General features: G+C 70.8%; 87 protein-coding genes and 2 pseudogenes. 45 read left to right on the forward strand and 44 right to left on the reverse strand.

Going from position 1 to position 87,771, the window contains the following annotated elements; translation table 11 throughout:
- A pseudogene (locus ACP56T_RS17920) lies at positions 1–186 on the forward strand (ISAs1 family transposase); the annotation flags it as partial.
- Between the two features lie 119 nt (positions 187–305).
- Here ACP56T_RS17920 and parE read toward each other — a convergent pair.
- Entirely contained in the window at positions 306–2,378 is a 2,073-nt protein-coding gene (parE, locus tag ACP56T_RS17925) for a DNA topoisomerase IV subunit B (protein WP_430913595.1), read from the reverse strand.
- A gap of 299 nt (positions 2,379–2,677) precedes the next feature.
- Here parE and ACP56T_RS17930 point away from each other — a divergent pair, with 299 nt between their 5' ends.
- The gene (locus tag ACP56T_RS17930; RefSeq protein WP_430913516.1) at positions 2,678–2,863 is read left to right on the forward strand and encodes a hypothetical protein; all 186 of its coding nucleotides are present in this window, start codon (positions 2,678–2,680) and stop codon (positions 2,861–2,863) included.
- Positions 2,864–2,883: 20 nt separating this feature from the next.
- Here ACP56T_RS17930 and topA read toward each other — a convergent pair whose 3' ends face one another.
- The 3 genes from topA to ACP56T_RS17945 all read right to left on the reverse strand — a co-directional run bounded on the left by topA (position 2,884) and on the right by ACP56T_RS17945 (position 7,464).
- Positions 2,884–5,601: a type I DNA topoisomerase gene (topA, locus tag ACP56T_RS17935; RefSeq protein ID WP_430913518.1), complete on the reverse strand. Its 2,718-nt coding sequence runs from the start codon at positions 5,599–5,601 to the stop codon at positions 2,884–2,886.
- 160 nt (positions 5,602–5,761) lie between these two features.
- A complete protein-coding gene (locus ACP56T_RS17940; RefSeq protein WP_430913519.1) occupies positions 5,762–6,589 on the reverse strand; it encodes a molybdopterin-dependent oxidoreductase in 828 nt (275 codons plus the stop codon).
- The gene (locus ACP56T_RS17945; RefSeq protein ID WP_430913520.1) at positions 6,586–7,464 is read right to left on the reverse strand and encodes a cytochrome b/b6 domain-containing protein; all 879 of its coding nucleotides are present in this window, start codon (positions 7,462–7,464) and stop codon (positions 6,586–6,588) included. The genes ACP56T_RS17940 and ACP56T_RS17945 overlap by 4 nt, the downstream gene beginning before the upstream one ends.
- A gap of 177 nt (positions 7,465–7,641) precedes the next feature.
- Between ACP56T_RS17945 and ACP56T_RS17950 the strand changes: the two genes are divergently transcribed.
- The 4 genes from ACP56T_RS17950 to dprA are packed head-to-tail and all read left to right on the forward strand — an operon-like array spanning position 7,642 to position 11,733.
- Positions 7,642–8,625: an aspartate carbamoyltransferase catalytic subunit gene (locus ACP56T_RS17950; RefSeq protein WP_430913521.1), complete on the forward strand. Its 984-nt coding sequence runs from the start codon at positions 7,642–7,644 to the stop codon at positions 8,623–8,625.
- Between the two features lie 13 nt (positions 8,626–8,638).
- Positions 8,639–9,955 (forward strand): dihydroorotase, encoded by a 1,317-nt coding sequence (locus ACP56T_RS17955; protein ID WP_430913522.1) that lies wholly within the window; start codon positions 8,639–8,641, stop codon positions 9,953–9,955.
- Entirely contained in the window at positions 9,952–10,554 is a 603-nt protein-coding gene (gene plsY / locus ACP56T_RS17960; RefSeq protein ID WP_430913523.1) for a glycerol-3-phosphate 1-O-acyltransferase PlsY, read from the forward strand. The genes ACP56T_RS17955 and plsY overlap by 4 nt, the downstream gene beginning before the upstream one ends.
- A gap of 12 nt (positions 10,555–10,566) precedes the next feature.
- Positions 10,567–11,733 carry a DNA-processing protein DprA gene (dprA, locus tag ACP56T_RS17965; RefSeq protein WP_430913524.1) on the forward strand — a complete coding sequence of 389 codons (1,167 nt, stop codon included), beginning with the start codon at positions 10,567–10,569 and terminating at the stop codon, positions 11,731–11,733.
- An 84-nt stretch (positions 11,734–11,817) separates the two neighbouring features.
- Here dprA and ruvX read toward each other — a convergent pair whose 3' ends face one another.
- Positions 11,818–12,333: a Holliday junction resolvase RuvX gene (gene ruvX, locus ACP56T_RS17970; protein WP_430913525.1), complete on the reverse strand. Its 516-nt coding sequence runs from the start codon at positions 12,331–12,333 to the stop codon at positions 11,818–11,820.
- Positions 12,334–12,477: 144 nt separating this feature from the next.
- On the opposite strand from ruvX, the gene ACP56T_RS17975 reads away from it, so the two are divergent.
- The 5 genes from ACP56T_RS17975 to gatB all read left to right on the forward strand — a co-directional run bounded on the left by ACP56T_RS17975 (position 12,478) and on the right by gatB (position 16,414).
- Positions 12,478–12,654: a hypothetical protein gene (locus ACP56T_RS17975; protein ID WP_430913526.1), complete on the forward strand. Its 177-nt coding sequence runs from the start codon at positions 12,478–12,480 to the stop codon at positions 12,652–12,654.
- Between the two features lie 76 nt (positions 12,655–12,730).
- Positions 12,731–13,018 (forward strand): Asp-tRNA(Asn)/Glu-tRNA(Gln) amidotransferase subunit GatC, encoded by a 288-nt coding sequence (gene gatC, locus ACP56T_RS17980; protein WP_430913527.1) that lies wholly within the window; start codon positions 12,731–12,733, stop codon positions 13,016–13,018.
- Between the two features lie 88 nt (positions 13,019–13,106).
- On the forward strand, positions 13,107–14,588 hold the full coding sequence (gene gatA, locus ACP56T_RS17985; protein WP_430913528.1) for an Asp-tRNA(Asn)/Glu-tRNA(Gln) amidotransferase subunit GatA: 1,482 nt from the start codon (positions 13,107–13,109) through the stop codon (positions 14,586–14,588).
- The gene (locus ACP56T_RS17990; RefSeq protein ID WP_430913529.1) at positions 14,585–14,884 is read left to right on the forward strand and encodes a hypothetical protein; all 300 of its coding nucleotides are present in this window, start codon (positions 14,585–14,587) and stop codon (positions 14,882–14,884) included. The genes gatA and ACP56T_RS17990 overlap by 4 nt, the downstream gene beginning before the upstream one ends.
- A gap of 57 nt (positions 14,885–14,941) precedes the next feature.
- Positions 14,942–16,414: an Asp-tRNA(Asn)/Glu-tRNA(Gln) amidotransferase subunit GatB gene (gatB, locus tag ACP56T_RS17995; protein WP_430913530.1), complete on the forward strand. Its 1,473-nt coding sequence runs from the start codon at positions 14,942–14,944 to the stop codon at positions 16,412–16,414.
- 765 nt (positions 16,415–17,179) lie between these two features.
- Here gatB and ACP56T_RS18000 read toward each other — a convergent pair.
- Genes ACP56T_RS18000 through ACP56T_RS18015 form a run of 4 tightly spaced genes read right to left on the reverse strand, consistent with a single transcriptional unit; the run spans position 17,180 to position 20,824 of the window.
- Entirely contained in the window at positions 17,180–18,172 is a 993-nt protein-coding gene (locus ACP56T_RS18000) for an efflux RND transporter periplasmic adaptor subunit (protein WP_430913531.1), read from the reverse strand.
- A complete protein-coding gene (locus ACP56T_RS18005) occupies positions 18,172–18,366 on the reverse strand; it encodes a DUF1656 domain-containing protein (protein WP_430913532.1) in 195 nt (64 codons plus the stop codon). The genes ACP56T_RS18000 and ACP56T_RS18005 overlap by 1 nt, the downstream gene beginning before the upstream one ends.
- Positions 18,367–18,372: 6 nt before the next feature.
- On the reverse strand, positions 18,373–20,397 hold the full coding sequence (locus ACP56T_RS18010; RefSeq protein WP_430913534.1) for an FUSC family protein: 2,025 nt from the start codon (positions 20,395–20,397) through the stop codon (positions 18,373–18,375).
- Positions 20,390–20,824, reverse strand: coding sequence for a DUF4345 domain-containing protein (locus ACP56T_RS18015; protein WP_430913535.1), 435 nt, complete (start codon positions 20,822–20,824; stop codon positions 20,390–20,392). The genes ACP56T_RS18010 and ACP56T_RS18015 overlap by 8 nt, the downstream gene beginning before the upstream one ends.
- A 101-nt stretch (positions 20,825–20,925) precedes the next feature.
- Between ACP56T_RS18015 and ACP56T_RS18020 the strand changes: the two genes are divergently transcribed.
- The 3 genes and pseudogenes from ACP56T_RS18020 (at position 20,926) to ACP56T_RS18030 (ending at position 22,297) form a co-directional block, all read left to right on the forward strand.
- Entirely contained in the window at positions 20,926–21,246 is a 321-nt protein-coding gene (locus ACP56T_RS18020; protein ID WP_430913536.1) for a BrnT family toxin, read from the forward strand.
- On the forward strand, positions 21,224–21,529 hold the full coding sequence (locus tag ACP56T_RS18025) for a BrnA antitoxin family protein (protein ID WP_430913537.1): 306 nt from the start codon (positions 21,224–21,226) through the stop codon (positions 21,527–21,529). The genes ACP56T_RS18020 and ACP56T_RS18025 overlap by 23 nt, the downstream gene beginning before the upstream one ends.
- A 133-nt stretch (positions 21,530–21,662) precedes the next feature.
- Positions 21,663–22,297: pseudogene (locus ACP56T_RS18030) on the forward strand (glutathione S-transferase N-terminal domain-containing protein).
- Between the two features lie 7 nt (positions 22,298–22,304).
- Here the strand turns inward: ACP56T_RS18030 and ACP56T_RS18035 are convergent.
- Positions 22,305–22,937: a DUF2147 domain-containing protein gene (locus ACP56T_RS18035; protein ID WP_430913596.1), complete on the reverse strand. Its 633-nt coding sequence runs from the start codon at positions 22,935–22,937 to the stop codon at positions 22,305–22,307.
- A 248-nt stretch (positions 22,938–23,185) separates the two neighbouring features.
- Here ACP56T_RS18035 and ndk point away from each other — a divergent pair, with 248 nt between their 5' ends.
- Together ndk and ACP56T_RS18045 are read left to right on the forward strand one after the other, a co-directional pair.
- On the forward strand, positions 23,186–23,608 hold the full coding sequence (gene ndk, locus ACP56T_RS18040; protein ID WP_430913538.1) for a nucleoside-diphosphate kinase: 423 nt from the start codon (positions 23,186–23,188) through the stop codon (positions 23,606–23,608).
- A gap of 168 nt (positions 23,609–23,776) precedes the next feature.
- Positions 23,777–24,142, forward strand: a complete 366-nt coding sequence (locus ACP56T_RS18045; protein ID WP_430913539.1) for a hypothetical protein — start codon at positions 23,777–23,779, stop codon at positions 24,140–24,142.
- Between the two features lie 29 nt (positions 24,143–24,171).
- Here ACP56T_RS18045 and purN read toward each other — a convergent pair whose 3' ends face one another.
- Together purN and purM are read right to left on the reverse strand one after the other, a co-directional pair.
- Positions 24,172–24,828: a phosphoribosylglycinamide formyltransferase gene (gene purN / locus ACP56T_RS18050; protein ID WP_430913540.1), complete on the reverse strand. Its 657-nt coding sequence runs from the start codon at positions 24,826–24,828 to the stop codon at positions 24,172–24,174.
- Complete coding sequence (gene purM, locus ACP56T_RS18055) at positions 24,825–25,910, reverse strand: phosphoribosylformylglycinamidine cyclo-ligase (RefSeq protein ID WP_430913541.1); 1,086 nt, start codon at positions 25,908–25,910, stop codon at positions 24,825–24,827. Before purM ends, purN begins: the two co-directional genes overlap by 4 nt.
- Positions 25,911–26,076: 166 nt before the next feature.
- On the opposite strand from purM, the gene ACP56T_RS18060 reads away from it, so the two are divergent.
- The 4 genes from ACP56T_RS18060 (at position 26,077) to ppx (ending at position 32,163) form a co-directional block, all read left to right on the forward strand.
- Positions 26,077–27,180, forward strand: a complete 1,104-nt coding sequence (locus ACP56T_RS18060) for an AI-2E family transporter (protein ID WP_430913542.1) — start codon at positions 26,077–26,079, stop codon at positions 27,178–27,180.
- 33 nt (positions 27,181–27,213) lie between these two features.
- Complete coding sequence (locus ACP56T_RS18065; protein WP_430913543.1) at positions 27,214–27,930, forward strand: AAA family ATPase; 717 nt, start codon at positions 27,214–27,216, stop codon at positions 27,928–27,930.
- Positions 27,931–28,319: 389 nt separating this feature from the next.
- On the forward strand, positions 28,320–30,521 hold the full coding sequence (locus ACP56T_RS18070; RefSeq protein ID WP_430913597.1) for an RNA degradosome polyphosphate kinase: 2,202 nt from the start codon (positions 28,320–28,322) through the stop codon (positions 30,519–30,521).
- Positions 30,522–30,621: 100 nt separating this feature from the next.
- Entirely contained in the window at positions 30,622–32,163 is a 1,542-nt protein-coding gene (ppx, locus tag ACP56T_RS18075) for an exopolyphosphatase (protein ID WP_430913545.1), read from the forward strand.
- A 296-nt stretch (positions 32,164–32,459) separates the two neighbouring features.
- On the opposite strand, the gene ACP56T_RS18080 is transcribed toward ppx, so the two are convergent.
- A complete protein-coding gene (locus ACP56T_RS18080) occupies positions 32,460–34,766 on the reverse strand; it encodes an NADP-dependent malic enzyme (RefSeq protein WP_430913546.1) in 2,307 nt (768 codons plus the stop codon).
- Between the two features lie 93 nt (positions 34,767–34,859).
- Between ACP56T_RS18080 and ACP56T_RS18085 the strand changes: the two genes are divergently transcribed.
- Positions 34,860–35,468: a CatB-related O-acetyltransferase gene (locus ACP56T_RS18085; RefSeq protein WP_430913598.1), complete on the forward strand. Its 609-nt coding sequence runs from the start codon at positions 34,860–34,862 to the stop codon at positions 35,466–35,468.
- 39 nt (positions 35,469–35,507) lie between these two features.
- Positions 35,508–35,768, forward strand: coding sequence for a DUF3297 family protein (locus ACP56T_RS18090; protein ID WP_430913547.1), 261 nt, complete (start codon positions 35,508–35,510; stop codon positions 35,766–35,768).
- On the opposite strand, the gene ACP56T_RS18095 is transcribed toward ACP56T_RS18090, so the two are convergent.
- From ACP56T_RS18095 to aspS, 4 genes are all read right to left on the reverse strand, one after another.
- Positions 35,729–36,034, reverse strand: a complete 306-nt coding sequence (locus tag ACP56T_RS18095; RefSeq protein ID WP_430913548.1) for a hypothetical protein — start codon at positions 36,032–36,034, stop codon at positions 35,729–35,731. The two genes, ACP56T_RS18090 and ACP56T_RS18095, sit on opposite strands and share 40 nt — an antisense overlap.
- On the reverse strand, positions 36,031–37,107 hold the full coding sequence (locus tag ACP56T_RS18100) for an acyltransferase family protein (protein WP_430913549.1): 1,077 nt from the start codon (positions 37,105–37,107) through the stop codon (positions 36,031–36,033). Before ACP56T_RS18100 ends, ACP56T_RS18095 begins: the two co-directional genes overlap by 4 nt.
- Positions 37,107–37,979, reverse strand: coding sequence for a glycosyltransferase family 2 protein (locus ACP56T_RS18105; protein ID WP_430913550.1), 873 nt, complete (start codon positions 37,977–37,979; stop codon positions 37,107–37,109). The genes ACP56T_RS18100 and ACP56T_RS18105 overlap by 1 nt, the downstream gene beginning before the upstream one ends.
- 251 nt (positions 37,980–38,230) lie before the next feature.
- Complete coding sequence (gene aspS, locus ACP56T_RS18110) at positions 38,231–40,087, reverse strand: aspartate--tRNA ligase (RefSeq protein ID WP_430913551.1); 1,857 nt, start codon at positions 40,085–40,087, stop codon at positions 38,231–38,233.
- 234 nt (positions 40,088–40,321) lie between these two features.
- Between aspS and ACP56T_RS18115 the strand changes: the two genes are divergently transcribed.
- The 6 genes from ACP56T_RS18115 to xoxJ all read left to right on the forward strand — a co-directional run bounded on the left by ACP56T_RS18115 (position 40,322) and on the right by xoxJ (position 46,403).
- Positions 40,322–40,684, forward strand: a complete 363-nt coding sequence (locus tag ACP56T_RS18115) for a PilZ domain-containing protein (RefSeq protein ID WP_430913552.1) — start codon at positions 40,322–40,324, stop codon at positions 40,682–40,684.
- 81 nt (positions 40,685–40,765) lie between these two features.
- Positions 40,766–41,920, forward strand: coding sequence for a ribonuclease D (gene rnd, locus ACP56T_RS18120; protein WP_430913553.1), 1,155 nt, complete (start codon positions 40,766–40,768; stop codon positions 41,918–41,920).
- Between the two features lie 109 nt (positions 41,921–42,029).
- On the forward strand, positions 42,030–42,317 hold the full coding sequence (locus tag ACP56T_RS18125; RefSeq protein ID WP_430913554.1) for a hypothetical protein: 288 nt from the start codon (positions 42,030–42,032) through the stop codon (positions 42,315–42,317).
- 681 nt (positions 42,318–42,998) lie between these two features.
- Entirely contained in the window at positions 42,999–44,801 is a 1,803-nt protein-coding gene (gene xoxF1, locus ACP56T_RS18130) for a lanthanide-dependent methanol dehydrogenase XoxF1 (RefSeq protein ID WP_430913555.1), read from the forward strand.
- Between the two features lie 160 nt (positions 44,802–44,961).
- Positions 44,962–45,549 (forward strand): c-type cytochrome, methanol metabolism-related, encoded by a 588-nt coding sequence (locus ACP56T_RS18135; protein WP_430913556.1) that lies wholly within the window; start codon positions 44,962–44,964, stop codon positions 45,547–45,549.
- A complete protein-coding gene (gene xoxJ, locus ACP56T_RS18140) occupies positions 45,549–46,403 on the forward strand; it encodes a rare earth element methanol dehydrogenase accessory protein XoxJ (RefSeq protein WP_430913557.1) in 855 nt (284 codons plus the stop codon). Before ACP56T_RS18135 ends, xoxJ begins: the two co-directional genes overlap by 1 nt.
- 37 nt (positions 46,404–46,440) lie before the next feature.
- Here xoxJ and folK read toward each other — a convergent pair whose 3' ends face one another.
- The 16 genes from folK to ACP56T_RS18220 form a co-directional block, all read right to left on the reverse strand.
- Positions 46,441–46,920 (reverse strand): 2-amino-4-hydroxy-6-hydroxymethyldihydropteridine diphosphokinase, encoded by a 480-nt coding sequence (folK, locus tag ACP56T_RS18145; RefSeq protein WP_430913558.1) that lies wholly within the window; start codon positions 46,918–46,920, stop codon positions 46,441–46,443.
- Entirely contained in the window at positions 46,917–47,294 is a 378-nt protein-coding gene (folB, locus tag ACP56T_RS18150; protein ID WP_430913559.1) for a dihydroneopterin aldolase, read from the reverse strand. The genes folK and folB overlap by 4 nt, the downstream gene beginning before the upstream one ends.
- Positions 47,291–48,070, reverse strand: a complete 780-nt coding sequence (gene folP, locus ACP56T_RS18155) for a dihydropteroate synthase (protein WP_430913599.1) — start codon at positions 48,068–48,070, stop codon at positions 47,291–47,293. The genes folB and folP overlap by 4 nt, the downstream gene beginning before the upstream one ends.
- 157 nt (positions 48,071–48,227) lie before the next feature.
- The gene (locus tag ACP56T_RS18160) at positions 48,228–48,593 is read right to left on the reverse strand and encodes a hypothetical protein (RefSeq protein ID WP_430913560.1); all 366 of its coding nucleotides are present in this window, start codon (positions 48,591–48,593) and stop codon (positions 48,228–48,230) included.
- Entirely contained in the window at positions 48,574–49,296 is a 723-nt protein-coding gene (locus tag ACP56T_RS18165; protein WP_430913600.1) for a hypothetical protein, read from the reverse strand. Before ACP56T_RS18165 ends, ACP56T_RS18160 begins: the two co-directional genes overlap by 20 nt.
- Positions 49,296–50,441 (reverse strand): pyrroloquinoline quinone biosynthesis protein PqqE, encoded by a 1,146-nt coding sequence (pqqE, locus tag ACP56T_RS18170; RefSeq protein WP_430913561.1) that lies wholly within the window; start codon positions 50,439–50,441, stop codon positions 49,296–49,298. Before pqqE ends, ACP56T_RS18165 begins: the two co-directional genes overlap by 1 nt.
- Positions 50,438–51,538, reverse strand: a complete 1,101-nt coding sequence (pqqC, locus tag ACP56T_RS18175) for a pyrroloquinoline-quinone synthase PqqC (RefSeq protein ID WP_430913562.1) — start codon at positions 51,536–51,538, stop codon at positions 50,438–50,440. Before pqqC ends, pqqE begins: the two co-directional genes overlap by 4 nt.
- A 149-nt stretch (positions 51,539–51,687) precedes the next feature.
- Positions 51,688–52,587, reverse strand: coding sequence for a pyrroloquinoline quinone biosynthesis protein PqqB (gene pqqB / locus ACP56T_RS18180; protein WP_430913563.1), 900 nt, complete (start codon positions 52,585–52,587; stop codon positions 51,688–51,690).
- Positions 52,588–52,630: 43 nt separating this feature from the next.
- Complete coding sequence (gene pqqA, locus ACP56T_RS18185) at positions 52,631–52,720, reverse strand: pyrroloquinoline quinone precursor peptide PqqA (protein ID WP_018043604.1); 90 nt, start codon at positions 52,718–52,720, stop codon at positions 52,631–52,633.
- 186 nt (positions 52,721–52,906) lie between these two features.
- Positions 52,907–53,611: a response regulator transcription factor gene (locus ACP56T_RS18190; RefSeq protein ID WP_430913564.1), complete on the reverse strand. Its 705-nt coding sequence runs from the start codon at positions 53,609–53,611 to the stop codon at positions 52,907–52,909.
- The gene (locus ACP56T_RS18195; RefSeq protein WP_430913565.1) at positions 53,608–55,209 is read right to left on the reverse strand and encodes a sensor histidine kinase; all 1,602 of its coding nucleotides are present in this window, start codon (positions 55,207–55,209) and stop codon (positions 53,608–53,610) included. Before ACP56T_RS18195 ends, ACP56T_RS18190 begins: the two co-directional genes overlap by 4 nt.
- A gap of 112 nt (positions 55,210–55,321) precedes the next feature.
- On the reverse strand, positions 55,322–55,528 hold the full coding sequence (locus tag ACP56T_RS18200; RefSeq protein ID WP_430913566.1) for a hypothetical protein: 207 nt from the start codon (positions 55,526–55,528) through the stop codon (positions 55,322–55,324).
- Between the two features lie 107 nt (positions 55,529–55,635).
- Positions 55,636–56,430: a formylmethanofuran dehydrogenase subunit C gene (locus tag ACP56T_RS18205; protein WP_430913567.1), complete on the reverse strand. Its 795-nt coding sequence runs from the start codon at positions 56,428–56,430 to the stop codon at positions 55,636–55,638.
- Positions 56,427–57,365 carry a formylmethanofuran--tetrahydromethanopterin N-formyltransferase gene (gene fhcD / locus ACP56T_RS18210; protein WP_430913568.1) on the reverse strand — a complete coding sequence of 313 codons (939 nt, stop codon included), beginning with the start codon at positions 57,363–57,365 and terminating at the stop codon, positions 56,427–56,429. The genes ACP56T_RS18205 and fhcD overlap by 4 nt, the downstream gene beginning before the upstream one ends.
- A gap of 150 nt (positions 57,366–57,515) precedes the next feature.
- Positions 57,516–59,159 carry a formylmethanofuran dehydrogenase subunit A gene (locus ACP56T_RS18215; protein WP_430913569.1) on the reverse strand — a complete coding sequence of 548 codons (1,644 nt, stop codon included), beginning with the start codon at positions 59,157–59,159 and terminating at the stop codon, positions 57,516–57,518.
- On the reverse strand, positions 59,159–60,226 hold the full coding sequence (locus ACP56T_RS18220; RefSeq protein WP_430913570.1) for a molybdopterin-binding domain-containing protein: 1,068 nt from the start codon (positions 60,224–60,226) through the stop codon (positions 59,159–59,161). Before ACP56T_RS18220 ends, ACP56T_RS18215 begins: the two co-directional genes overlap by 1 nt.
- A 262-nt stretch (positions 60,227–60,488) precedes the next feature.
- On the opposite strand from ACP56T_RS18220, the gene ACP56T_RS18225 reads away from it, so the two are divergent.
- From ACP56T_RS18225 to fae, 7 genes are all read left to right on the forward strand, one after another.
- On the forward strand, positions 60,489–61,517 hold the full coding sequence (locus ACP56T_RS18225; protein WP_430913571.1) for a beta-ribofuranosylaminobenzene 5'-phosphate synthase family protein: 1,029 nt from the start codon (positions 60,489–60,491) through the stop codon (positions 61,515–61,517).
- A 110-nt stretch (positions 61,518–61,627) separates the two neighbouring features.
- Positions 61,628–62,521 (forward strand): NAD(P)-dependent methylenetetrahydromethanopterin dehydrogenase, encoded by an 894-nt coding sequence (locus ACP56T_RS18230; RefSeq protein ID WP_430913572.1) that lies wholly within the window; start codon positions 61,628–61,630, stop codon positions 62,519–62,521.
- Positions 62,522–62,532: 11 nt separating this feature from the next.
- The gene (locus ACP56T_RS18235) at positions 62,533–63,723 is read left to right on the forward strand and encodes an ATP-grasp domain-containing protein (RefSeq protein WP_430913573.1); all 1,191 of its coding nucleotides are present in this window, start codon (positions 62,533–62,535) and stop codon (positions 63,721–63,723) included.
- Positions 63,668–64,642 (forward strand): methenyltetrahydromethanopterin cyclohydrolase, encoded by a 975-nt coding sequence (gene mch / locus ACP56T_RS18240; protein ID WP_430913574.1) that lies wholly within the window; start codon positions 63,668–63,670, stop codon positions 64,640–64,642. The genes ACP56T_RS18235 and mch overlap by 56 nt, the downstream gene beginning before the upstream one ends.
- A gap of 135 nt (positions 64,643–64,777) precedes the next feature.
- Positions 64,778–65,686, forward strand: a complete 909-nt coding sequence (locus tag ACP56T_RS18245) for an ATP-grasp domain-containing protein (protein WP_430913575.1) — start codon at positions 64,778–64,780, stop codon at positions 65,684–65,686.
- A gap of 5 nt (positions 65,687–65,691) precedes the next feature.
- Complete coding sequence (locus ACP56T_RS18250; RefSeq protein ID WP_430913576.1) at positions 65,692–66,525, forward strand: triphosphoribosyl-dephospho-CoA synthase; 834 nt, start codon at positions 65,692–65,694, stop codon at positions 66,523–66,525.
- A gap of 250 nt (positions 66,526–66,775) precedes the next feature.
- Positions 66,776–67,285 carry a 5,6,7,8-tetrahydromethanopterin hydro-lyase gene (gene fae, locus ACP56T_RS18255; RefSeq protein WP_430913577.1) on the forward strand — a complete coding sequence of 170 codons (510 nt, stop codon included), beginning with the start codon at positions 66,776–66,778 and terminating at the stop codon, positions 67,283–67,285.
- A 141-nt stretch (positions 67,286–67,426) separates the two neighbouring features.
- On the opposite strand, the gene ACP56T_RS18260 is transcribed toward fae, so the two are convergent.
- Entirely contained in the window at positions 67,427–68,155 is a 729-nt protein-coding gene (locus ACP56T_RS18260; protein ID WP_430913578.1) for a HisA/HisF-related TIM barrel protein, read from the reverse strand.
- Here ACP56T_RS18260 and ACP56T_RS18265 point away from each other — a divergent pair.
- Positions 68,148–69,233 (forward strand): hydantoinase/oxoprolinase family protein, encoded by a 1,086-nt coding sequence (locus ACP56T_RS18265; RefSeq protein ID WP_430913579.1) that lies wholly within the window; start codon positions 68,148–68,150, stop codon positions 69,231–69,233. The genes ACP56T_RS18260 and ACP56T_RS18265 overlap by 8 nt on opposite strands.
- Positions 69,230–69,418 carry a hypothetical protein gene (locus ACP56T_RS18270; RefSeq protein ID WP_430913580.1) on the forward strand — a complete coding sequence of 63 codons (189 nt, stop codon included), beginning with the start codon at positions 69,230–69,232 and terminating at the stop codon, positions 69,416–69,418. The genes ACP56T_RS18265 and ACP56T_RS18270 overlap by 4 nt, the downstream gene beginning before the upstream one ends.
- A gap of 70 nt (positions 69,419–69,488) precedes the next feature.
- On the opposite strand, the gene ACP56T_RS18275 is transcribed toward ACP56T_RS18270, so the two are convergent.
- The 7 genes from ACP56T_RS18275 to ACP56T_RS18305 are packed head-to-tail and all read right to left on the reverse strand — an operon-like array spanning position 69,489 to position 75,027.
- Positions 69,489–70,469 carry a YncE family protein gene (locus tag ACP56T_RS18275; RefSeq protein ID WP_430913581.1) on the reverse strand — a complete coding sequence of 327 codons (981 nt, stop codon included), beginning with the start codon at positions 70,467–70,469 and terminating at the stop codon, positions 69,489–69,491.
- The gene (locus ACP56T_RS18280; RefSeq protein ID WP_430913582.1) at positions 70,469–70,999 is read right to left on the reverse strand and encodes an SRPBCC family protein; all 531 of its coding nucleotides are present in this window, start codon (positions 70,997–70,999) and stop codon (positions 70,469–70,471) included. Before ACP56T_RS18280 ends, ACP56T_RS18275 begins: the two co-directional genes overlap by 1 nt.
- 17 nt (positions 71,000–71,016) lie before the next feature.
- Positions 71,017–71,628, reverse strand: a complete 612-nt coding sequence (locus ACP56T_RS18285; RefSeq protein WP_430913583.1) for a DUF447 domain-containing protein — start codon at positions 71,626–71,628, stop codon at positions 71,017–71,019.
- A 5-nt stretch (positions 71,629–71,633) separates the two neighbouring features.
- Positions 71,634–73,127: a DUF6513 domain-containing protein gene (locus ACP56T_RS18290; RefSeq protein WP_430913584.1), complete on the reverse strand. Its 1,494-nt coding sequence runs from the start codon at positions 73,125–73,127 to the stop codon at positions 71,634–71,636.
- Entirely contained in the window at positions 73,124–73,714 is a 591-nt protein-coding gene (locus ACP56T_RS18295; protein ID WP_430913585.1) for an amino acid kinase family protein, read from the reverse strand. Before ACP56T_RS18295 ends, ACP56T_RS18290 begins: the two co-directional genes overlap by 4 nt.
- Entirely contained in the window at positions 73,711–74,454 is a 744-nt protein-coding gene (locus ACP56T_RS18300) for a (5-formylfuran-3-yl)methyl phosphate synthase (RefSeq protein ID WP_430913586.1), read from the reverse strand. Before ACP56T_RS18300 ends, ACP56T_RS18295 begins: the two co-directional genes overlap by 4 nt.
- Before the next feature lie 48 nt (positions 74,455–74,502).
- Complete coding sequence (locus tag ACP56T_RS18305) at positions 74,503–75,027, reverse strand: DUF3280 domain-containing protein (protein WP_430913587.1); 525 nt, start codon at positions 75,025–75,027, stop codon at positions 74,503–74,505.
- 256 nt (positions 75,028–75,283) lie between these two features.
- Between ACP56T_RS18305 and ACP56T_RS18310 the strand changes: the two genes are divergently transcribed.
- From ACP56T_RS18310 to ACP56T_RS18345, 8 genes are all read left to right on the forward strand, one after another.
- Positions 75,284–76,528: an ABC transporter substrate-binding protein gene (locus ACP56T_RS18310; protein WP_430913588.1), complete on the forward strand. Its 1,245-nt coding sequence runs from the start codon at positions 75,284–75,286 to the stop codon at positions 76,526–76,528.
- A 195-nt stretch (positions 76,529–76,723) separates the two neighbouring features.
- Positions 76,724–77,680, forward strand: coding sequence for a YVTN family beta-propeller repeat protein (locus tag ACP56T_RS18315; protein ID WP_430913601.1), 957 nt, complete (start codon positions 76,724–76,726; stop codon positions 77,678–77,680).
- Positions 77,681–77,727: 47 nt separating this feature from the next.
- Positions 77,728–78,162: a cupredoxin domain-containing protein gene (locus ACP56T_RS18320; RefSeq protein WP_430913589.1), complete on the forward strand. Its 435-nt coding sequence runs from the start codon at positions 77,728–77,730 to the stop codon at positions 78,160–78,162.
- Positions 78,163–78,329: 167 nt separating this feature from the next.
- A complete protein-coding gene (locus ACP56T_RS18325; protein WP_430913602.1) occupies positions 78,330–78,569 on the forward strand; it encodes a hypothetical protein in 240 nt (79 codons plus the stop codon).
- Complete coding sequence (locus ACP56T_RS18330) at positions 78,566–79,321, forward strand: ABC transporter ATP-binding protein (RefSeq protein WP_430913591.1); 756 nt, start codon at positions 78,566–78,568, stop codon at positions 79,319–79,321. Before ACP56T_RS18325 ends, ACP56T_RS18330 begins: the two co-directional genes overlap by 4 nt.
- 196 nt (positions 79,322–79,517) lie before the next feature.
- Positions 79,518–80,411 carry an ABC transporter permease gene (locus tag ACP56T_RS18335; protein ID WP_430913592.1) on the forward strand — a complete coding sequence of 298 codons (894 nt, stop codon included), beginning with the start codon at positions 79,518–79,520 and terminating at the stop codon, positions 80,409–80,411.
- A 5-nt stretch (positions 80,412–80,416) separates the two neighbouring features.
- Positions 80,417–81,061, forward strand: coding sequence for a hypothetical protein (locus ACP56T_RS18340; protein WP_430913603.1), 645 nt, complete (start codon positions 80,417–80,419; stop codon positions 81,059–81,061).
- Between the two features lie 307 nt (positions 81,062–81,368).
- Positions 81,369–83,939 carry a TonB-dependent receptor domain-containing protein gene (locus tag ACP56T_RS18345; RefSeq protein WP_430913593.1) on the forward strand — a complete coding sequence of 857 codons (2,571 nt, stop codon included), beginning with the start codon at positions 81,369–81,371 and terminating at the stop codon, positions 83,937–83,939.
- A 227-nt stretch (positions 83,940–84,166) separates the two neighbouring features.
- On the opposite strand, the gene ACP56T_RS18350 is transcribed toward ACP56T_RS18345, so the two are convergent.
- The 3 genes from ACP56T_RS18350 to ACP56T_RS18360 form a co-directional block, all read right to left on the reverse strand.
- Positions 84,167–85,696, reverse strand: a complete 1,530-nt coding sequence (locus ACP56T_RS18350) for an undecaprenyl-phosphate glucose phosphotransferase (protein WP_430913594.1) — start codon at positions 85,694–85,696, stop codon at positions 84,167–84,169.
- A gap of 140 nt (positions 85,697–85,836) precedes the next feature.
- Complete coding sequence (locus ACP56T_RS18355; protein ID WP_430913604.1) at positions 85,837–87,042, reverse strand: glycosyltransferase family 4 protein; 1,206 nt, start codon at positions 87,040–87,042, stop codon at positions 85,837–85,839.
- Between the two features lie 129 nt (positions 87,043–87,171).
- The gene (locus tag ACP56T_RS18360) at positions 87,172–87,729 is read right to left on the reverse strand and encodes a polysaccharide biosynthesis/export family protein (protein WP_430913605.1); all 558 of its coding nucleotides are present in this window, start codon (positions 87,727–87,729) and stop codon (positions 87,172–87,174) included.
- Positions 87,730–87,771 lie beyond the last annotated feature (42 nt).

An 87,771-nucleotide genomic window follows, 5' to 3' on the forward strand; every position in this document is an offset into this window, starting at 1 on the left:
GTCGTCTTCCACGAGGACGATGCGCGATCGAGAAAGAACTATGGCCCGGAGAATCTCGCCCTGCTCCGCCGCCTCGCGCGCAACATCTTGGCGTCACACCCGTCCGACCTGCCCATCCGCAAGAAAATGAAGCACGCCGCGTGGAGCAAAGACTATCTCTTCAATCTCTTTACTCATGTGCGATAGCCCTGCCCTTTGCGGGGAGGAGCCGGAGGTGGGGGGCGGCGCCGGACGACGCTGCGTGGTGCCTCCTGGACCACCCCCACCCTCGGTCCCTCCCCGCAAGGGGGAGGGAAGAGCGGGCGTCAGATATCGAGGTCGGCGTCGTGGGCGAAGGCGGCGCGCTCGGAGATGAAGGCGAAGCGGGCCTCGGGCTTGTTGCCCATCAGGCGGTCCACGGTGTCGCCGGTGGATTCGCGCGCCTCGTCGAGGACCGCGACGCGCAGCAGCGTGCGCTTCCTCGGGTCCATGGTGGTCTCCTTGAGCTGCGCGGGCATCATCTCGCCCAGGCCCTTGAAGCGGCCGATCTCGACCTTGCCGGCCTTGAAGACGCTTTTGATCAGCCGCTCCTTGTCGGCGTCGTCGCGGGCATAAGCCGTCTTCGTACCCTGCTGGAGCCGGTAGAGGGGCGGGATCGCGAGATAGAGATGCCCCTTGTCCACGAGCTTGGGCATCTGCCGGTAGAAGAAGGTGATCAGCAGCGAGGCGATATGGGCACCGTCGACATCGGCGTCCGTCATGATGATGACCTTCTCGTAGCGAAGGTCCTCCTCGCGGTAGTGGTTGCCGGTGCCGCAGCCGAGCGCCTGGGTCAGGTCGCCGATGAGCTGGTTGGCGCCGAGCTTGTCCCGGCTCGCGGAGGCGACGTTCAGGATCTTGCCGCGCAACGGAAGGATCGCCTGGGTCGCGCGGTCGCGCGCCTGCTTGGCCGAGCCGCCCGCCGAGTCGCCCTCGACGATGAAGATCTCCGAGCCGGCCGTGCCGGCGGCCGAGCAGTCGGCGAGCTTGCCGGGAAGCCTGAGCTTGCGGGTCGCCGACTTGCGGGCGACCTCCTTCTCCTGGCGCCGGCGCAGGCGCTCGTCGGCGCGCTCGATCACCCAGTCGAGGAGCTTGTTGGCCTGGGCGGGGGAGGCGGCGAGCCAGTGGTCGAAGGCGTCGCGGATCGCCGTCTCGACGATGCGCGAGGCTTCCACCGTGGCGAGCTTGTCCTTGGTCTGGCCCTGGAACTCGGGCTCGCGGATGAAGACCGAGAGCATGGAGGCGCAGGTCGCCATGACGTCGTCGGTGGTCACCGCCGTCATGCGCTTGGCCTGGTTCACGCGCTCGGCATGCTCGCGCAGGGCGCGGAGCAGGGCCACCCGCAACCCCGCCTCGTGGGTGCCGCCCTCCGGCGTCGGGATCGTGTTGCAGTAGGACGAGGAGACGCCGTCGTCCTGGACCATCCAGGCCACCGCCCATTCGAGCGAGCCGTGGCCGCCCTGCTTCGTCACCTTGCCGGAGAAGATCGCGTCGGTGACGAGCTCCTTGCCCTCGATGTCGCGGGCGAGATAGTCGCGCAGGCCGCCGGGGAAGCGGTGCACGGCCTCCGCCGGCACGCCCTCGAGCCCCTCGACGAGCGACGGCGCGCAGCGCCAGCGGATCTCGACCCCGCCGAAGAGATACGCCTTCGAGCGGGCCATCTTGAAGAGGCGGCGCGGGTCGAACTTCAGCGAGCCGAAGATCTCCGCGTCGGGGTGGAAGCGCACCCGCGTGCCGCGCCGGTTCTGCACCCGGCCGACCGTCTCCAGCCCCCCCTGCGCATGGCCGCGCGAGAAGGTCTGGCGGTAGAGGGTCTGGTTGCGCGCGACCTCGACCTCCAGCCTGTCGGAGAGGGCGTTCACCACCGAGATGCCGACGCCGTGCAGGCCGCCCGAGGTCTCGTAGACCTTCGAATCGAACTTTCCGCCCGCATGCAGCGTGGTCATGATGACCTCGAGCGCCGACTTGCCCGGGAATTTCGGGTGCGGGTCCACGGGGATGCCGCGCCCGTTGTCGGTGACGACGAGGGCGCCGTCCTCTTCGAGCTCGACCTCGATGAAGGTGGCGTGGCCAGCCACCGCCTCGTCCATGGAGTTGTCGATCACCTCGGCGAAGAGGTGGTGCAGCGCCCGCTCGTCGGTGCCGCCGATATACATGCCGGGGCGGCGCCGGACCGGCTCCAGCCCCTCCAGAACCTCGATGGCGGAGGCATCGTAGCCGGCTTCCGCCTCGCCGGGCACCGGGGCGACGGGGGGGGCGGCAGCGCGGCGGCGCTCGCCCGGCGCGGGGGTGCCGGCCGCCTGGGTCGTCGCCTTGGCCGCCTTCGCGGAACCGAACAGGTCTCGGGCCGGGTCGCTCACGCGGTCCGCCTCGCGCTCGGGTCTTGGTTTGGCCGCATGCGCTGTCATCCGCCCACGATATCGGAACACATCGGGAACGGATAGAGCATCCGCTCCATATCCGCCCGCGCCCGAGCATCGCACGGGTGCGAGGCGGCTGTCAGCCGGCGGCCGGCGCACGGCCCCCGAGCGTGGCGAACCGGGCACAGTGCGCGCCCGCCGACGAATCCGGCGGAACCGATCGCCAGCTCGGCCGTTCAGCCCTCGCAGACGTGGCCAGCCGCAGGCAGGACCACGCCCGAAACGCGAGGGGAGACGCCGTGAGCCACGCAGCCATCGAAGCGCGCCATCTCATGCTCTCGCGGATCGAGCGGGCCGCCGGCGAGTCGTTCGGCTGCGCGCAGGAGGCCGTCGCCGCGACGCAGGCGCGCTTCCTCAACGGCACCGCCGTCGCGGTGGCGACCCTCGCCACCGCCATCGCCGCCACGATCACCTATCTGGTCTGATCGCGACGGCGCCGCGGGGTTCAGCCCGCCGCCTTCTTCGGCCCGGCCTTGGGCTTGGCCGCCGTCTTCGCCTTTGTCGACGTCTTGCGCGGCGCGGCCTTCTTCGCCGGAGCCGCCGTGTCGTCCTCGGAGGCGGCCTTGCGGGGGGTGAGCTTGCGCTTGGGCGTGTTGCGCGTGGTCTTCTTGCCCCCGCCCGAGGCGCGCTTGGCGTTCACCAGCCCGATGGCGTCTTCGAGCGTCAGGGATTCCGCGCTCATGGATTTCGGCAGGGTCGCGTTGACCTCGCCGTCGGTGACGTAGGCGCCGTAGCGTCCGGCCTTGACCACGAGATCGCGGCCGGACGCCTCGTCCTTGCCGATGGCGCGGCCGGGATCGCCGGCCGGGCGCCCGCCGCGCCCGCCGCCCTGCTCCTTGGCGACGATGAGATCGATGGCGCGGTTGGCGCCGACCTCGAGGATGTCGTCGTCCCGGCCGATATTGGCGTAGGTCCGCCCGTGCTGGACGTAAGGGCCGTAGCGGCCGATGCCGGCGAGGATCGGCTCGCCGCTCTCCGGGTGGCGCGCGATCTCCTTCGGCAAGGCGAGGAGCTTGAGGGCCTTCTCCAGATCGAGGGAGGCGGGCGTCGTTCCGGGCGGCAGGGAGGAGCGCTTCGGCTTCTCCGCGCCCTTCTCGGCAGACGCCTCGCCAAGCTGGATGAACGGCCCGAAGCGGCCGTCGCGCACGGTGACGGGCAGCCCCGTCTCGGGATCGTCCCCGAGCACCCGCACGCCGGGCTGGCCGCCCTCGCCGGAGGTGCCGTCTCCCTCGCCGTCGACGCCGGTGGCGGCGAGCTGGCGGGTGTACTTGCACTCGGGATAATTCGAGCAGCCGACGAAGGCGCCGAACTTGCCGAGCTTCAGCGAGAGCTGGCCCGAGCCGCAGGTGGGGCAGGCGCGCGGGTTCGCCCCGTCGGCCCTCGGCGGGAAGATGTGATCGCCGAGAAGCTCGTTCAGGGCGTCGAGCACGTCGGAGACGCGCAGCTCCTTGGTGCCGCCGATGGCGGCGGAGAAATCCCGCCAGAAATCGGCCAGCACGTCGCGCCAGTCGATCTCGGCGTTGGACACCCGGTCGAGCTGGCCTTCCAGGGCGGCGGTGAAGTCGTATTCGACGTAGCGCTTGAAGAAGCTCTCCAGGAAGCCGGTGACGAGCCGGCCCTTGTCCTCGGGCACGAGGCGCTTCTTGTCGATTTTGACGTATTCGCGGTCGCGCAGGGTCTGGAGGATCGCCGCGTAGGTGGAGGGCCGGCCGATGCCGAGTTCCTCCATGCGCTTGACGAGGCTCGCCTCGGAATAGCGCGGCGGCGGCTCGGTGAAGTGCTGGGTGGAGGCGATGCGCTCGCGCTTCAGCGGATCGCCCGCCGACATCGGCGGCAGGCGGCGGCCATCCTCGTCCTCCTCGTCGTCCTTGCCCTCCTGGTAGAGGGTGAGGAAGCCGTCGAACTTCACCACCTGGCCGGTGGCGCGCAGCTCGATCCGGCGCGGGCCGACCTGGGCGATCACGTCGACGGTGGTGCGCTCGAGTTCCGCCGATTCCATCTGGCTCGCGACCGTGCGGGTCCAGATCAGCTCGTAGAGCCTGGCCTGCTCGGGTTCGAGCACGCGGGCGACCTGCTTCGGCAGCAGGCCCATGTCGGTGGGGCGCACCGCCTCGTGGGCCTCCTGCGCGTTCTTGGCCTTCACCGTGTACTTGCGCGGCACGTCCGGCCGGTAGCGGTCGCCGTATTCCTTGGCGATCACCCGGCGGGCGTCGGCGATGGCTTCCGGCGCCATGTCGACGCCGTCGGTCCGCATGTAGGTGATGATGCCGAGCGTCTCGCCGCCGATGTCGACGCCCTCGTAGAGGCGCTGCGCCACCCGCATGGTCTGGGCCGGCGCCATGCCGAGCTTGCGGGAGGCCTCCTGCTGGAGCGTCGAGGTGGTGAAGGGCGGCTGCGGGTGGCGCTTGGCGGGCTTGGCCTCGACGCTGCCCACGCTGAAGGTCGCGAGCTCGAGGTCGCGCTTGAACGCCGCCGCCTCGTCGGCGGTGCCGACGTCGAGGCGGGTGATCTTCCGGCCGTCGGCGGCCGAGAGCCGCGCGTCGAAGACACCGCCCGCCTCGGTGGCGAGGGTGGCGACGATCGACCAGTACTCGCGGGGCTTGAAGCTCTCGATCTCCATCTCGCGCTCGGTGACGAGACGCAGCGCCACCGACTGGACGCGGCCGGCCGAGCGGGCGCCGGGGAGCTTGCGCCACAGCACCGGCGAGAGATTGAAGCCGACGAGGTAGTCGAGGGCGCGACGCGCCAGATAGGCGTCCACCAGCGCCTGATCGATCTCGCGCGGCTTCCTCATCGCCGTCTCGACGGAGGATTTGGTGATGGCGTTGAAGGTCACGCGCTCGACGGGGATGCCCTTCAACGCCTTGCGGGCGTTCAGCGCCTCCAGGACGTGCCAGGAGATCGCCTCGCCCTCGCGGTCGGGGTCGGTGGCGAGGATGAGCTTCTCGGCGCCCTTGACCGCCTTGGCGATCTCGGAGACCCGCTTCGAGCCGCGGTCCTCCAGCTCCCAGATCATGCGGAAGCCGTCCTCGGGATCCACGGAGCCGTCCTTGGCCGGCAGGTCGCGGATATGGCCGAAGGAGGCGATGACCTCGTAGTCGCGGCCAAGGTACTTGTTGATGGTCTTGGCTTTGGCCGGCGACTCGACGACGACGACTTTCATGAACGGATCAGCCTCTCGCGGGAGCCCACCCTGACGACGGTCCGGTCGAATTGTGACGGGTGCCCGTCCGCCCCGATGGAGGCGTCCCGGTGGCAGCCAAGTGGTTCATGCCCGAGGCGATGTCAAATTCCGGGCCACTCGGTCGCAGGCCGGGGACCACTCAGATGCCGGCATACCATTCGTAGCCGCGATCCTCCCAGTAGCCGCCCTGGCCGTCGCCGAACCGCCCGAGCGACTCCACCACCTCGACGCGGCGCAGGTATTTCGCCTGCTTGTAGCCGAGCTGGCGCTCCACCCGCAGCCGCAGGGGCGCGCCGTGCGGCACGCCCAGCGTCTCACCGTTCATGGCGTAGGCGAGGATCGTCTGCGGGTGATAGGCGTCGGTGAGGTCGAGGCTCTCATAGTAGCGGATCGGGCGCCCTTGCGGCTGCCCGTCCCCCGAATCGGCGCCGTCGCCGCCTTCCAGGCCGCCGCCCGCGAACTCCATCGTGTCGAAGCAATGGAAGACGACGTAGCGCGCGTTCGGCTTGAGCCGCGCCTTCTGCAAGAGGTCGGCGAGGGGAACGCCGGTCCATTTGCCGATGGAGCTCCAGCCCTCGACGCAGTCGTGGCGCGTCACCTGGGTGCGGGAGGGGAGCGCCCTCAGCTCGGGCAGGCTCAGGGCCAGCGGCGTCTCCACCAGCCCGTCGACGGCGAGCCTGTAGCCGGAGAACTCCGCCTTCACCAAGGCCAGATAGTCGGTGTCCTGCGGGTCGGTGGAGCCGTTCGGCTTGAAGTAGGACGAGATCGCCGAGTCGGGGAACTCGGTGGCGAGCGAGGCGGGGGTGAGCAGCAGCCGCTGCACGAACAGGTTGGCGTCCTCGCCCATTTTCAGCGCCCGCCGCCCGAAGGCCGTTTCGGCGAGCCGGTCGCAGCCGCCGAGCGTCGCCGCGCCGAAGACGGCGGCGGCCTTGGCGAGGAAGCCGCGCCGATCCATGCGGATGCTCATCGACCCTCTCCCTTGCCGTGACGGTGGCCCGGCTCGATGGCGAACCAGCCGGTGATCATGCCGCGCATGTTGTTGAAGACGCCCGAGACCAGCACCAGCACGACGTGGACTATCACGAACAGCACCAGGAGGTTGGCCACGACGAAGTGGACGCTGCGCGCGGACTGGCGTCCGCCGAACAGCGCGGGCAGGAGGGGAAAGGCCGCGTCCAGCCCCGGCGACATGGCGAGCCCGGCCAGCACCATCACCGGCAGCAGCACGGCGACCACGACGAGATAGGTGAGCTTCTGGAGCACGTTGTAGCGCCGCGCCTCCTCGTCCTTGGGGAAGCGCAGCGCCAGGTGCTCGCGGATCGAGGCGCCGAAGCCACGGATCTGGTCGCCCTCCGGGACCAGCCGGCGGCGCAACTGCCCGCTGCCGATCCCGTAGGCGAGATAGACCAGCCCGTTGAGGACGAAGGCCCAGGCGAACAGGAAGTGCCAGCGCCGGCCGGTGGCGAGGTCCTGGTCCGAGGGGAGGGTGGCCCAGGCCGGGAAGGCGCGCTCGACCTGCCGGCCCTCGACGCTGGAGAGCCCGAGGACGCCCGTGGTGTCGAAACTGTGTCCCGCCACCTGCACGACGCCGCGCGCCCGGCCGTCCGGCGCCTCGTCGCTGGTGATGGCGAGCGCGGGGGTGTCGAAGGTCGAGATCGATCCCCAGTAGATCGCCGGATGGGCGTTGAAGATCTGCAAGCCGCTCATGAGCAGCACGAGAAGGCAGACCACGTTCACCCAATGCGCCACCCGGATCGTCAGCGGGTGGCGGAAGAACAGGTAGCGGCGCGCCGCCGCGCCGGGCGGGTCGCCGCCCGCGATGGGAGCTGCGGTCTGGGCCAAGGGACGTGGTCCTCCTCGTCGGACGCGGCGTGGCGGCCCGGATACCGGGGCCGGCTTTGCTCGTTTCGCCGGCGGCGGGCGCTCGTTACCTCCCCCTACGCAACAATCCGCCGCCGGGTTTCGACACGGCCCTCGCCTTGCCCGTGCGCCGGGCGCGACCTATAGCCCGAGCCCAGGATGAGCGACTCGGCCAGCCCCCCCACGTCCAGCCCCGCCGCCGGCTCGCCGCCGCCGGGCTTCCCGCACCGGCACCTGCTCGGCATCGAGGGCCTGTCGCGCCCCGACATCGAGACCCTGCTCGACCGGGCGGAGGACGCCGTGGCGCTCTCCCGGCAGGTCGAGAAGAAGCGCAACGTCCTGCGCGGCCGCACCCAGATCAACCTGTTCTTCGAGCCCTCGACCCGCACGCAGTCCTCGTTCGAGCTGGCGGGCAAGCGGCTCGGCGCCGACGTGATGAACATGTCGGTGGCCTCCTCCTCGGTGAAGAAGGGCGAGACCCTCATCGACACCGCGGCGACGCTCAACGCCATGCGGCCCGACATCATCGTGGTGCGCCACCACGCGGCCGGCGCCGTGCATCTGCTCGCCCGCAAGGTCGACTGCGCCGTGGTCAATGCCGGCGACGGCGCCCACGAGCACCCGACCCAGGCCCTCCTCGACGCCCTCACCATCCGCCGCAACAAGGGGCGGATCGAGGGCCTGCGCGTCGCCATCTGCGGGGACGTGCTGCACAGCCGGGTGGCGCGCTCCAACATCGTCCTGCTCCAGGCGCTCGGCGCCCGCGTGCGGGTGATCGGCCCCTCGACGCTGCTGCCGCCGGGCATCGCGCGCTTCGGCGTAGAGGTCTTCACGGACATGCGCCGGGGCCTGGAGGGCTGCGACATCGTGATGATGCTGCGCCTCCAGCGCGAGCGCATGAACGGCTCCTTCGTGCCCTCGGTGAAGGAGTATTTCCGCTATTTCGGCCTCGACGGGGACAAGCTGGCGCTCGCCGCCCCCGACGCCCTGGTGATGCATCCCGGCCCGATGAACCGGGGCGTCGAGATCGCCTCGGACATCGCCGACGGGGCGCAGTCCCTCATCCGCGAGCAGGTCGAGATGGGCGTCGCCGTGCGGATGGCGGTGCTCGAGGCGCTCGCCACGCACCTGCCGAACGCGTGAGGCGAAACCGAGCATGCCGCCCCTTCTCCTCAAGAACGCGACCATCGTCGATCCCGGCCGCTACACAGGGCCGGGGTCGGTCTTCCTGTTCGGCGACCGCATCCTCGACATCGTGTTCGGCACGGACGTCCCCGAGCCGATGATGGGCTCCGACGTCATCGACTGCCGCGGTCACGCCATCACCCCCGGCCTCGTCGACATGCGCGCCTTCGTCGGCGAGCCCGGCGCCGAGCATCGCGAGACGCTGGCCAGCGCCAGCGCGGCGGCGGCGGCCGGCGGCGTCACCACGCTGGTCTGCATGCCCGACACCAACCCGGTGATCGACGGCCCGGCCATCGTCGACTTCGTGCTGCGGCGCGCCCGCGACACGGCCTGCGTCAACGTGCTGCCCTCCGCCGCCATCACCAAGGGGCTCGCCGGCAGGGAGATGACCGAGTTCGGGCTCCTGAAGGAAGCCGGCGCCGTCGCCTTCACCGACGGGCTCAAGGCCGTGACGAACGCCCAGGTGATGCGCCGGGCCCTGACCTATGCCCGCGACTTCGACGCCCTCATCATGCAGCATGTCGAGGAGCCGGACCTCGTCGGCGAGGGCGTGATGAACGAGGGCGAGATGGCCTCGCGGCTCGGGCTCATGGGCATCCCCCGCGAGGCCGAGACGGTGATGCTGGAGCGCGATATCCGCCTCGTGCGGCTCACCGGCGCCCGCTACCACGCCGCGATGATCTCCTGCCCCGATTCCATCGCGATCGTCCGGCGCGCCAAGGAGGACGGCCTGCCCGTCACCTGCGGCGTCTCGATCAACAACCTCGTGCTCAACGAGGGCGATATCGGCCATTACCGCACCTTCTGCCGGCTCTCGCCGCCGCTGCGCACGGAGGAGGACCGTCTCGCCACGGTGCAGGCGCTGAAGGACGGGGTGATCGACGTGATCGTCTCCGACCACAACCCGCAGGACGTCGAGACCAAGCGCCTGCCCTTCGCCGAGGCCGCCAACGGCGCGCTCGGCATCGAGACCCTGCTCGGCGCGGCGCTCAGGCTCGTCCATGACGGCCAGATCGAGCTGAAGCAGCTGCTCGTGGCGCTGAGCGCCCGGCCGTCCCAGATCCTCGGACGCGATGCCCGGCTGGCGCCCGGCGCGCCGGCCGACCTCGTGCTCATCGACACCGAGATCCCCTACGTGCTCGACAAGCGGAACCTGAAGTCGCGCTCGAAGAACTCGCCCTTCGACGAGGCGCGCCTGCAAGGGGCTGCGATGCTCACCATCGTCGGCGGCGAGGTCGTGTTCCGTCACGAGGCGTTCGGCCAAGTCGCGCCCGGAGGCGCGGCGTGACGGGCGGCGTCGCCTGGCCGCTGCTGCTGGCTTGCCTCGCCGGCGGCTACCTCGCCGGCTCGATCCCGTTCGGGCTGATCCTGACCCGCTTCGCGGGGCTGGGGGACGTGCGCGCCATCGGCTCGGGCAATATCGGCGCCACCAACGTGCTGCGCACCGGGCGCAAGGGGCTCGCGGCGGCCACGCTCCTCGGCGACGCGCTCAAGGGGACGGTCGCGGTGCTGGTGGCGAGCCGCTTCGGCGAGATCGCCGGGCTGACGGCGGGGCTCGGCGCCTTCCTCGGGCACCTCTTCCCGGTCTGGCTCGGGTTCAAGGGCGGCAAGGGCGTCGCGACCTTCATCGGCGTGCTGATCGCGGTCAGCCTGCCGGCGGCGCTGGTCTTCGCCGCGATCTGGATCGGGCTCGCGGTCCTGATGCGCTACTCCTCGCTCTCGGCGCTCTCGGCCTCCGCCGCGACCCCGGTGGCGCTGTGGGCGCTCGGACGCCCGGAGGCGGCGATCCTGTTCCTGGTGCTCGGCCTGCTGCTATGGTGGAAGCACGCGCCCAACATCTCCCGGCTGCTCGCCGGCACCGAGGGGCGCATCGGCCAGAAGGGGTGAGGCGGGGCGACGATGCGGCTCGATGACGCCCAGCGCGCCGACTGGCTCCGGCTCATCCGCTGCGAGGGCATCGGCCCGCGCACCTTCCGGGGGCTGATCAACCGTTTCGGCGGAGCCGCCGCCGCCCTCGACGCCCTTCCCGGACTGACCCGTGCGCGCGGGCGCCGGATCGTGCCGCCGACGAGGGCCGAGGCGGAAGCCGAGATCGAGGCGGCCGCCCGCGTCGGCGCCCGCTTCCTCGCCACCGGCGAGCCCGACTATCCCACTGCCCTGGCGGCGACGGATTCCGCGCCGCCGCTGCTCGCCGTGCGGGGCGAGACCGCCGTGCTGCGGGGAGCGGCGGTGGCCATCGTCGGCTCGCGCAACGCGTCGGCCGCCGGGCTGACATTCACCGCGCGGCTGGCGCAGGGGTTCGGCGAAGCGGGGCTGGTGGTGGTCTCGGGGCTGGCGCGCGGCATCGACGCCCGCGCCCACAAGGCGTCGCTGGCCACCGGCACCGTCGCGGTGCTGGCCGGCGGACACGACCGCATCTACCCCGCGAACCACGCGGGACTGGTCGACGCGATCCTCGCCGAGGGCGGCGCGGTGGTGGCCGAGATGCCCATGGGCTGGGAGCCGCGCGGGCGCGACTTCCCCAGGCGCAACCGCATCATCTCCGGGCTGGCGCTGGGCACCGTGGTGGTGGAGGCGGCCCGGCGCTCGGGCTCGCTCATCACCGCCCGCTACGCCAACGAGCAGGGCAGGGAGGTCTTCGCCGTGCCGGGCTCGCCCCTCGACCCGAGGGCGGAGGGCACCAACGACCTGATCCGCCAGGGCGCGACCCTCGTCTGCGACCCCGACCACGTCGTCGCCGCCCTGGCCCCCCTGATCGAGGCGGGACCGGACGCGGCGCTCCGCCTCGCCCGGCCGATGGAAGAGCGCCCCTCCGCGTTCTGGGACGAGATCGATCTCGACGCGCCCTCCGCCCTGCTTCCCGAGGAGCCCCCGGTGCCCGACGAGCCCGTGCCGGACGAGCGCGCCCGCCTCATCGCCGCGCTCAGCCCGACCCCTATCGGCACGGACGAGCTCGCCCGCAACGCGGGCCTGAGCGTGCGCCTCGTGCAGACGGCCCTGCTCGAACTCGAACTCGACGGCCGCATCGAGCGCCACGGCAGCGGCGCCGTTTCCCTGATCCGGTAGGCTCATACAGCAGCGCGACCACGCCGGCGCCGATGCGCCGAGCCGCCTTTGGACCGATGACATCGATCCAAAGGCACGCCGGCATCAGTCCCAATCCTCGTCTTGCGGCGAGGCCGCGTCGTCGAGCCGGCGCAGGGTGTCGAGGCAGCCCTGGAGGATGTAGGCGGCGGCGAGCTTGTCCACGAGCTCGCCCCGGCGCGCCCGCGAGGCGTCGGCCTCGATCAGCGCCCGCGTCACCACCGCCGTGGAGAGCCGCTCGTCGAAGAAGGCCACCGGCAGGTCGACGAGCCCCTTCAGGTTGCGCACGAAGGCGCGGGTGGACTGTACCCGCGGCCCCTCGCTGCCGTCCATGTTGAGCGGCAGGCCGATCACCAGCCCGCCGACCCGGTGCTTCTCGCAGATCTCGCGCAGCTTCGTGACGTCGGGGGTGAACTTCACCCGGCGGATCGTCTCCAGCGGCGAGGCGATCTGGCGGCCGACATCCGAGAGCGCAAGCCCGATGGTCTTGGTGCCGAGGTCGATCCCGACGAGCCGTGGCAGCCCCGCCGCCGCCTGCGCCGCCACGGCCTCCCCGAAGGCTCTCAATGCATCCGCGTCCACGGCCGTCCCTTCGCCCTGTCCCGGCAGCGCCTATGCCACGCAATCCCCAGCGTTAACCATGCCCCGATTCAGGGCTCGCGCGGAGCGGAGCCGTTCCGTCATATGGCGGTTAACGCTTCGTTAACCCCTTTTCGCGAGCCTGCGATGCCTCAGTCCGCACCCTCCGTGCCCGCGCGCAAGAACTTGCCGCGCAAGCACCGGCTGATGCTGCTCGCGGCCTTCGAGATCCTCGTCGTCGGTTTCGCCCAGGCCAAGTACCCGCCCTGGAAGCCCGCCATCCTCATCGAGATGTCGGTGACGCCCAACCACGTCGTCACCTGAGACCCTCGCGTTGCGGGCGGCGGAAGCGCGGTGCTATAGGCCGGCTTCACGCAACGAGAAGAGCCCGTCTGGCCGCATGTCCGTCGACGCAACCACCGTGAGGCGCATCGCGCATCTCGCCCGCATCGCGGTGCGCGAGGACGAGGTGGCCCCGCTCCAGGGCGAGCTGAACGCCATCCTCGCCTTCGTCGAGCAGCTCGGCGCCGTCGACGTGTCCGGCGTCGAGCCGATGACCTCGGTGACGCCCATGACCATGAAGCGCCGCGCCGACATCGTCACCGAGGGCGACCGCGCGGACGACATCGTCGCCAACGCCCCCGAGACGGAAGACCATTACTTCCTCGTCCCGAAAGTGGTCGAGTAGAACCCATTCCGTCACGGACCGCGCCGGGCCGCCCGGCCCGATGCCGCGGCAGGCCGGCCCGAGCCGGGAAGCGTTAGGACGACGACCCTTGAGCGCATTGAACGAACTCACCCTCACCGAGGCCCGCGACGGCCTGAAGGCAAAGACCTTCTCGGCCCGCGAGCTGACCCAGGCCCATGTCGAGGCCGTCGAGAAGGCCCGCGCGCTCAACGCCTTCCTGCTGGAGACGCCCGAAAAGGCGCTCGCCATGGCCGATGCCTCCGACGCCAGGATCGCGGCGGGCGAGGCGCGCCCTCTCGAAGGGCTGCCGCTCGGCATCAAGGACCTGTTCTGCACCGAGGGCGTCGCGACCACGGCCGGCTCGAAGATCCTGGAGGGCTTCACGCCGCATTACGAATCGGCGGTCTCGGCGAATCTCTGGCGCGACGGCGCCGTGATGCTGGGCAAGCTCAATCTCGACGAGTTCGCCATGGGCTCGTCCAACGAGACCTCCGCCTTCGGCAACGTGGTCTCGCCCTGGCGTCGGAACGGATCGGACGCGCAGATCGTCCCCGGCGGATCGTCGGGCGGATCGGCGGCGGCGGTGGCGGCCCATCTCTGCCTCGGCGCCACGGCGACGGATACCGGCGGCTCGATCCGCCAGCCGGCTGCCTTCACCGGGACGGTGGGCATCAAGCCGACCTACGGGCGCTGCTCGCGCTGGGGCACGGTGGCCTTCGCCTCCTCCCTCGATCAGGCCGGGCCGATCGCCCGCACCGTGCGCGATTCCGCCATCCTCCTCGCCTCGATGTCCGGGCACGACGCGCGCGACACCACCTCCGTCGAGCTGGCCGTGCCGGATTTCGAGGCCGCCGTCTCGCGGGGCGTGAAGGGGCTGACCATCGGCATCCCGAAGGAGTACCGGGTCGAGGGCATGCCCGCCGAGATCCAGGCGCTCTGGGACCAGGGCGCCGCGTGGCTGAAGGATGCCGGCGCGACCATCAAGGAGATCTCGCTGCCGCACACGCAGTATGCGCTGCCGGCCTATTACATCGTGGCGCCGGCCGAGGCGTCCTCCAACCTCGCCCGCTACGACGGCGTCCGCTACGGCCTGCGCGTGCCCGGCAAGGACATCGCCGGGATGTACGAGAACACCCGCGCCGCCGGCTTCGGCCGCGAGGTGAAGCGCCGCATCATGATCGGCACCTACGTGCTCTCGGCCGGCTATTACGACGCCTACTACGTCCGGGCCCAGAAGATCCGCACCCTCATCAAGCGCGACTTCGAGGCGGCCTACGCGGAGGGCGTCGACGCGATCCTGACGCCCGCCACCCCGTCGGCCGCCTTCGGCATCGGCGAGAAGGCGAGCGCGGACCCGGTGGAGATGTATCTCAACGACGTCTTCACGGTGACGGTGAACATGGCCGGGCTCCCCGGCATCTCCGTGCCGGCCGGGCTCGACGGACAGGGCCTGCCGCTCGGCCTCCAGCTCATCGGGCGTCCCTTCGACGAGGAGACGCTGTTCGCCGTGGGCCAAGTGATCGAGGACGCGGCAGGGCGCACCGTGCTGCCGAAGGCGTGGTGGGCGTGAGCGTCCCCTACTATCCCTGGACCGTCTGGATCTTCGCCGCGCTCGACCCGGTGCTGATCGGGCTCTCGCTCTATCTCGGCTGGACCGCGAGCCAGTTCGGCAAGGTCTTCATCGCGGCGATCATCGCGCTCGCGGTCTCGGTGCTGGTGTCCTGGGCGGTCTCGGCCGTCGGCATCCCCTGGCCCGCCCCGGTGAGCCATGACGGGCCGACCTTCTTCCCCGTGCGCACCGGCGCCGCGTTCCTGTGGGCGCTCCTCGGATTTTTCGCGCGGCGCGCGGCGAACGCCCGCGCTTGACCGGAGAGCGAGACGCTCCCTAACTCGACGGCGACCGACTTGAGCTCTCAGGCGACCATGACCGCACCCGTAAACCCGAAAAAGCTCATCAAGGGCGGCCTGCATGACTGGGAGGTCATCATCGGGCTGGAGATCCACGCCCAGGTGACGAGCCGCGCCAAGCTCTTCTCCGGCGCCTCCACCGAGTTCGGGGCCGAGCCGAACGCGCATGTGTCGCTGGTCGACGCGGCCATGCCCGGCATGCTGCCCGTCATCAACGAGGAATGCGTGGCCCAGGCCGTGCGCACCGGCCTCGGGCTGAAGGCGAAGATCAACCTCAGGTCAGTGTTCGACAGGAAGAACTACTTCTACCCGGACCTGCCGCAGGGCTACCAGATCAGCCAGTACAAGGACCCCATCGTCGGCGAGGGCGAGGTGCTGGTCGACCTCGCCGACGGCGAGTCGATCACGGTGGGCATCGAGCGGCTGCATCTCGAGCAGGACGCCGGCAAGTCGCTGCACGACCAGAACCCGACGCAGAGCTTCGTCGACCTCAACCGCTCCGGCGTCGCGCTGATGGAGATCGTCTCCCGGCCGGATCTGCGCTCCTCGGAGGAGGCGCGCGCCTACGTGACCAAGCTGCGCACCATCCTGCGCTATCTCGGCACCTGCGACGGCGACATGGAGAAGGGGAGCCTGCGCGCCGACGTCAACGTCTCCGTGCGCCGACCCGGCGAGCCGCTCGGCACGCGCTGCGAGATCAAGAACGTCAACTCGATCCGCTTCATCGGGCAGGCCATCGAGACCGAGGCGCGCCGCCAGATCGCGATCATCGAGGACGGTGGCAAGATCGACCAGGAGACGCGGCTCTTCGACCCCACCAAGGGCGAGACCCGCTCCATGCGCTCGAAGGAGGAGGCGCACGACTACCGCTACTTCCCCGACCCGGACCTGCTGCCGCTGACCTTCGACCAGCCCTATGTCGATGCGCTCGCCGCCGCCCTGCCGGAACTGCCGGACGCCAAAAAGGCGCGCTTCGTCGCCGATTTCGGGCTCTCGGCCTACGACGCGGGGGTGCTCGTCGCCGAGCGGGCCTCGGCCGACTATTACGAGGCGGTGGCGCGCGGGCGCGACGGCAAGCTCGCCGCGAACTGGGTCATCAACGAGCTGTTCGGGCGCCTCAACAAGGAGGGGCTCGGCATCGAGGCGACGCCCGTCTCCGCCGAGCAGCTCGGCGCGGTGATCGACCTCATCGTCGAGGGCGTGATCTCCGGCAAGATCGCCAAGGACCTGTTCGAGATCGTCTGGTCGGAGGGCGGCGACCCGCGCAAGATCGTCGAGCAGCGCGGCATGAAGCAGGTCACGGACACGGGCGCCATCGAGGCGGCCATCGACGCCATCGTCGCGCAGAATCCCGACAAGGTCGCGCAGGCGAAGGAGAAGCCGAGCCTGCTCGGATGGTTCGTCGGCCAGACCATGAAGGCCACCGGCGGCAAGGCCAACCCGGCCGCCGTGAACGCGCTGCTGAAGAGCAAGCTCGGGATCGACTGAACTCTCGCGAGGCGGTCCCCTGCGGCGAACCCATGCGCCGGCGCATCCTCTTCGCGCCTTCGAACGAGCCCGTTCCGCGGAAGCAGGGATCGACGGATAACCGTGCGGTTCCCTGGCTTCCGCGCACGATCCTCTCGCAGGGGCTCGGCGGCGGGGGCGCTCGGGCAAGAGCGCGATCCGGGATCGCAGCGCGGCAGGACGACAAGCGCCCAAGCGATAAAGGGCGCCCCCGGCTCTTTCGAGCCGTGCACCTGCGGGTCGGGAACGCGCACTGATCCGAGGTCTACTCACCCTGGCGGGACCGGGTTCGGATGCGGTTGAGGTGGGGCGCCTTGCGTGTTCGAAGTCGTGCCGTTGTCGGCCGCTTCCAAGCCCCTGAAGCCGCTATCCGTCCGGTCGTCCGTGGTCTCGCCGCTGGGGCTCGGGCCGAACTTAACCCGATGCCGTCGTCGCGGCCTCACGCTGCGGTGGAGTCATCCCTGTCTCCTCCTGCCTTCGGCGAGAAAGCAAACCCCGATCTCGGACCGAGTTCGTCAGCTTTCTCTCCGATCCGTGCCCCGCTCTGCGAAGCACCCATGTAGACTGCGAGTGTATTCGCCGCGCGTCAAGCGTCAAAATGCGGCCACGCTTCCAACTATTCGGACGCCCGAGAGCTGGAATGCACGAAGGCGTTTTCGCTCAAATGCTTGCGCAACCCCGCGTGCATCGCAAAATCGCCTACCGCAGCGCCATAGCGCTCCTGTGGCGATCCGTGCTCCTGCCGGGTCAGCGGGCGGGAGCGGCCGGCGAGGACGGCGCCGGATCGCCCATGAGCCGCGCTCGCATGGCCGCGAGCCAGTCGCGCCCGTGCCGTCCGGGCTCGCCCACGGAGAGCGTGCAGGTCATGCCGGCGACGAGCGCAACGCCCGGCGGCACCCGCTCGATGCGCACCCGCACCGGCACGCGCTGCGCCAGCCGCACCCAGGTATAGACCGGGTTGACCGAGGGGAGCCCCTGGGTGCTCGGCGAGGCGTTGGCGGTGGAGATGCCGAGCGTGATGCTCTCGACGCTGCCCGTGAGGGGCTCGGAAAAGCCCATCAGCGCCGCCTCGACGGGCTCGCCGACGCGGATATGGGCCATCTTGGTCTCCTCGAAATAGCCGTCGATCCAGAACGAATCGGTGTCGATGACCGCGATGTTGACGTTGCCCTTGGAGGCGTAGTCGCCGCTGCGCAGCAGCAGGTTGGTCACGCGCCCGTTCACCGGCGAGCGCACGGTCGTCCGCTCCAGGTTGATCCTGGCCTGCCGGAGCTGGGCCTGGGCGCTCTCCAGGGCGGCCTCGGCGATCTTGGCCGTGCCGGCGTATTGCTGCTTCTCCTCGATGGAGGTCGAGAGCGTGGTGAGTTGCTCGCGGCGCGAGGCCTGGGTGCGCTTCACCTGAAGGTCCGCCTCCCGGTTCTTCACCTCCGCCTCGGCCGAGGCGACGGCGACCTCGTAGTCGACCGGATCGACCACGTAGAGCACGTCGTCCTTGCGCACCGTCTGGTTGTCGACGACGCGCAGTTCCACGATCTGCCCGGAGACCTGGGGAGCGACGCTCGCCACCTGCACGCGCACCCGTCCGTCGCGGGTCCAGGGGGCGCTGACGTAGAAGTCCCAGACGAAGGCCGCCGCTACGCCTGCGCAAGCGAGGATCACGACGGTGGCGAGGAGGCGCAGGATGCGCGCGAGGCGGCGGCGCTCGCGCCCCGGCAGCGCCGGCTCGGATCCGGCCGCCATCAGGAGAGCGCCACGACGAGTGCGAGCAGGCAGACGAACAGGCCGGCCTCGGCCAGCGGCGGGTTCGCCACGTAGCGGGCCAGCGGGAAGCGCGTGAAGATCGTCCGCAGCACGACCATGATGGCGAAGGCGATGCCGGCATAGGCGACGAAGGGCGAGAGCAGGACGCCGCCGATATCGAGGTCTCGGTGCATGGAGTTCTAGAAGCTCGGGATTCGGATGCGCCGCAGGAAGCGCCGGTGCCTGCCCATAACACGCGCCGCCGCGATGACATCGCTCGCCGCCCGCGCGACCGTCAGGGCGGTGGCGGGCTCGGCGGTCCGGGAGGCGGCGAGCAGGCCCCTGGCGGCGGCGGCCATCGCGTCGGGATCGGCGCTCGCCAGCGACAGGCGCGCCGCCTCGATCGCCGGGCGCAGGGCGGCCTGCCCCCACAGCGAATCGAGTTCCGCATGCGCCCGCGCCGCCGAGGCTTCGAGATGGGCAAGCGCGAAGGCGAGGTCGAGCCGGCGGGCGCGCACGGGCTCGGCCCCCGTGTTCCACTGCGCGTACTGGAAGAGGCGGTCGCTGTTCAGGCTGGTGCGCGTCGTGGCGTCGCCGCCCTCGCCGACCAGCGCCGCCCGCACGGAGGCCTGGGCCGACTCGAAGGCGAAGGCGCGGGCCTGCACGGACGAGACCGGCAGCACCAGCCGCACCGTCAGGGAGAGGATGAGCGCGGCGACCACCACCAGCAGGGCGTTCTGGAGGAAGGTCTGGAGGTCGTAGCCCTGCGGGTTCGCCGGCCCGAGCAGCACGGGGAAGAAGATCAGCAGGATGAGGCCCATGCCGGAGGTCGGCGGGTTCAGGCAGAGGAAGCAGGCGAAGAAGATCACCGGGGCGATGGCGATGGCGAGCAGCGGATAGCCCTGCGCCCCGGCCAGCATGAGGAAGAGCACGATGCCGGCGAAGACGGAGGCCATGCACATGCCGGCGAGCACGCCGGTGGCGAAGCGCCTCGGGTCGGGGGTCAGGGCGGAGAGGGCGCAGGTCGCGGCCACCTGCACCAAGGCGAAAGAGGTCGCCGGCCAGCCCGTCGCCACGAAGAAGGCCGCCGTCAGCCCGAAGGCCACCGCGATGCGCGCCGCCGCCCTCAGCGCGACGGGGAAGTCGCGATGCGTCGGCAGGGTGGCGTCGCGGGCGGGGCGCCGGCCGGTGACGAGCGCCCGGTGGCCGTCGCGGACATGGAAGGCCGCCGTGGCGAGATCGAGCGCGCGGCGCAGCGCCAGCACCGCCGCCGGGTCGGGCTCGGGCGCCTGCGCCGCCTCCCGCAGCAGATCGCCGAGCCGGGCGATCCCCGCCTCGAAATCGGCGTCGGCGGGAATCGGTCCGGGCGCCGTCAGCCGGGCGCAGACCGCGCGCGCCTCGGCGATGGCGGCGGTCTCGCCCGCGCTCGCGGCCGCCGCCGCGAAGGTGCGCGCGGTGGCCGTGAGCGCGTAGAGCGCCGCGATGGCGCTGCGGGCGCCGGCGGCGCGCTGCGGACCGTCGTCGAACTCCCCCGCGATGGCGCCGGCATCGGCGCGCATGGGCGCGATCTCGCGGATCAGGGCGAGCGCCGTCTCCGGTCCCGGATCGCCGCCCAGGGCCGCCGCGTGCGCGACGGCGAGGACGTGCGCGATGGCCCGTTCGAGGCGCAGCCGGAGCGCGTGCCAGGTGCTCGGCGAGGCGAGCGCGTCGTTGATGAAGGTGATCGCGACGATGCCGACAGTGATCGCCGCCACGCGCGCCAGGGTCGCGTCGAAGGCCGCCTCGGGAGCGTCGAGATGGGCGATGGCGATGATCGCCACCGTGTAGCCCGAGAGCATGGCCCCATAGGCGCGGGTGTCCTGAAGGTAGTTCGCCACGAACACGCACAGGCTCAGCCAGGCGGTGAAGGAGACCAGCATCAGCACCCGATCCTGCCCGAAGGCCGCGACCAGAACGAGGGAGACGACCCCGCCGACGAGCGTGCCGAGGAAGCGGTAGACCGCCTTGGACAGGGCTTGGCCCCGCTTCGGCTGCGCGAGGATCGCCACGCAGGTCATGGCCGAGGAGGCGCTGTCGAGCTGGAGCCAGAAGGCCGCGTAGAGCGCCAGCACCATCGCCAGCCAGATGCGGAAGGCGAAGGCCCAGGCGGAGGGCGGCGGCACGATCCGCTCGGCGATGTCGAGCAGGCGGTCGATCCGGGAGGAGGGGACGGCCGCCTCAGGCATCGCGGGTGAGGTCCGCGACGCCCGAGCGCTCGCGGGCGATGTTGGCGACCCGCATCTGCCAGAGGCAGAGCAGCGGCGTCACCACGAGCTCCATCGCCATCGCCGCCAGCATCGTCACGGAGGGCAGGCCGGTGAGATAGAGGCCCAGCAGCCGGGCGAGACCGCCGAGCATCACCACCAGCGTCAGGAAGCGGAAGAGCCTGGTCTTGCCCTCGATGCCCGGCACGCAGGACCAGAACAGGATGCCGATGCCCATGAGCAGGCCGGAGAGATAGCGGAAATGGCTGTCGGCCGAGACGTCGACGCCCGCGCCCACCCCGCCGCCGATGCCGCCCGCGCCGAAGAGCACGCCGTAGAGCCCGGCGGAGACCGGCACGATCGCGGCGACCGCCACGACCCGCTGGAGCAGGCGGCGCTCGTCCGTCATGGGCCGTTGCTCGATGACGACCGTCCGCTCAAGGTCCCGCTCCTCCTTCCGAAAGCCAAGCGTCGCAACGCCTGCGGGCGGACATAGAAGGCTTTGTGGCCATGTCCATCCGGATGTACATTGAGGCCATGGGTGAGACCGAGCGCACGGCATGGGATGACCTGAAGAACGAGCTCAACATCCAACGCCATGCCATCGATTTCGCGAGCCTCGGCGAAGCGTTCGACGGCCGCTTCGCCCTCGTCCGGGAAGACAGCCGGCACGACTACCGAGAAACCCGCTTCAACATGCTCGTCGAACTCAACGACGTCGTCTTGAACGTCACGTTCACCCCACGCGGCGGGAAGCAGCGGATCATCTCCGCCCGCCTCGCCAACCGGACGGAAAGGAGGCTCTACCATGCCCGTCGCCAAGAGCGCTGAGGCAGCGGCACAGGGGACCGATTGGGATCGCCTCCGCAGGTTGCCGGAAGAGGAGATCGAACGTCGGGCCGTCGAGGACGATATCAACCCGGCGACCCTCTCGGACGACGAATGGGCCCATGCCACGATCGGCATGCCCCCGCGCAAGGCCTCGATCCATGCGAGCTTCGACCAGGACGTGGTGGATTTCTTCAGGAAGGACGGGCGCGGCTACCAGACCCGCATGAACGCCGTCCTCCGACGCTACATGGAAGCCCAGCAGGCAAAGAAGGCCGATCCCTGAAGCGCCGGCAGTCGCCGCCGGCCCCCGAGCACCTGCGGCCGGATGGGCGCATCTCCGTTTGAGCGCTTGAGCGCGCGCGGCAAACCGGATTACCTCCCCACTGCCCGACAGCGATCCGGCAGGAGCGAGCATCATGGCGGCCGTCACCGGCAAACCGATCGACGTCCATACCTGGAGCACGCCCAACGGCTGGAAGATCCCGATCATGATGGAGGAGTGCGGCCTCGCCTACCGCATCGTGCCGGTGAATATCGGCCGGGGCGACCAGATGGCGCCGGATTTCCTGAAGATCTCGCCGAACAACAAGATCCCGGCCATCGTCGACCACGAGGGGCCCGGCGGCGCGCCTATCACGATCTTCGAGTCGGGCGCGATCCTGCAATATCTCGGGCGCAAGACCGGCTGCCTCTACCCGGCCGAGGAGCGGGCCCGCACGCTGGTGGATCAGTGGCTGTTCTGGCAGGTCGGCGGGCTCGGGCCGATGCTGGGGCAGGCCCACCATTTCCGCATCTACGCGCAGGAGAAGATCCCCTACGCCATCGAGCGCTTCACCACGGAATCGAACCGGCTCTACAAGGTGCTCGACACGCGCCTCGCGGACGCCGAATACGTGGCCGGCGACTATTCCATCGCCGACATCGCCTGCCTGACCTGGGCCAAGTCCACCAGAAGCAGGGCGTCGATGTCGGCGCCCTGCCCAACGTCGCCCGCTGGCTCGCCGCCGTGCTGGCGCGCCCCGCCGTGCAGCGGGGGCTCGCCGCGATCTGAGGGGCGCTCAGTCCTCGGGAAGGTCCTCGGCGGGAGCCGCCTTCGGCGCGGCGGCGGGCTTGGCGGGAACGCCCGGCGCGGCGGCCTTCGGCGCCTGCGCGGCAGGCTGCTTCTCCGCCGTCTTGCCGGGGGCGGGCTTGGCCGGAGCCTTGGCCTTGGCGGTCTCCGCCTCGGCGGGGCTCATGGCGGCCTGCTGGTTGACGTCCGGCACGCGGGTCCAGGTCTGCGAGCCGCAGAGCACCTTCAGCAGGCAGCCGGAGACGGACAGCTCCGAGCCGCTCTCGCGCTCGAGGCTCACCTGATACACCTTGCCCTCGTCGATATTGTAGATGTCGCCGGAGAACTTGGCCTCCTCGGGCTTCAGGCCGTCGAGGAGCTGGAGGCCGATCACCGGCCGGGAGCGCTTCTTCGGATCGGGGTTCTTCGCGTCGGTGCGCGGGGCGCCGTCATCCGTGGTCGGCACCTTGAGCCAGACCACCTTGCCGCAGATATGCGCCTGGTTCGGGCCGCAGCGGTCGATGCGGATCTTGGCGCGGCCGTCGCCGGTGAGCCAGGTGCCGGAGGGGTCCTTGGCGGCGTCGGCGGCGGCGCCTGCGGCACCGGCGAGGAGGACGGCGGAGGCGAAGGCGAAGGGACGGATCACGGGCAGTCTCCTTGATGCGGGCCCGGACTCGGGCGCGGCGGGAGCGGGTCGTCTGCCCTGGAGTGAAACGTCGCATTCGGGCGATTTTCCGGCAGTGTTGCGCCAGCGCAATGGCCAAGGTCGGCCAAGCGTTGCCGGTCCGTTTCGGAGCGCGGGTTGAGGGGAGGGGACGCCCCCGCTATAAGCCCGGCGCCGCTGAGGCTTTTTCGCCCGCGGGACCCCGAGACGGAACCGGACGAAAAGACATGGCCACCGAGCGCACCTTCTCCATCCTCAAGCCCGACGCCACGCGCCGGAACCTCACCGGCGCGGTCAACGCCGTCATCGAGGAGGCGGGCCTGCGCATCGTCGGCCAGCGCCGCATCCGCATGAGCAAGGCCCAGGCCGAGAAGTTCTACGAGGTCCACAAGGAGCGCCCGTTCTACGGCGAGCTCGTGGAGTTCATGACCTCCGCCCCCGTGGTGGTTCAGGTGCTCGAAGGCGAGAACGCCGTGGCCAAGTACCGCGAGGTCATGGGCGCGACGAACCCGGCCCAGGCCGCCGAAGGCACCATCCGCAAGCTGTTCGCCGTGTCGGTGGGCGAGAACACCGTCCACGGTTCGGATTCGGCCGAGAACGCGGCGGCCGAGATCGCCCAGTTCTTCGGCGACGCCGACATCGCCGGCTGATCCGGCCGACCTCGTCGGTGGCGCGCGGGGCACACCCGCGCCGCCGATTACTTAAGCACTCGCCCGGCCGCCCCGATTGAACGGGTGTGTGGCCGGGCACCCCTTGACGGTCCGGGTGGCGGACGCTTCCAACGGCGGCTGTTCCAGCAAACGCCTCCACGGATCGCCATGACGACGCGCCGCCTCTCCTCGCCGATCGCCGCCCTCATCCTCGCGCTGGGCGCGTCCGCCGCGCTCGCCGCCGGCTCCTCGGCGCCCTTCGAGCAGTACCAGCCCGATCCGGCGCTGCGCACGGCGCCGAAGTCGAACCTCGAGAGCCGCGTGCGCCACGCCTGCACGGTGATCCAGGCGCGCATGACGAGCGCCCCCGAGAGCACGCTGGAGCGCCCCTGCGGCTGCTACGCCCGGCAGACCCTGCGCAGCCTCGACGAGACCGAGATCGAGGCCTACCGCGCCACGGGCTACTTCAACGATTCCGCCCGCGCCAAGGCGCTCTCGGCGCTCGATTCCTGCAAGCTCCAGCGCCCGGTCTGAGGCTGCCGCGCCGGAGGCCGAGCCTTCGTTCAGAGCGTGAGCAGAGCGCCGTCGGGGCCGTCCGTCCCGTCGGCGAAGACGACCCGGCCGTCCTCCAGCCGGGCCCGGCCCGAGGCGACGAGGGCGAGCGCCGCCGGATAGAGCCGGTGCTCCTGCACGAGGATGCGCGCGGCGAGGCTGTCGGGATCGTCCCCCGCCCGCACCGGCACGGCTCCTTGAGCCACGATCGGCCCGGCATCGAGCTCCGGCACCACGTAATGCACGGTGCAGCCGTGCAGCCGCACCCCCGCCGCGAGCGCCTGTCCGTGCGTCTGCGTCCCCCGGAACAGCGGCAGCAGCGAGGGGTGGATGTTGATCATCCGCCCGGCCCAGGATTCCACGAAGCCCGGCGTCAGCACCCGCATGAAGCCGGCGAGCACCACGAGCTCGATGCCGGCGGCGCGCAGCTCCGCGTCGAGAGCGGCGTCGAAGCGCGCCCGGTCGGGATAGGCGCGGTGATCGACGGCGCGCGCCGGGATGCCCGCTTGCGCCGCATAATCGAGACCGGCCGCCTCCGGCCGGTTCGAGAGCACCAGCACGATCTCGGCCGGGTAGTCCGGCGCCTTCGCGGCCTCGATCAGCGAAACCATGTTGGAGCCGCGTCCCGAGATCAGGATCGCGACGCGCTTTTTCTGGACTGTGCTCATGCCAGCGCGAGACGCCCCGAGAAGGTCACGGGCTCGGGGCCCCGCGCGGTGATGCGGCCGAAATCGACCGGCGCCTCGCCGGCATCGGTCAGCGCCTTGCGCACGGCCTCCGCCTTGTCGGCGGCGGCGACCACGACCATGCCGATGCCGCAGTTGAAGGTGCGCAGCATCTCGGCTTCCACGACGTTGCCGGTGCGCGCCAGCCAGCCGAAGACCGGGGGCGGCGTCACCGCATCGAGATCGACCGCGATGCCGACATCGTCGGGCAGCACGCGGGGCAGGTTGTCGGGAAAGCCACCGCCGGTGATGTGGGCGAGCGCCCTGATCCCGTCGGTCGCCTTCAGCGCCGCGAGCAGCGGCTTCACGTAGATCCGGGTCGGCTCGAGCAGCGCCTCGCCGAGGGTCTTTTCGGGCGCGAAGGGGGCGGGCGCGTCCCAGGGCAGGCCGCTCGCCTCGACGATCCGGCGCACCAGCGAGAACCCGTTCGAATGCACGCCCGAGGACGGCAGGCCGAACACCACGTCCCCCGGCGCGATGCCGGCGCGCGGCAGCAGGGTTCCGCGCTCGGCCGCCCCCACCGAGAAACCGGCGAGGTCGTAATCCTCGTTCGCGTAGAGGCCCGGCATCTCGGCGGTCTCGCCGCCGATGAGCGCGCAGCCCGCCTGCCGGCAGCCCTCGCTGATGCCGCGCACGATGTCGGCGCCGATGCCCGGCACCAGCTTGCCGGTGGCGTAGTAGTCGAGGAAGAACAGCGGCTCGGCGCCCTGGACGATGATGTCGTTGACGCACATCGCCACGAGGTCGATGCCGATGGTGTCGTGGCGCCCCGTGTCGATGGCAATCTTCACCTTGGTGCCGACGCCGTCATTGGCCGCCACCAGGATCGCGTCCTTGAAGCCCGCCGCCTTGAGGTCGAACAAGCCGCCGAACCCGCCGATCTCGGCGTCGGCGCCGGGCCGGCGCGTGGCGCGCACCAGCGGCTTGATGGTCTCGACCATGGCGTTGCCGGCGTCGATGTCGACGCCCGCCTGCGCGTAGGTCATTCCGGACGCTTGCGCGCCCTGCCTGTCGTCGGCCGCCATGCCAGCCCGTCCCCGCCGAAAATTTCGCAACGGCCGGTCTCTAAAGGCTCCCGAGCGCGAGCGCGAGGTTTGAATCTCGCTGCGTCCGGCATCCCGCCGGGAGCGCGCCCCTTGATCGCGAAAAGGTTCGTTCCCACTCTCCGCGCCGGCGGGCGGGGTTTGGAACATGCGCGGCAGGGCGATCGTCGGACTTGTCAGCATCGCGGTGCTGGCGGTGCTGCTCTACCTGCTGCGCGACGTCATCCTGCCCTTCGTCGCCGGCATCATCCTGGCCTATCTGCTCGATCCGCTCGCCGACCGGCTGGAGAAGATCGGTCTCGGGCGGCTGGCGGCGAGCCTCGTGATCCTGGCGCTGTCGGTGGTCGCGCTGGTGGTGGCCCTGCTGCTCGTGGTGCCGCTCGCCGCCAATCAGGCGGCGGCGCTGATCGGGAGCGCGCCCGGCATGGTCTCGCGGCTGCAAGGGATCCTCGCCGAGCGCGCGGGACCGCTGCTGGAGCGCCTCGGCGGCGCCAACGTGCTGAGCGACCTGCAATCCTCCGTCGGCAGCCTGGCGGGGCAGGCGGGGACGTGGCTGCTCGCCTTCCTCACCTCGCTCTGGTCCGGGAGCCAGGCCCTGGTCTCCATCGTCTCGCTGCTGGTGGTGACGCCGGTGGTGGCCTTCTACATCCTCGTCGACTGGGACCGGATGATCGCCACCCTGGATACCTGGGTGCCTCCGCGCCACCGCCCGGTGGTGCGGCGCCTGGGCCGCGAGATCGACGGGGCCGTCACCGGCTTCATCCGGGGGCAGACCCTGGTCTGCGTCATCCTCGGCACCTTCTACGCCGTGGGCCTGTGGTCGGTGGGGCTGAACTTCGGCGGCCTGATCGGGATGATCGCGGGGCTCCTGACCTTCATCCCCTATGTCGGCACGCTCACCGGCTTCCTGCTCGCCATGGGCGTGGCGCTGGTGCAGTTCTGGCCGGGCTCCGACTGGCTGCATCTCGGCCTGACGATGGGGGTCTTCCTCGTCGGGCAGTTCCTGGAGGGCAACATCCTGTCGCCGAAGCTCGTCGGCGGCTCGGTGGGGCTGCATCCGGTCTGGCTGATGTTCGCGCTGCTCGCCGCCGGCTCGCTGTTCGGCTTCGTCGGGCTGCTGCTGGCGGTGCCGGTGGCGGCCTCCATGGCCGTGGTGATCCGCTACGGGATCGAGCGCTATCTCGACAGCCGGATTTACCATGGCGGCGATCCGCCGCTGATCGTCGACGCGAGCATCTCCGATAAGGCTTGACCGCAAGCGCAGCCGGGCGACACTGCTGCCGCCATGCGCGAGACCGCCCCGCCCCGACAGCTCGCCTTCGACCTGCCTCTCGATCCGCGTTTCGGGCGCGAGGACTTCCTCGTGAGCCCGGCCAACGAGGCCGCCTATGGGCAGATCGAATCCTGGCCCGACTGGCCGGACACGGTGCTCCTGCTCACCGGGCCTCCGGGCAGCGGCAAGAGCCATCTCGCCTCGATCTGGGCGAGCCGCGCCCAGGCCTGGACCGTGAGCGCCGACGACGTGGCCGAGGCGCGTGTGCCCCATCTCGTCGGGCACGGGGCGCTGGTGATCGAGGATATCGACCGGGCCGGCAGCCGCGACGAGGCCGCCCTGTTCCACCTGCTCAACCTCGCCCGCGAGCGGCGCTGCCCGGTGCTCGTCACCAGCGCCGCGCGGGTGGACGCCATCGGCATCGGCACCGCCGACCTGCGCTCGCGTCTCAGGCTGGCGCCGCAGGTGGCGATCCTGCCGCCGGACGACGCGCTGCTGCGCGCCGTGCTGGTCAAGCTCTTCGTGGACCGTCAGCTGGTGGTGGACCTGCGCGTGGTGGACGCCCTGGCGCTGCGCATCGACCGCTCGCTCGCCCGCGCCCGCGAGGTAGTCTCCGAGCTCGACCGCGACGCGCTCAGCCGGGGCCGCCGGATCACCCGGCCGCTGGCCATCGCCGTGCTCCAGCGGCTGGGACTGGCCGGCGAGGGCGCCTGCGCCGAGCTCGATTGAGCGCCGGCCCGAGCCGTCATCAAACTGTCATACGCGGGCGGCGCGGGCCGTGATAGGGAACCGCACATCCGGCAACGGCGTGGGAGACGGCTTTGGCTGATACGGAATCGGGGGATCGCGTCGTCGCGCAGGCTTCGGAGGACGAGGCGGCCCGCACCGCCGCGACGGAGGATCGTCCCGGCGCCGAGGCCGCCCCCCCGCACCGCCCGCAGGCGGCCGCCAAGCCAGCCCCCCGTAGCACCCCCGCGCGCCGGTTGCCGGCAGCCGCCCGCACCGCCCGCGCCGGCGCCGCGAAATCGCCGGCCGCGCCCCGGTCGGGTTCCGGCGTGAAGGCCGCCGCCGCAGGGCAGGCCCCCGCCTCCGCCGAGACCGGCGACGACTGGCCCCCCATTCCCGCCGCCGCCCCCGCCGAGCCACCCGAGAGCGCGGCCCGAGAGCAGGTGCTCGAGGCCGGGCGCATGCTCCGCCATTCCCCCGAGCGCTTCGTCAACCGCGAGCTGTCCTGGCTCCAGTTCAACCGCCGGGTGCTGGAGGAGGCCTCGAACGTCAACCACCCGCTGCTGGAGAAGCTGCGCTTCCTCTCGATCTCGGCCAACAACCTCGACGAGTTCTTCATGGTGCGCGTCGCCGGCCTGCACGACCAGGTCCGCGCCGGGCTGACGCTGCCCTCGCAGGACGGCCTGACGCCCTCCGAGCAGCTCGTCCGCATCGGCACCGAGGTCGCCCGCCTCGCCGAGGACCAGCAGGCCCGCTGGCGCGAGCTGCGGACCGAGCTCGCCGGCGTCGACATCCAGATGGTCGAGCCGGCCGACCTGTCGCCCGAGCATGCCGCCTGGCTGGAGGAGTACTTCCTCGGCCACGTCTTCCCGGTGCTGACGCCGCTCGCCATCGATCCGGCCCATCCCTTCCCGTTCATCCCCAATCTCGGCTCGACCATCGCGCTGATGCTGGTGCGGCCGCGCGACGGGCGGGTTCTGCGCGCGCTGATCCGCCTGCCGGCGGTGCTCGACCGCTTCGTGCGCCTGCCCGATCTGCCGGGCGATCCCGTCGCCCGCTTCATCGCGATCGAGCAGATGATCGTGACCTTCACCGGCCGGCTCTTCCCCGGCTACCTCGTGAAGGGGCAGGGCATCTTCCGGGTGATCCGCGATTCCGATCTCGAGATCGAGGAGGAGGCGGAGGACCTCGTCCTGCATTTCGAGACGGCCCTGAAGCAGCGCCGGCGCGGCGTCGTGATCCGGCTGGAGATCGAGGCCGGCGCGCCGGAGGACCTGCGCGCCTTCGTCGCCGACGAGCTCGAGATCGGCGCCGACGCGATCTTCCTCGTGGAGGGGATGCTGGCGCTCAACGAGCTCTCGCAGATCGTCGGGATCGACCGGCCCGACCTCAAGTTCAAGCCCTACAACCCGCGCTTCCCCGAGCGCATCCGCGAGAGCGGCGGCGACGTCTTCGCGGCCATCCGGCAGAAGGATTTCTGCGTCCACCACCCCTACGAGTCGTTCGATTCGGTGGTGCAGTTCCTGGCCCAGGCCGCCCGCGACCCGAACGTCGTCGCCATCAAGCAGACGCTCTACCGTACCTCCTCGAACTCGCCGATCGTCGCGGCGCTGGCGGAGGCCGCCGAATCCGGCAAGTCCGTCACGGCGCTGGTGGAGCTGAAGGCCCGCTTCGACGAGGAGGCCAATATCCGCTGGGCCAGGAACCTCGAGAAGGCCGGCGCGCAGGTGGTGTTCGGCTTCGTGGAGCTGAAGACCCACGCCAAGCTGTCGATGGTGGTGCGCCGCGAGGGCGACCGGCTCGTCACCTACTGCCATGTGGGCACCGGCAACTATCACCCGATCACCGCGCGCATCTACACGGACCTGTCCTTCTTCACCGCCGACCCGGTGGTGGCGCGCGACGTCTCGCGCATCTTCAACTTCATCACCGGCTACGCCGAGCCGGCCGAGCTGGAGCGCATGGCGGTCTCGCCGCTGACCCTGAAGACGCGCCTTCTGGAGCATATCGAGGCCGAGGTCGCGCATGCGAAGGCCGGGCGCCCGGCGGCGATCTGGATCAAGTGCAACTCGCTCGTCGACCAGCAGATCATCGACGCGCTCTACGACGCCTCGGAGGCGGGGGTGCAGATCGACTGCGTGGTGCGCGGCATCTGCTGCCTGCGGCCCGGCATCCCCGGCCTCTCCGAGACGATCCGGGTGAAGTCCATCGTCGGGCGCTTCCTCGAGCACGGGCGCATCTACGCCTTCGGCAACGGCGTCGGGCTGCCGCATCCGAAGGCCACCGTCTACATCTCCTCGGCCGACCTGATGAGCCGCAACCTCGACCGGCGCGTCGAGGCCATGCTGCCGATCACCAACCAGACTGTGCATCAGCAGGTGCTGGACCAGATCATGCTCGCCAACCTCCTCGACAACCGCCAGAGCTGGCGTGTACTGGCGTCGGGCGCGAGCGAGCGGATGCACCCCTCGGACGGCGAGGAGCCGTTCAACGCGCACAAGTACTTCATGACCAATCCGAGCCTCTCGGGGCGCGGCAAGGCCTCCAAGAAGTCGAGCCCGCGGGCGCTCAGCCGCCGGGCGCAACGGTCCTGAGTTTCCGGCGCCGGGGAGTCGCCGAGACGCCAAGCAGCAGCGATGGGGCGGCGCGCCGGTCGTCCGCCCCAGAATGTCCGTCCGTCGCAAGGAAGTGCCCTTGGGCCCTCAACGCGCCAACCTGACGCTCGCCCATTCCGCCGACCTCGCCCCGCGCGAGAGGCCGGCCCCGGTGGCGATCATCGATATCGGCTCGAACTCCGTGCGGCTCGTCGCCTATGACGGGCTGACCCGCGCGCCGACATCGCTCTACAACGAGAAGGTCCTCTGCGGGCTCGGCCGCAACGTCCTCACCACCGGCCGCCTCAACGAGGAGGCCGTGCGCCGGGCGCTCGCCGCGCTCGCCCGCTTCCGGGTCCTGTGCAACACCATGGGAGTGTCGCGGCTGTTCGTGCTGGCCACCGCCGCCGCGCGCGACGCCGAGAACGGCCCGGCCTTCCTCGCCGCGGCGGAGGCCGCCTGCGGCGAGAGCATCCAGCTCCTGTCCGGGCGGCGCGAGGCGGAGCTTTCCGCCATGGGCGTCATCTCGGGCTTCCACGCGCCGGACGGTGTGGTGGGCGACCTCGGCGGCGGCTCGCTGGAGCTCGTCGACGTGCGCGGCTCGGTGATCGGGCAGGGCGTGACCATGCCGCTCGGAGGGCTCGCCCTCCAGGACCTCTCCGGCGGCTCCCTCAAGAAGGCGACCAAGATCGCCCGCGAGAACCTGAAGAAGGCCGAGCCTCAGCTCGAGACCCTGCGCGGGCGCAGCTTCTACGCCGTCGGCGGCACCTGGCGGGCGCTGGCCCGCCTGCACCAGGCGGCGCGCGGCTACCCGATCCACGTCATGCACGGCTACAGCGTCGAGCCCACCGACGAGCTGAACTTCCTCCAGGTGGTCGAGCAGGTCGACGCCGCCCAACTCCAGGACGTCGAATCCGTCTCGGAGGCGCGCCGTCCGCTCCTCGCCTACGGCGCCGTGGTGCTGGAGGAGATCATCCGCATCGGGCGCCCGCGCGAGCTGGCGATCTCGGCCTCCGGCGTGCGCGAGGGGCTGCTCTACGAGCTGCTCGACCGCGAGACGCGGGCGCGCGATCCGCTCATCGCCTCGGCCGCCGAGCTGAACGCGCTGCGCGCCCGCTCGCCCCGCCACAACGAGGAGCTGCTCGCCTGGACCGACCGCTTCGTCGAGAGCCTCGACGGGCCGGAGACCTTGGACGAGCGGCGCCTGCGCCACACCGCCTGCCTCCTCTCCGACATCGGCTGGCGGGCGCATCCCGATTACCGGGGCGACCAGAGCGTCAACATCATCACCAACGCCGCCTTCGTCGGGGTCGACCATCCGGGCCGGGCCTATCTCGCGCTCTCCACCTATTTCCGCCACGAGGGCACGGCGCCGGAGAAGGCCAGCCCGATGCTGCGCGGGATCGCCGGCCCGCGCCTGTTCGAGCGGGCGCGCCTCGTCGGCGGTCTGCTGCGCGTCGCCTTCCCGATCTCGGCCGGGATGGCGGGCACGCTGGAGCAGATTCCCATCGCGGTGGCGGACGGCAAGGTGGTGCTGCGGCTCCCCGCCGCCTGGGAGGCGCTTGCCGGCGACAGGCTCCTCAACCGGGTGCGCGGCCTCGGCCGCATCGTCGGCCTCGACGGGCGCATCGAGATCGTCTGATACCATTTCCGGTCGATACGTTCGGTCCTGCGCATTCTCCCTCCCCCCTTTGCGGGGGAGGGTGGCCCTCGCGTCAGCGAGGGTCGGGAGAGGGGAGCGACCTCTCCGGAAACGGCGCTCCCCTCTCCCGACCCGCTTCGCGGGCCACCCTCTCCCGCAGGGGGGAGAGGGGTGTGCCGGGCGACGCCGAACACATCGACTGGGAAGCCGCATGAGCCGGCCGAGCTGGAGGAAAACGAAAAAGGCCCCCGGATCAGCCGATCCGGGGGCCTTTTCCGTCGCGACAAATCCCGATCCTATTCGGCAGCGACCGCCGCTCCGGGAAACCCGGCCTGCGCCTCGACCACGGCGGCGGCGGTGACGTTGACGATGCCGCGCGCCGTCACCGACGGCGTCAGGATATGGGCGGGCTTGGCCGGCCCGATCAGCAGCGGGCCGACCGGCAGCGCGTCGGCCAGCACCTTGGCGAACTGGAAGGCGATGTTGGCGGCGTCGAGATTGGGGAAGACCAGCACGTTGGCCGACCCCTTCAGGGTCGAGCCCGGCATCACGCGCTCGCGCACCAGCTCCGACAGAGCCGAGTCGGCCTGCATCTCGCCGTCGACCTGAAGGTTCGGGGCGCGCTCGTTGATGAGGCCCAGCGCCGTGCGCATCTTGCGGGCCGAATCGGAATCGGACTGGCCGAAATCCGAATGGCTGAGCAGCGCGATCTTCGGGGTCAGCCCGAAGCGCGTGACGTGATTGGCGCAGGCCACCGCCACGTCGGCGATCTCGGCGGCGCTCGGGTTCTGCCGGACATGGGTGTCGGCGAGGAAATAGGCGCCCTTCTTTGTGACGACGAGGCTCATGGCGGCGCATTCGGTGACGCCGGGCGCAAGCCCGATGACGTCGCGGATGATGCGTAGCCGCGTCTCGAAGCGGCCCTCCAGCCCGCAGATCAGCGCGTCGGCCTCGCCCCGGCGCACGGCGATGGCGCCGATCACGGTGGAGTTGGTGCGCACCAGCGTGCGCGCCGCCTCCGGCGTGATGCCGCGCCGGCCGGCGACCTCGACATAGGTCTGGACGTAGGAGCGGTAGCGCGGATCGTCCTCGGGATCGATGAGGTCGAAATCCTCGCCCTGGCGGATCGAGAGGCCGAAGCGCTTCAGCCGCACGTCGACCACGCGCGGGCGGCCGACCAGGATCGGGCGCGCCACCTTGTCCTCGACGATGGCCTGGGCGGCGCGCAGCACCCGCTCGTCCTCGCCCTCGGTGTAGATGACGCGCTTGGGCGCTTCCTTCGCCTTCGAGAAGAGTGGCTTCATGATGAAGCCCGAGCGGTGGACGAAGCGGTCGAGGCTGTCGGCATAGGCGCCGATATCGGCCACCGGCCGCCCGGCGACGCCGGAATCCATGGCGGCCTGCGCGACGGCGGGGGCGATGCGCAGGATCAGGCGCGGATCGAACGGGCTCGGGATCAGCGAGGTCGGGCCGAAGGGCCGGGCCTCGCCGCCATAGGCGCGGGCGACCACGTCGGAGGGGGTCTCGCGGGCGAGCGCGGCGATAGCCTTCACCGCCGCCTTCTTCATCTCCTCGTTGATCGCGGTGGCGCCGACGTCGAGGGCGCCGCGGAAGATGTAGGGGAAGCAGAGGACGTTGTTGACCTGGTTGGGGAAATCCGACCGGCCGGTGCAGATCATCGCGTCCGGGCGCTTCTCCTGGGCGAGGTCGGGCATGATCTCGGGATAGGGGTTGGCGAGCGCCATGATGAGCGGCTTGTCCGCCATCTTCTCGAGATACTCGGGCTTCAGCACGCCGCCGGCCGACAGGCCGATGAACACGTCGGCGCCGGGGATGACGTCGGCGAGCGTGCGCGCCTCTGTCTCGCGGGCGTAGACGTCCTTCCAGCGGTCCATCAGCTCGGTGCGGCCCTTGAAGACCACGCCCTTGATGTCGGTGACGGTGATGTTCTCGCGCCGGGCGCCCAGCGACACGAGCAGATTGAGGCAGGCCAGCGCCGCCGCGCCCGCGCCCGAGGTGACGATGCGGGCCTCGGAGAGCTGCTTGCCGGCGAGCTCGAGGGCGTTCAGCACGGCGGCGGCGACGATGATCGCGGTGCCGTGCTGGTCGTCGTGGAAGACCGGGATGTTCATCCGTGCCCGGCACTGCTCCTCGACCTCGAAGCACTCCGGCGCCTTGATGTCCTCGAGGTTGATGCCGCCGAAGGTCGGCTCCAGGGCGCAGACCACGTCGACGAGCTTGGCGACGTCGTGCTGGTCGACCTCCACGTCGAACACGTCGATGCCGGCGAACTTCTTGAAGAGGACCGCCTTGCCCTCCATCACCGGCTTGGAGGCCAGCGGGCCGATATCGCCGAGGCCGAGCACGGCGGTGCCGTTGGTGAGCACGGCCACGAGGTTCTGGCGGATGGTGAGGGTGGCGGCCTCCTGCGGATCCTCGTGGATCGCCATGCAGGCGGCGGCCACGCCGGGCGAATAGGCCAGCGCCAGATCGCGCTGGTTGCCGAGCGGCTTGGTCGCCTGGATCTCCAGCTTTCCGGGGCGGGGCAGGCGGTGGTAGACGAGCGCCCCGGACTTGAGATCGTCGGACATGTTGTCGGCCATGGCCCATCCCTCCCGAGAGCGCCCGCGAAGCCGTCCGCGCGCGCTGACGCGGCCCTTGCGCCTCATATCGGGGCTCGCCGCTTGAAAGCTCTGTTGCACCGGCTGCGGAGCGGGCGCAACCCGAACAACGAGACACGGCTGCACCTCCGTAAGCTCGCCCTGAGGCACGGCTTCTCCATCGGCGCCTATTCCTACGGGCGCCCCAAGGTGCGCTTCCCGGAATCCGGGCGCCGGCTGACGATCGGCCGCTATTGTTCCATCGCCGACAAGGTCGAGATCCTGCTCGGCGGCGACCATCGGCTCGACTGGGTCTCGACCTATCCCTTCGCGGCCATGACGGGGCTGTTCCCGGATGCGGAGGCGCCGACCGACTACCATGCCTCGCGCGGCGACGTGACCATCGGCCACGACGTCTGGCTCGGCTCCGGCTGCATGATCCTGTCCGGCGTCAGCGTCGGCCACGGGGCTGTGGTGGCGGCGCGCGCCGTCGTCACCCGCGACGTTCCGCCCTACACGATCGTCGCCGGCAACCCGGCGCGGGTGGTGCGGCCGCGCTTCCCGCCCGAGACCGTCGCCGCGCTCCTCGCCGCCGCCTGGTGGGACCTGCCGCATGCGCAGGTGGTGGGGCTGGTGCCGCTCCTCCAGGGCGGGCGCGCCGAGGACCTCGCCGCCGCAGCGCGGGCCATTGCGGGGCAAGGCTGAATCCCGTAACCGCCGTCCGGTTCGATCGAAAGCCGCGCCATGTCAGACACGCCTCCCGACCGCCTCGCCACCAACCCGTCGAGTCCCTTCCACGACGAGAAGGTGCTGGAGCGCGGCGTCGGCGTCCGCTTCAAGGGCGTCGAGAAGACCAATGTCGAGGAATACTGCGTGAGCGAGGGCTGGGTCCGCCTCAGCGCCGGAAAGGCGCTGGACCGCGCCGGCAACCCGATGACGGTGAAGCTGAAGGGCAAGGTCGAGCCCTATTTCCGCGACCCCGAGCCCGACGCCGCCGAGGCGTAGTCCCGCAGCGACGCCTCGACGCGCTCGGCCACCCGTTCCGGCGTCAGCGGCGCGCGGATGACGAGGCTCGCGGCGATGTCGCGGTTGCGGGCTCGCTGTTTCGCCGTGCGCGCGTGGTTGGCGACGCGCAGACACGGGCCACCGGGTTCCCGTCTCAGATAAACGGCATCGCCGCGCGCGTTGACGGCATCCACCGCGAAACCGCGCCCTTCCAGCAGCATCACCGCATGGGCGATGGCCGCGAGCGGGGGCAGGGGGGCGCTCACGGGCCGCCCGGCTCGACGGTGCGGAGCGTGCGCCGTCCGAGGGCGCGCGCCTTGAGCCGCAGGGCGGGGCGCTCGATCCCGTACCAGGAGGCCGCCGCCACCAGCAGGGTCAGCGCGAGGGCAGGGGGGAGCAGCGCCCAGGGCGAGGCCGCCGGCCAGAGCGCGTGCAGGCTCTGCTGGATCGGCCAGCCGTAGAGATAGATCCCATAGGAGAGGTCGGCCGCCGGATCGAGCGGCTTCACGGCGAGGGCGGGCGCGAGGCAGAGCGCGACGGCGCAAAGCGCCTCCGCCGAGAACAGCAGCGTCCGGTAGAGCGGCGTGCCGTGCAGGAGCACGCAGCCGAGAACCAGTCCGGCGAGGAGGAGCGGCGGCAGCCGCACCCGCTCGCGCGCCAGATAGAGCGCCGCGCCGATGGAGAAGATCAACGGCAGGCGCAGCGCCGTCTCCAACCCCTTCGGCAGCTCCGCGCGGCTCGCATCCGCCGCCGCCAGGGCGACGGCGAGGGCGGCGGCGATCGCGGCCGCAGACCAGCGCCGCCGGAGCAGCCCGAGGGCGCCGGCGGCGAGCACGCCGAGATAGCAGAGCACCTCGTATTTCAGGGTCCAGACCGTGCCGAGCGGGCTCGGATAGGGGTTCCCGGCAAAGACGCCGGGGAGCGCCGCGTTGCTCTTGAAGGTGGTGAGCGTGCCCTGGATGAACCGCCACAGGCCGGGGTCGCGAAAGTACTCGGCGAGCGGCAGGCGGGTCATCGCCGCGCCGAGGACCAGCGAGACCAGTAGCGTCGCCGCCACCAGCCCCGGCAGGATGCGCAAGGATCGGGCGACGACGTAGTCGCGCGCGCCGCGCCGGTCGAGGCTCATGGTGACGAGGAAGCCCGAGACCGCGAAGAAGCCGTTCACGGCATGCTCGCCGAGAGTGAAGCCGGTGAGCCGGGCCAAAGGCTCGTCGAGGGCGTTGCCGCTCGTCACGCTGAAGGCGTGCGAGACGACGACCGCGAGCGCCAGCAGGAAACGGAAGCCCGTGAAGGCGTTGCGCGGCCGTTCCAGCGCCTGCGCTACGGTCTCAGCCGCCATCACGGCTCCAGCCCCTCGCGGGCGAGGGCGGTCTCGCCGCGCAGGGCCGCCAGCGCGCCCGCCGCCGAGCCGCCGTAGCGCTCGACGCCGGCCCGCCGCAGCACCAGCGCCGAGAGCCCGGCCTTGAGAGCGTTGGCGGCGAGCCCCGGCAGCAGCGGATCGGACAGCCCGTATTTGCGCGCCACATAGGCCCGCGACCATGCCTGATGCCAGCGGGTGCGGAAGACGCGGCCGGGCTCCGGGGTCGAGGACTTGCCGCGCCCGTGCAGGGCCACGGCGCCATGGACGTGCACGAGGGCCCGGCCGGCATCGGCGACGCGGCGACAGAGATCGTCGTCCTCGTAGAACAGGAAGATGTTCGGGTCGAAGCCGCCGAGCCTGAGAAAAAAATCGCGCTCCACCATCAGGCAGGCGCCCGACAGGAAGGGCGCGCAGGCATCGCCCTCCGGCAGGTCGCGCCGGCCCGCGCGGTTGTGCAGGTAGGGCGAGAGCAGCGAGCGCGGCTGGTAGAAGAAGCGCCCGTCGGGCTCGACGATGCGCGGGGCGAGAAGGCCGGCATCCGGGTAGGTCTCGGCGGCCGCGAGCAGGGCGTCGACGGCGCCGGGCCGGAGGATCACGTCCGGGTTGAGGATCAGGATCCGCCGCGCGCCCTCGGCGGCGCGCACGCCGAGGGTATTGGCGCGGCCATAGCCCTGGTTGCGGGGGTTGCGGACCACCCGCGCCCCGGCGGCTTGCGCCACCGCGGCGGAGGCGTCCCGGCTCGCATTGTCGACCACGATGGCCGGCACATGCTCGGCCGCCAGCGCCGCGAGGCAGGCGGGCAGCACGCCAGCGCTGTCATGGGCGACGACGACGGCGACGAGGGAGGGCATCGCTAGGCTCCGCCGCCGGTTCGCCGCGCCGATCGTGGCAGGGACACAATCCCTCTCCCCGCCGGCGGGGAGAGGGCCGGGCCGACCCTGTCGTCGGCTCGGCGAGGCGCTAGCCGAAGGTGAGGGGGCAGGCCCGGATGAGGCGCGTCCGGGGACACCCCCTCACCCTCGCTCCGCTCGCGGCAGGCACGACAAGGTGCCCGCCGCCCTCTCCCCGCCCACGGGGAGAGGGGGCTTCCGACACGGCTGCGTCACGCCTTCTTCTCGGGCGGGTTCAGGCGGATATGGAGCTCGCGGAGCTGCTTCGGGGTCGCCTCGGCGGGGGCACCCATCATCAGGTCCTCGGCCCGCTGGTTCATCGGGAAGAGCACGACCTCGCGGATGTTCGGCTCCTCGCAGAGCAGCATCACGATGCGGTCGACGCCGGGCGCGATGCCGCCGTGCGGCGGGGCGCCGAGGCGCAGGGCGTTCAGCATGCCGCCGAACTTCTGCTCCAGCACGTCCTTCCCATAGCCGGCGATGGCGAAGGCCTTCTCCATCACGTCGGGGCGGTGGTTGCGGATGGCACCCGAGGACAGCTCGATGCCGTTGCAGACGATGTCGTACTGGAACGCCTTGATGTCGAGGATCTTCTTGCTGACTTCGCCGTCCGGCCCGGCTCCGGCCCGCTCGGCGTCGGTGGCGGCCACGTCAAGTCGCAGAAAATCCTCGCGCTCGAAGTTCGGCATGGAGAAGGGGTTGTGCGAGAAGTCGATGCGCTTCTCTTCCTCGTTCCACTCATACATCGGGAAGTCGGTGATCCAGCAGAAGGCGAACTGGTCCTTGTCGCTGAGGTTCAGCTCGTCGCCGATGCGGATGCGCGCCTTGCCGGCGAGCGCGGCGGCCTTGGCCGGCGTCCCGGCGGAGAAGAACACCGCGTCGCCCGCCTTGGCGCCGGCCTTCTCGGCGATGATCTTCTGGACCTCGGCCGGGATGAACTTGGCGATCGGGCCCTTGCCGGTCAGCACGCCCCCGTCGTCCTCGAACACGATGTAGCCCAGCCCCGGCGCGCCCTCGGAGCGGGCCCAGTCGTTGAGCTTGTCGAAGAAGGAGCGCGGCTGGCCGGCGGCCCCCGTCGCGGGGATCGCGCGGACCACGCCGCCCGACTTGACGACACCCTTGAACGCCTTGAACTCGACCTCGTCGCGGGCGAACTCGGCCGTGACGTCGGCGATGAGGAGGGGATTGCGCAGGTCCGGCTTGTCGACGCCGTATTTCAGCATCGCGTCGGCATAGGTGATGCGCGGGAATTCCCTGGTGACGCGCTTTTCCCCGGCGAACTCCTCGAACACGCCGCGCAGCACCGGCTCGACGGCCTGGAAGACGTCCTCCTGGGTGACGAAGCTCATCTCGATATCGAGCTGGTAGAACTCGCCCGGCGAGCGGTCCGCCCGTGCATCCTCATCGCGAAAGCAGGGCGCGATCTGGAAGTAGCGGTCGAAGCCCGCGATCATGGTGAGCTGCTTGAACTGCTGGGGGGCCTGCGGCAGCGCGTAGAACTTGCCCGGATGCACGCGCGACGGCACGAGATAGTCGCGCGCGCCCTCCGGCGAGGACGCCGTCAGGATCGGCGTCTGAAACTCGAAGAAACCGCCCTCGCGCATGCGGCGGCGCAAGCTGTCGATGATTGCCCCGCGCTTCATGATGTTGGCGTGCAGCTTCTCGCGGCGCAGGTCGAGGAAGCGGTAGGTGAGGCGGGTCTCCTCCGGGTATTCCTGGTCGCCGAAGACGGGCAGGGGCAGTTCGGCTGCGGGGCCGAGCACCTCGATCTCGTCGATATAGACCTCGACGGCCCCGGTGGGCAGCTCGGCGTTCTCGGTGCCGGCGGGCCGGGTGCGCACCCGGCCGTCGATGCGGATCACCCACTCCGAGCGCGCCGCGTTGGCGGCCTGGAAGGCCTTCGAGTCGGAATCGATCACGCATTGCGTGAGCCCGTAATGGTCGCGCAGATCGATGAAGAGCACGCCACCATGGTCGCGGATACGGTGGCACCAGCCGGAGAGGCGGACGGTCCCGCCGACGTCGGACGGGCGGAGCGCCCCGCAGGTGTGCGAACGGTAACGGTGCATGGCGGACTTCTGTCGAGGAAAGGCCGGCACCATTCACGCGGGGGGGGTGAAGTCAAGCGCACGCGTGCGCCCGAGCCCGCGGAGCCGGCACGGCCTCGTTAAGGTTAACGATCGGTAAATGCATCGTGCGAACCGGCGATGTCTTGCAACGGGGTTACCGGGCAACACTATATCCCCGTGTTACTGTGTTTCCGGCCCTACGCCGGGAGGGCCCATGCGAACCCCGGACGGATCATGATCGAACGCCGGACGACCCCGAGGCAACGCAGCTATCTCGGCGCCCGCCTCGGCTTCAACGCCCAATGGTCCACGATGGACTGCCTGGTGCGCAACTATACGGAGGCCGGCGCCAAGCTGGTCTTCGCCTCGGCGGCGGTGCCGCTGCCGGACGCGTTCGATCTCGTCATCGCCAGCAAGGGCATCGAGACCCGCGCCCATGTCGTCTGGCGCCGGGAGGGGGAGATGGGCGTCTCCTTCGCGCGGGCGCAGGCGCGGGCGGGCATCGTCTCCCTCGATCTCGCGCGGCGGTTGCGGGTCTGCGAGAGCGAGCGCGACGCCCTGAGGGCGCGGCTCGCCCAGCTCGCCGGGAGCGCGTGACGGACGGGCCTGGCCGCCGTCCCGCACCTTCGCCTCCTCAATCGCTCCCCTTCCGGCTCAACCTTCGGTATACGCGACGAGATGGACCTGATCGCCACCACGGCGGACCTCGCCGCCGCCTGCACCCGCCTCGCCGCAGGGCCCTTCGTGACCGTCGACACGGAGTTCATGCGCGAGACCACCTATTATCCGAAGCTCTGCCTCATCCAGATGGCGGGGCCCGACGGCTACGCCGTGCTGGTCGACCCGCTGGCCAAGGACATCGACCTCAAGCCCTTCCTCGACCTGATGGCCGACGAGGGCGTGGTGAAGGTCTTCCACTCCGCCCGGCAGGATCTCGAGATCATCTGGCTGCTCGGCAGCCTGCTGCCGCACCCGTTCTTCGACACGCAAGTGGCGGCGATGGTCTGCGGCTACGGCGACAGCGTCTCCTACGAGCAGCTCGTCAACGACGTGGCGAAGGCCAAGATCGACAAGTCCTCGCGCTTCACCGACTGGTCGCGGCGCCCGCTCTCCGACGCGCAGCTCGCCTACGCGCTCACCGACGTGACGCATCTCGTCACCGTCTACGAAAAGCTCGCCGCCGAGCTGCTGCGCACGGATCGCGGGGCCTGGCTCGACGAGGAGATGGGCGTCCTCATCTCCCCCGACACCTACCGCGCCGATCCGGCGCAGGCGTGGCGGCGGCTCTCGGGCCGCATCCGCAAGCCCCGCGAGATCGCCGTGCTGATGGAGGTCGCGGCCTGGCGCGAGCGCGAGGCGCAGACCCGCAACGTGCCGCGCGGACGCATCCTCAAGGACGAGGCGGTGATCGACGTGGCCACCGCCGCGCCGCGCAGCGTCGAGGCGCTGGGGCGGCTGCGCAGCATCCCCTCCGGCTTCGAGCGCTCGCGCACGGGGACGGACATCCTTGCCGCGGTGGAGCGGGGTTTCGCGCGCGACACCGCCGAGATCGTGATGCCCGAGCGCGGACGCGGGCGCGGCGGCGGCAACGGCGCCCTGGTGGAGCTGCTCAAGGTGCTGCTCAAGGCCGTCTGCGAGAACGAAGGCGTGGCGCCCAAGATCATCGCCACCGTGGACGACCTGGAGGCCATCGCCGACGACGACCACGCGGACGTGCCCGTGCTGGCGGGCTGGCGGCGCGGTCTCTTCGGCGAGAAGGCGCTGGCGCTGAAGGCGGGCCGGCTCGCTCTCTCGGCGCAGGGCGGACGGGTGGTGGTGCGCGAGCTTCCGTAAAGCACACCGCGCGGCGGGACGGTGACAGCAGGACGGACCGGGATTAAACGGCAACGAGATTGCCTGATAGTCCCGGCATCGTTCAGTCGCTTTCCGTGTATCGCCCCCGATGTTCGAGTCGAACGAGGTTATCCAGACCCTGACCGGCCGCGGCCACCTCTCGGCCGAAGGCTGCGAGACCGTCCGGGTCCGCTACCGCGTGGTCGTCGAGAGGCGGGACGGCGCGGTCGTGGCGCATGGCACGCTGGTGGGCAGCCATGCGGGACTGCGGCCGATCTGGCTCCAGCCCGATTCCGTGCTGCGCCTCAAATCCGGCCGCCGCATCGACGTCTCGCTGACGGATCTCGTCGGCGACGAGGCCGAGTTCGAGAGCACCGGCCTCCTCGACGGCTTCTGAGCCCGCGCCGCCGGATGAACGAATCGCTCCGGGGCCGTTTTCGGCGATTGCGCAATGCTCCCGCTCCGCCTCGGAGAAGCCGGACGCCTCCGGCGCGGAGTCCCCGCTGCGGCAGGAGCGCGCAGAGGAGGCCGACGCGACGATCCGGGCCCGCGCCGCGCCGTGGAGCGGGAGGCGGACCGGATCGCGCCGTTCATGCCGCAGCGCCAAACGAAAGCTCGGCGCGAAAAATCCCCGGTCGCACCTTGGCCGCCACCGATACCGTGAACAAAGCACATGATCGGCTGGGTCGACCGGAAAGAACATGCGCCCGGCGCATAAACAAAGCGTCAACCATCCTGACGCTTTAGCAGCCGCCGCATAGATTTTGCTGCGCCGCAACATGAAGGACGGCGCGGCTTATCCTCTTTTATGCCTGGTTTTCCACCCCGACACCTCCTCACGACCGAGAGATCGACCCACGAGTCGTGTTGACGGCAGCGGTTTTTTTCTTAGAGTTCGTTCAAGCTTCGGTTTCGAGGGGGCGGCCAAAAAGGGATGGCCGGCTCTGGTTCGGAGAAGGTTCTGGGACATCGCAGCCCGCTACCGAAGCCTTAGATCCCTGTCTCAACAACGGGTCACGTTTTGCCGTTCGGTCATCGGGATCGGGCGGGAGGACGCCAAGACTCGTCGGAGGAATCCATGAGAGCAGTCCATCTCCTCGCGCTGGGTGCAGGTCTGGCGGTCGCCACGCCGGTCCTCGCCAACGAAAGCGTCATGAAGGGCATCGCCAATCCGGCGGAGCAGGTTCTTCAGACCGTCGACTACGCCAACACCCGCTATTCGAAGCTCGACCAGATCAACGCGTCGAACGTCAAGCAGCTCCAGGTCGCCTGGACCTTCTCGACCGGCGTGCTGCGCGGCCACGAGGGCTCCCCGCTCGTCGTCGGCAACATGATGTACGTGCACACGCCCTTCCCGAACATCGTCTACGCGCTCGACCTCGACCACGAGGCCAAGATCGTGTGGAAGTACGAGCCCAAGCAGGATCCGTCCGTAATCCCGGTGATGTGCTGCGACACGGTCAACCGTGGCCTGGCCTATGCCGACGGCGCCATCCTCCTCCACCAGGCCGACACGACCCTCGTCTCCCTCGACGCCAAGTCGGGCAAGGTGAACTGGTCCGTCGTGAACGGCGACCCGAAGAAGGGCGAGACCAACACCGCCACGGTTCTCCCCGTGAAGGACAAGGTCATCGTCGGCATCTCGGGCGGCGAGTTCGGCGTGCAGTGCCACGTCACCGCCTACGACCTGAAGACCGGCAAGAAGGTGTGGCGCGGTTACTCCGTCGGCACCGACGAGCAGATGATCATGGACGGCGAGAAGACCACCTCGCTCGGCAAGCCGGTCGGCAAGGACTCCTCCCTGAAGTCCTGGGAAGGCGACCAGTGGAAGACCGGCGGCGGCTGCACCTGGGGCTGGTACTCCTACGATCCGAAGCTGGACCTCGTCTATTACGGCTCGGGCAACCCCTCGACCTGGAACCCCAAGCAGCGTCCGGGCGACAACAAGTGGTCCATGACCATTTGGGCTCGTAACCCCGACACCGGCGCCGCCAAGTGGGTCTACCAGATGACCCCCCACGACGAGTGGGACTTCGACGGCATCAACGAGATGGTCCTCACGGATCAGAAGGTCGACGGCAAGGAGCGTCCGCTCCTGACCCACTTCGACCGCAACGGCTTCGGCTACACCCTCGATCGCGCGACCGGCGAGCTTCTCGTCGCCGAGAAGTACGATCCGGCGGTGAACTGGGCCACCAAGGTCGACATGGACAAGGGCTCCAAGACCTACGGTCGCCCGCTGGTCGTGTCGAAGTACTCGACCGAGCAGAACGGCGAGGACGTGAACTCCAAGGGCATCTGCCCCGCGGCCCTCGGGTCGAAGGACCAGCAGCCCGCGGCCTACTCGCCCAAGACGCAGCTGTTCTACGTCCCCACCAACCACGTCTGCATGGACTACGAGCCCTTCAAGGTCACGTATACTCCGGGCCAGCCGTATGTCGGTGCGACCCTCGCGATGTACCCCGCGCCGAACAGCCATGGCGGCATGGGTAACTTCATCGCCTGGGACGGCGTGAACGGTAAGATCAAGTGGTCGATCCCCGAGCAGTTCTCCGCCTGGGGCGGCGCGCTCGCCACGGCCGGCGACGTGGTCTTCTACGGCACCCTCGAGGGCTACCTGAAGGCCGTCGACTCCAAGACGGGTAAGGAACTCTACAAGTTCAAGACCCCGTCGGGCATCATCGGCAACGTGATGACCTACCAGCACAAGGGCAAGCAGTTCGTCGGCGTCCTGTCGGGCGTCGGTGGCTGGGCCGGCATCGGCCTCGCGGCCGGCCTGACCGACCCGAACGCCGGCCTCGGCGCGGTGGGCGGCTACGCAGCCCTCTCGAACTACACGAACCTGGGCGGTCAGCTCACGGTCTTCGCTCTGCCGAACTGATCGGTCGCGGCATTTCGTGATCCAAAATGGGTGCCGGCGCGGGTTTCCGCGCCGGCACCCTTATGATTATATGCTTCTCAAGGAGGTCCAAGCCCGCCTCGAGCGGGTACGCCTCTGGAATCTCAGGGAGAAACGACCGTTGCATTACCTCAGCAAAGTCATGCGGCCAGCCGTTGCCGCCCTCGCCCTAGCGACGCTCTCCGCCGTCGCCGTACATGCTGAGGATACCAAGCCCGCCGACGCCGCCCTCGCCAACTCCTTCAACGACAACGACAAGACCGCCGAGAAGGACGAGAAGCTGCTCAAGCGCGACCAGGCCGTGAAGGTCGAGGACGGCAAGTATCTGGACGCCGACGGGCATCCGACCTTCCACGTCACCGACAACGGCAAGAAATACGACTGGTACGCCTATTCGGGATACCGCCGCTATCACGCCGAGTGCCATGTCTGCCACGGCCCCGACGGCATGGGCTCGACCTACGCCCCCGCGCTCAAGGATTCGCTGAAGCATCTCTCCTACGAGGAGTTCATCGGCATCCTCGCCGGCGGCAAGCAGGACGTGAATTCGTCCGACCAGAAGGTGATGCCCGCCTTCGGCGATAACAAGAACGTCATGTGCTACGCGGACGATCTTTACGTCTACCTGAAGGCCCGCGCGGCCGGCGCCATGGGCCGCATCCGCCCGAGCGACAAGGAAGACAAGCCCGAGACGGCCAAGAAGAACGAGAAGGAGTGCATGGGCGGCTGATGGCGCGCTCACGCATCTCGACCTGTCTCGCCCTCGCGCTCCTGCTGCTTCCGGCAGGGGCGCGAGACGCCGTATCGCAGCAGATGCCGGATCTCGTCACAACGGACGTGCTGCGCGTCTGCGCGGATCCCGGCAACATGCCGTTCTCCGAGCGCAAGGAAGACGGATTCGAGAACAAGATCGCCGGGATCATCGCCGACGAATTGAAGGTGAAGCTCCGCTACTACTGGCTGACCCAGGGGCCGGGCTTCGTGCGCAACACCCTCGGCACCGGGCTGTGCGACCTGATCCTCGGGTCCGCCTTCGGCAGCGACATCGTCCAGACCACCAATCCCTATTACCGCTCGGCCTATGCCCTCGTGACCCGCAAGGGCGAGTTCGAGGGCGGCGTCGCCAGGCTCGACGACCCCCGCCTCAAGGGCAAGAGCATCGGCGTCATCGCCGGCACCCCTCCGGTGAACCGGATGGGCGAGCTCGGGATGATCGGCACGATGCGGGCCTACGCGCCCTACCAGCTCGATCCCTCGCGCAAGCACCAGACCGTCGGCGCCGAGATCGTCGCCGATCTCGCGGCGAAATCCATCGACGCGGCGATCCTCTGGGGCCCGGCCGCCGGCTGGCTGGCCCGGCAGAGCGGCACGGCGATGGAGGTGGTCCCGCTGCTCCAGGAGCCCGAGCGGCCGCCGATGAGCTACCGCATCGCCATGGGCGTGCGCATCGGCGAGAACGACTGGAAGCGCAGCCTCAACACCATCCTGCGCAAGCGCCGCGCAGATATCGAGAAGGTGCTGCGCGACTACGACGTGCCGCTGCTGGAGGACGAGGGCAACAAGCTCCTCGACCCGTCGCACTGAAGCGAGAAGGCCGGCATGTCCGGCCTTGTTCGCGCCGTCAGATCCGCTCGATCCCGCTCCGGTCGAGCTTCGACAGAGCCTCCGTCACGCTCTCGCCGCCGATCGCCAGATCGGGGGCGATCTCCGCGAGCGGCACCAGCACGAAGGCGCGCTCGCGCACGTAGCGGTGCGGCAGCACCAGCCGCTCGTCGTCCACCTCGGCGCCGGCATAGTACAGCACGTCGATATCGATGATGCGCGGCCCCCAGCGCCGCTCGCGGACGCGGCCCATGGCGGTCTCGGCGGCGAGGCAGGCGCTCAGGAGGTCGTGCGGGCTCAAGCGCGTGTCGACGCCGAGCGCCCCGTTCAGGAACCAGTCCTGATCGGTGTCGCCCCAGGGCGGGGTGCGGTAGTCGTGCGAGCGCGCGACGATGCGGATGCCGGGCACCGCGCCGAGGCGATCGACGGCCTCCGCCAGCATGGCGACCTTGTCGCCGACATTGCTGCCGATCCCGAGATAGGCCCGCGCCTCGCTCACGCCGCGCCCTCCCGCGTCCGAACGATCTCGACGGCGATCCCCTCGAGCACCGCCGGCACCGGGGCGCTCGGCTTTTCGACCCGCACGCGCAGCGCCCGCACCAGGGGGAAACCGTCGAGGATCGCCGCCGCGATGGCCTCCGCGAGCGCCTCGATCAGGGCGAAGCGGCGCTGCGTGGCGATCTCGACGGTCAGGACCGAGAGGTCGGCGTAGCTCACCGTATGCGCCACGTCGTCCGTGCGGCCGGCCCGGCTCAGGTCGACCTCGCAATCGAGGGAGATGTAGAAGCGCTGCCCGAGCCGCTCCTCCTCCGGCAGCAGGCCGTGATGGGCGAAGACCGCGAGGCGGCTGACGAGGATGCGGTCGCCGCTCATGCCGCCGCTCCCCGGCGCATCACCGCATCGGGCACGCGCAGCGCGTCGACATGGGCGGCGACGTCGTGGACGCGCACGATGTCGGCGCCGAGCGTGGCGGCCAGGACATGGCTCGCGATCGAGCCATAGAGCCGCTCGGCGGGCCGGGTCTCGCGGTCGTGGAGCCGGCCGAGGATGGATTTGCGCGAGACGCCGACGAGGAGCGGGAAGCCCAGCGCCTTCAATTCCGGTAGCCGGCGGAGGGCGTCGAGATGCTGGTCCCAGCTCTTGCCGAAGCCGATGCCCGGATCGAGCACGATGTCGCCCTCCGGCAGGCCCGCCTCGCGCGCGATGGCGAGCGAGCGCTCGAAGAAGCGGCGCATCTCGTCGAGGATGTCGAGGCTCGGGTCGATGGTCTCGCGGTTGTGCATGACGACGACCGGCGCGCCGTGCTCGGCGGCGACGCGGGCGATCTCGGGCTCGCGCTGGAGGCCCCAGACGTCGTTGACGATGCGCGCCCCAGCCTCCAGCGCGAGCCGCGCGGTGGAGGCCTTGTAGGTGTCGATGGAGACCGGCACCGCCAGCTCGGCCGCGAGCCGGCGGATCACCGGCAGGACGCGAGCCTGCTCCTCCTCGGCCGACACCGGGACATGGCCGGGACGGGTCGATTCCCCGCCGACATCGACGATGGCCGCGCCCTCCGCCGCGAGCGCCAGGGCCTGCGCCGCGGCGGCGTCCTCGGCGGCGAACAGGCCGCCGTCCGAGAAGGAATCCGGGGTGACGTTGAGGATGCCCATCACCAGGGTGCGCCGGCCGAGCTCGGGCAGCAGGCGGGCGAGGGCGGTGGTCTGGGTCACGAAGCGCTAATCCTGGCGCGGCGATACGGGCAGCGATGTGGACGAAAGCACGGTCGCGCGCAACATCCTGCAAGGCCGGAGCGCAAGGATCGCGCCGTCAGCCCCGGAAGCAGCGGATCTCGGCCTCGGCCTGGGCCCGGCGCAGGTCGGCGACCTTGTCGTCGAAGGTCTTGGTGGCGTTGAAGGCGTTGGTGCGCTGGCCGATGCCCTGGCGCATGGAGAGGATCGTGCTCGCCTGCACGTATTTGTCGTAGGGCAGGATCGAGGCGAGCGCGTCGAGGGAGCAGGAGCAGCGCTGGAGCGCCTCGCTGGTCTGCCCGTTCGCCGCCATGCAGCCGAACACGTAGTCGACCCGTGCATCGGTGGGATAGTCGTTCTCGATCTCGGCGGCGACGCCCGGCCCCGTCAGGGCGCCGAGGACGCACGCGGCGAGGACGACCCGCTCAACCCGCTTTCTGATCATAGCTCAGCCGTTCCTCGAGAAGCTCCTCGCCCTCCGCGTTCTTCGAGCGCGCCTCGATGGAGACGATCTCACCGGGCACCGAAGGAGAGGTCACGAAGGTATAGGTCATGTTGGACATGCCGCGCATGCGCTCGGCCAGGGGATCGCCCTCGAAGGGCCTGGTCTCGACGCGCCAGCCATCCACCTCGCGGCCCTGGTAGGGCACCTTGATCGCGGTCACGCTCGCCTTTTCGCGCAGGCCCTTGCGGATGGCGAGCTTGAGGTAGCGCGGATTGGCCTCCAGCACCCGCGCGAGCGACTTCAGGTGGTTCTCGAGGAAGAGCGGTATGATCGGGTTGCCCGGCATGTCCTCGAAGGGCCCCGCCGGGAAGCGGTTGGTGCCGGAGAACATCGCGACGCGGATATTGCGGTCGTTCTCGGTCTTGCCGGCGTCGATGCCCAGCTTGATCGTATCGTCGAGCACCGGGCCGAAGGGGCCCCGCGCGATGCCGGAGCGGCGCAGGTAGTCGTAGGTCAGGGTCGTTCCGGCCTGCGTGTTCCTCATCTGCGGCTGCTCGAACAGCAGGTCGGCGGCGCTCGGGGGGACCGCCGCGTTCGCCGGAGCGGCGACCGACGCCGCGGAGGAGGCGGGCTCCTGCGCCACGGCGAACGCAGGAGCGAGCAGGAGGGACGCGGCGCAGACCGAGACGGCGAGACGACGGATCACAGCGGGGCGTCCTCCTTGTGCGGCGACCGAACGTTGCTGCCGATCGTCCGGTACATGTAGTCGGGCGGGCTCTCCGCCGCCTCCTCGCTCGCCAGCGCCCGCACCTTGGCATGCAGCGGCGAGAGCGAGCAGGCCGGGTCCGTCGCCGCCGCATCGCCCGCGAGCGCGAGCGCCTGGCAGCGGCAGCCGCCCCAGTCCTTCTCGCGGCGGTCGCAGGAGCGGCAGGGCTCCTGCATCCAGTCGGTGCCGCGATAGGCGGTAAAGGCAGGCGAACTTGCCCAAATCTCCCCTAGCGAATGCTCCGTCACGTACCAGAATTCAAGCTGCGAAATCGTCTCGGCCGCGTGGCAGGGCAGCACCTTGCCCTGCGGCGTGACGTTCATGAGCTTGCGGCCCCAGCCGCCGGCGCAGGGCTTGGGATATTTCGCGTAGTAGTCCGGCACGACGAGGTCGATCACGAGCTGGCCCTTCAGGCGCTCGCGGGCGGCCTCCACGATGCGGATCGAGGCGTCGACATCGGCCTTGTTCGGCATCAGGGCGGCGCGGTTGACATAGGCCCAGCCGTAATACTGCGTATGGGCCACCTCCAGCCGCTTGGCGCCGAGCTTCACCGCCAGATCGATGAAGCCCTCGACCTCGTGGATGTTGCCGCGATGGATGACGGAGTTCAGCGTCAGCGGCAGGCCGAGGCTCGTGACCTTCTCGGCGAAGGCGAATTTCTGGGGCTGCGCGTTCCTGAGGCCGCCGATCTTCTCGGCGTTCTGCGCGTCGACGCCCTGGACAGAGAGCTGCACATGGTCGAGCCCGGCGTCGTACAGGGCCTGGAGCTTGTCGAGCGCCCGGCCGACGCCGGAGGTGATGAGGTTCGAGTACAGCCCGAGATCGGCGCAGGTCTTGGTGATCTCGACGATATCGTCGCGCGCCGTCGGCTCACCCCCCGAGAGGTGGACATGCAGGATGCCCAAGCCCGCCGCCTCGGTGAGCACCCGCTGCCAGGTCTGCGTGTCGAGCTCCTTCGAACGCCGGTCGAGATCGAGCGGGTTCGAGCAGTAGGGGCAGCGCAGCGGGCAGCGGTGGGTGAGCTCGGCGAGGAGGCCGACCGGGGCCGGCACCTCCGCCTGCGACGGCGTGATCGCGTTCATCGCTCCAGTACCCTCTTGGTGGCGAGGTCGTTGAGCATGGCGAGGACATCGGCCTCGATCACGGCGCGGTCGGCCGCATAGGTCTCGGCGAGGCGCGCGGCGATGTCGGAGACGGTGCGCTGCCCGTCGACCAGGGTCAGGACGGCGACCGCGTTGGCGTCGAGGTCGAAGGTGCGCTCGGGCGCCAGCAGCACATGCCTGTTGCGCACCTCGTCGAAGCGCATGCGCACGCCGCGCGGCAGGCGCGGCGCATGGGCCGCCTCGATCCTGCCGGTGCCGGCGGCGGCGCCCGTGGCCGCGGACGGCCTCTCGGGGACGAGCCCCTCTCCGGGGTTCCACGCGTCTGGGGGGACCATGCCGGGGGCGACATAGGCGAAGTAGAGCGCGTCGAGCTGCGTCCACAGCACGGTGCACTTGAAGGTCAGGGCCTCCATCGCCTGACGCTGGAGCGCGGGCGTCACCGCGTGCCGCTTGACGTAGTCGAGGGCGAAATCCGCGTCGCGCGGGGCCTGGGTCAGGCGCTTGTCGAAATAGGCGAGCGTCTCCTTGGTGATGAAGTCGTAGTTCTTCAGCATCCCCGCCACCCGCTCCGAGATGATCGTCGGCGAGAACATCTCCGTCAGCGAGGAGGCGATCGCTTCCAGCAGCGAGCGCTCCTTCACGAAATGCACATAGGCCTCCACGGAGAACTTCGTCGCCGACAGGATGCCCTTCGTGGACAGCACGTAGTCGCGCTCGAAGCCGACGCCCTCGGCGAGCTTCAGCCAGCGCTCGATGCCGCCGTCGCCGGGCGCGTCGCCGTCATGGTCCACGATGCGCTGGCGCCAGACACGGCGCAGCGACGCGTCCTCCATCCGCGCCAGCACGGCGGCGTCCTTCACCGGGATCATCGCCTGGTAGTAGTAGCGGTTCAGCGCCCAGGCCCGGACCTGATCCTTGCTCAGCTTGCCGTCATGCAGCAGCCGGTGGAACGGGTGCAGGTTGTGGTAGCGCCGCGCCCCGATCCCGCGCAAAGCCGCCTCCAGCTCATCCGGGGTCAGGAGCCGATCCGGATCGGCGGAGGTGGGAAAGGCGGCGGCGGGGAGGGGGGCGTTCATGGCGGGTCCTGGCGTCCGTCTCGGGGCGTTGCGTTTCCTGAAGCTATTCTAGTTGGACCGCCGCCTCCGGGCCACGGCCGAGCTTGCGCCATTCTATCGTGCGCTATCGATATGGGCCGCCGGCGGAAAACCGCCAGTTCCGGGCTCCGTCAGAGCGACAGGCTCAGCCCGTCATGGGCCACCGTCCAGCCGGCCGCCTCGACATCCGCCCGCTCCGGCGACTCCTCGACCAGGACCGGGTTGGTGTTGTTGATGTGCACGAAGATCCGCCGGCCCAGGGCGACATCGGCGAGGGCGTCGATGGACCCGCCCTCGCCGCGCATCGGTACATGGCCCATGCGCCAGCCGGTCTTGGTGCCGACTCCGGCGCGGATCATGTCGTCGTCATGCAGCACGGTGCCGTCGAAGAGCAGCGCGTCGACCCCCTCGATGCGCGCCTTCAGGCCGTCGGTGACGCGGGCGCAGCCGGGGATGTAGGCGAGCCGGCGGCCGCCGGCCTCGATCATCGCCCCCACGGTGGTCTCGGACTCGGCGCCGAGTTCCACCGCCTCTTCCTCGAGCCAGAGCGGCACCTTTCCGGGCACCGCGAAGAGCGTGACCGAGAGGCCCGGAACCGGCTCGAAGGGATCGTCGAGCCGGATCGCCGTGCGGCGCACGATGCCGGCGGCCATCACGTCGAAGACGCGGTTGTCGCCGACCGAGCCGAGGATGCCGCCGGTCGCATAAAGGGTGTAGGGCTGGCTCTCGCGCAGCGTCAGCAGCCCGGCGACGTGGTCGACGTCGCCGTTGGTCAGCAGCACGGCCTTCATCGGCGAATGGCGCAGGCCCTCGCGGGGATGCAGGGCGGGCGTGTCGTTGAATTGCTGCCGGATATCCGGCGAGGCGTTCACCAGGAGCCAGCTCTCGCCATCGGCGGAGACCGCGATGCTCGACTGGGTGCGCGGCCTGACGCGGCCGGGCTCAGCCCTCGCCAGGGAGCAGATGGGGCAGCGGCAGTTCCACTGGGGAAGGCCGCCGCCCGCGGACGAGCCGAGGATCACGACATGCATGGCATAAACCCGCCGCCAGAGACCCCCGGCCCGGCGCTCGACCTCAGTTGAAGGTGTCGATCTCGGCCGACTCGTAGCTCGTGACTTCCATGCCGACGCAGATCTCGGAAACGACGGGGGCAGCCCAGGTCATGGTGTTTCTCCGGTTGGTTTGGTTCGTCGGCCACCTTCGGAACCGCCACTTAAGAGGTTCCTAAGATACTGACGGCGCAGTCGTTTTCTGTCGCGGAGGCTGTATGGGGAATTCCGCCCGAGTCTTCAAGCGGTAAATTGCCGGATTTTCCCGAAAAACGACGTGCGGCGGTTAATGGCGCGCAATTCAGTGCCGGTAGTCCGGCCCCTTCAGGTCGAGCATGAAGCCCTTGCCGCGCACGGTCACGAGCACCGGGCCGCCGTAGCGCACGAAATCCGCCATCTTCGAGCGGAGATAGCCCACATAGACGTCGACCACGTTGAGCGAGAGGCCGCCCTGGCCGGCCCAGAGCTTGTCGAAGATCTCGCCCCGCGCGATGGGGATGTTGGGCTGGGCCATCAGCATGGCCAAGAGTTCCGCCTCGCGCGGGGTGAGCCGGGCCGAGCCCTCGCCGCAGCTCGCCTGCCGGGTGTTGAGGTCGAGGCTCAGCTTGCCGGCGGTGACGAGGGTACGCGGCTCCTCCGATTCCTGGCGCCGCAGCAGATGCGTGCGCAGGCGCGCCACCAGCTCGTCGAACACGAACGGCTTGACGATGTAGTCGTCGGCGCCGAGCGCCAGGCCCTCGGCCCGGTCGCGGATCTCGTCGCGGGCGCTGAGGAACAGGATCGGGCCGGGATAGCCGCCCTCGCGCAAGCTGCGGCAGACGTCGTGGCCGGACCCGTCCGGCAGGGTGATGTCGAGCACCACCGCCTCCGGGCTGTCGTCGCGGGCGGCAGCGAGGGCGTCGTCGACGCGGCCGGCCATGCCCACGGAAAACCCCTCGGCCTCGAGACCGCGCGCCAGCATGGCGCGGATGTCGGTGTCGTCTTCGACGATGAGGACCCGCGTCATGCGGCGCTCTCCCTGTGATCGCGCTCCTCGTACGCGGCGGCGGGTGACACGGGAAGCGCCAGTGTTACCCGTGCTCCCTTGCCGTTATCGCCGGTTCCGAGACGGATTTCGCCATCATGGCGCTCCACGACCCAGCGCGCCAGGGCCAGCCCGATGCCGAATCCCGATTCGGCGGGCCCGGCCCCGCGCCGGAAGCGCTCGAACAGCGCGCCGCCGTCGTCGGGAAAGCCGGCCCCGTCGTCGGTGACGGTGATCGCGGCCTCCCGCGCCCCGGCCGCGAGCGCCACCGTGACCCGCGTGACCCCGGCGGCATGGCGGAAGGCGTTGTCGACGAGGCCCTCGACCACCTGACGCAGCCATTCGCGGTCGGCCAGGAGCTCGACGTCGCGCTCCCCCGGCTCGAACCGCAGGCCGACCCGGCGCCGGGCCGCCTCGGACGCGGCGTTGTCCACCGCCTCGCCCAGCACGGAGGCCGCGCCGACGGGACGCCGGTCGAGCTCGATCTGGCCGGATTCGGAGCGCGCCACCCGCAGCAGGTCCTCGACCCGCCGCTGGAGGCCGCGCGCGCGCTTGCGGATGGTGGCGAAGACGGGCCCCTGGTCGACGCCGCGGGCGCTTCCCCGCGCGGCGATGTCGCATTCGCCGAGGATCACGGTGAGCGGCGTGCGCAGCTCGTGGCTGACATCGGCGAAGAAGCGCCGCCGCGAGGCATCGACCGCCTCGAGCCGCGCGTTCGCGGCGCGCAGGTCGGCGGTGCGGGCCTCCACCGTGTCCTCCAGCGCGGCCCGGTCGGCGGCGAGCCGCCCCTCGCGCCGGGAGAGGCGCGCGGCCATGCGGTTGAAGTTCGCTACCAGCAGCCCGAGCTCGTCGCGGGTCGCCACCGAGAGGCGGGTGTCGAGGGCGCCGCTGCCCACCGCGCCGGCGGCGCGCCGCACGGCCTCGATGCGGGCGAGCGTCGGCCGGGTGACGCTGCGATAGAGGACGATGACCAGCCCAAGGGCCGCAAGCACGGCGACGAGGGCCGCGATCCGCAGCCGCCAGGTCAGCTCGCGCGCCTCCTCCAGCCCCTGCGCCATGCTGCGCCGCTCGGTCTCGACCAGGAAGGACAGGGGCTGGCCGGTCATGGCGCCGAAGCCGTTCAGCGCGCCCTTGATGGCGTTCTGGCGGGCCTCGGGCTCGCTCCGGCGCTCGATCAGCGAGACCTGCCGGTCGAGCACGGCGCGGGCGCCGCGCAACTGCGACAGCGGACGCACGCGGGCGGCGTAGGGGAAGCGGTCGAGGGGATCGCCGCTCTCGACGATGCTCTTGGCCAGGGCCTCGTCCACGGCGTTGAGGGCCCGGTCGACATTGGTGCGGGCGATGGTCAGAGCCTCGGGCTGGGCATCGGGGTTGCCGACCGTCTCCAGCGCGGCGAGCCCGAACTGGGTGAGGCGTCCGGACAATTCGGCCAGGAGCTCCAGGCGCCCCTGCGCGGCGAGCGTGCGCTCGATGGTCCGCTCGGCGGCGGCGATGGAGAGCAGCACGCCCACGGCCGCCAGGATCACCAGGAAGGCGGCGCCCCCCAGGAGCAGCGCGAAGCGGGCTTTCAGCGAACGCATGGGTCTGCCGTCATGGGGCTCCCGTCCCGGCCGCGCTCTTCACGGGCGGCGCGGGCGCAAGAGTGTCATTCCCGGTCCTCCGCGCCAAGGGGACGAGAGTCGCCGGCCGCGCTCAGAGGTCCTTCGGCAGATTGGCGCGGGCGGCGCAGCGCCATTTCGCGACATGCCACTCGGGATGGGCCGCCTGCCAGGTGGCGAGCGCGCTCTGCGAGTTGCGCAGGCAGGTGATCGGGCTCATCGGCTCGTAGGACATCTCGATCCGGTCCTCGTGGCAGTTGCCCGGCTGGGACAGCATGCAGACCGACAGCAGGATGAGCATGGGCGTGGCCTCCTAACGGGCGCGCATCCGGCGCGTCGTTCACGCGCGTCGGCACCGCCCTCTTAGGAAGCTCATATGTCGCGGGGCGACAGCCCGGCGAGCCCCGTTCAGGCCGCCGCCCAGATCTCGCCCTTGGCCAGCGTGCCGAGATCGCCCGAGTAGCGCGTCAGGGTGCCCGCGGCGAGATCGGCATGAGCGGGGCTCAGCGCCTTCAGGGAGCGGGCCAGCAGCCGCAGATAGACGAGATCGTGGCTGCCCGTCGCGACGAAGGTCGGCGCCATCGCGCCGTGCCGGCCGACGAGGAGGGTGCCGCGCCGCATGCCGAAGCCCGGATGATCGCCAACCTCCAGCGCCGCGATGGTACCCGCGATCATGCGCGTCCCGGCGAGGTCGCCCGCCCGGTTCACCACGATGAGGCCGCGCCGCATGCGGTCGCCGAGACGGGGGCCGGCGGTGCCCTCGATGACGAGGGTGGCGCCGTCGAGCCCGGCCTTGGCCGCGTAGACCGCCCCGCCGGCCTGCTCCCCGGCGTCGCCCTCGATGGTGATGAGGCCGCCCGTGGCGCCGGTGCCGGCGAAGGGACCTGCCGAGCCCGCGACGGTGAGGCTGCCCCCCGCCATGCCCTCGCCGAGGCGCTGGCCGACATCGCCCTCGACCCGCAGCGTGCCTTCCGACAGGCCGGCGCCGACGCGGTCGAGCCGCTCGTGGCCGCCCTGGATCAGAAGGCTGTCCGAGCCGTCGAGCGCGATGTCGAAGCAGTCCCCCAGCACCAGCCCACGCCGGGTGGTGCCGATGGGAAGTTTGGCGGCTTCCGATTCGCTGAGCCGGCTCAGCGAGCGCGGCGTGACGGCCGAGAGATCGAGGCGCTCCGGGGGGGCCTCGCGCAGGGTGAGGACGCTCATGCTTCCGACGCCTTCGAGAGGAGGTCGCGCAGATGGTAGTGGTGGCGGCCGAGATTGCCGCCGTAATTGCCCGCCGTCACCGCGACGAGCCCGTGGGCCGCGCCGACCTCGGTGGCCGCATGCAGGCCGGCCCGCATGGATTCCGCCACCGCCTTCGAGGTCAGCGCGTCGATGACGATCTCGAGCACGACGCCGCATTCGGGCGGGAGCGCCGAACCGGCGCGACCTTTCAGGGTCGGGCAGTAGGCGTCGTTGGTGGAGGCCATCATGCCCTTGGTGCGGGCGCCGACCTTCGAGCCCGAGCGCACGATGCCGCCGGGGAAGGGCAGGATCGCGCCGGGCACGGCACGCGCCGCCTCCACCGCGATCTCGGCGACCTTCAGCGTGTCCGCGTGCGTGCGGCCGAGAAACAGGAGGTTGCCGCCGCCGACCGCGCCGTCCACCGCGCGGACGAAATCCTCGCACAGGAACTCGCCATCCATGACGGGAATGCGCCAGTAGCGCCGGGACTTGCCGGTGGCGTCGGTGATCCGCTTGGCCACGGAGAACCCGTCGCCAAAATAGCGGATCGCGCCGCCGAGCTTGATCTTCGTCGGCCCCTCGACGCCGGCATAACAGGCGGTGCCGGGGCAGGTGAGGATGCACTGGCCGACGCGCTTGAGAAGCTGGTCCTTCAGCCCGTTCGGCTCGAAGCCGAAGAGCAGGATGCGCACGCCCGGCCGCCCGTCCGGCGTCTCCTCGGGGGAAAGCTCGGCGTCGATGCCGGCCTCGGCGCCGCAGCCGATCACGGACGTGGCGAATCCCGTCATCACCGTCGCCGCGATCATCGCCCATTTGGCGGTGTCGTTGGTGACGACGATGGCGGTGCCCGCCACGTCGAACGCCTCGGCGAACGTATCGATGACCGGGATGCCGTTGAGGGAGAGGTCAGCCATCTCAGAGATCGATCTCGCGAAGCGACATCCCTCTCCCCTTTGCGGGAGAGGGTCGGGAGAGGGGAGCGCCGTATCCGGAGAGGTCGCGGTCCCCTCTCCCGCCCTGCCTCCGCAGGGCACCCTCTCCCGCAGGGGGGAGAGGGTCGATCGTCAAGCCCGGCATGCCACGTCCTCGAACACGTCCCCGACGGGGAAGGCATCGTCCGGCACCGCGAAGCTGTCGAGCCCGGCGCCGAAGCGGTCCTTCAGGTAGGCGTCCGAGCGCCTGGCCATGCCGGTATCGGCCTCGACCGACAGTTCGAGCGTCCGCCCGGCGCGCCAGTCGACGATCTCGCCGTCCTCGACGATGGTATGGCCGTCCTTCAGCACGAGCTTGGCGCGGGAGAACATCGCCGTGCGGTCCTTGTCGTCGCGATAGACCGCGACGTCGGCCCGCGCGCCCTCGCGCAGGTGCCCGCGATCGGACAGACCGAGGAGCTTCGCCGGCCCCGAGCGGGTGAGCTGGGCGACCTCCGAGAGCGTGTACTCGCGCGAGAGCGTCGGCAGCGAGGAGCGCTCGCCGACGACCTTCGGCAGGGTCGCGATCTCGCGGTCGCGCTCCTCCTTGTCCATCAGCAGATGGATGATGCGCGGATACTCCGTGAACACGCCGCCGTTCGGATGGTCGGTGGTGAGGATGGTGCGCTCGGGCTCCTTGGAGAGCAGCATCAGTTCCAGGCCGATGGCCCATTGCAGGGAGCTGGTCGGACCCTTGGGCCGGTAGAGGAAGGGCACCACGCCGCCGCCCTCGGCGTCGCCGGCGTTCAGTACCCACTTCTTCGGCTTGGCGCCCTTGCGGCCGCCGAACTGGCGCAGGATGTCCAGCGAGATCGTCACGGTCTGGCCGAAGACCACCTGGCCGACGTCGAAGGTGGCGTTGGGGTGGGCCTCCATGGCCTCGGTGATCCGCTCCGCCGCAGAGCGGAAGCCGCCGGTGTTCGGGTTCTCCGGGTCGACGACGCCGTAGGCGTAGAACTGGGCGTGGGCGAAGTGGATGCGCCGGCCTTCCGCCGCCTCCAGCGTCGCGACGAACGAGTCGTCGGCGCCGGGCAGGCCGAGATTGTTGCAGTGGACATGCAGCGGATGCGGCACGCCGATCTCCTCCACCGCGTCGAGCAGCGAGGTCATGATCTTGCGGGTCGACAGCCCGTAGCAGGGGATCTCGTCGTCGAGCGAGAGACGCAGCACGCCGTCCTTGAAAGCGGAGGCGCCGCCGGCGTTGATGCATTTCACGCCGAGCGCGCGGGACGTCGCGACGTTGAGCTGAACGAGGTCGCGGATCGCGGCCTTGCTCTCGCCGTCGCGCAGCAGGGAGAGGAGCTGGTCGTCGTTGCCCATCACCGCGAGGCCGCCGCGGTCGAGCAGCGGGATGTCGGCGAGCTCGAGCTGGGTGGCGAGCGCGTTGGACGGCGGCATCGCCGGCTCGACGGCCGTGGTGTAGCCCATGCGGGCATAGTTCGCGCCGATCCAGGAGGCCGAGCCGCCGGCCTGCGCGAAGGGATGGCCGTTCGGCGCCGCCTCGCTGACATAGAGGTCGGGCAGCAGCAGGCGCGAGAGCACGACGTTGCCGCCGGCGATATGCGAATGCACCTCGACGCCGCCGGCCATCACCACGCAGCCCGTGGCGTCGATGGTGCGGTCGGGCGCGCGCTCGGAGGGGGCGACCACGCGGCCGTCCTCGATCCAGACGTCGCCGACGCCGTCGCGGCCCGCCGTCGGGTCGACGACGCGGCCGCCGCTGATACGGGTCAGCATCAGGCAGCTTCCTTCGCTGTGAGACCGGAGAGGATCGCCTCGATCACGCCGGCAGCCGTGAGGGCCGCCGCGGCGCCGGTCGGGGCGCGGTAGCCGACGACGCCGCGCGTGTCGTCCCAGAGCACGCCGCCGACGCTCTCGCCGGGAACGCCCACCGCGATGACGACCTCGGCGGTCTCGGGCCTCGCATCCGCGCTCGCCTCGCCGACGATGGCGACGGAGGGCAGGGCGCCGAGCCAGTCCGGCCGGGGAGCGGGCAGGGTGGAGAGCCAGAGCGCGGCATCGATCTCGCCGGCCGCCGCCTGGCGGGCGGCATCGAAGCGCCAGGGATCGTGCTCGGCCACGCCCCGCCCGAACCCGACGCGGGGCGCCTGTCCCGTGGTCCAGGCGGCGAGCTGCGTCACGGCGCGGCCCTGAAAGCCATCCGCCAGGGGCAGGGCGAAGACGCGGACGGACTCGTTGAGATCCCTCACGAGTCCCTGGAGAATCTCGACGCCGAGTTCGCCGAGTTCCGCCGGATCGTAGAGCACCACCCCGAAGCGCGATGCGGACAGGCGCTTGGCCAGATCCCCGTAGGGGTCGGCCCCGGCGAGATGGCCCTTGGCGAAGGCGCGCAGCCGCCCGAGCGCCACCGGCAGGCCATGATCGGCCGGGCAAGCGAGATGCGCGGCGGCCCCCTCCGGCGCGCCGAGGGACAGCACCGCCCGCTCCGCGCCGGCGGCGACGCCGCGCGTCGGCTTGGAGGCGGTGATCGCCGCGAGCACCGGCGCCGCCCAGGGCGCCCGCCCGACGACGAGGACCGTCTCGGCACGCCCCACCGCCTCGGCGGGGGTCGTGGTCATGGCGCCGGAGCGGCTGAGGGAACCGAGCTCGGCATAGGTGCCGGCTGCGCCCGCGAGGTCGAGCGACGCACCGATCCGCCCCGCCAGCCGGTAGGCGGCACGCACCGCCGACAGCTCGGCGCAGAGGCCGGCGATCACCGGCGCCTTCGCGGCGGCGAGCAGCGCGATCGCGGCGGCGACCGCCGCGTCGGCGTCGGCCGCGCCTCCCTTCACCCAGGCTGCCATGTCCTCACCCTGACGTGTTCTGATTGCGGCGGCGGCCGGGCCCGCGAGGGTCGGCGCCATCCGATAAGCGGCTGTCGCGGGGAGCCCGTGCCTGCGCCCCGCCTTCCGCCGGGCGCACGTTTGCATCGGCCAAAGCCGGCAGGCAAGCCCGATCCGGGAGCGTCGCGGGCCGGCGCGCTCTCCCGCGCATGGACGGTTGCCCCGCGACGCCCCTCCGTGGGACAAGCCCGGCGTCACGACACACACGAGAGTAGGGATCGTCTTGGGCAGGATCCCGGACCGGGCGGAAGGCGGCGACACGCGAGGGCCGGGCACCGGCCCGGCGGACGCCGTCCGCGTCCACGCGCCCGCCCGGCTGCATTTCGGGTTCCTCGATCTCCATGGCGGGCTCGGGCGGCGCTTCGGCAGCATCGGGCTGGCGGTGGACGCCCCCGCCGTCTCCCTGGTGGCGACGGCCGGCGAGGGCCTGTCTGCCGAAGGGCCCGAGGCCGGACGCGTCCTCGCCTATGCCCGCGCGGCGGCCTCCCATCTCGGCATCGCCCCGAACGCGGCGATCCGCGTGGCGGCGGCGATCCCGCCGCATGCGGGGTTCGGCTCGGGCACGCAGCTCGCGCTCGCCGTCGCCGCCGCCCTGGCCGGTCTTTCGGGACGCCCCTTCGCGCCGGAGGATTTCGCGGACGCGCTCGATCGCGGCAACCGCTCCGGCGTGGGGCTCGCGGCCTTCACGCAAGGCGGCCTGATCGTGGATGGGGGCCGGGACGCGAGCGGCGCTCCCCCGCCGGTGATCGCGCGGCTCGCCTACCCGGACGCGTGGCGGATCGTGCTGATCCTCGACACAGGCATGACCGGCGTGCATGGCAGCCGTGAGATCGAAGCCTTCCAACACCTGCCGCGCTTCCCGGAAGCCGAGGCCGCCGAGATCTGCCGGATCGTGCTGATGCAGGCGATGCCCTCCTGCGTCGTCGGCGATGCATGGAGCTTCGGCGAGGGCATCACCCGCATCCAGCGCCTGATCGGGGACCATTTCGCGCCCCACCAGGGCGGCCGCTTCGCCAGCCCCGCCGTCGCCGAGGCCCTCGGCGCCGTGGCGGCGCAGGGCGTCGCCGGCTACGGGCAGAGCTCCTGGGGACCGACCGGCTTCGCGCTGGTGCCCTCGGAGCGGGAGGCGAGGGCGCTCGTCGCCGCGCTGGAGCGGCCCGGCCCGCTGCGGTTCCTGATCGCGCGCGGGCGCAATGAGGGCGCGCGCGTCACGCCGCTGGCGGGGAAGGGAATCGTAACGGCCGATTCGTGACGGTCTTGACCGTCGGCATCGCGTCCGGCTCATGCTCCCCGGCGCGAAAAGCCGGGACGACACCGGCGGCGGACGGAAGAGCCGCGCCGGACATCCCGGAAGGAGACCCCATGGCCCGCTCGATCCTGCACATGCTCACGCCGCTCAAGCACATGAGCCCGTTCGACGTGAACATGGCCGTCGATGCCGGCTTCGAGACGCTCGTCACCTATACCGGCGTCGATCTCGCCGACGTGACCTCCCTCACCCAGGATTCGATCTTCTCGCGCGCCCCGGCGGACGGGGTGCGCACCGGCATCTTCATCGGCGGAAAGAACGCCGAGGACGCCCTCGACATGATGGACCGGGCCAAGAAGGCCTTCGTGCCGCCCTTCATCAACCACCTCTTCGCCGATCCGGCGGGCTCCTTCACCACCGGCGCGGCCATGGTCGCCGAGGTCTCCCGCGCCCTGAAGGCGAGGTTCGGCACCGACCTGAAGGGCAAGCGCATCGTCATCTTCGGCGGCGCGGGCGTGGTCGCCTATGTCGCGGCGGTGATCGGCGCGCTCGAGGGCGCAAGGAGCGTGCTCGTCGGCCATGACGGCGAGGAACGCGTCTCGAAGATCGCCTTCACCATGAAATGGCGCTTCGGCATCGAGGTCGGCGCCGTCGACGGCTCGACCCCGGAGGCGCGCCGCGCGGCCATCGCCGAGGCCGACGTGATCCTGTCGGCCGGCCCCGCCGGCATCCCGATCCTCTCGGCCGAGGACCTCGAATCGGCCCCCAGACTCCTCGTCGCCTCCGACGTGAACGCGGTGCCGCCGGCCGGCATCGCCGGGATCGACGTCAACGCCGTCGACGTGCCCCTGCCCGTGGGCAAGGGCGTCGGCATCGGCGCGCTGGCGGTCGGCAACGTGAAGTACCAGACGCAGAGCCAGCTCTTCCGCCGGATGCTCGCCGCCGAGGAGCCGCTCTGCCTCGATTTCCGCGACGCCTACAGGCTCGCCGTCGAGATCGCCGGCTGACGACAAGGGTCGTGGATGCGGTCCTGATCGCGGCCCAGTCGGGCCGCGCGCTGGCCGAGGCCGCGCGCCGGGCGGGGTTCCGGCCCTTCGTCGCCGATCTCTTCGGGGACGAGGACATGCTGGAGGCGGCGGAGGCGCATCACCCGCTGCCCGGCCGCTTCGGCACCGGCCGGCTCGGCGGGGAGGCGGTGCTCGGCGCCCTCGACGCCCTTCATGAGCAAGCCGGCGGAAACACCCTCGGCGTGATCCTCGGCAGCGGCTTCGAGGGGGCGCCGGACCTGATGGCGCGCATCGCCGCCCGCCACCGCCTGCTCGGGGGCACGCCCGAGACCGTCGCGCTGCTGAAGGACCCGTTCCGCTTCGCCTCGCTCTGCGCGGATCTCGCGATCCCGCATCCGGCCGTCACCGCCGGGCCGGTCGCGGATCCGGAAAACCATCTCGTCAAGGGCATCGGCGGCTCCGGCGGCAGCCATATCCGCGCGGCCAAGCGGGGGAGGGCGCCGTTCGGCAGCTACCTCCAGGCCCGCGTGCCGGGACGCTCCTGCGCCCTGAATTTCCTCGGCGACGGCCGGGACGCCGTCCCCCTCGCGCTCACCGAGCAGTGGTGCGCGCCCTCGCTCCTGCGCCCGTTCCGCTATGCCGGCGCCCTGGCGCGGGGATCGGCCGAGCCCCCGACGCTGCCGCCGCGAACCGTCGCCGGGATCGAGGCCGCCGTCGCCCGCCTCGTCGCGGAGACGGGCCTTCGCGGGCTCGCCAGCGCCGACCTGATCGCAGCCGACGACGGGCGCTGGTGGCTCACCGAGATCAACCCGCGCCCCGGCGCCACCCTCGACGTGCTCGACCGCCGCGCCGTGCCGCTGGTGGCGGCCCATGTCGAGGCGAGCCTCGGACGGGCAGCCGCCCCCGGCCCCGCTCCGGTGGATGCGGCCGGCGCCGAGATCTGGTACGGGGCGCGCGAGCACCGCATCGGGCCGGCCGTCGCATGGCCGGATCACGTGCGGGACCGCCCGCGCGCCTTGTCGCTCATGCGCCGGGACGCGCCGGTCTGCACGGTCCTCGCCACGGGACCGGATGCGGCGGCGGTGAAAGAAGACTTGGCGAGGAAGGCAGCGCGCGTTCGCGCCCTCCTCGAGGGAGAGAACCACAATGAGCACGGCACCCGCTTATCCGAGCGTGAACGCGCTGACCGCCCCCCTGGTTGAGCGCCTCGTCGCCGACGCCGCCGCCCTGCGCCTGTCGGTCTCGCAGGAGGCCGGCGGCGCGCGCATGGTCGATGCCGGCGCGAGCGTGCGCGGCTCCATCGAGGCCGGCCGGCGCATCGCCGAGATCTGCCTCGGCGGGCTCGGCACCGTGAGCATCGCGCCGTCGGGCCCGATCGCATCCTGGCCCTATTCGGTGATCGTGCACTCCGCCGATCCGGTGATCGCCTGCCTCGGCAGCCAGTATGCCGGCTGGAGCCTCGCCGACGAGGGCGGCGACTCGGGCTTCTTCGCCCTGGGCTCCGGCCCCGGCCGCGCGGTCGCCGTGGTCGAGGACCTGTACAAGGAGCTCGGCTACCGCGACACCGCCGTGAAGACCGCCCTGGTGCTGGAGTCCGCGAGCGGGCCGCCGGCCTCCGTCGTCGCCAAGGTCGCCGAGGCGACGGGCCTTTCACCCGAGGACGTCACCTTCGTCTTCGCCCCGACCCAGAGCCTCGCCGGCGCGACCCAGGTCGTCGCCCGCGTGCTCGAGGTGGCGCTCCACAAGGCTCACACGGTCGGCTTCGACCTGCACGCCATCGTCGACGGCATCGGCTCGGCCCCGCTCTCGCCCCCGCACCCGGACTTCATCAAGGCCATGGGCCGCACCAACGACGCCATCATCTATGGCGGCCGGGTGCAGCTCTTCGTCGACGCCGAGGATGCCGATGCCCGGCAGCTCGCCGAGCAGCTCCCCTCGACCACGTCGAGCGACCACGGCGCGCCCTTCGCCGACATCTTCTCCCGCGTGAACGGCGATTTCTACAAGATCGACGGCGCGCTGTTCTCGCCGGCGGAGGCCATCGTCACCTCGGTGCGCACCGGCGCGACCTTCCGCGGCGGCCGGCTGGAGCCGGCGCTGGTGGACGCGTCCTTCGCGTGAGCCCTCTCTCCTCCCCCTCGCGGGGAGGAGCCGGAGGTGGGGGTGGCGCCAAATGAGGCGGTGCCTCCTGAACCACCCCCACCCCTAGCCCCTCCCCACAAGGGGGAGGGGAACGCCGGACGATCACGGACACCCATGCGCATCGGGCTCGCGGCCGATAACGGCAACTGGCACAAGGGCCGCCTCCTGGCGGCGCTCACCGGGCTCGGGGTCGAGCCGGTGCTTTTTTCCCTCGCCGACGTCGCGGTCGTCACGGGCGGGGCCGAGCCTCTGCGCGTGCCGGGCTTTCCCGACCGGCTGCCCGACGGGGTGCTGCTGCGGACCATCGCGGGGGGCACCTTCGAGGCGACCACCATGCGGCTCGGCGTGCTGCATGCGCTGGTCTCCGCCGGCACCACGGTGTGGAACTCGCCCACCGCCATCGAGCGCTCCGTCGACAAGGCGGCCACCAGCCTGATGATCGCGCGGGCCGGCCTGCCGACGCCGGAGACCTTCGTCTTCTCCAAGCGCGAGGCCGCCGCCGAGCTGGTGGCGCGGGAGGCCCGGCCGGGCCGGCCCCTCGTGCTGAAGCCGCTGTTCGGCTCGCAGGGGGAAGGGCTCCAGCTCATCGAGGCCCCCGAGGACCTGCCCCCCGAGGAGGCGGTCTCCCGCGTCTATTATCTCCAGCGCTACGTGCCCCGCCGGGACGGGCTCTGGCGCGACTACCGCGTCTTCGTCTGCGAGGGCCGGGCGATCGCCGGGATGATCCGCGAGGGCGACGGCTGGATCACCAACGTCCATCGCGGGGGCAGGCCGCTGCCCTGGGCGATGCCGGCCCGCGCCGCCGAGCTGGCGGAGGCCGCCGCCGCCGCCATCGCCGTCGACTATACCGGCGTCGATCTCGTCGAGGACGGGGAGGGCGGCTTCTCGGTGCTGGAGGTCAACTCGATGCCGGCCTGGTCCGGCTTGCAGCAGGTGACGCAGACCGACATTGCCGGCGCCGTGGCGCGCGGCTTCGTCGCCGCCGTGCGCGCCGCCCGGCCGCCGCGCCTCGTGGTGGCCTGAGCCCCGTGCCGGCGCTGCCCCCGGCCCTGATCGAGACGCTCTACCGCGCCGCCTGCCTCGCGGAGCTGGATGCGCTGAAGGTCGGCAACGTCCACGCCTATGCCGCCGGCCACCGCATGCAGGTGTCGGATTTCGTGACGAGCGCCGAGGTCTCCGCCCCCGCCCTGGCGCGGGCGGGGGCCCGCGTCGGCGAGCGGGTGCGCGACGGCGTCGCCGCCACCCGCGCGGCGGTCGGCCAGAACACCAATCTCGGCATCCTGCTGCTCTGCGCGCCGCTCGCCCTGGCGGCCGAGCGCGGCGTTCCTCTCGCCAGCGTCCTCGACGCCCTCGACGCGGATGACGGCGCGGCGGCTTTCGAGGCGATCCGCCTCGCCGCGCCCGGCGGCCTGGGGGAGGCCGGGCGCCACGACGTCGCCGCCCCCGGCCGGGCTCCCCCCTTGAAGGAGGCCATGGCGGAGGCGGCGCCCCGCGACCGCATCGCCCGCGCCTACGCCACCGACTACGAGGATCTGCGCCGGATCGGCGCCGGGGCGCTGGCCCGCGCGCGGGACGACGGTCTGGCGCCGCCCTGGACGACCACGGCCGTGCATCTCGCCTTCCTGACCGCGCTTCCCGACAGCCACATCGCCCGCAAGTTCGGGGCGGCGAAGGCGGAGGCCGTGCGCGACGCGGCGCGGGCGGCGCTGGCCGGCCTCGATCTGCGGGAGCGGCCGGTGGAGGCGCTCCTGGCGCATGACGCCCTGCTCAAGACCGCCGGGCTCAACCCCGGCACCAGCGCCGACCTGACCGTGGCGACCCTCTTCCTCGACGCGCTCTCGGGCAGCGGCGCGGCGCTCTGAGGAGCGGACCGCATCCACGCTCCGGCGGCCCGAAAAGTCCTGGAGCCGGCTCCCGAATCGGCGCGATCATTTATCGAGATCGGGCGGGTGAGCGGGTTGTTCGGCGCAGGGGCCCGCTGTAGGGTCCGCGCCGCTATCCGGGCTAACCGGTTCGGTCACTCGATCCGAACGTCGCAAACAAGGATGGCCCGCGGCCGAGCCTGCTCCTGGGGCGGCCACAACGATATCGAGCAGCAGGGAGAGACCCCTCATGGCGAAGATCAACAAGGTTCAGGTCGGCGAGGCCCTCGTCGGCGACGGCAACGAGGTCGCCCATATCGACCTCATCATCGGACCGCGCGGTTCGCCGGCCGAGACGGCCTTCTGCAACGGCCTCGTGAACAACAAGCACGGCTTCACCAGCCTGCTCGCGGTCATCGCGCCGAACCTGCCGTGCAAGCCCAACACGCTGATGTTCAACAAGGTCACCATCAACGACGCCCGTCAGGCCGTCCAGATGTTCGGCCCCGCCCAGCACGGCGTCGCCAAGGCCGTGCAGGACGCCGTCGCCGAGGGCATCATCCCCGCCGACGAGGCCGACGACCTGTTCATCCTGGTCGGCGTGTTCATCCACTGGGAAGCGGCCGACGACGCCAAGATCCAGAAGTACAACTACGAGGCCACCAAGCTGTCCATCCAGCGCGCCGTTGCCGGCGAGCCCAAGGCCGCGACCGTGACCGAGCAGCGCAACTCCGCGCAGCACCCCTTCGCCGCCAATTAGATCGGGGACGGTCCTGGGCAGAGCGCGCCTCCGCCCGCACCGCGGGGCCTGCTTCAGCGACTGGCCTCCATCTTCCTTGGACGGTAGGGACTAACGAACGGGGCGGCTTCGGCCGCCCCGTTTTTCATGGGCCTCAGATTTTCATGGGCCCAGCAGATGTCCGGCGCGCAAGGCTCCGTCGTGGATGGCGGAGGCCACCAGCGCCCCCGACGCCCCGGCGAGACGCGCCGCGCGCAGGTCCTCCGGCCCGCGCACCCCGCCGGCCGCGTAGAGGCGCGCCCGCGGCGACAGGGCCCGCGCGTGCGCGAGCGCCGCGAGATCGGGACCGCTTCCCGCCCCGACCCGGCCGAGGGTCATCACGATCACGTCGTCCGGCCAGTCCCGCGCCCCGTCATGCAGTGCGGCGGGACCGAGCCGCTCCTCGCCCCGGCTGTCGAGGGACAACACCGCCCGCGCGCGGTAGCGCCGGACGAGACCGCCGTCCGACTGGCTCTCGCTGCCGATCACCGGGCGCCCGAGCCCGCTTTCGAGGAAGGCGGCAAGCCCCGGCGCGTCGTGGAACCCGGCATCGACCCAGAGGGCCACGCCCGGACAGGCATCGCGGACGGCGCGCAGGGAGGCGAGGTCCGGCGGCGTCCCGTCGATGATCGCGTCGAGATCGGCGACGTAGAGGATGCCGGCCGGCAGGGCCGCGATCAGCCCCGCCGCCACCGCTCCGGGCGAGGAGCCCTTTGCCAAGGGGGTCTCGATCGGTGCATAGGCGTCGCGCGCGCCGTGCCGCGCCCGGACGACCTGCCCGCGCCGCAGGTCGATCACCGGGATCACGGCGAAGCCGCCATCCGTCCCGCCCTCGGAGAATGCCTTGTCCATCGACGCCACGCCCGTGCCGGACACGGTGATCGGCTGGGACCTCGGGGGGGTCCATGTCAAGGCGGCCCGCGTGGTCGGGGGCCGGGTGCGGGAGGCGGTGCAGGCGCCCTGTCCGCTCTGGCGGGGGCTTCCCGCCCTCGACGCGGCGCTGGCCGCGCTGCCGGACTGGGCCCGCGCTCCGGCCGACCACGCCGTCACCATGACGGGCGAGCTGACCGACTGCTTCACGGATCGCGCCGACGGCGTGGCGCGCCTCTCGGACTGGGCGGCCGCGAATCTCGCGGGCCGGGTGCGCATCTATGCCGGACGTTCCGGTTTCGTGGCGCCGGCCGAGGCGGAGGGCGCCAGCGCCGACATCGCCTCGGCCAACTGGCACGCCACCGCCGCGCTGACCGGGCGGCACCTGCCGGATGCGCTCCTGGTCGATATCGGCTCCACCACCGCCGACCTGATCCCCGTCGTCGCGGGCAGGCCGGCGGCCACCGGCTACAGCGACGCCGAGCGCCTGGAGACAGGGGAGCTCGTCTATACCGGCGTGGTGCGCACGCCCCTCCTGGCGCTCGCCGACCACGCGCCGTTCCGGGGGCGCCGGACCCGGCTGATGTCGGAGACCTTCGCCAACATGGCCGATGTCTACCGCCTCACCGGCGACCTGCCCGAGGGCGCCGACCAGCAGCACAGCCCCGACCTGAAGGGCAAGTCGCCGACCGAGACCCGCACCCGCGTCGCCCGCATGATCGGGCGCGACCTCGGCGAGGGGAGCGAGGCCGAATGGCGAGCGCTCGCCGCCCATTTCGCCGAGGCGCAGCTCCGGCTCCTGTACGACGCGGCCGCGATCCTGCTGTCCCGGCCGGACCTGCCGGAGGACGCGCCGCTCGTCGCCTGCGGCGCGGGCGCCTTCGTGGCGGAGCGGCTCGGCCGGCGTCTCGGGCGCCGGGTCGTCGCCTTCACCGACGCGATCGCGGAAGGGCTCGACGGACATCCGGCCTGGGCTTCCACCTGCGGACCGGCCGTGGCACTGGCCCTGCTCGCGGACAGGCACCGCACCCCATCCCACCGGCACGGAGCGCAGCCATGAGTTCGGCCCGACGTCTGACCCGTTTCCTGGCGAGCCGGTCCGGCCGCGACATCGAGCTCGCCCTCGCCACGGAGACGGGTGAGACCTTCAAGGTGATCGCCACCGCCGACCAGATCGACCGGCTCGTGGACGAACTCGAGGACATGCTCAATTCCGGCGACGACGAGCCGCCGGAAGACGACTGAGCCGGCGAGATTCAGTGCTTCGCCGGCTGTCCGGACGGAGAACCGCGATCCACGTCTCCTGGACAGCCGGCTATCTCAAAAAGTCGCCGAACGCCCTCGGCCCGTCGTCGACCTTGATCTGGCGCGTCACCGCGAGCGTCCCGACATCGATGACGCTGAGCGTGTTGTCGCCCCAGTTCGTCGCGTAGACGGTGCGGCCATCGGCGGAGGCCGCGATCCCTTCCGGGTGGTCGCCGGTATCGATGGCCTTGAGGGGTTTCAGGGTCGCGAGGTCGAAGGCCGTGACCGTGCCGGAATACTGGTCGGTGACGAAGCCGCGCCCGCCGGCCAGCGCCACGACATAGGGCCGGTCGCCGGATGTCACCCGGCCGATCTCGGCGCCCTTGGCGAGGTCGATCACCGAGACGTCGTTCGATTCGACATTGGCCGTGTAGGCGCGCATCGCCCCGGCATCGAGGGCGATGCCGAACGGGTGCTTGCCCACCGCGATCGTCCGGACCTCGCGCCGGCTCTCGATGTCGACCACCGAGACGGTGTCGCTCTCGCGGTTGGCCACGAGCAGCGTCCTGCCGTCCGGCGCCACGGCGAAGCCCGAGGGCGATTGCCCGACCGCGATCTCGCCGTCCTGAACCAGCCCCTCGGGCTTCGGCAGCAGCACGAGCACGCGCTTGGCGTACCAGTCGGCCACGTAGACCGCGCCGGAGACCGGGTTCACGGCGATGCCGAGGGGGCCGCCGGGAAGCGGCAGGGTGGCGCTCACCCTGCGGGCGGCGAGATCGATCACCGCCAGCCCCGGACCGTCCGGCCGGGTGACGTAGGCCGTGCGGCGGTCGGGCGAGAGCGCGACGCCGGCAGGCGCGCCGGAGACCGGGATCGCCGCCACCACCTTGCCGGCGTCGAGATCCACGATGTCGACGAGGTTGGCCACCTGCGCCGTGACCACCGCCTCGCCGGCCCCGGCCGGGCACGGGGCGAGGGCGGCGGCGAGCACCAGGGCCGGAAACAGGGCGAGGAGGCCGGCGCGCGGCCGGCCCCCCTGACGCGCGGGCACTACGAGCCCTTCTCGACCTTCGCCTTCAGCGCGTCGAGGCCGGTGCGGTAGAGGCCCTTCACGGCCTTCTCGGCGGCCTCGTCGTTGAGCTCGGGCGGCGGATCGTTGTTCATGTAGCCGCGATAGAAGGCGCCCCGCCAGGTGACCTTGGTCTTGTCGCCCGCCGGCTCGATCTCGATGGTGGACGAGTAGTTGTTGACCGGCAGAACCTTCACGTCGACCTTGTCGATGCGGTAGAAATAGCTCTGCTTGTCGGCATACTTGTCGAGTTCCTCCTCGACCGTGCCGCCGCCCTTGAGGGTCAGCGTGCGCTTGGCCTTGTTGGGCTCGTTGCCGCCGGTGCCTTCAGTCTTCTCGACGACGGGCAGCCAGCTCATGTCCTGGAAGTTGCCCATCACCGACCAGACCTTGTCGGCGGGTGCGTTGATCTCGACGGTCTCCTGGACCTTGCGGCGGCTCGGCCCGTGGGCATCGGCCGAAAACGACACGAGGCTGAGCGCCGCCGCGGTCGCGAGTGCGAGCTTCTTCATGGTTCGTCCAGTCTCCTTCACGCGCCGCTCGGACGGGCAGCGTCGGGGTTTGCGAGAACGCGGGCGTCGGGCCCGAGGGCGGCGGCGACCTTGTCCTCTATCCAGCCCCAGGCCTCGCGCTCGCGGGGGCCGGCGGTCTTGGATATCGCGATGGCGAGATAGCGCAGCTCGGAAAGGATCTTCTCCGGCGCCAGCATGTGGAGCCGCGTCGAGAGGATCGCCGCCTCCAGCACGGCTCCTTGCGCGCGGTTGTAGCCGATGAAGGCGGAATGCGCCGCCTCGTGGACGAGACGCCCGCGATAGCGCGGCCTCGTCTCGTCCTCCTCGACGCGCTCCACCGCGAACTCGGCATGGCCGAAGCTGTCGGCGAGGCGGGATCCCGCGATGCGCTCGCAAGGGAGCGTCGGCCAGTCGCGCCGCCCGGTGACGGCGCCGGCGATGACGCGGATGTCACGCGGGCTCGACGCGGCGAAGACGGGGTTCGCCTTCAGGTTCTCGATGGTGGGGGAGGGCCGGAACGGCGCCAGCACGGTGCCGCCGTCGTCCTCGCGGATCAGCCCGAAGGGCACGAGATGCAGCGTTCCGTCTGCGGCCGTGGTGGTGACGATGGTCTCGAGGATCAGCGGCACGGCTCTCAGCGCTCCCCGTCCGGCACGAACTGGCCGCAGACGATGCGGCCAGGAACGGGCTCCGGCATCTCAGCGACGGCGCGCGCGTCCCGCGTACCGGGGAGCGGCGCATCGGGGCCGGACTGCTTCGTATGGCCGGCCTTCTTGAAGGCGGTGGTGTCCTCGACCTCGCCGTCGGCGGCGCAGCCCCAATCCAGGGCCTCGTCCTGAACGTAGCGCTTGCCGAGCCGCCAGGCGGTCTCCGCCTTGGTCAGCTCGCCGCCGAGATAGAAGGCGTGGGCGCCGTCGCCCGCCACATCGAGATCGGAGAAGAAGGCCATCGCGTCGGTGCCGACCCTGTGACGATCGCGGTTGTAGACGTGGATGCCGTCCTCGGCGACCGCGATCCGGTAGTTCGGATCGCGGACCTCCGCCGCCAGCGCGGCAATCTCGTCCGCCGTTTGCACGAAGGGGCGCTTGTCGTGCAATGCCAGAAGTGCCCGGCCATAGCCTTTCGGCAGGGCGGCGTCGGCCTTGGCCGCGTACATCACCCGGCGTGCGGCGTCGTGCTCCTCGACGGTGCGGCGGGTGTGGTTCGAGACCTGCACGATCAGCACGTTGCGGATCGCCAGCTCCGAGCAGGCTCCCAGCAACAGCGCCGTGACGCCGAGGCTGTCGGCCTCGGTCAGCTCGGTGAGGTTGCCGGTGCCCATCATCATCTCGATCTCGGGATAGCGGGCGCGGACATCCCGGTAACGCACGAGCGACTCCACGAATCCGAAATGGATCGGCTCGAGGATCGGGTCGGCCATGAAGGGCCGGCCGGCCTTCGCCAGACGCTCGATGGCGCGGTCGAGGGAGGCTGTGTCGTCGGGACGCATCGGCACCAGAACCGGCACCGCGTCAGTCTCGAAGGCGAGGTCGAGGGTCTCCTCGTTGAGGCTGAGCAGGTAGTCCGCCCCCGCCTTCGCGCCACGCGTCAATTCGTCCAGCGAGAAGGAATCGACGCTGACGGTGAGCCCCGCGCGCTTCATCTCGCGCACCGCGTCGTCGAGATGCGGGAACGGCGTGTCGGGCAGGCCGCCGAGATCGATCACGTCGGAACCGCGCCGGGCGAGGTCGAGCCCCTTCGCGACGATCTGATCGACGCTCATCCTCGAGGCGTCGACGATCTCCGAGAAGATGCGCAGGTCATGCTTCGAGAGATCGAGCTTGCGCCCCGCGAGCCCGAGCCAAGTCGGCAGGTCCACGATCTCGTCCGGGCCGCGCTCCACGGGCAGCCCGAAATGCGCGGCGAGGTCGGCCGGGTCGGCGCGGCAGCGGCCGGGCAGCACCACGCGGGTGGCGCCCTCGGGGATCTCGACCCGGCGCTTGATGATCTCGGCGGTCATCAGCGCGGCGACCTTCACGCCCGCGTCGGCGATGCTCCAGGCGAAGCGCTCGGGCGGCAGGGCGGCGGCCACCTTCTCCAGCCGGGCGCGGGCGAGCTTGCCCGTGACGAAGACGAGATGCTCGCTCACGCCGCCTCGCGTCCGGGAGCGGCTGTCACGACGGTCTCCGCGCCGGGCCCGCGCAGGAGGATGCGGCCGGAGAAGCGCGCGGCGAAGGCGGGGAAGGCGGCATCGACCAGCCCGAGCCGGCTCAGGGCATCCGTGCCGGCGCCTTGCGGGGCGTCGACGGATTTCAGCAGCAGGCAAGTCGCGGCGCCGATCTCCGCCGCGAGCCAGAGAGCGAGGCTGTCCGAGGTGACGTCCCAGCGCTCGGGGATATCGGGACGCCCGGTCTTCAGCGCGGCCGGATCCCAGATCGCAGCGACACCGCCCATCGACGCCGGATCGCACAGGACGCGCAGGCGCGGCTCCAGGTCGCAAAAGATCTCGGCCATGCGGCCCATGGCGTCGAGGGCGAGGCGATGGGCGAGGGCGTCGGAGAAGCCGAGATCGGCTTGCGCGTTGCGCACGGCGTCGGCGAAGGGTCCGCCGCCCGGCACGAGGATGCAGGCCCCCTCGCGGCCCTCCGCGCAGGCGCGGAGCACGGCGCGCAGCCGCTCCGGCGCCGCGAGCAGGCTGCCGCCGACCTTGACGACGGTGAGGGGCCGCCGGCTCACGCGGCGTCCCGCCGCCGCAGGGCGCGGAGCGCGGCGGCCGCCTCGCTCACGCGTGCCGGATCGAGAGCGCGCCGCCGGTCGCCGTCCCGGCAGAGCCCGCCGCGAAACCCGAGATAGGCCGGCCCGAGGGCCCCGAGCCCCGTCACGTCACCGACACGGAGCGATCCGGCGAGACCCGAGATCAGCCCCGAGCTCCGGCAGGCGGCGACGAAGCCGCGCAGCGTCGCGGGATCGAGGATGTCGCCGAGCCGCCGGCCGGTCTTGCCGCGCGTGTCGAGCATGGCGCCGGCAAAGCCAGACGCCGCCAGCGTCGCGAGGCCCTCCGGGGGGATGCCGGACTCGGCCGCGTCCTCGGCGAGCAGCACCGCGACGAGCCGGCCCGGCGCGGCGGCGGCGATCCGGCGCAGCGCGCCCGCATCGGCGAGCAGGGCCGGGCTCGCGGCGATCTTGACGTAATCGACGCCCGCCGCCGCCACCGCCGCGACGGACACGGGCAGGCCGCCCTCGCCGTCCCCCGCGACGGCGCTCGTGGCGGCGCGGCCGGCGGTCGCCGAGACGATCGCCGAGACGGTCCCCACCGGCAGCGCGCCGAGCGGGCCGTCGTCGGGATCCTTGGCGTCGACGATATCCGCGCCGCGCGCCGCCGCGAGATCCGCCTCGAGAGCATCGCGCACGCTGACGAGCAGGCGCGGGGGCGGGGCGGCGTCGAGGCGGATCGGAGAGGGGCCGGACGGGAACATGGGCGTCTCAAGGGGCACGGCGCGACGGGCGCGCCCGCTTGTAGCCGATCAGGAGCGTTTGGGCAGGGGCTCGGCGAGCAGGCGGTTCTTCACCACCCAGCGCATGGCATGCGCCCAGGTGTCGTCGGTATCGGCCCGGATCACCACCTGCCCGGCCCGCACGGGCTTGCCGGTGGCGGCGTCCGAGACGGTCACGAACAGGTTGAAGATCTGGTTCGAGCCCTTCTCCACGTAGCCGTTGACGGCGAGATCGGCGCCGAGCGTCCTGGCGATGGCGGGCGCGCAGTCGCATTTGTAGAGCGGGCCCTGCTTGGCGACCTCGGCCGCCTGCGGGGCGGTGTCGACCGGCTCCAGCCCCGCCCCGGCCTGGAGGGCCTTGCGCAGCTCCTCCGTGACCATGGCGAGCCTGCGCTGCTCCTCGGGACGCGCCTTGCGTCCGCCGACGACGCCCGGATCGAGAAGCTCGACGGGAAACACCGCCGCCTTCACGGCCGGCTCGGCGCGGGCGGCGGGATCACCGAGGAGAGGGGCGGCGAGGAGAAGGGCGGCGAGGATCGCGGCGCGTGCGTGCATGGCAGTCTTTCGTCGCCTCCCGTGCGATGGCGGCCCCGTTCGCGGGGCTCGTCGCGGATCCGCCGCGTCTCGCGCAAGGATCGCCCCTACACCTTGGGCGGCGGGGCGAATTGGCAATCGACCGGCGACCCGGCCTGCGCATGCGTCCCGGCGGCGCAGGGGCCCGCGCGCGACGCCTCGGCACCCGTCAGCCCTTAGATTCTCCTTAGCTTTCCGGCGTTGTGCGCGGAAGGGATGCTGCTAGCGTGCCGACCGCATGCGCTCCTCGCTCAAGACCTCCGCCCGCCTCGTCTCGGCGCTCCTGGCGCTGTCGGCTCTCCCGGTCCCGCCGGCCTCCGCGCAGGAGCCGGCGGCCAAGGCCGACCCGGCGCCGCCCGCGCCCGCGCCGTCCGAGACGCCGATCGGCCTGATCTACCGGCCGCAGCCCTCGCCCTCCTCCTACGACGCCGAGGCTCCCCCGGAGGACGAGGGGCTCGCCGGCGCCCGCATGGGCATCGCCGACAACAACACCACCGGCCGCTTCACCAAGCAGACCTACGCGCTCGACGCCGTGGCCCTCGGCGAGGGCGGACCGGGCGCGGTGGACGCGGCCAACAGCCTCGTCTCGAAGGGCATCAAGTTCCTGGCGCTGGCGCTGCCGGCGGACGAGGTGCTGGCGGTCGCCGACGCGGTGAAGGGGCAGGGCGTCGTCGTCTTCAACGCCGCCGCCCCCGACGACCGCCTGCGCGGCGCCGATTGCCGGCAAAACGTCTTCCACATCCTGCCGAGCCGGGCCATGCAGACGGACGCGCTGGCGCAGTTCTTCACCTTCATGCGCTGGCGCAAGCTCTTCCTCATCGTCGGGCCGAACCCCGCCGACAGGCTCTACGCCGACGCCTGGAAGCGCTCCGCCACCAAGTTCGGCCTCAAGATCGTGGCCGAGAAGCCCTGGACCTTCGGCCCGCTCGCCCGCGCGAGGGGCGACACGCCGACGCGGGCCGAGGCGATGATCTTCACGCGCGGCATCGACTACGACATCGCCCTCGTCGCCGACGAGGCGGCGGACTGGGGCGACTACGTGCCGTTCCGGACCGTCGACCCGCGCCCCGTCGCCGGCACGCAGGGGCTCGTCGCCACCACCTGGCATCCGACGCTGGAGACCTGGGGCGCGGCACAGGCGCAGAACCGCTTCCGGCGCCTCGCCGGACGCCTGATGCGGCCCCTCGACTATCAGGTCTGGGCGGCGATCCGCACGGTGGGCGACGCGGCGACCGCCAGGAAATCAACGGACGCGGCGGCGATCGGCCCCTATCTCACCGATCCCGCCTTCAGCCTGCCCGCCTACAAGGGCGTCTCGCTGAGCTTCCGGCCCTGGGACCATCAGCTGCGCCAGCCGATCATCGTGGTGCAGCCGAAGGCCATGGTGACGGTGACGCCGGAGCAGGGCTACCTGCACCAGCGCACGCCGCTGGACACCCTCGGGATCGACCTGCCCGAGACCGCCTGCAAGATGCCACCGTAAAACGCCGGACCGGGCGCCTGCGGCAATGGCGAGCCCCTTGCCAAAAGGTCGATGCCCTCGCAACACGCGGCGGACGCGCTACAACGGCGGAAGACCCTGCGGCACCAATGCGGGGCGCGCCAGGGAGGATGAGGAATGAGCGGCAGCGTGGACTCGCGCCCATCGGAACCCGGCTGGCTGCGGCCCGGCATCGGCATGGCCGTGCTGGCGGCGGCGCTCCTCGGGGCCGCCGCCCCGGCCTGCGCGCTCACTGCCTACGTCTCCAACGAGAAGGGCAACTCCGTCAGCGTCATCGACGTGGAGACGCTCGCCGTCACAGCCACCTGGAAGGTCGGGCGGCGCCCGCGCGGCATCACCGTGAGCAAGGACGGCAAGGAGCTCTACGTCTGCGCCAGCGACGACGACCGCATCGACGTGCTCGACACCGCCACCGGCAAGACCCTGCGCTCGCTGCGCTCCGGCCCGGACCCGGAGCAGTTCATCCTCGATGCCTCGGGCAACCCGCTCTACGTCGCCAACGAGGACGACAGCCAGGTCACGATCATCGACATCGAGAAGAACAAGGTCCTGGCCGAGATCCCCGTGGGGGTCGAGCCGGAGGGCATGGGCCTGTCGCCGGACGGGAAGATCCTGGTCAACACGTCCGAGACCACGAACATGGCCCATTTCATCGACACCAAGACCTTCCAGGTGATCGACAACGTGCTGGTGGACGCGAGGCCCCGCTTCGCCGAGTTCACGGCGGACGGCAAGTTCCTCTGGGTCTCGGCCGAGGTCGGGGGCACGGTCTCGATCATCGATGTCGCGGCGCGCCGCGTCGTGAAAAAAATAACCTTCAAGATTCCGGGCGTGAACGACGAGGCGATCCAGCCGGTGGGCATCCGTATCGCCAAGGACGGCGCGAAGGCCTTCGTGGCGCTCGGTCCCGCCAACCGGGTCGCGGTGGTGGACGCCAGGACCTACGAGGTCGGCAAGTACCTGCCCGTGGGCCAGCGCGTCTGGCAGCTCGCCTTCACGCCGGACCAGAAGATGCTGTTTTCCACCAACGGCACCTCGAACGACGTCTCGGTGATCGACGTGGCCGCCGAGAAGGTGGTCAAGAGCATCCCCGTGGGGCTGCTGCCCTGGGGCGTGGCGATCTCGCCGCAGTGACGACGACCGCCCGGACAAGGGCAGCGACCATGGGAGGACGGATCACGATGAGGCGCATTCTTCGGCCGCTGGCGCTCGGCCTCGCGGGGCTGCTGGCAGTGGCCCCGGCCTTCGCCCTCGATCTCACCAAGAAGCGCGAGAACCTGCCCGATCTCGTCCTCGGCAACGAGGACGGCAACGACTTCGTGGTCGAGAACAAGGACATCGAGCTCGAATCCGGGCGTGCCTACCGGCTGCGGATCGTCGCCAAGGGGCGGCAGGAATACAAGTTCTACGCGAGCGAGTTCTTCCGCTACATCTGGCTCAACCAGATCGTCATCAACCATCTGGAGATCCACGGCGGCGGCCCGCCAGACCATCTCGAATTCGACGATCCGGGGGAGATCGCCATCGAGTTCGTGGCGATCAAGCCGGGAAGCTACACCTGGGCCGCCCGCGGACTGGAGTCCAAGGGCATGACCGGCACCATCACGGTGAAATGATGCGTCCTTTTCGTTTTCGCCGCCTCGCACCTCTCCCTCTCCCCCCTGCGGGAGAGGGTGGGCCTCGCGTGAGCGAGGGTCGGGAGAGGGGAACGCCCTCTCCGGCAACGTCGCTCCCCTCTCCCGACCCGCTGCGCGGGCCACCCTCTCCCGCAGGGGGGAGAGGGATCGCGGGCGTTCTGCTGCTGACGGCGCTCCTCGCCGCCTCGCCCGCGCTCGCCGACGACAAGGCCGCCTGCGCGGAGGGGATCGCCATGATCGAGGGCGAGATCGCCAAGGCGCCCCCCGCACCGGTGCTGGACAAGCTGAAGAAGGCCCTCAGGGTCGCCAAGCGCGAGCAGGGCGAGGGCGAGTTCGACGAGTGCCTCGACGCCGTCTCCGACGCCAAGAGGGCGCTCCCGAAATGAGCGATCCGCAGCCTGCCTCGCCCGCGCTGGAGGTGGCCGGCCTGGGCCACCGCTTCGGCGCGCGCGCCGCGCTCTCGGACGTCTCGATCACGGTCGGGCGCGGGCGCTTCATGGCGCTGCTCGGGCCGAACGGCGCCGGCAAGACGACGCTGTTCTCGGTGATCACCCGCCTCTACACCAACCAGGAGGGCAGGGTCGCGATCTTCGGGCACGGGCTCGATCGGGAGCCCTCCCGCGCGCTCGCCCGGCTCGGGGTGGTCTTTCAGGCGCGCACGCTCGATACCGACCTCACCGTGGAGCAGAACCTGCTCTACCACGCGAGCCTGCACGGCATCGCCCGCAAGGCCGCCAAGGCGAGGATCGCCGCGCTGCTCGACCGCGTCGGCCTCTCCGAGCGCCGCGACGACAAGGTGCGCACGCTCTCGGGCGGCCAGTCGCGCCGCATCGAGATCGCCCGCTCCCTGGTGCACGAGCCGCGCCTCCTGCTGCTCGACGAGCCCACCGTCGGGCTCGACCTCGAATCGCGCGCCGACATCGTGCGCATCGTGCGCGCGCTGGTGCGGGAGGAGGGGCTCTCGGTGCTGTGGGCGACCCATATCTTCGAGGAGATCGAGGCCGGCGACGACGCCGTGGTGCTCCACAAGGGCCGCATCGTCGCGCGCGGGCAGGCGGGGACCATCGGCGCGCCGGGGGAGGGGCTGGAGGCCGCCTTCCGCCGCCTCGTCGCCGAGCCCGGCAAGGCCGCCGCGTGATGGCCGCTGATCGACATCGCGCGGATCATCCCTCCCCCCTCTGCGGGGGAGGGTGGCCCGCGAAGCGGGTCGGGAGAGGGGAGCGACCTTTCCGGATATCGCGTTCCCCTCACCCGACCCTCTCTGACGCGAGGGCCACCCTCTCCCGCAGAGGGGAGAGGGAGAGCGTGCATCATCCGTTTATGGGCTGCCTCCTATGACCACGCCCACAACCCTCGCGCCGACGACCTCGGCATCGCGCGAAAAAAAGTCCGCGCCCCATCTCGGCCGGCTCGACGCGGTCGGCTACCTGATCTGCCTCGGCGGCATCACGCGCCGCGAGCTGCTGCGCTTCTTCAACCAGAAGGAGCGCTTCTTCTCCGCCCTGGTGCGGCCGCTGGTGTGGCTGTTCATCTTCGCGGCGGGCTTCCGCAACACGCTCGGCGTCTCCATCGAGCCGCCCTACCAGACCTACGTGCTCTACGAGGTCTACGTGGTGCCGGGCCTCGCGGTGATGATCCAGCTCTTCAACGGCATGCAGTCCTCGCTCTCCATGGTCTACGACCGCGAGGTCGGCTCCATGAAGGTGCTGCTGACGAGCCCCTATCCGCGCTGGACGCTGCTCTTCGCCAAGCTCATCGCCGGCGTCACCGTCTCGATCGTACAGGCCTACGCCTTTCTCGCCGTTGCGTATTTCTGGGAGACCGACATCCTGCCCATCGGCTACCTCGCGGCTTTGCCGGCCTTCCTGGCCTCGGGGCTGATGCTCGGTGCCATCGGGCTGTTTCTGTCCTCCCTGGTCCGGCAGCTCGAGAACTTCGCCAGCGTGATGAACTTCGTGATCTTCCCGATGTTCTTCGCCTCCTCCGCCCTATATCCGCTCTGGCGGATCCGGGAGGCGAGCGAGACGCTGTACTGGATCTGCGAGATCAACCCCTTCACCCACGCGGTGCAGCTGGTGCGCTTCGCCCTCTACGGGCAGTTCGAGCCGCTGGCCTTCGCGGTGGTGGCGGGCACCACGCTCGTATTCTTCGCGGCGGCCGCCTTCGCCTACGATCCGGGCCGGGGCATCATGGCCCGGCGCGGCGGCCCGGCGAGTGAGGCGCCATGACCCGGATGACCATGACCCCGTTGCGCGCCTCCATGTCCGCCCTCGCGGGCCTCGTTCTCCTCGCGGCGCCCGCGCTCGCCCAGCCCAAGGCGGACCCGGACTGGCCCTGCGTCCAGCGCAAGGTCGCGACGCTGAGCCCCGGCCAGTTCTGGACGGGGCCCGACATCGCCGCAGCCGGCGAATGGGGCGACGATTCCGAGGCCGCCCAGCTCGCCCGGAAGATCGCCTCGCGCCGCACCGAGCTGTCCGAGGTCGATCCGCTCCTCGACGCCTTCGCCGAGAAGGCCGGTCCCGACCGCGACAAGCGCCTGACGCGGGTCTTCGCCGGGGTGTTCGAGGTCGTCAACGGCGAGCGCGATAAGGTGATGGGCGGCATCGGCCGCTACGCGCAGGGGCAGCGCCGCATGGCCGAGCGCATCCGCGAGGAGGCCGACAAGGTCAGCCAGACCAAGGACGCCCCGAGCGCCACGGACGCGCGCGACATGCCCAAGGAGCAGTCGGAGCTGGAGACCCGCTTCAACTGGGACCGTCGCATCTTCCAGGAGCGCAGCCACTCCCTGCAATATGTCTGCGAGGTGCCTCAGTTGCTGGAGCAGCGCCTGGGCGAGCTCGGCCGCAGGATCCAGGCCCGGTTGCAGGCGAAGCTCTGAGCCGCGCGGAACGGTCCCGAATCGCGCGAGGCGGGGCGATCAAGGCCGTCTCGGGCGAGGATCGCGGCATTGCGCAATGATCCCGGACAAAATTGCGTAACATTCCCTAAATCACTGAAAGGTATAGATAAAACAGTTGCGGCCCGGCCACGGTCTCTTACGAACTCCTGAGGTTCCCGCAGAAGCTGCATAATCCTGCCGCTCGCCGATTGTCCGTCCCCGTCCTCCCCCGCATGACTGGTGTCCAAGCTCCGCGATAAGGGGTTGGGCCATGAGGGGTCGGGTCGTGTCGAGAATGAGTTCGGGAATGGGTACGGGGACGCTTCGCGCAAGCCTGATCGCGTCGGTGGCGCTGCTGCCCTGCACGGCCTTCGCGCAGAACGCGGTGACGCTCGGCGAGCTCAGCGTCGTCGCCACGACGCCGGTCGGCGGCGGCGGGACGTTCGGCGGCACCAGCCTGCCGACGGTGGCCACGCCGGTTCTCGGCCCGCGCCTGCGCGGCGGCGCCCAGCCCCTCGACAAGATCCCGAGCACCGTCGAGACCGTCACCGCCGCCGATCTCGAGGCGGATCGCGGCAGCTTCAACGCGGTGGCGACCCTCGCCCGCAAGACGCCGGGGCTCAACCTCTCGGACTCGCAGGGCAACAACAACCGCGTCGACGTGAACTATCGCGGCTTCACCGCCTCGCCGGTGCAGGGCGTGCCCCAGGGGCTCGCCGTCTACCAGAACGGCGTGCGCATCAACGAGGCCTTCGGCGACACCGTCCAGTTCGACCTGATCCCGTCCTCGGCGATCCAGCGCATCGACGTCGTCACCGGCAACCCGGTCTTCGGCCTCAACGCCATCGGCGGCGCGGTCAACATCCAGATGAAGAACGGCTTCACCTGGCAGGGCACCGAGATCACCGCGCTCGGCGGCTCGGACGGCCGCATCGGCGGCTCGCTCGAATACGGCAAGGTGATCGACAACTGGAGCTTCTACTTCAACGGCGACGGCATGAACGACCGCGGCTGGCGCTACCAGTCGCCGAGCACCATCGGTCGCATCTATTCTGACCTCGGCTACCGCACGCCGGATTCGGAGTTCCACGTCATCGCCAACGTCGCGCGCACCTTCTTCGGCGCCGCCGCCGCGACGCCCGTCGACTTCACCCACACCGACCCGCGCGCGATCTTCACCTATCCGCAGACGACGACCACCGAGATGGGCACCCTTCAGGTGACCGGCCGGGTCGACATCTCGCCCACCTGGGACCTCGCCGGAAACGCCTATTTCCGCCGCTTCAGCAACACCTATGTCGACGGCAACGACGGCAACTTCGAGGGGTGCAGCGGCCAGGGCTCGGCCGCGCTGCGTCCGTTCCTCTGCCTGGAGGACGACGGCTTCCGGCGCCCTCCGAGCGGCACCGCCGCCCGCCGCGCCTTCCAGGATTCGCTCCTGCTGACCGGGCCTGACGGGTTGCCGATCAGGAACTCCAACGTCCCCTACGGCACCATCGACGTCACCAAGACCGAGGCCACCGGCTATGGCGGCTCGTTGCAGGCCGCCAACCGCGACAAGGTCTTCGGGCTCGCCAACAGCTTCGTCGTCGGCGGCAGCATCGACGTCGCGGAATACACCTTCAAGTCGTCCAGCACGCTGGGGATCATCAACCCCGACCTGTCGGTCACGACGAACCCGAACACGCTCTTCAACGGCGTCGTGCCCGGCCTCGGCACGCCGCTGCTGCGCACGGCCGGGGCGCTCGGCATGGCGCCCTCGAACGCCACCGGCACCAACCTCTACATGGGCCTCTACGTCACCGACACGCTCGACCTGACCGACCGGCTCTCGCTCACCGCCGGCGCGCGGCTGAACTTCGCCCGCATCTCCACGGTGGATCAGACCGGCTTCTCGCCGGACGTGACGGGCACGCATTACTTCAACAAGATCAACCCGGTCGCCGGCCTGACCTACAAGATCACCCCCGGCCTGTCGCTCTATGGCGGCTACTCCGAGTCGAACCGCGCGCCGACGCCGCTCGAGCTCGCCTGCGCCAACCCGAACCGGCCCTGCCTGCTGCCGAACTCGCTCGTGGCCGATCCGCCGCTCAAGCAGGTCACCGGCCAGACCTACGAGGTCGGCTTCCGCGGCACGATCCCGAACTTCTACGACGGCGGCCTCGTCAGCTATAAGATCGGCGCCTTCCGCACCGATCTCGCCAACGACATCATCCAGCTCGCCACCCCCGGCAACGCGGCGCGCGGCTACTACGTCAACGTGCCGGCCGCCCAGCGCCAGGGCATCGAGGTCGGCGGCGAGTACACGCGCGGCGACCTCTCGGTCTACGCCAACTACGCGCTCATCGACGCGACCTTCCAGTTCACCGGCACGCTGTCCTCGCCGAACAACCCGCTCTCGAGCCCCGGCACCAACCCGACCGCCACGGCCTTCAGCGTCCCCGGCGGCGCCATCACCGTGCGGCCGGGCAACAAGGTGCCGCTGATCCCCGACCACCAGATCAAGGCCGGCTTCGACTACATGGTCCTGCCGGGCTGGCGCTTCGGCATGAACGTGCAGGCCTTCTCCTCGTCCTACTACCGGGGCGACGAGTCGAACCTGAACCCGAAGCTGCCCGCCTATTTCGTGCTCGGCCTCAACACCAGCTACCAGGTCACGCCGCAGCTCCAGGTCTTCGGCCTGATCACCAACCTGACGAACAACAAATACGCCAATTTCGGCACCTTCGCCGAGCGCGGCAACGTGGTGGGCAACCTCGCCATCAACGATCCGCGCACGACGACCCTGGCGCAGCCGCTCTCGATCTACGGCGGCATCCGCTACGCCTTCGGCACGGCGCCTGCCCCCATGCCGGAGCCGATCATCCGCAAGTACTGAGCGGCGCCCCGCCCCGGCGGGAACCGCAGGTCGGACACGAGAAAGGGGCGCGGACCGATAAGGTCCGCGCCCCTTTTTCTTTCCCGTATCAGGAGGTTGGCCTTCGACCTTGACGATGGCCGCGAACGCCGGGCCCGCGCCGCATCCGAGAGGGATGTCCAAACGCGAGAAGGGACGGCCTCACCCAGGAGACCGCCCCTTCGTCCTCCGGCCCAGGTCCGAAAAAATCAGTACGCGTTCTGGGTCTTGAACAGGGCGAAGGGCGTCGCGATCAGGATCTTGATGTCGAACAGCACCGACCAGTTCTCGATGTAGTAGAGGTCGTGCTCGACGCGGCGCTGGAGCTTCTCCGAGGTGTCGGTCTCGCCGCGCCAGCCGTTCACCTGGGCCCAGCCGGTGATGCCGGGCTTGACCCGGTGGCGGGCGAAATAGCCGTCGACCACCTGGTCGTAGAGGGTGTTGGCCGCCTTCGCCTGGAGCGCGTGGGGGCGGGGGCCGACGAGGGAGAGGTCGCCCTTCACCACGTTGAAGAGCTGCGGCAGCTCGTCGAGGGAGGTCTTTCGGATGAAGCGGCCGACCGGGGTGACGCGCGGATCGCCCTTGGTGACGAGTTGCGCGGCGCCGCGGTCGCACTGGTCGACATACATCGAGCGGAACTTGAAGACCTCGATCAGCTCGTTGTTGAAGCCGTGGCGCTTCTGCCGGAAGAGGACTGGGCCGGCGGAGGTGAGGCGCACGGCGAGCGCCACGCAGAGCATCACCGGCGACAGCGCGATCAGCGCGAGGAGCCCGACGAAGCGGTCGAACACCGTCTTGGCCACCACGTCCCAGTCGGCGATGGGCTTGTCGAAGACGTCGAGCACCGGCACCGAGCCGAGATAGGAATAGGCGCGCGGGCGCAGGCGGAGCTTGGCGGTATGCGCCGAGAGCCGGATGTCGATGGGCAGCACCCAGAGCTTGGCGAGCATCTGGAGGATGCGCCCCTCCGCCGAGATCGGCAGGGTGAACACGATCAGGTCGAGGCGGCTGGTGCGGGCATAGGCGACGAGATCGCTGACATTGCCGAGCTTCGGATAGCCGGCGACCACGTCGGAGGCGCGGATGTCGCCGCGATCGTCGAAGACGCCGACGATGCGGATGCCGCTGTCGGCCTGCGCCTCGAGGGAGGCGATCAGCTCCTCCGCCGCCGTGCCGCCGCCGACGATGGCGGTGCGCCGGTCGAAGCGGCCCTTCGCCGTCTGGCGCGCGATGACGCGCGCGACGAGGCAGCGGCCGACGACGAGGACGGCCAGCCCGGCGCCGTAGAGGCTCGCGAGCCAGAGCCGCGAATAGTCCCCGGCGACCTTGGCCATCACCATGGCACCGGCGACGAGGAGGAAGGCGAGCGTCCAGGCCGCGGCGAGCCGCAGGCCGCCCCGGAAGGGATCGCGCAGGATCGCGAGCCGGTAGGTCCCGGCGAGCTGGAACAGGGTCACGGCGAGCGCCGGCAGCCCGAGGATGGCGGCGAGATAGGCCGCATCGAGCGGCGCGGCATCCCGCAGCAGGATCTGGTGGAGCGCCAGCGCCAGCAGGGCCATGGCCACGAACTCGGCGGCACGCACGCCTCCGGCGAGCACCACCGTCGAGATCGGCCCGGCCGGGCGCGGCGGGGCCACGGCCTCAGCCACGGGCGCCTTGCCAGACGGCGCGTCGAGATGAGGGGCCGCCACCGGCTCGGACGCGACTTTGAGGAGATCGCGGACGTCGAACGCGCTCATGGACCGTTACTTCCGACTTCGGGAGCGGCTGCCGGACGGCCCCGAGCAGTCCGATCCACGCCGACCGATACGGCGATCAGGATCGCAGAACGGCCTCTCCGAATGCTTAAGTCGCGCCGGCCCGGACCGTGCGGATCGTGTCAGACAGCCTCGGCGGCGGCCGAGGGGCGCGGAAGCGCCGCCGCGACGGGCCGGATGCCGGAGCCGGCGGCGGCATAGCCGGCGATCACGTCCGCCCCCATCCGCTCCAGCGAGAAGCGCGCGCGCACGGATTCGCTGAGCGCACGGAAGCGGGCGCGGGTGGCGGCGGGATCCTCGTCGAGGATCGCCCGGATGGCTCGGGCGAGGGCGTCCGCGTCGCGCGGCGGCACGAGGTCGGCGCTGTAGGGGCCGAAGATCTCCGGCACGCCCCCGACATTCGTCGCCACCAGCGGCTGGCCGGCGGCGGCGGCCTCCAGCACCACGTAAGGGAGGGACTCGGCGAGCGAGGGCACCACCATGATGCGGCCGCGCGCCAGCACGGGGCGGATCGGCTGCGCCGGCTCGAAGGCGACGGCTCCGGCGATGCCGAGGGCATCGGCGGTCGTGCGCAGGATCGCCTCGTCGGGGCCCGATCCCACCATCAGCAGGCGTAGCGGATGCCCTTCGGCGTGCAGCCTGGCCAGCGCGTGCAACAGGAAGGGCAGGCCCTTGGCCTCGCGCAGCTCGCCCAGGTAGAGCAGGTCGTAGGGGTCGGCGGCGGGCGCGACAGGCTCGAACTCGTCCTTCGAGAGGCCGTTGAGGACGATCCGGCTCAGGCGGGGCATGCCGCCGGCATAGGCCGCGTGGCGCCCGGCGACATAGGCGCTCTCGAACAGGAAGACGTCGGTGCGCAGGGCCAGCATGCGCTCGATCGCCATGTAGCAGCGATGCATCGCGCTGCCGGGCCGGTAGTTGTAGCTGCCGCCGTGGGGCGTGTAGGCGCGCACCACCTTCTCGCCGGCCACGCAGGCGAGACGGGCATAGAGGCCGCCCTTGGCGCCGTGGCCGTGGAGCACGGTGGCGTCGGCGCTCTCGGCGCGGCGTGCCACGGCGCCGAGTGCGGCGAGATCGCTCGGATGCGGGTTGCGGCGCATCGGCACGCGCCGGACGCCGAGCGCGAGGCAGGGGGCGAGCTCGGCCAGCGCCCTGGCGCCGCGTTCCCCGCCCGTGCTGGCGTCGCAGACGATGCCGACCTTGTGCCCGGCCGCCGCCTGCAAGCGCGCCAGATCGACGACGTGCCGGAACAGGCCGCCGACGGGGGCGCGGAAGACGTGCAGGATGCGGTGGACGGGTTCGGCCCCGGACGGGCCGGTCTGCGACGCGATCACGATGGGCTCCGGGCGGGGTTGGGCCGGAGCGGAGTCTTGGGCGCGCGGGATTGCCGAACGGGTTAAGGCGCCGCGCCCGCCACCGGAATTCCCGGCGACAGGGTTAGGAGGCCCCTAACGGAACGCTCAGAAGAAGCGCTCCTTGACGACGACGGTGTCGCCCGGCCGCACGGGATAGGTCATCGGCACGATGCCGTTGACGAAGCCCTGCGGCCCCTCGCGGGTCAGCACCGCGTAGTCGCGCGCCGCGCGCGGTCCGAAACCGGCGGCGATCGCCACCGCCGTCTCGACGGTCATGCCGTTCACATAGGGGTACTGGCCCGAGGTCGTGACCTCGCCGAGGATGTAGAAGGGCCGGTAGGCGTCGATCTCGACGGTGACGTGCGGCTCGCGCACGAAGCCGCCGGCGAGCTTGGCCTCGATGGTCTTCTGCGCCTGCGCCGTGGTCTGGCCGCCGATGGAGACGGTGCCGATCAGCGGCATGGCGATGCGGCCGCCGCCGTCGACGGCGTAGATGTTCGAGAGGTTGTCCTGGCCGAACACGATGACGCGCAGCTTGTCGCCGGCCGACAGGGTGTAGCGTCCGCCGATTGATCCGGTCGAGCTATGCGGGAGATTGGGTGACGACGGTGTGTTGAAGGCGGCGTATCGAGGCGGGTGTCGAAGCCTGCCAGAACCTCTCAGCGAGAGCGATACGCCATGGAGACACCTACCAACATCGTCCGG

This window comes from Methylobacterium endophyticum (genome assembly GCF_050591105.1).
GTDB lineage: Bacteria > Pseudomonadota > Alphaproteobacteria > Rhizobiales > Beijerinckiaceae > Methylobacterium.

What these genes read in the sequence shown, in the direction of transcription:
- topA (WP_430913518.1), bottom strand. Translation starts at nt 5,601, where the DNA reads ATGAAAGTCGTCGTCGTCGAGTCGCCGGCCAAAGCCAAGACCATCAAC.
- ACP56T_RS17940 (WP_430913519.1), bottom strand. Translation starts at nt 6,589, where the DNA reads ATGAGCATCCGCATGGATCGGCGCGGCTTCCTCGCCAAGGCCGCCGCC.
- ACP56T_RS17950 (WP_430913521.1), top strand. Translation starts at nt 7,642, where the DNA reads ATGAGCGACTCGGCCAGCCCCCCCACGTCCAGCCCCGCCGCCGGCTCG.
- ACP56T_RS17955 (WP_430913522.1), top strand. Translation starts at nt 8,639, where the DNA reads ATGCCGCCCCTTCTCCTCAAGAACGCGACCATCGTCGATCCCGGCCGC.
- dprA (WP_430913524.1), top strand. Translation starts at nt 10,567, where the DNA reads ATGCGGCTCGATGACGCCCAGCGCGCCGACTGGCTCCGGCTCATCCGC.
- ACP56T_RS17975 (WP_430913526.1), top strand. Translation starts at nt 12,478, where the DNA reads ATGCCTCAGTCCGCACCCTCCGTGCCCGCGCGCAAGAACTTGCCGCGC.
- gatC (WP_430913527.1), top strand. Translation starts at nt 12,731, where the DNA reads ATGTCCGTCGACGCAACCACCGTGAGGCGCATCGCGCATCTCGCCCGC.
- gatB (WP_430913530.1), top strand. Translation starts at nt 14,942, where the DNA reads ATGACCGCACCCGTAAACCCGAAAAAGCTCATCAAGGGCGGCCTGCAT.
- ACP56T_RS18000 (WP_430913531.1), bottom strand. Translation starts at nt 18,172, where the DNA reads ATGGCGGCCGGATCCGAGCCGGCGCTGCCGGGGCGCGAGCGCCGCCGC.
- ACP56T_RS18005 (WP_430913532.1), bottom strand. Translation starts at nt 18,366, where the DNA reads ATGCACCGAGACCTCGATATCGGCGGCGTCCTGCTCTCGCCCTTCGTC.
- ACP56T_RS18010 (WP_430913534.1), bottom strand. Translation starts at nt 20,397, where the DNA reads ATGCCTGAGGCGGCCGTCCCCTCCTCCCGGATCGACCGCCTGCTCGAC.
- ACP56T_RS18015 (WP_430913535.1), bottom strand. Translation starts at nt 20,824, where the DNA reads ATGACGGACGAGCGCCGCCTGCTCCAGCGGGTCGTGGCGGTCGCCGCG.
- ACP56T_RS18020 (WP_430913536.1), top strand. Translation starts at nt 20,926, where the DNA reads ATGTCCATCCGGATGTACATTGAGGCCATGGGTGAGACCGAGCGCACG.
- ACP56T_RS18025 (WP_430913537.1), top strand. Translation starts at nt 21,224, where the DNA reads ATGCCCGTCGCCAAGAGCGCTGAGGCAGCGGCACAGGGGACCGATTGG.
- ndk (WP_430913538.1), top strand. Translation starts at nt 23,186, where the DNA reads ATGGCCACCGAGCGCACCTTCTCCATCCTCAAGCCCGACGCCACGCGC.
- ACP56T_RS18045 (WP_430913539.1), top strand. Translation starts at nt 23,777, where the DNA reads ATGACGACGCGCCGCCTCTCCTCGCCGATCGCCGCCCTCATCCTCGCG.
- purN (WP_430913540.1), bottom strand. Translation starts at nt 24,828, where the DNA reads ATGAGCACAGTCCAGAAAAAGCGCGTCGCGATCCTGATCTCGGGACGC.
- purM (WP_430913541.1), bottom strand. Translation starts at nt 25,910, where the DNA reads ATGGCGGCCGACGACAGGCAGGGCGCGCAAGCGTCCGGAATGACCTAC.
- ACP56T_RS18060 (WP_430913542.1), top strand. Translation starts at nt 26,077, where the DNA reads ATGCGCGGCAGGGCGATCGTCGGACTTGTCAGCATCGCGGTGCTGGCG.
- ACP56T_RS18065 (WP_430913543.1), top strand. Translation starts at nt 27,214, where the DNA reads ATGCGCGAGACCGCCCCGCCCCGACAGCTCGCCTTCGACCTGCCTCTC.
- ACP56T_RS18080 (WP_430913546.1), bottom strand. Translation starts at nt 34,766, where the DNA reads ATGGCCGACAACATGTCCGACGATCTCAAGTCCGGGGCGCTCGTCTAC.
- ACP56T_RS18090 (WP_430913547.1), top strand. Translation starts at nt 35,508, where the DNA reads ATGTCAGACACGCCTCCCGACCGCCTCGCCACCAACCCGTCGAGTCCC.
- ACP56T_RS18100 (WP_430913549.1), bottom strand. Translation starts at nt 37,107, where the DNA reads ATGGCGGCTGAGACCGTAGCGCAGGCGCTGGAACGGCCGCGCAACGCC.
- ACP56T_RS18105 (WP_430913550.1), bottom strand. Translation starts at nt 37,979, where the DNA reads ATGCCCTCCCTCGTCGCCGTCGTCGTCGCCCATGACAGCGCTGGCGTG.
- aspS (WP_430913551.1), bottom strand. Translation starts at nt 40,087, where the DNA reads ATGCACCGTTACCGTTCGCACACCTGCGGGGCGCTCCGCCCGTCCGAC.
- ACP56T_RS18115 (WP_430913552.1), top strand. Translation starts at nt 40,322, where the DNA reads ATGATCGAACGCCGGACGACCCCGAGGCAACGCAGCTATCTCGGCGCC.
- rnd (WP_430913553.1), top strand. Translation starts at nt 40,766, where the DNA reads ATGGACCTGATCGCCACCACGGCGGACCTCGCCGCCGCCTGCACCCGC.
- ACP56T_RS18125 (WP_430913554.1), top strand. Translation starts at nt 42,030, where the DNA reads ATGTTCGAGTCGAACGAGGTTATCCAGACCCTGACCGGCCGCGGCCAC.
- xoxF1 (WP_430913555.1), top strand. Translation starts at nt 42,999, where the DNA reads ATGAGAGCAGTCCATCTCCTCGCGCTGGGTGCAGGTCTGGCGGTCGCC.
- ACP56T_RS18135 (WP_430913556.1), top strand. Translation starts at nt 44,962, where the DNA reads ATGCGGCCAGCCGTTGCCGCCCTCGCCCTAGCGACGCTCTCCGCCGTC.
- xoxJ (WP_430913557.1), top strand. Translation starts at nt 45,549, where the DNA reads ATGGCGCGCTCACGCATCTCGACCTGTCTCGCCCTCGCGCTCCTGCTG.
- folB (WP_430913559.1), bottom strand. Translation starts at nt 47,294, where the DNA reads ATGAGCGGCGACCGCATCCTCGTCAGCCGCCTCGCGGTCTTCGCCCAT.
- folP (WP_430913599.1), bottom strand. Translation starts at nt 48,070, where the DNA reads ATGGGCATCCTCAACGTCACCCCGGATTCCTTCTCGGACGGCGGCCTG.
- ACP56T_RS18160 (WP_430913560.1), bottom strand. Translation starts at nt 48,593, where the DNA reads ATGATCAGAAAGCGGGTTGAGCGGGTCGTCCTCGCCGCGTGCGTCCTC.
- pqqE (WP_430913561.1), bottom strand. Translation starts at nt 50,441, where the DNA reads ATGAACGCGATCACGCCGTCGCAGGCGGAGGTGCCGGCCCCGGTCGGC.
- pqqC (WP_430913562.1), bottom strand. Translation starts at nt 51,538, where the DNA reads ATGAACGCCCCCCTCCCCGCCGCCGCCTTTCCCACCTCCGCCGATCCG.
- pqqB (WP_430913563.1), bottom strand. Translation starts at nt 52,587, where the DNA reads ATGCATGTCGTGATCCTCGGCTCGTCCGCGGGCGGCGGCCTTCCCCAG.
- pqqA (WP_018043604.1), bottom strand. Translation starts at nt 52,720, where the DNA reads ATGACCTGGGCTGCCCCCGTCGTTTCCGAGATCTGCGTCGGCATGGAA.
- ACP56T_RS18190 (WP_430913564.1), bottom strand. Translation starts at nt 53,611, where the DNA reads ATGACGCGGGTCCTCATCGTCGAAGACGACACCGACATCCGCGCCATG.
- ACP56T_RS18195 (WP_430913565.1), bottom strand. Translation starts at nt 55,209, where the DNA reads ATGCGTTCGCTGAAAGCCCGCTTCGCGCTGCTCCTGGGGGGCGCCGCC.
- ACP56T_RS18200 (WP_430913566.1), bottom strand. Translation starts at nt 55,528, where the DNA reads ATGCTCATCCTGCTGTCGGTCTGCATGCTGTCCCAGCCGGGCAACTGC.
- ACP56T_RS18205 (WP_430913567.1), bottom strand. Translation starts at nt 56,430, where the DNA reads ATGAGCGTCCTCACCCTGCGCGAGGCCCCCCCGGAGCGCCTCGATCTC.
- fhcD (WP_430913568.1), bottom strand. Translation starts at nt 57,365, where the DNA reads ATGGCTGACCTCTCCCTCAACGGCATCCCGGTCATCGATACGTTCGCC.
- ACP56T_RS18215 (WP_430913569.1), bottom strand. Translation starts at nt 59,159, where the DNA reads ATGCTGACCCGTATCAGCGGCGGCCGCGTCGTCGACCCGACGGCGGGC.
- ACP56T_RS18220 (WP_430913570.1), bottom strand. Translation starts at nt 60,226, where the DNA reads ATGGCAGCCTGGGTGAAGGGAGGCGCGGCCGACGCCGACGCGGCGGTC.
- ACP56T_RS18230 (WP_430913572.1), top strand. Translation starts at nt 61,628, where the DNA reads ATGGCCCGCTCGATCCTGCACATGCTCACGCCGCTCAAGCACATGAGC.
- mch (WP_430913574.1), top strand. Translation starts at nt 63,668, where the DNA reads ATGAGCACGGCACCCGCTTATCCGAGCGTGAACGCGCTGACCGCCCCC.
- ACP56T_RS18245 (WP_430913575.1), top strand. Translation starts at nt 64,778, where the DNA reads ATGCGCATCGGGCTCGCGGCCGATAACGGCAACTGGCACAAGGGCCGC.
- fae (WP_430913577.1), top strand. Translation starts at nt 66,776, where the DNA reads ATGGCGAAGATCAACAAGGTTCAGGTCGGCGAGGCCCTCGTCGGCGAC.
- ACP56T_RS18260 (WP_430913578.1), bottom strand. Translation starts at nt 68,155, where the DNA reads ATGGACAAGGCATTCTCCGAGGGCGGGACGGATGGCGGCTTCGCCGTG.
- ACP56T_RS18270 (WP_430913580.1), top strand. Translation starts at nt 69,230, where the DNA reads ATGAGTTCGGCCCGACGTCTGACCCGTTTCCTGGCGAGCCGGTCCGGC.
- ACP56T_RS18280 (WP_430913582.1), bottom strand. Translation starts at nt 70,999, where the DNA reads ATGAAGAAGCTCGCACTCGCGACCGCGGCGGCGCTCAGCCTCGTGTCG.
- ACP56T_RS18300 (WP_430913586.1), bottom strand. Translation starts at nt 74,454, where the DNA reads ATGTTCCCGTCCGGCCCCTCTCCGATCCGCCTCGACGCCGCCCCGCCC.
- ACP56T_RS18305 (WP_430913587.1), bottom strand. Translation starts at nt 75,027, where the DNA reads ATGCACGCACGCGCCGCGATCCTCGCCGCCCTTCTCCTCGCCGCCCCT.
- ACP56T_RS18310 (WP_430913588.1), top strand. Translation starts at nt 75,284, where the DNA reads ATGCGCTCCTCGCTCAAGACCTCCGCCCGCCTCGTCTCGGCGCTCCTG.
- ACP56T_RS18315 (WP_430913601.1), top strand. Translation starts at nt 76,724, where the DNA reads ATGGCCGTGCTGGCGGCGGCGCTCCTCGGGGCCGCCGCCCCGGCCTGC.
- ACP56T_RS18320 (WP_430913589.1), top strand. Translation starts at nt 77,728, where the DNA reads ATGAGGCGCATTCTTCGGCCGCTGGCGCTCGGCCTCGCGGGGCTGCTG.
- ACP56T_RS18330 (WP_430913591.1), top strand. Translation starts at nt 78,566, where the DNA reads ATGAGCGATCCGCAGCCTGCCTCGCCCGCGCTGGAGGTGGCCGGCCTG.
- ACP56T_RS18335 (WP_430913592.1), top strand. Translation starts at nt 79,518, where the DNA reads ATGACCACGCCCACAACCCTCGCGCCGACGACCTCGGCATCGCGCGAA.
- ACP56T_RS18340 (WP_430913603.1), top strand. Translation starts at nt 80,417, where the DNA reads ATGACCATGACCCCGTTGCGCGCCTCCATGTCCGCCCTCGCGGGCCTC.
- ACP56T_RS18345 (WP_430913593.1), top strand. Translation starts at nt 81,369, where the DNA reads ATGGGTACGGGGACGCTTCGCGCAAGCCTGATCGCGTCGGTGGCGCTG.
- ACP56T_RS18350 (WP_430913594.1), bottom strand. Translation starts at nt 85,696, where the DNA reads ATGAGCGCGTTCGACGTCCGCGATCTCCTCAAAGTCGCGTCCGAGCCG.